Origin of the sequence: Rhodoferax sp. (assembly GCF_012927445.1) — a bacterium.
GTDB lineage: Bacteria > Pseudomonadota > Gammaproteobacteria > Burkholderiales > Burkholderiaceae_C > Rhodoferax.
The window spans coordinates 115,344-226,980 of sequence record NZ_JABBPD010000004.1; the positions used below are offsets into that span (position 1 = coordinate 115,344).

The window sequence follows — 111,637 nt, forward strand, 5'->3', positions numbered from 1 at the left end:
GTCACCATGTTTCAAAACGATGACATGGACCTGGTCGCCGAGAAAACCAACCCCGACAACGCCAACCAAATCTGGTACCAGGGCCAATGGGTGGATTTGCAAATCCACGAAGAAACCATTCTGATCAAGGGCGAAGCCCCCATCCTGCTGACCCTGCGGCGCTCGCCGCACGGGCCCATCATCACCGATGCGTTCCCCCAAAGTCTGGGCACGACACCGGTCGCCATGTGGTGGACTTTTCTAGAAACCGACAACCCGATCCTGGATGCCTTTTATGAGCTGAACCGCGCCGATACGCTGGAGAAAGCGCGTGGCGCCGCCAGCAAGATCCACGCCCCCGGCCTTAACGTGGTGTGGGCCAATGCCGCCGGCAACATCGGCTGGTGGGCTGCCGCCAAGCTGCCCATTCGGCCGGACAACGTGAACCCCAACTTCATCCTGGACGGCAGCACCAGCGAGGCGGACAAACTGGGCTTTTACCGCTTCAGTGACAACCCGCAAGAAGAAAACCCGGCACGCGGCTACATCGTTTCGGCCAATCACCAGCCCAAGCCAAACAGTGGGGTGCCGGTTCCCGGTTATTACAACCTCTATGACCGCGTCCAGCGGCTGGACGAACGTCTGCGTGATGAAAGCATCAAGTGGGACGTCACGAACAGCCAGTCGGTGCAGCTTGACAGCCAGAATGGCTATGGTCCGCGCGTGCTCAAACCCTTGCTACCCGTTTTGAACGACATCGTCACCGATCCACTGGAACGGGCCTTGCTGCAGAGTCTGGCCAAGTGGGACGGCAACCACACCGTCAACAACATTCCGCCCACCCTCTTCAACCAGTTTCTGTACGAGCTGGCCCGGGGCACCATGGCCGATGAAATGGGCGAGGTTCAGTTCAAGAATTTATTGGGCACCCGGGCCCTCGACTTTGCCCTGCCCCGGCTGGCCGAAGACGCCACGTCGCCTTGGTGGGACAACCGCAACACCCTCGCCGTGGAGAACCGCGCGGACACCCTGAAAGTGGTCTGGCGCGCCACCATCGACCATTTGCAGGCCACCCTCGGCAAAAACCCCACGGATTGGGGCTGGGGCAAGGCCCACACACTGACCCACGGTCATCCGCTGGCGGCTCAAAAACCGCTGGACCGACTGTTTAACGTCGGCCCCTTTGCCGCGCCGGGCGGACGGGAAACGCCCAACAATTTATCAAGCGCCATCGGACCCGCCCCCTGGGCGGTGAGCTACGGCCCGTCCACCCGGCGCCTGATCGACTTTGCCGATGCCAGTAAAGCCTTGGGCATCAACCCGGTGGGCCAAAGCGGCGTGTTGTTTGACGCGCATTACAAAGACCAGGCGCAAACTTATATGGAGGGGGGTTATGTGCCGCAGCACCTGAGCGCCGCCGACGTCAAAGCCAACACCCGCAGCACACTGACACTCACACCGGCCGCCGCGCACTGAGCCGGCAAGACGCCACCCCCTACAGCCGCGCCGGCGCCGCCTGGAGCAAGTCACACAACTCGCTCAAGGTGGCCACCGTCACATGCGGCTGAGCCTCGTGCGACCACGGATGCTCATGACGGTTAACCCACACGGTTTGCATGCCGGCACCCAAACCGCCGAGCACGTCCAGCGCTGCATCGTCCCCGACGTGCAGCACATCGACTGACGCAACCCCGGCGCTGCTGGCGGCGGCGTGAAAAATGCGCGGATCGGGTTTGCCCACGCCAAATTCCTGGGCGCTCAGGCTCGCCACAAAAAACTCACCGACACCGACCCGTCCCACATCGGCATTGCCGTTGGTCAGCGCCACCAGAGGAAAGCGCGCCGCCAAAAATGCCAGCGCCGGGCGCGCATCGTCAAACAGATCGACCTGCATGCGTTCGGTAAAAAAAACCTCAAACGCGGCTTCGGCCAGGCCGGTATCTTCATTGGCGCGGTGCAGCGCCAGGCGGATGGACTCACGCCGCAAAGCGCTCAAGTCATGCCCGATCTCCGGCTGGGTGAGTACCACGTGTTGGCGCAGCGTCAGTCGGGCCTGCGGGTCGGCAAAAACGGCCGCCGCGCCGGGCGCCTGCTGGACCAGCCAGGTGGACAAGGCTCTTTCGGCGCGTTCAATCGTGGGCCAGATCGGCCACAAGGTGTCGTCCAGATCGAGGGTTATTGCCTTGATTTTTGAAATATCCAGCATAGGTGCGGGAGAATACTGCATGACCTCATTCAAGCTTGGCCCGTTTGCCAAAGAACCCCCTTTCAAGCATGGCCAAGCGCCACGCACCGCCGTGCTGTTTTGCAACCTGGGCACCCCCGACACGCCCACCACCGCCGATGTGCGGCGTTTTCTGCGCGAGTTTTTAAGTGATCCGCGCGTGGTCGAAATCCCGCGCCTGCTCTGGCTGCTGATTCTGCACGGCATCATCCTGCGCTTTCGGCCGGCCAAGTCCGCCGCCAAATACGCCAGCATCTGGACGCCCGAGGGCTCGCCGCTCAAGGTCTGGACCGAAAAACAGGCCAAGCTGCTGCAGGGCTGGCTGGCGCAGCGCGGGCACAACGTGCAGGTGCGCTACGCCATGCGGTATGGCAGCACCTCGATGCAAGAGCAGCTGGACGCGCTCAAGGCCGAGGGCACGACGCGCGTATTGATTGTGCCGGCTTACCCGCAGTATTCCGCCACCACCACGGCCAGCCTGTTTGACGCGGTGTACGCCTGGGCCGGCAAGGTGCGCGCCATTCCCGAACTGCGCTTTGTCAACCACTACCACGACGACCCGCGCTACATCGCCGCGCTAGGCGTGAGCATTCAGCGCTACTGGAAAAACAACGGGCGCCCGGACCAATTGGTGATGAGCTTTCATGGGGTGCCCGAGCGCACCCTGCAGCTGGGCGATCCCTACCACTGCGAATGCTTCAAGACTGCACGCTTGCTGGCCGAAGAGCTGGGCCTGAACGACAGGCAATACAAAGTGACGTTTCAGTCGCGCCTGGGCCGCGCCAAGTGGCTGCAGCCCTACACCGAACCGAGCCTGATCGCCCTGGGCAAGGCACGCGTCGCGCGGGTGGACGTGGTCTGCCCCGGCTTCACCAGCGACTGCCTGGAAACACTGGAAGAAATCGCCATGGAAGGCAAGGCCGCCTTCCTGAAAGCCGGTGGCAAGCAATTTCACTACATCCCAGCCCTGAACGATGACCCGGTCTGGATCACCGCCCTGTGTGAACTCACGCTGCAGCATCTGGCCGGCTGGCCGACGCAAGCCACGCCGGATGCGTCCGCACTGGCAGCGTCACGGGCCGCCGCGCTGGCGCTCGGAGCCCAGCAGTAGCAGCAACGCATACGCTATCTTTATCATAGCTACCTGCGCTTAAGCAACGGGGGCTAGAGGCTTATTTCATGTATAGAACGAACCACTACCCCCTGCGATAAGCTGCAGTCCATTTCTTAGCGTCAAGCATCGTTCAGCGGTGCTGGACGCTTACGCCCTCTCCTTGAACCGCAGGCGCTCATGCTTCAGACCAGTTGAACCACCTATGACCACTACGGTTATGCCCTCATCGCCGTGCTGCTCATTTTGCTGGCCAGCCCTGCGTTCGAACAGGCGGCCGGCGTGAATGTGCAGGCCCATACCCACATCGAGCGGCCGCGGGCGGCCCTGGTGGCAACCTTGCTCTTTGCGCTGGCGGTGGCACCGACGGCCGCCATTGTTTTGATCCAGGGCAATCCTTTCCAACATCCCACGGATGTCACGTCCGCCCCCATTAAAGCGGCCGTCTCCGGCCTCTAAAATATGACGCATATTTAGGAGACGCAAATTGCGCTTTTTTCCCCTGCTCATGGTGCTCGCCAGCGCCATCATCCTGCCCCTGCCATCTGCAGCCCAAGACCTGTCCGCCAGTCGCCTGGAGCGCATCAAGCCCGGCTCGGTCGTGGCCGTGGCCAAAGGCACGCTGCATGAACCGGGCATGAAGGAGAAGCTCAAGAGCGCGCAGTTGCTCGTTCTCGACCCCATCGTCGCCCCATGACGCGGCGCGCACGGCAACTGCGTCAGGCGTTTTTCATCAGCCTGACGCTGCTCATCGGCGGCATGCTCACCGTGACCGCCTTCACGCTGTGGCGACTGCGCGTCGAAGCCATCACCAACGGCCTCGAAATCGCGGAAATGCATGCACGCAATGTCGAAGATTTTCTGACGCAAAGCCTGCACATCACCGAACTGGCGGTCGCCAATGCCGCACCGACAGAAGGTGGGGCGCTCGATCTGCGCCGCATCGAAAGCAGCTTTGTCGCGACGCTGAGCCACGCGCCCTTCCTGCGCTCCATGTCGCTGCTTGATGACCGGGGTCGCATCGTGGCCAGCTCCAACCCCGCCAACGTGGGCGTGACCGTGCCGACGCAGAGCTACCTGCCACCCAGCCGCGGAACGCTGGAAATTCTGCGCATCGGCCAACCGTGGAGCGGGCGTGACTTTGCCGGTGGCCGCCCTTCTACCGCCGACACTCCCGTTGCGGCCGAGGCGCAAAGTTTCATTCCCATCACGCGAAGCTTGATGATCGGCGAACTGCGCGTGACGCTGCTGGCTGCACTCAATCCCGACTATTTCATCAACCACTTTTCGCAGACGCTGGATGCGACGGACGGTTCAATCGAGGTGCTGCTCTTCGACGGCACACTGCTGATGGACACCGACCCCACCGCGCTGGCCGGTTCGCTGCATGCCTATGTGGTGCGTACGCTGCGACTGACCGAAGTCGAATCCGGCCGGTTGGAGCAGGACTATGGCAACGACCATCATGTGCTGACCGCCTTTCGCGCCTCGCGTCTGTACCCCTTCGTCGTCGTGACGCATCTCCATCGCGAAACTGCCTTGCAACCATGGCAGAGCGAGGCCAAAACGCTCCTGGCGGTGGTGATTCCGACCTTGCTGGTCATCCTTTTGCTGGCCATTGCGTTCTACCGCCGCCAGTTGCAGTTGGCGGCACAGCGCGCCGAAACGGAACGGCTCCAGCGGATCAACACCACGGTGTTCGACGCCAGCGATGAGTCCATCATCATCACCGACCTCAACGCCAACATCATTTCGGTCAACGCCGCCTTCACCCGCATCACCGGCTACAGCCCCGATGAAGTGCTGGGCCGCAATCCCCGGCTGCTGGCCTCCGGGCAGCAGGACAAGAGCTTCTACGAACGCCTGTGGCAAGTCCTCTTGCAGAACGGCATCTGGCGTGGCGAACTGGTTAACCGCCGCAAAGACGGCAGCCTGTACGACGTGCAGATGGCCATCACGATCTCCCGCGACGGTCAGGGTCGCGTGCAGCACTTCATCGGCGTCACCCGCGACATCACCGAACGCAAACGGGCCGAAGAAAAAGTCAACCTCGCCGCCAGCGTCTTCTCCTACTCGCGCGAAGGCATCATGATCACCGCCGCCGACGGCACCATCATCGACGTCAACGACGCCTTCACCCGCATCACCGGCTACCACCGGGATGAAGTCATGGGCAAGAACCCGCGCCTCTTGAGCTCTGGCCGCCAGGGCAAGGAGTTTTACACCCACCTGTGGCGCGATCTGCAGGCCAAAGGCCACTGGTACGGCGAAGTCTATGCCGAGATGCAAACCATCAGCACCGTGCGCGATGCCCTGGGCAACCCGCAGCACTACCTGTCCCTGTTCTCCGACATCTCCGCGCTCAAGTCGCATCAAAACCAGCTGGAGCACATCGCCCACTACGACTCGCTGACCAGCCTGCCCAACCGCGTGCTGCTGGCGGACCGCCTGCACCAGGCCATTGCGCAGACGCAGCGGCGTGGGCAGTTGCTGGCAGTCGCCTACCTGGACCTGGATGGCTTCAAGTCCATCAATGACCGTCATGGGCACGAGGCCGGCGACCAGTTGCTGATCGCCTTGGCCGCCCGCATGAAGCAGGCCCTGCGCGAAGTCGACACCCTCGCCCGCATCGGTGGTGACGAGTTTGTGGCCGTGCTGCTCGACCTGCCGGATGTTGCCGCCAGCGTGCCCATGTTCAACCGCCTGCTCGCCGCCGCCGCACAGCCGGTGAATTTTGGAAACGACGTGTTGCAAGTGTCGGCCAGTCTGGGCGTGACCTTCTACCCGCAGACGAACGACGTGGATGCCGATCAATTGCTGCGCCAGGCCGACCAGGCCATGTACCAGGCCAAGCAGGCGGGCAAAAACCGCTACCACGTCTTTGACGCCGAACAGGACCGCAGCGTGCGCGGCCACCACGAAAGTGTGGAACGCATTCGCAAGGCCCTGAGCGAGAACGAATTCGTGCTGTATTACCAGCCCAAGGTGAACATGCGCAAGGGCACCGTCATCGGCGCTGAAGCCCTGATTCGCTGGCAACACCCGGAAAAAGGCCTGCTGGCCCCGGCCGTGTTTTTGCCGGTGATCGAGGATCATCCGCTGGCCATCGACATCGGCGAGTGGGTCATTCATAGCGCCCTGACCCAGATCGAGCGCTGGCAGGCCGACGGCCTGGCCATTCCGGTCAGCGTCAACATCGGCGCCCACCAGTTGCAGCAGTCGGACTTCGTCGAGCGTCTGAATCAGATTCTGGCGGCGCATCCCAACGTCCGCCCGGCTGACCTCGAACTGGAGGTGCTGGAAACGAGCGCACTGGAAGATCTGATGCACGTATCCCAAGTTATTCAGGCCTGCCGGGAAATCGGGGTCACCTTTGCATTGGACGACTTTGGTACGGGCTATTCTTCACTGACCTATCTGAAGCGTCTGCCGGTGACCCTGCTCAAGATCGACCAGAGCTTTGTGCGCGACATGCTGGACGACCCGGATGACCTGGCCATTCTGGAAGGCGTCATTGGCCTGGCCAACGCCTTTCGCCGTCAGGTCATTGCCGAAGGGGTGGAGACCGTGGAACACGGCGCGATGCTGCTGCAACTCGGTTGCGAACTGGCCCAGGGTTACGGCATTGCCCGGCCCATGCCGGCGGATGAACTGCCGGCCTGGTCGATCGCCTGGCGGCCGGACCCGGCCTGGCTTGATTTGCCGGCGGTCAGCCGCGACGATTTACCGTTGCTGTTTGCCAGCGCCGAGCACCGCGCCTGGATTCTGGATATCGGAGCGTGCCTCAGGGGCGAACGTGAAGCCCCCCCGCCACTGAACCTCCACCAGTGCCGCTTCGGCAAGTGGCTGGATGCCCAAGGCCTGGCCCGCCATCAGGCGCAGCCCGTCTTCCAGACCGTTGAACCCTTGCACCAACAAGTGCATGCACTGGCCGCTGAACTGCTGCAGTTACAGGCCCAGGGCCGCAACCCGGAGGCCCTGAAAAGACTGGGCGAACTGCATGACCTGCGCGACGACCTGCTGGCGAAATTGAAGAATCTGGTGCCCAAAGATCGGCCGGTTGATCTGCGGTCAAAGGCTTGACTGCGTCTCGGGACCCTCGATACGGAGGGCGAACTCAGGACTCTCGTCGAAACCAGTCGGCGCGTAATTAGCTACTAATTTAATAGCTAAGTACACAGGCAGATCGTGGGCTAGCGGCTAGTTTTATATAAAATTTACCGAAACGCTTACCCGCTGACGGCCAAGGGAAACTACTGAGACATTCAGGGTGTTGGGCCCCATACCATTGGCTTGTTGTTCTTGCTTCAGCCACAAGTTCAACACTACGAGCTTGGAGCCCTTCGGGGCTCCTTTTTTGTGTCGGGCGGCGTTGCCGGCAAACGCTGTAATTGCAATTCCGCCAGCGCCGTGTAAAGAGGGGCACTGATCAGGCGCGAGACGCCGCTGGCCACCAGCGCGCTGGCCATCAGGCTGAGTACCAGCGCATGACCGTCCACCATTTCCATCACGATGATGAAAGCGGTCAAGGGGGCCTGGGTCACCGCCGCCAGGAAGCCGGCCATGCCCAAGGCAATCAGTGTCGGGGCATTGGCATAGGCGGTCAGGTGGGCGATGTCATTGCCCAAAGCGCCGCCAATGGCCAGCGCCGGGGCAAACAGCCCGCCGGGCACCCCGGACCACGCGGTAATCCAGGTGGCCACAAACTTCAACAACACATACAACGGAGAAGATTCGCCGTTGCCTTCCAGCATGGCCCGCGAATAACCATAACCACTGCCGTAAATATCGCCATGGCTCACCACACCCAGAATCGCCACCGCCAAGCCGCAAGCAGCCGCAAACCAGATGGGCGACTTCTGGCGCAGGCGGCTGAACCAGTCAAAAGACCGGCCCGCCAGCGACACCACCATCAAGCGGGCAAACAAACCGCCGGCCACACCGCTGCAAACGGCCACCAGCAAACCGGGCAGCAGCAGCGCCGTGCTGAGGTTCTGAATCCGGATCACGCCAAAGTAGGTGGCATTGCCATAAATTGAGACGGCCATCAGGCCGCCCAGCACAATGGCCGCCACCACCAGGCCATTGCTGCGCTGTTCGGGCTTGCGTGACAACTCTTCGATGGCAAACATCACCCCGCCCAAGGGCGTATTGAAAGCGGCCGCAATACCCGCTGCACCACCGGCCACCAGCAAGCCGTTTTCGGACACTTGGGACTTGGAGGGCAGCCAGCGGCGGGCATGGTTCATGACGCCGGCCGCAATCTGTACCGACGGGCCCTCGCGCCCCAGGGACAAACCGGCCAGCAAACCCCAGGTGGCCAGCAACATTTTGGCCACCGTCAGCCGGAGGGAGACAAACAGGTTGCGGGAAGTTTTGGACACTTCCGGCGTCAACGCGGCCATGACCTGTGGAATCCCCGACCCGGCCGCCCCCGGCGCATAACGCCGCGTGAGCCAGACGATGGCGGCGGTGGAAGCCGGCGTCCAGAGCAGCGGCCCCCACCAGAAATTTTTCTCAAACGTAAAAAAATACGCCATGGCATGATCTGTCATCCAGGTGAACGCCACCACCGTCAAGCCGGCCACGGCGGCAAACGCAAGCACGATGCCGCGCCCCGTCCACAGACGCCAGTCATACAGTTCTTGCCGGATCGCCGAAAAAACAGAGGGGTGCGGGCTCATGAGGCACTTTCGTGATAAAGAGGTTTGGGTGCAAAAACTGTGCCAATCAGGCGATCATAATACATTGCAGCAAATGTAGTGTGTTACATTGCAACAAATGCAATCACCAGCGCAGATGCGTGAAAAAGCAAATAAATCAAGGAGACAGTCATGATCAAAGTAGGTCTTATGGGTTACGGCAAAGCCGGCCAGGCCGTGGCCGAAGTGCTGCGCAACGACCCCCGCTATGAACTGTGCTGGGTGGCACGCCGCACAAAACATTCCGACACGGAAACCGTGCCTGAAACCAGCATCCCCATCATCGGCCTCGACAGCGTGGTGTTGCCTGAATGGCTGGACGCCCACCCGGTCGATGCGCTGGTTGATTTCTCCAGCCCTGACGCGGTCTTTTTGTATGGCGAAGAAGTTCGCAAGCGCAAGTTGATGCTGGTCAGTGCCATTTCGGCTTACAACGCGGAAGAGCTTGACTATGTGCGCAGCCTGGGCGAGGACACGCGGGTCTTGTGTTCACCCAACATCACCCTCGGCATCAATTTTTTGATTATGGCGTCCAAGCTGCTGCGCAGCATCGCCCCGTTTGCCGATGTGGAAATTCTGGAACAGCATTTCCGGGAAAAGCCGGAAATCTCTGGCACCGCGCGCAAAATTGCAGAAAGTCTGGACGTGGATGATGAGCGAATCACGTCGCTGCGGCTGGGCGGCATCGTCGGCCATCACGAAGTTATTTTTGGCTTTCCGTTTCAGACCGTTCGCCTGATTCACAACACGATCAAACGTGAAGCCTTTGGCACCGGGGCGGCTTTTGCCTTGGGTGAGTTGGCCACTGCGCCCAATGGCTTCTATACCTTTGATGATCTGCTCATGAAAAAATTGCGCAGCCAAATCAACGAGGCATGAACGACCCCGCCGCATCCATCCCTCGCCTTGACCTAACTGACGATCCCCTCATGCCAGCAAAACCAGAAAACAATAACGATCCGAAAAGCACGGCCCAGGTTCTGCGCCGCTTTCGTGTCGTCTTCAACGCCGTACGCAGTCATTTCCAGCAAGTCGAAAAACAGGTTGGTTTGGGCGGGGCGCAGGTCTGGGCCCTGAGCGTGCTCCGGGACAACCCCGGCATTGGCGTCGGCGGATTGGCGAAAAGCATGGACATCCATCAGTCCACTGCCAGCAACCTCGTCAAGACGCTGCTGCGCAAAGACATGATCAGCATGACGAAATCCGTTGCGGACCGGCGCAATGTGCAGCTTCACATTTTGCCAAGCGGGCTGGCGTTGCTGAAAAAAGCACCCGGTCCGTTTGAAGGTGTTTTGCCGGTAGCGCTCGACCGGCTGCCACCAGAAACCCTGCTGCGACTGGATCAGGATCTGGGCCGATTGATCCAGTTATTGAAGGCCGATGAACAGGCCGGCGGTATTCCATTGGCCGAACTTTGAGGCAGTTTGTTGCACGCATTTTCCTGGCTATTGAAACTTTAAAAACGAGCCTTGTTTCGTCGGTCGGTTGTGAACAGAGACATCTTTGTCCACAATCTTGTTCCATTCTTGAGGTCAACTGGTCTCGAAAGGTTACTGTATGAGACTCTCATTACGCTTCGTTTTACCCCTGTTACTGGTTCTGGCGGGCATTGCCTACGCGGTCGCACCGCTGGTCGACAAGTTGACGCTGGGCTGGTTTATTCGGGATATCGAAATCCGCTCCACGCTGATCTCCAGCACCATCCAGGAACCGCTGCAAGAACAACTCCTGGCCGGCCGCAAAGCCAAGACCAAGGACTTTTTCAACCGCATTGCTGAAAACGAGCGCCTCTATGCGGTCGGCTACTGTGCCGACCCAACCGGCGCCGTCCTGGCCAGCCGCTCGTTTCCGGCCGAGATCAGTTGTGCCAATCTGTACCGCTGGGAAGGCGCCGCTAACCACCTGCTGCCAAGCGCCCTCGGACCCTTGCACGTCTCCATCAAGCCGATGACCAGCGAGATAACCGCCACCGGCCGGCTCATCGTGGTGCATGACATGAGCTTCGTCACCCGCCGCAGCGAGGAAACCAAACGCTACCTGTTCTACGTCTTTATGGCGCTGGGGGCCGTGGTTTCGCTGATCACGGTGATCATCGCCCAACTCTCGTGGCGCGGCTGGATGGCGGGCATGCGCTCCTTGCTGCGTGGCGAGGGCATCCTGCGGAAACCGGAGCAAGAAGAAAAACAACAACCGCCCAGTCCGCCCGGGTTCAAGCCCATTGCCCGCGACCTGCAGCGACTGATTCACGAACTGGAGTCGGAGACGCGGGCCCGGGATGAGAGCCAGGTCACTTGGACGCCCGAGGCCCTGCGCACCATCCTGCGTGGCGAACTCAGTGGCGAGGACGTGATCGTCGTGTCCAACCGCGAGCCCTACAGCCACCAACGCCGTGGCGAACGGATCGAAGTTCAGCGGCCGGCCAGCGGGCTGGTGACGGCACTGGAGCCGATCATGCGCGCCTGCTCCGGCACCTGGATCGCCCACGGCAGCGGCTCGGCCGACCACGATGTCGTCGACAAAAACGACTGTGTCGCCGTGCCACCCGACAAGCCGGCCTACCAATTGCGCCGGGTCTGGCTGACTGCCGAGGAAGAAGCCGGCTACTACTATGGTTTTGCCAACGAGGGGCTCTGGCCGCTGTGCCACATCGCCCATGTGCGCCCCACCTTCCGCTCCAGCGACTGGGCCCAGTACGTGGCGGTCAACCGCAAGTTTGCCAAGGCGGTGGTGAGCGAGTCCAAAACAAAAGACCCGATCGTGCTGGTGCAGGACTATCACCTGGCACTGTTGCCGCAGATGATTCGCGAAGAACTGCCAAACGCCACCATCATCACGTTCTGGCACATCCCATGGCCCAACCCGGAGTCCTTTGCCATCTGTCCCTGGCGCGAAGAGGTGTTGGCGGGGCTGCTCGGCAGCAGCATTCTGGGCTTTCACACCCAGTTCCATTGCAACAACTTCGTCGATACGGTGGACCGCTTTCTGGAGGCCCGGGTGGACCGGGAATCCTTCAATGTCTCCTTTGGCGGCAAGTCCACCGCGGTGCGTCGGTATCCGATTTCGATCGCCTGGCCGCCAGACGCGGAGATGATGCAAAAACCGGTGCCGGAGTGCCGCAGCAATATCCGCCAGATAAACGACCTGCCGCAGGAACACAAAATCGGCATCGGCGTTGATCGGCTGGATTACACCAAAGGCATCGTGGAACGCTTTCGGGCGATCGAGCGTCTGCTGGAGTTGAATCCGGACTGGATCGGTCGCTTCACGTTCATCCAGATCGCGGCCCCGACGCGCTCGGGCATCGACGAATACCAGCATCACGAGGTGCAGGTCCGGGCCATGGCCGCGCGCATCAATGCCCGCTTTGGGCGCCAGGGACCGCCACCGATTGTGCTCAAGGTTGAACACCATGAGCCGCAGGAGGTTTACGAGTATTTCCGTGCCGCCGATCTCTGCTTTGTCAGCAGCTTGCACGATGGCATGAACCTGGTGGCCAAGGAGTTTGTCGGCGCCCGCGACGATGAGCGCGGCGTCCTCATCCTCTCCGAGTTCACTGGGGCCGCCCGGGAATTGCCGGAGGCCTTGATCGTCAACCCCTACGATTCCGACCAGTGTGCGGCCGCGCTGCACCTGGCGCTGACGATGTCAGCCAACGAACAACGCGACCGCATGCGCTTGATGCGCGGCCTGGTGGCTGAGTTCAACGTCTTCCGCTGGGCAGGCCGCATGCTGCTGGATGCGGCCGCTATGCGCCGGCGCAGTCGGCTCAATGACAAACCAGGAACCTCTAACTTATGAAAATAACGCGTCCCGGTCGTCCTCCCGCACCCAGCCTGAACTGGGCTTATTTTCTCGATGTTGATGGCACCTTGATCAACATCGCCGACACGCCGGAGGCCGTGCTGGTGGACCAGACGCTGCTGGACCTGATTGAGAATCTGCATCGGGCCAGTGGTGGTGCCATGGCCCTGGTCAGCGGCCGCATGATTGCCGATCTGCAAAGCCGCATCAAGCTGCCGCAGTTGCCGCTGGCCGGACTGCACGGGCTGGAGCGGCGCGACAGCAGCGGGCGCCTGTGGATTCACGCCGCCCCACCCGCCACCAAGAGCGCCATCAAGGAAGCGCTGGCGCCGGTGCTGGCGCGCCATCCCGGCCTGTTGCTGGAAGACAAGGGGCTGACGCTGGCACTGCACTATCGGCTGGCCCCCCGGCTTGCCGGCTATGTACATCGGTTCATGGGCCGCTTCGCCAATGCACCGGAGCAAGGGCTGGAGCTGCAACGCGGCAAGTACGTGGTCGAGATCAAACCGGCCGGCATCGACAAGGGCACGGCGGTGGCCGAGTACCTGGCCGAGGCCCCCTTCAAGGACCGGCGACCGGTTTTCATCGGTGACGATCTGAATGACGAGCACGGTTTCGCCGAGGTCAACAAGCTGGACGGGATTTCGATCAAGGTCGGCAAAGGCGTCAGTTGCGCGCGTTTTCGGCTGCCCGACGTGGCAGCGGTACATCACTGGCTGGGCGAAGCCCTGAAAGGAACGGCATGAAAACTCTTGATCTCGCCTTGATTGGCAATTGCACGGTGGGCGCCTTGATTGATGCGCGGGCCAACATCACCTGGGGCTGCTTTCCCCGCTTTGATGGCGACCCGGTGTTCTGCACCCTGCTCAAGGAGTCCGACGATTACGGTTTTTTCGCCGTCGAGCTCGCGGATTGCGAACGCACCGAGCAGCACTACCTGGAGAACACGGCCATTCTGGTGACGCGGCTGTACGACCGCCAGGGCGGCTCAATCGAAGTGACGGACTTTGCGCCCCGTTTCGGCCAGCATGGCCGGATGTTTCGACCCATGATGCTGGTGCGCCGCATCCGCCGGCTGAGCGGCAGTCCGCGCTTGACATTGCGCCTGCGCCCGGCCTGCGACAACGGCGCGGCGCGCCCGGTGATGACCTGGGGCAGTAACCACATCCGCTACATGGCGCCAGCCCTCACCCTGCGCCTCACCACCGATGCCTCGCTCACCGCGATCATGCAGGAAACAGCTTTTTTTCTGGAAGACACCGTCACCCTGCTGCTGGGCCCGGACGAAACCGTGCACGAGGCCACCGGCGAAGTCGGCCGCCGTTTTCTTGAAGAAACCACGCAGTATTGGCGCGAGTGGGTGCGCAATCTCGGCATTCCTTTTGAGTGGCAGGAGGCCGTCATTCGCGCCGCCATCACGCTCAAGCTGAACGCCTTTGATGACACCGGCGCCATCATCGCCGCCATGACCACCTCCATCCCCGAGGCGGCCGGCAGCAGCCGCAACTGGGACTATCGTTTTTGCTGGTTGCGCGACAGTTATTTTGTCGTCAACGCCCTGAACCGCCTGGGCGCCACCCGCACCATGGAGCGCTACCTCGCCTACATCGTCAACATTGCCGCCGATGCCGATGGCGGTCCGCTGCAACCGGTCTACGGCATCGATGGCCGGGCGGAACTGATTGAGCAGGAAGTCCCGGCACTGGCGGGCTATCGCGGCATGGGGCCGGTGCGCATTGGCAACCAGGCCTACAGCCAGGTACAGCACGATGTCTATGGCTCCGCGATCCTCGCCGCCGCCCACATTTTCTTTGACCAGCGCCTGACCCGGCGCGGTGATGAAGCCCTGTTCCGGCGCCTGGAGGCGCTGGGCGAGCAAGCCAGGCGCTGCCATGACCAGCCGGACGCCGGTCTGTGGGAGTTGCGCGGCAGTGCACGCGTGCATACCTTCTCTTCCGTGATGTGCTGGGTCGCCTGCGACCGCTTGGCCAAGATCGCCCGGCAACTCGGACTGGCCGAGCGCGCCGCTTACTGGCTGGAACAAGCGCAGCAGATTCACGCCACCATTTGCCAGCGCGCCTGGAACGCAGAGCGCAACGCCTTCGTCTCCACCTTTGAAGGCAACGCGATGGATGCGAGCCTGCTGCTGCTGGCCGAGATCGGGTTTCTGGATGCGAGCGACCCCCGCTTTGCCAGCACAGTCAATGCCGTGGAGAAGGATTTGCGCCGGGGCGACTTTATTTTCCGCTACGTGGAAAAAGACGACTTCGGCGAACCAGAGAACGCCTTTCTGGTCTGCACGTTTTGGTATGTCAACGCCTTGGCCGCGCTGAATCGGCACAAGGAGGCGCGTGAACTGTTTGAGAAACTGTTGGCGTCTCGCAATCGCCACGGCTTGCTGGCGGAGCACATCAATCTGCACAACGGCGAACACTGGGGCAACTTCGTACAGACCTACAGCATGGTGGGCTTGATCAACGCTGCGATCCGGTTGTCAGTTCGCTGGGACCAGGCCTTCTAAAATTTAACCCATGCCTAATCCAACACTCATCCAACTGATTGGTGCGCTGCTGTTTGCCATGGCGGTGATCCACACGTTCTCGACCAAGTTCTTTGAGGGCCTGGCACACAGCCGGCCGCGCCATGCCGGCCTGTGGCATCTGCTGGGCGAAGTGGAGGTGGTATTCGGCTTTTGGGCCATGATTCTGATGCTGTTCATGTTCGCGGTGAGCGGCAAACAGGAGGCCACGGCCTACCTTGATACGCGCAACTTCACCGAGCCGATGTTCGTTTTTGCCATCATGGTCATTGCCGGCACCCGCCCGATTCTGCAGTTCGCGGCCTCGGCGGTGCGGGGCATGGCCCGCGTCCTGCCCTTGAACCGTGGCATGGCGATGTATTTTTTGATGCTGGCGTTTGTGCCGCTGCTGGGCTCCTTCATCACGGAACCCGCCGCCATGACGCTGGCGGCGTTGATGCTGCGCGACACGCTGTTTGCCGGGCCGGTGTCCAACAAGCTGAAATACGCCACCATCGGCGTGCTGTTCGTGAACATCTCCATCGGTGGCACGCTCACCCCGTTTGCGGCGCCGCCGGTGCTGATGGTGGCGGCCAAATGGAACTGGGATATCTGGTTCATGATGGCCAACTTCGGCTGGAAGGCGGCGATCGCCGTCGTCATCAACGCAGGGGTGGCGATGTTGCTGTTCCGGCGTGAACTGGGATCGGTCGGCCAGCCAGGCGGCACGAATGATGCTCCGTCGGTTCCCTTTTCTGTGGTGCTGGTGCACCTGATGTTTCTGTTGGGCGTGGTGGTGTTCGCGCACCACCCGGCCGTGTTCATGGGCCTGTTTCTGTTTTTCCTGGGCTTTGCCGCCGCTTACGAGCGATACCAAAACCCGCTGATCTTGCGCGAGGCGCTGCTGGTGGCGTTCTTCCTGGCCGGGTTGGTGGTGCTGGGTGGCCTGCAGCAGTGGTGGCTGGAGCCGATTTTGATGGGCATGGACTCGACCGCGGTGTTCTTCGGCGCCACCGCGCTGACTGCCATCACCGACAACGCCGCCCTCACCTACCTCGGCTCGCTGGTCGACGGCTTGAGCGAGGAATTCAAGGTGGCGCTGGTCGCCGGGGCCGTCACGGGCGGTGGCTTGACCGTGATCGCCAATGCGCCCAATCCGGCCGGGGTGTCCATCCTGCGCGGCAGCTTTGAAGACAGCACCATTCACCCGCTCGGACTGCTGATGGCCGCCCTGCCTCCCACCCTGGTGGCAGTGCTCGCGTTTCGCTGGCTGTAAAAGAAACGGATCACTGCGCCGGCCGCGCGCCGTGGGTCAGCAGCAGCTCATTCGGTCCTGCCCAACCGCTCGGTGACTGAAAGGCCTGCAGCTTGTCCTTCATCGCCGCCCACGCCGCCGCTTGGGCGGCCGCATCAAGCTGGCCCAGCAACTGCATGATCGGGGACGCCGACGTGCGCACGAAGCGCAGGTAATCCTCGGCCGACAGCAGCCGAAACGGCGCGTCGAGGCGCGACGTCGTCACGTCGGTAAAGCCCGCCTCGCGGAACAAGGCCTCCAGCAGTCCCGGCTTGCCCAGGCTCAGCAAGCTGCCGGGCTGAAACGGATCACGCGGCGGCAGCCCCGCATGCTCAAGCGCGGTGGACATCAGGATGCCGATGCAGGGATTGTGTTGCGGCTCGGAAAACACCAGCACGGCAACGTGCCCACCCGGCTTCACAGCGCGGTAGGCTTGGCGCAGCGCCAGCAAGGGCTCGGGGCAGAACATGAGGCCAAGCCGACACACCACCGCATCAAAGCTTGCGGCTTCCACGCTCAAATGCTCGGCATCGTCTACGCGGATCTCGACATTGGCCAAGCCGGCACGCTGCGCGTTCTCTTGCGCAAACTGCAGGATGCTTTCGGAAATATCCGTTGCCAGCACCGAGCCGCCCGGCCCTACCCGCCGGGCGATGTCCAGCGTCTGGTCACCCGCGCCAGCCGCGATGTCGAGCACGCGCATGCCGGCGCTGATGTGGGCGCCGTCCAGCATGGCGACGGTGGCTGGCGCCAGCCAGGCATGGATCTGCGGGGTTTGACGGTTCCAGCCGTCGGCTGATTTTTCCCAAGCTTGCCGGGTGGCGGCCTTGATTTGTTCGGGACTCAAACTGGACATACAACCTCCGTGGATAAATTCACGAGGTATCAGTCTGCTACCAAACGCCGGCCCACGCAAGCCGGTGGCGTCACTTGGGGTCACCCGGCACTGGCGTCAAGCAGTCCGCCAAAGAGCTTAATCCGCTCTGCTTTTAATAGCTACTTGCGCATATTGCACGGGGGCTACAGCCTGTTTTAATCAACAATAAGCTGCGCCAACTCGTTCTCGGACAGCAACACGATGCCCTGGGTCTGCGCAAAACGGCGGGCATTGTCGGTCACCGATCCCAGGCTGAGGTAGATGCTGTGCTGTGCGCCTTGCGCGGCTTGGGCCGCGACCAGATCGCGCAGCGGCTCCAGCCCATGGCTCGCCGCTTTCCAGCGCTTGCAACTCACCAGCGTGCTATGGCCGGCCTTGTCCAGCTGAAACTCCGCCGCCGGACTGTTCAGGCGCGTCACGGCGTAACCCTGACGCGCAAAGCCCTGTTCGACCGCACTGGAAAAATCGCGCCATGCCATGGTGCCCGCCGCCTGCAGCGCCTCGGCCAGCCGGACCGGACTGGGCGCGCGCAGTTGGCGCCAAGCCACCATGAGGCCGATGACCAAAAAGGGAAACCCACCGATCACGCCAAACACGACATACGGTGCCGGCAACAAGGCGCGCGCGGCCAGCGCAATGGCCGCCACCAGCCCGATGCTGATCCACCACGGCGAACGCAACAGCACTGCAAACAGGGAATTTTTTGCCATTTTCAACTTCATGTACCAACCTCTTTCTGCGCAAACCATTGCGGAGCCGCAGTGTACGTGGCTTGCAAACATTCCAACATTCATTAGAATGTCGGCATGAGAGCCATCAAGAACCATTTGTACGAACAAGTTGCCCGCATCGGGAAAGCCATGGCCAGTCCGAAACGGCTGGAACTCATTGAGCTTTTGTGCCAGGGGGAAAAGACGGTCGAGATCCTGGCCGCCCAGGCCGAGATCAGCGTCAAGCTCGCCAGCGCCCACCTCAAGGAGTTGCGGCTGGCGCGGCTGGTCGAAACCCGCAAAGACGGCAAGTACGTCCTGTACCGGCTGGCGAGCAACAGCGTGGCCAACCTGTGGGTGAGCTTGCGCGCCGAGGCCGAGGAACGCCTGGTGGAACTGCAGCTTGCGCTGGCGTCCATCGTGGCGCATGGCGACGATCTCGAAAGCCTGGACCGGGACAGCATTCTCAGAAAAGCCCAGGCGGGGGAAGTTCTGGTGCTGGATGTTCGCCCGCTGGACGAGTACGCCAGCGCCCACCTGCCGCACGCCCGCTCGCTGCCGCTGGACGAGCTCAAACAAAGACTGGCCGAGTTGCCCAAAGACACGCCGGTGGTCGCCTATTGCCGCGGCCCCTTCTGTCTGATGGCCAAGGATGCGGTCGAGCTGCTGCAAAAAAAAGGCTACCGCGCCTTCCACTTGACCGATGGCGTGGCGGAGTGGCGCGCCCATGGGCTGCCGCTCGAAACATAAACGCCAGGAGACCACCATGTTTTTCAAACAACGCGCCGCCGACAACGCGACGCTGTCCTACTTGTTCGGTTGTGCCAGCCTGGCGCAAGCCTTTGCCGTCGATGTGGTCGCGGGCGACGAGGACTGGTTCATCCAGCAAGCCGACAACGCCGGTGCCGTGATCACCCAGGTCATCGACACCCATGTGCACGCGGATCATTACTCGGGCGGGCCCGAGTTGGCGCGCCGGGTCGGCGCATCGTATGGCCTGCACGAGAGCAACCGCGGGCGCGTGTCGTTTGACTTCGCCGCCTTGCGCGATGGCCAGCGCCTGATGGCGGGCAACGTGGTGGTCGATGTGCTGCACACGCCAGGCCACACGCCCGACAGCGTCTGCCTGCTGGTGCGCGATCTGCGGCGCGGCGACGAGCCGTGGTTTGTCCTCACCGGCGACACCCTGTTTGTCGGCGCCGTCGGGCGGCCCGACCTGGCGGGACGCGAGCGCGAAATGGCAGCACAGCTCCACGACACGCTGCACAGCAAGCTATTGACCTTGCCGGCGGAGCTTGAAATTTACCCCGGTCACCAGGCCGGCAGTGCCTGCGGCGTCGGCCTGTCCGGCAAGCCGGCGTCCACCCTCGGTTTTGAGAAACGTTTCAACCCGATGCTGTCGATGTCGCGCGCGGCCTTTGTCGAAACGTTGACCGCCGATATCGCGCCGCCGCCCGAAGACATGGCGCGCATGGTCGAGGCCAATCTGCGCGGCGGCGTCCCTGCTCTCGCGCACGCGTGAAGGCGCGACCGATGGACTACGGCATTCGCGTCAACCTGCGCCAGGTCCTGCAGCACTTATTGCAAGTGCTGTTGGTCGGCATGACCCTTGGCATGATGCGCACCGTGGTGCCGGCCTTGGCGGAGACCGAGTTTGGCGTCCCCCGGGGCTCCTTCATGCTGCTGGTGGCCTTTGTCGTGGCCTTCGGGTTCGTGAAGGGCAGCATGAACTTCGTCGCCGGTCGGCTGGCCGAGCGCCTCGGCCGCCGGCGGGTGCTGCTGCTGGGCTGGCTGGTGGCGCTGCCGGTTCCGGCTCTGATCTACTTCGCCAGCTCGTGGAGCTGGATCGTGCTGGCGACCGTTCTGCTGGGCGTGAACCAGGGCCTGACCTGGTCGATGACGCAGACCGCCAAGCTCGATCTCACCCGACCTGATCAACGTGGCCTGGTGATTGGGCTGAACGAGTTTTCTGGCTATTTGGGCGTGGCGATCGCGGGTGTCATCACGGGCTATGCCGCCTCCCTGCTGGGTCCGCGCGCTGGCCTGCTGTGGTTTGGCAGCGCCGTGATCGGATTGGCGACGCTGCTGGTCTGGCTGGCCGTGAAAGAGACGCTGCCGTGGGCCCATGCCGAAGTCAAGCGCCATGCGGCCAACCCGGCGGCCCAGGCCTATCGTCCGCGCTACCCGGCCAACGTCAGCGCGCAGCCCAGCACCGGCGAGATGTTTGCCCTCATGAGCTGGCGCGACCGCCGCATGGCGGCGCTGTGCCAGGCCGGTCTGGTGGAGAAGTTTGTGGACGCGCTGGTCTGGGTGTTCTGGCCGGTCTATTTGCACCAGCAGGGCGTCGGCCTGCCCGGCATCGGCTGGATTGTGGGCGTGTACGGCTTCACCTGGGGTGGCGCCCAGTTCTTTACCGGGCGACTGTCCGACCGGGTCGGCCGGCACCTGCTGAACGCCTGGGGCATGTGGATTTGCGGCGCCGGCGTGGCCTTGATGCCATTCGGATCTGGTGCCGCTTGGTGGAGCCTGTCCGCCGCCATTGCCGGCTTGGGCATGGCGATGCTGTACCCCAACCTGAGCGCGGCCGTCGCCGATATTGCGCACCCAAGCTGGCGGGCGTCCGCGATCGGCATCTACCGCTTCTGGCGCGACCTCGGCTATGGCATCGGCGCGCTGGGCCTGGGCGCCGCCGCCGCGCTGGGTGGGCGCATCGAGAGCGCCTTCTGGTTCGTGGCGCTGGCCATGCTGCTGTCCGGCGCCGTGCTCTACCACTGGGGTGAGGAAACCCACCCGCGCCTCAACCCGGCGCACTCAAATTAAATAACCACTTGACAGGAGACAACCCATGAAATTCACTTGCTTTATCCGCGCCTCCCGCGGCGTCGCGTTCGCCGCCGCTTTGGTCGCCGCATCCGCCCTCACCCCCATGGCCGCCCAGGCCCAGATGGACAAGGCCACCACCGAGGCGGTGGCGGCGTACTTCGATTTTGCGGACTACAACAGCGGCACCATCATGGCCGAGCAGATTCCGGCCGAGGACTGGAAACGGTTTTACCTGCTGGATGTGCGCGATGCCGGGCAATATGCCAAGGAGCACATCCCCGGCGCGGTCAACATCGAGTGGCGCAAGGTCTTCAGCGAACGCGCCAAGCTGCCCAAGGACAAAACCATCCTGCTCTACTGCAACACCGGCTCATTCTCAGGCCAGGTCGCCATGGCTTTGCGCATGGACGGATTCGAGAACGTGCGCCTCCTGCATGGTGGCTTTGGCGCGTGGCAGGCACGCAAGTAACGCGGTCGGCTGAACGTTTTTTTGCTCTGTTTTAAATAGCTATCAACCCTTATTCAATGAGGGCTAGAGGCTAATTTAATGCCTCAATCACGCCGATACAGCCGATCGACGTAGTCGCGCAGCATTCGTGTCGCCGAGAAGCGCGGGCCATTGGTCAGCAGGCTGCGCCGCATCATCGCCACCCAGCGCTGCGGCACCCCCCCAAGATCGCGCTCGTGGAACATCGGCAGTACCTCGTGCTCCAGCAGGTCGAACAGGGCGCGCGCATCGCGCTGGTCCTGCACCGGCGTGTCGGCGTCCACATCGCCGTTGATGGCCCAGCCGTTGGTGCCGTCATAGGCCTCGGCCCACCAACCATCCAGCACCGACAGTTGCAGGCCACCGCCCAGGCAGGACTTCATACCGCTGGTGCCGCTCGCCTCGTTCGGCGGCCGTGGCACATTGATCCAGACATCGCAGCCGGCCACGAGTTGTCCGGCCAGAGGAATGTCGTAGTCTTCCAGAAACGCCGCCCGTCCGGCCACACCGGGCGAGCGCTTCAGGGCGAACACCTGGCGCACCACGTCTTTCGCGGCAATGTCATCGGGATGCGCTTTGCCGGCGAAGACAAATTGCACCGGCTGCGCGCCGCCGATCAGCGCCAGCGCCCGCTCCGGCAAAAGGGCCACCAGGTGCAGACGTTTGTAGGTGGCGAGACGCCGGGCGAAGCCGATCGTGAGTCGCTCCGGATCGAAGCCACCGCCGGCCACGGCGTAGTCAAGCGGCTCGCTGCGACTCAGCCGGTCGCTGGTGGCGCGCCGCGCGATCATGTCCACCAACTGCCGGCGCGCCGCGCCACGCGCCGCCCACAACTCCGACGCCGGAATGTCACGCACCGGGGCCCAGGTGGCCGGCTGGTCGGCCCGGTTTAACCAGCCTTCGCCGAGGTGGCGGTTGAGCAATTCGCGCATCGGACCCTGCAGCCAGGTGGGCACATGCACGCCGTTGGTGATGTGGGTAATCGGCACCGCCTCCACCGCACGGCCCGGGAACAGCGGCTGCCACATGGCGCGCGCGACCTGACCGTGCCGCTGGCTGACGGCATTGGCCTGGCGACTGGTGCGCAAGGCCAGCGCCGTCATCCCCGTCGGCTGCGCCGGATTGCCGGGATCGATGCGCCCCATGGCCAGAAAGCGCTCGCGGTCACTGAGCACATCGGCCATGCGGCCGAACATCGCCAGCACCTCGCTGCGTTCATAGGTTTCGTTGCCGGCGGGCACCGGCGTATGGGTCGTGAACACCACCTGATCACGCACCTGTTGCCAGGCGGCCTCCGTCTCCAGACCGGTCGGCGTTTGAGCTTGCACCTGCGCCAGCAGTTCGAACACGCCCAGCGCCGGATGCCCTTCATTCAGGTGGTAGACGCAAGGCGCCAAACCCAGCGCACGCAAGGCCCGCACCCCGCCAACGCCAAGCATCGCGTACTGGGCCAGCCGGATCGCACGGTTGCTCTCGTACAGCCGCGAGGTGATCCAGCGGCCCAGCTGGCTGTTCTCAGGCAGATCGGTGTCGAGCAGATACAGCGGCACGCGCCCCACATCCACCCGCCACACATGCGCCGTCACGTTTTCGTTACCAATCGGCACCGAGACGCTGACCGGCCGCTCATCGGCGCCAGTGACCTTCACACACGGCAGCCGCTCGGGGTCGACATCGAGCCAGTACTCGTGCTGGAAGCCGGTGAGGTCGATACGCTGGTGAAAGTAGCCGGTGCGGTACATCAGGCCGACGCCCACCATCGGCAGCGCGAGGTCGGCGGCTTCTTTCAGCATGTCGCCCGCGAGCACGCCGAGGCCGCCCGCGTAGATGGACAACGAGCCATGCACCCCAAACTCGCAACACAAGAAGGCCACCGGGTGCTCCGGTCGGATCGGCCCGTCCAGCGAGGCGCGCGCCCGGTCTGCCGCAAGTTCGGCCGCGAGCCGCTCGACCCAGCCAACGAAGCCCGTGTCTTCGGCGGCGCGCTCCAGCATCGAGTGGTGGGTTTCGGTCAGCAGGCGCCTGGGGTTGTGTCCGGTCCGCGCCCAGCGCTCCGGATCAATCGTTTCGAACATGGCGGCACCATCAGCCGTCCAGGACCAGCGGTAGTTGTAGACCACGCGCGCCAGCGGCCGCAACGGCGCGGGAAGCAGCCCCGCCAGTTCTGCCACCGCCCGCTCCATGTCGTGATCTCCAGCGTACATGACAGCTCCTCATGTCAAAGTTAATGTGCCGCAGCCGCCGGCCATGGCAGGCTCAACCCGCAACGTCAAAAGGCCCAAACAGCTTGACCGTGACAACGCACTGACCAGCTGATTATTCAGGTGCCGCCCGGGCCGAGATTTGATGAAAGTCACTGACGGGCACGCGGGAGCGGCCCACCCTGCAAATTTCAATGCCGCGAACCAACCGCCAGCCGCTGGCGTCATGCACTATATTTTTAATAGCGACTCACGCAGACGGAACGAGGGCTAGCGGCTGATTTGATACCAACAACAAGGCTTGACGCCTTGTCACTCTTCTGACCTGCGTTAAGGATGAACTAAGGATAGCGGTGTAAATTTATCCTCTTTGACCCGCAGGGATTCAATGTATTTCGACCGCCCGCGCGCCTTGCCAACATGACTTCACTCTATCTGCTGCTCTGGATTACCGGAGGCATCCTGTTGCAACTGGCGATCTATCTGGGCGTCGGCTTCTGGCGCCATTGGCAGGACTATCTGGCCTTGCGCACCAGTGCGGCGGAGCTGGATATGCCGGTGAAGCCCTATGTCGCCCAAACGGCGCCCGAGACCGTCACGCCCGCATGGACTGGCTTGCGCAACTTCCGGGTTGAGCGCCGCGTCATGGAGGATGCGGCGCAGTCGATCTGCTCGTTTTACCTCGTGCCGGAAGATGGGCAAACACTGCCTCCATTTCTGCCGGGCCAGTTTCTGACCTTTCGCCTGGACCTGCCGACCGCGACCGGCGGTGCCGAAGCAACCCTCCGCTGCTACTCGTTGTCGGATGCGCCGCATCCCAATAGTTACCGGGTCTCGATCAAGCGTGCGCCGCCGCCCAACAACTGCCAGGTTCCGCCAGGGCGCGCCTCCTACTTCTTTCATGACCATGTGGCGGCGGGCAGCCTGTTGCAGGTTCGCGCTCCCACCGGGCATTTCCATATCGACCGCAGCGATGCGCCGGTGGTGCTGATCGGTGGCGGCATCGGCATCACGCCCATGCTGAGCATGCTGAACTGGTGTCTGACCGAGCAGCCCGGGCGTGAAATCTGGCTGTTCTTAGGCGTACGCCATGGCCACGAACTGGTGATGCAAGCGCATCTGGAAACCCTCGCCGCCCAACATCCAAACTTTCATTTGCAGGTTTGCTTCAGCCAGCCCCAGGCCGATGATGTTCCGGGGCACGACTACCAGCACCAGGGCCGGATCGATGTGAACCTGTTGCGCCGGCAATTGCCGCTCAAGCCCTATCACTTCTACATTTGCGGACCGACACCGATGCTGGAGAGTCTGGTGCCGGCGCTGGAAGACTGGGGCGTGCCGGAGGCGCGCATCCACTTTGAAGCGTTTGGCCCAGCCTCCATCCCGCGTAAAAAATCGGCACTAGCCTTGCTGGCGGCCGCGCCAGCCGGGGTGACGAATGGGACGAACAGCGCCCTCGTTGTGACCTTCGCCAAGTCGGGCAAGCAGTTGCCATGGCAGCCGGCAGCCGGCAACCTGCTTGATTTTGCCGAGGCAAATGGCATTGCGGTCAACTCCGGCTGCCGTGCCGGTGGCTGCGGCAGTTGTCAGGCGACGATCCGCACCGGTGAGGTGGCTTACCGCCAGCTGCCGGAGTACGATCCTGAGCCGGGCAGTTGCCTGCTTTGCGTCTGCACGCCCAAGACCAGCGTGACCCTGGAGTTGTAAATGAAAATCTCGCTTTGGCGCCAGCATGTTTTGCCCTTCACCCTGCTGTTGGGCCTGCTCGCCGCCGCGACCCTGGCGGGCGACTATGTCCTGCATCGGCTCAATCTGGTGTGGGTCGGCCGCTACATGGGAATTCCGGGCACGCTGCTGATCATGGGCTCTCTTTACTATTCACTGCGCAAGCGCAAGTACGTCACCATGGGCGACCCGCAAACCCTGTTGAAAATGCACGAGTTCAGCGCCTGGCTCGGCTCCTTGATGGTGCTGATTCACGCCGGCGTGCACTTCAACGCCATACTGCCCTGGCTGGCCACGGTTGCCATGGGTGTAAATGTGGTGAGCGGCATGGTCGGCAAGATGCTGCTGAACCGTTCGCGCCGCCATGTGCAGAGTGAGCGCGAGCATTTTCAGCTGCGCGGCCTCTCCAGGCCCGAGGTCGAGCAAGCGGTGTTCTGGGATGCGGTAACCCTGGACGCCATGGCCCAGTGGCGCAAGGTGCATATCCCGATCTTCATCGTTTTTGCCGTCCTGGCGCTGGGCCACATCGTCAGCATCTTTTTGTTCTGGGGCTGGGTATGAGTCGACTTCTCAAGATCATCCTGCTCCTCAACCTGCTCGCGCTGGCGGTGCTGGCCTTTGTCTACCCCAACCTGATGGAAGGCCCCGGCAAGCTGATCCCTGGCCACAAACGACTGGAGGGCGATTGCTTTGCCTGCCATGCGCCCTTTACCGGCGCCAGTTCCACCAAATGCGTGAGTTGTCACAAGCCCGCTGACATCGGTCGCATCACCACCGCCGGTGCCGCCATCAGCAAACCGCTCACCTCGACTCCGTTTCACCAGAAGCTGATCAGTGAGGACTGCGTGGCGTGCCACAGCGACCATGCGGGCGTGAAACGCTTCGTGGTGCAAGGCCGTTTCAACCACACCTTGCTGAAAAAAGAAACACGCAACGAATGCCAGGCCTGCCACAAGTCGCCCACCGACTCGCTGCACCAGCAGATCAGCGGCAACTGCGCCCAGTGCCACACGCAGGAAAAGTGGACACCGGCCACCTTCGACCACGACAAGTATTTTGTGCTGGACGGCGATCACAACATCCGCTGCGTCACCTGCCATGTGCGCAACGACTACAGCAGCTACACCTGCTACGGCTGCCATGAACACACGACTGCCAATATTCGCCGCAAGCACATCGAGGAAGGCATCAGCAAGTTTGACGATTGCGTTGAGTGCCACCGCAGTGCGGACGAGAATGACATCCGAGGCGGCGAAGGACGAGCGCGGGATAAGCGCAAGGAGAACGATTAGCATACGTCACCATCACTCGCCAGGACGACACTTTGAACAGCAACAACAGCATAGAAAATAAAGCAGTCGCGCTCTATTGGGACTTCGAAAATCTTCACGCCAGTCTTTCGGAAGCGCGTCTGGGCGAAGGCTCCTACAACAAACCGGATGGCCGCTTCAAGGCGCAAGAGCCCCTGATTGATGTGCAGGCCATCATCGATCTGGCCGCCTCGTTCGGCCCGATTGCCATCAATCGGGCTTATTGCAACTGGCAGTTTTTCGGGCGCTACCGGGATGCCTTGCTGCAGGGCGCGATCGACCTCATTCAACTGTTTCCGCCGGGGGCGTCGGCCAAGAATGGCGCCGACATCAAGCTGTGTCTCGATGCGTTTGAGGACATGGGCCGGTTTGCGCACATCGGCACCATCGTGATCGTTGGCGGCGACAGCGACTTCATGCCGGTCGCACAAAAAATCAAGGCGGCAGGGCGAACCCTGATTGGGGTGGGCGACCGCAAGTCGACCAACCAGCACTGGGCCAAGAGCTGCCATGAGTTTCGCTACTATGAAAATCTGGTCGAAACCGCCGTTGCGGCCGATGAGCAAGACGTCAGGGGGCGCTGAGCCGGCGCCGTAAACTACGGGCATGAAATCCACCTCCACACTCCTCGCCCTCGCCACCACATTGGTCTTTTCCACCGCGGCCATCGCTGCGACCAATACGGAAACCCTGCCCTCCGGCGTGAAGATTGTTCACACCACCGTGGGCACCGGGGCCAACCCCAAAGCCAGCGATACGGTCAAAGTGCATTACCGTGGCACCTTGGCCGACGGCAAGGAGTTCGACAGTTCCTACAAACGCAATGCCCCCGCCACCTTTCCCCTGAACCGGGTCGTGCCGTGCTGGACCGAAGGCATGCAAAAAATCAAAGTGGGCGGCAAGGCAACACTGACCTGCCCGCCGGCCACCGCCTATGGCGACCGGGGTGCCGGCGCCGCAGTGCCGCCCAACGCGACGCTGACGTTTGAGGTCGAGTTGCTCGCTATAGAAAAGTGAGCTAGTTACGCAGGACGGACGGCGGCTGCGGGCCATTTTCTTATAAATTAACCGCCAGCCAGGCCGCTGCAGCCGCCTGGGTTTCAAATATCACCGGCCGGCTTGATTACGCCTCGCTGGCGTCGGCCATCTTGGCCGAGCCGCTCGGAATGAACTCCACGCCGTGCTGGATCAAATAGTCGCGAATCAAACGTCGCACCACCTGGGACGGCGTCACATCTTGCCGCGCGCACAGCGTCTCAAAGGCCTTTTTCTTGGCCGGATCAATCAACAAAGTCAATCGTGCAGTTTTAAGTTCCATCGCTTTTGCTTCAGTATGTTAATTTGATTAACATTCTAGATGTGTTTCAAGCGATTACAATGAGAATATTGTTAGACGTAACTGCACCCTTACACATCATTGCAGGGCCACATCCGAGCGAGGTGGCCATGATGGCCATGTCATCGACCCGTGCAGATCACCGTCTGACTGGAGGGTTTTAGATGCAGCGGCGAAGAATTAAACAAACCGGTGGCCAGCCTGCCCCCTGCGGCAAAGCAAGCCAGACCAGTGGTTTCAGCCTGATCCAGTTCCAGCCGGCCGGATGCAATGGCAGTCGAACCTGCGCCGCCATCTGGAATGAGCAAAACCATGTTCATCTGGCCAGCCCACTGCTGCGCAAGCGTGCAGGCGTGCTCGACCCCCAGCCCTTTATCAAGAAATTCCCGGATGCGGTTGACATGGTGGATGCCTTCGAGCGCTCCATGGAATGGCTCGATTCTGTTTGCTATGGCGCACAAGCCACCGCACAGGTGCAGCAGGCCTGTGAAGCCGAGCCCGAATGGGGGCTGAGTTGCACCCGCTACGACGCCTCCGACCTGACCCTGGGCATGGACGGATTAGGACAGGCCCTGGTGCCAGACGCGGCCTTGATCGAGGAAGTTGCACGGCAATGTCTGGCGCAAACCATCAAGCGGCTGCTCAAGGAAGACGCCAATTTCAAGAGCGGCCAGATGGATTTGCTGGAGGCCGACACCGACATCGGGGATGTCGCCACGGTGTATTTGTCCAACGGACGGTCCATTCGCGTCAGCCTCCTCGAAAAAATTCCCCGTACCGATGTCATTCAATGCGGGATTCTCGCCATGGACCGCATGAGTCAAGCAGACGCCAACTGGCAGCACGCTTTGCTGGTGATGCCCGGTCTGAACGCTGAGCAGCCCATCTTCATGGGCAAGAGCGTCACCATTTGCAGCCTGGAATTTGAGCTGATTCGCACCGCCCTGTTGGCTTTGGTGTCCGAAGACGCCTGAACATTACGCGCCGCTCAAGCGGCAGAAAGACAAGTACCCATGTCGGATCAGCAAACAAAAAATGAACAGTTTCGTCAAGCCGCGCTTGACTACCACGAACACCCGATAGCGGGCAAGCTGGCGATTGCCGCCACCAAGCAGCTGGTGAACCAGCATGACCTGGGCCTGGCCTACTCGCCCGGCGTGGCGGCGCCCTGCGAAGAAATCGTCAAAGACCCGAACGCCGCCTTCAAATACACCAGCCGCGGCAATCTGGTGGCTGTCATCACCAACGGCACAGCCGTGCTGGGGCTGGGCAACATCGGCCCGCTGGCGGCCAAGCCGGTGATGGAGGGCAAGGCGGTCCTGTTCAAGAAGTTCGCCGGCATTGATGTGTTCGATCTGGAGATTGATGAGCCGAACCTCGACAAACTGGTGGACATCATTGCCGCGCTGGAGCCGACGTTTGGCGGCATCAATCTGGAAGACATCAAGGCGCCGGACTGTTTTTATGTGGAACGCAAATTACGCGAACGCATGAACATTCCGGTGTTTCACGATGACCAGCATGGCACGGCCATTGTGGTCGGCGCCGCCATCCTGAACGGTTTGAAGGTGGCAGGCAAAGACCCCAAGAAGATCAAACTGGTGACCTCGGGTGCCGGTGCTGCCGCCCTGGCCTGCCTGGGCTTGCTGGTGAAGCTGGGCATTCCGCGTGAAAACATTTTTGTCACCGACCTGGCCGGCGTGGTGTACCAGGGCCGCACCGAGCTGATGGACGCAGACAAGCTGGCGTACGCCCAGCCAACGAGCGCGCGCACCCTGGGCGACATCATTGAAGGCGCCGATATCTTCCTGGGCCTGTCAGCGGGCGGCGTGCTCAAGCCTGAGATGGTGCAAAAAATGGCGGCACGACCGCTGGTGTTTGCCTTGGCCAACCCAACGCCCGAGATCACCCCGGAGCAAGTCCGGGCCGTCCGGGCAGACGCCATCATGGCGACCGGGCGCGCGGACTATCCGAACCAGGTCAACAATGTCCTGTGCTTCCCCTATATCTTCCGCGGCGCTTTGGACTCACGCGCCACCACCATCACGCTGGAGATGGAAATTGCGGCCGTGCACGCCATCGCCGAACTGGCGCATGCGGAACAAAATGACGTGGTCGCCGCGGCCTATGCGGGTGAGCAAATGGCGTTTGGGCCGGACTACCTGATCCCGCGCCCGTTCGATCCGCGCTTGATGACACGCATCGCACCGGCCGTCGCCGAGGCGGCGGCGAAATCGGGCGTGGCCCTGACACCGATCACGGACATGGCCGCCTACCGGGAACGACTGGAGGCTTTTGTCTATGCCTCCGGCACCCTGATGAAGCCCATTTTTGCCGCGGCCAAAAGAGCGCTGCAAAAACGTGTGGCCTACGCCGAAGGGGAAGAGGAACGCGTGCTGCGGGCCTGCCAGATCATCGTGGATGAAGGCTTGGCGCGTCCGACGCTGATTGGACGCCCGGCCGTCATCGCCCAGCGCATTGCGCAGTTTGGGCTGCGCCTGAAGCAAGGCCTGGATTACGACATCGTCAACGTCGAACAAGACGAGCGCTACCAAGATTTCTGGCAAACCTATTACCAGCTGACGGCGCGCCTGGGCACCACCGAGCAGATCGCCAAGATCGAAATGCGGCGGCGCCTGACCCTGATCGCGGTCATGCTGCTTAAAAAATGCGAGGTCGATGGCGTGATTTGCGGCACCTGGGGCACCACGTCCCTGCATCTGAACTATGTCGATCAGGTCATCGGCAAGTCGGCCGGCGTCAACACCTATGCCTGCCTGACCGGCTTGATACTGCCCGGCCGCCAGGTTTTTCTGGTCGATACCCATATCAACTACGACCCCAGTGCCCAACAGATTGCCGAGATCACGGTGCTGGCGGCGCAGGAGATGCTGCGCATTGGCGTGCAGCCCAAAGCGGCCTTGCTATCGCACTCCAACTTTGGCTCCAGCCAACAACCGTCGGCCCTCAAGATGCGCGAAGCGCTGGCCTTGGTGCGGGAACAGGCCCCCTGGCTGGAGGTGGACGGCGAGATGCATGGCGACATCGCGCTGGACGCCGCTTCAAGAGAAAAGTTCATGCCCGACAGCACCTTGACGGGAGAAGCGAATCTGCTTGTTTTCCCGAATCTGGACGCCGCCAACATCTCCTACAACCTGCTGAAAACCGCAGCGGGCGGGGGCATCTCGATCGGTCCCATTTTGTTAGGGGCGGCCCAACCGATTCATATTCTGACGGCCGCCGCCACGGTACGCCGCCTGGTTAACATGACCGCCTTGACCGTGGCCGAGGTCAATGCACCGCGTTAAGGCTTAAGAAACCTTGCTGATGCCCACCCGTTTAATCCAGATCCCCATGTCAGAACACTGCGACTCCGCCCGCCCCCAGCATGCTGTGCCCTTCATTTATGAAGAAAAAAACAGCAAATCTTTGCATTTCTCCATCGATCAATTGCAAAGCAGGATGTGCACGAGTCGGCCGGATGAACTGGAACTTGACTACACCAAGACCATGATGGGTTTTTTGCTGCTCAATCGTCGCCCCAAGCACATTGCCATGATCGGCTTGGGCGGCGGGAGTCTGGCCAAGTTTTGCTACCGCCATCTTCCGGAAACAAAAATCACGGTGGTGGAAATCAATCCCCATGTGATTGCCTTGCGCAAAGATTTTCTGGTGCCCGATGACAACGAACGTTTCAAGGTGATCGAGGCCGACGGCGCCGATTTCGTTCGCGATGCCGACGCGGAGTTTGATGTGCTGCTGGTGGACGGCTATGACCAACAGGGTCAGGCACCCCAATTGGGGTCACAGCGCTTTTATGAGAACTGCAACCGGGTGCTGATGGATCAAGGGGTCATGGCGGTCAACCTGCATGCCTACCACCTCACCTATGAGCTGTTTGTGGACCGCATTAATCGATCGTTTGACAGCAACACCGCGGAGGTGGCGGCCAACAAGGACGGCAACACCATTGTTTTTGCCGGAAAAAACATCCCAATATCAGCGCAGGGCATGCGTAAAAACATCGATGCCGAGTATTTTGCGTTGGACCACCTGAAATCGCTGAAAGCGGTGTTTCAGAAAATCGCCTGGGATTGGCAAAATCCAAAATCCTGATGCCCGCTTTTTCTGAATCCGGACCACACAGTCTCCCGTTTGTTCACGACGATCAGGTCACCCGCTCCTTGCAGTTCACCCCGCACGGGGTGCAAAGCATGATGTGCTGCCAACGGCCCTTCGACCTGGAAGTTGCCTACACGAAGACCATGATGGGTTTTTTACTGGTCCAGCCCCATCCGGTGCATATCTTGATGATCGGCCTGGGCGGCGGCTCACTTGCCAAGTTCTGCTACCAGCATCTGCCGCAAACTCGCATCACGGTGGTGGAGATCAACCCGCACGTCATCGCCATGCGCCAGCAGTTTTTGATTCCCGACGATGATGCGCGCTTGCGTGTGGTGTGTGCGGACGGCGTCCATTTTGTGCGCGATGCGCCACCAGGGTTTGATGTCATCCTGGTGGATGGCTTTGACGAGCAAGGGCTGTCCGTGCAACTGTGCACCCTGGGGTTCTATGAACACTGTCGCCGCATCATGACGGCCAGCAGCGTGCTGGCCGTCAACCTCGACACGGCGCACCCGGAGCACGCCGAGTTCACCGCTCGGATTGACCAGGTATTCAATGGCCATGCCGTGGCCGTCGACGTCATCGACAGAAACAACAGCATCCTCTTTGCCGGCAAGCGCCTGCCGATGGCAGCCTCAGGGATGAGCCTGCGGGAGAGTCTGGGCCATCACTCCGAGAACGCCCGGGCCCAGTTAACAACAGAGTTCCAGCGAATTTTGCCGCTCATGGCAAGCCGGGAGCCGCTGGATCAAGGCGTTTGTATGTCCCTGTAAATCGCGCCAGTTCAGCCCCGTCGAGGATGACCGCGGTATATAGCGCCGTGCATAATCAAGCCCGCAACACTTCGCCTGGACCGCCCAAGGCCCATCGCCAACCGGGCGCCAGGAAAAACGAAGCACTTGACCCGATCCAAAATTGTGACAAGACGGTTGAACCTTCCCGAACCTTGCCACACTAACAGCCAAAAAACGCATGAAAGACCACTACGCAACCCTCGGGCTTGGCAGCGATGCGACGCTGGCCGATATCAAGAAGGCATTCCGTCAGAAAGCGGCACTCCACCACCCTGACAGAAATGCCGCTAATGACGCGCCTGAACGCTTTCGGGCGGTGCAAGAGGCTTACGAGGTGCTCTCTGATGCGGCCAAACGCCAAACCTACGACGACAACCGCCGCCGCAACCTGCTCGACAGCCCGATCGAGACAGCGCGCGAGATTTGGCAAAACTACTTCAACCATTTACTTTAAGAGCCACGCGCCATGACAATTTCACCCTTTTTCATTCAGTTGCGCTCGGCTTACGAGGCTGAGATCGACGACCTGACTTTTGACTCTGAAGGACGGGACGTGCTGCGCCAGCGGTTGGCGGATCGGCGCAAAGAACTCGGCTTCTTGCTGCAAATGATCGAACTCAGCCCCGAGATGGTGGCGGTGCTCTTCCACCAGGGCTTTAGCTTCAAGTTACCCGCGGTGATGGACAACCTGATCAGTTTTGAGTCGGATGAATTGCCAGAATGGGATTCCCTGGCCGACGCGGCACAACTGACCCCGTGGGCCAAAGACTTGAGCACGACGATTCTGAAAGAACCCCAAGGCGCGTGGTTCATGACGGTCGCCGCGGGTCTGGAATACATGTTCGGCAAGCCGGACCCCAAGCCAGCCGTCCAGGACACCGATGACGACGAGGAGGAAGACGGCGACGAAGAAGGCGATGATCGGTTGGACGAACAGGATGCCGAGGAAGAACAAGCAGCCCGCCTCCGCGAAGATGCGGGCGCCGACTGGATGGTCGAACAAGGTTTTGACCGCAAAGACCGATAAACAGAAAAGGACGCCCTGATGAACACCCTTGCCCTCATCGCAAAAACCCAAAGCCTGATTGCCGCTGGCGATATCGTCGGGGCCGAGTTCGCCTTGGTCGAGTTGGCCGACACAGAAGGCGACGCTGCGCTGATGGTGGTGCTGGAGCAACTGCCGCCGAAAGACATTTTGGCCATCATTCGGGAATACGACAACTCCAAAGAGTCGGTCATCAACCTGATGGTCACGCCCGAACAGTTCGCCCGCGCCGTGGTGATTGAAAAGCAATACAAAGACTTGACCCGCACCCACCTGCGCGGCATGCTCAACTCGATTATTTTCCGGGATGACGCTGATCCGGTTGAGTTCATGAACGCCATCGGCGATCTGGATGGCGGCAGCGAAGCGCTGGCTGACTATTTTGAAGAAAAATGGAGCCGCATCGAGGCCTTTGCCCGCACCGGCACGTTTGACACGGTCGAAGACGACGGCGAGATGCTGTCCGAAACCGCCCTGCTGGCCTCGGCCTATGTCAAGCCGAGCCTGGAGCAAGACGAAGTGGCCGACCAGGACTGGATGGAGCTCGCCTGGATTCTGCGCTACCAGTGCCCCGACCTCTTCATTGAAATGCTGCTGGTGCTGCGGGCCAAAGCGCGTGCCTTCGAGGCCGGCTTGGGTACGGACGAAGAATTGGACGAGGATGACGGCAAGGTCGAAACCGGCGACACCGATCGCGGCAAAGCCACGCCGGCCGCGCGGGAGTCGGACGAAGAGTCCGCAATCTAGGCCCCGGTTCAGCCAGCACGAGTTCGTCACGATGCCAACGCACAACGCCTCCAACCCGCTCGCCACGGTCTCGCTCTACGACGCCCGTCCTTTCTTTGAAAAGGCGCTGGTGTTTGGCGTGCAACATGGCATCCTCGATCAGCCCAAGCTGGACGCTATTTGCACCGATGCACCCAAAGGCATGGTGCAAATTGCGCGCTACCTGGGCAACGAATTCTTGCGCCCCGAGCTGGAAAAAGCCAAAGACCGCATGGTCAACCTGGTCAGCCTCTACCTGGAACAAAGCAGCGGCGGTGACTTGCGACTGGCGGCCGAGTCGCTGCGCGATCATTCGTTTTTATCGCGTTCCAAGGGTGGCTCGGACATGCTGAAAAGCTTGATTGCCATGCCGCAGAACAGCCACTTTGGCATGAATGAACGCAGTGGCTTCACCGACGAACACATTCCGCTGCTGGCCAAGTGGACGCTGCGCAGCCTGCCCGACTACCAGGTCGAACTCGCCAAACGCGAGCAGGTGGCCCAGGTGATCGATGCGGCCATTTGGCTGGCCGACGCCCTGGGCATGGAAGCGAGCGAACTGGAAGAAGCCGGCAAAGATGCCGAAGCGGTCATCCGCACCGCGCTATTGATCTTCGCGACAGGGCGCACCGAGATGCCCGACTGGATCGCCTTTGAAAAAATGGTGCTCGCGCTGCGCAAAAAGTATGGCGCGGTCAAAGCGGACGGCAAAAGCAAGGGCAAAGTTGCGGGCAGCGCCAGCCCGCTGACTTTTACCATTGCCCTCCCGAAAAACTTGCCGGCCCAGCATCAAGCGGTGGTCGAGGCGGTGCGGCAGTCCATGCTGGCTGATTTGCCAAAAATTCTGGACGCAGCCCTGCCCGCCAGAAAACTGTTTGACCAAACCCCGGCGTTCATGGGCCGGTATTTCTGGGTAGAAGACGGCTTGAGCGAAGTGGATCACCATGACCGCTCGGTATCCGCCGCCTGGAACAAAGCCACTGGCGAGCACAGCGATGACGGCTCGTTGCTCACCTTGTTTTTGTGCGTCGCTGCCGAGGCGGCCCCCAAAACGCTGCTGACCGAAAAAGGCGCGGCGGCATTGATCCGCAAGATCCGAAAATCCGGTTTCAAACCCGACTTGGCCAGCCACTACATTCAGGAGCATGCGCCAGCGCAGCACCAGGACGGCTATGCCCGGCTGTGGCTGGACTTCGTGGAAGAGGCGCAGGCCACGCTGCAAAGCGACTTTGATTACGAGTTGAAAGACGCGTTAGCCCTGCTGCGGCGCGAGTGCAATGTCAAGTAAGGTTTGGCACAAAAATCACCTCTAGACCCGGTAGAAATTGCGTTAGAAGCTATTAATAACATAGCAAATAACTTATGACGCGGCCCGTTTCTCGACCGACTTTGCGTGCTTCGCGGCGCGGTCCGACTTCTTGGTGCTGACCTTGGCATGGGCTTGTTCGCCCGGCATGGGCCGGCCATCGAGCTCGGCTTCAAGTCGTTCGCACAGCGTGCGCAGGATCTTGACGCGCGCGTAATTTTTGTCGTTGGCTTCCACCAGCGTCCAGGGCGCATTGCCGGTGCTGGTGCGCTCGACCATGTCGCAAATCGCCTGCTGGTAGGCGCCCCATTTTTCGCGGTTGCGCCAGTCTTCCTCGGTAATCTTGAAGCGCTTGAATTCAACCTGCTCGCGCGCCTTGAAGCGTTTGAGTTGCTCCGCCTGGCTGATCTGCAGCCAGAACTTCACCACGATCACGCCCGCATCGGCCATTTCATGCTCGAAGTCGTTGATCTCGCTGTAGGCGCGCAGCCAATCGTTTTCACTGCAAAAACCTTCCACCCGCTCCACCAGCACCCGGCCATACCAGGTCCGGTCGAAGATGGCCACGTGGCCCTGGCGCGGCAGATAGCGCCAGAAGCGCCAGAGGTGCGGTTGTGCCCGCTCTTCATCGGTCGGGGCGCCGACCGGCGTGACCTGGTATTGCCGCGCATCCATCGCCGCGCCAATGCGCCGAATGGCGCCGCCTTTGCCCGCGGCATCAGCCCCCTCAAAAGCACAGACCAGCGCGCGGCCCTTGAAGCGCGCATCGCGCATCAGCTCAGACAGCCGGCCCTGCCATTTGGCCAGCGCATTTTCATAGGGTTTGTCCGCCAGCTTGAGCTTGAGATCCAGTTCAGAGAGCACGTTGCGGCCGTCCGTGTCCACCCGCACCATCGGCGCCACGGGCGACTCCTGCTTGTCGGTGCTGGCCAGCTTTTTCTGCATCGCCTCCAGCAAGATCTGCCCGACGGTCAAGGAGCGGTAGCGGTCGTCGGTGCCCTCCACCACGACCCACGGCGCCCAAGGCGTATTGGTAATGCGCAAAATATGCCCGGCAACGTCTTGCAGTTGGTCGTAGGTTTTGAGACGGTCCCAGTTCCATTGGGTCACGCGCCAGGCGGTGTGGGGATCGCTCTCCAGCGCTTTGAGCCGCTTCTTTTGCCCCTCTTTCGTCAAGTGAAACCAGAATTTCAGAACCAGCGCGCCCTCACTGACGAGCATGGCCTCAAAGCGGTTGATCTGGTCGGCCCGGGCATCGAGCTCCTTCAAGGAGATTTCACCCAGAATGCGCTGGCGAATCGGGTCCGAATACCAGGAGCCGGCAAAAATGCCGATCCGCCCCTTGGGCGGCAATGAGCGCCAGTAACGCCACATCGGCGGGCGTTCTCGCTCCTCATCGGTTGGCTCGGAAAACGCCAGCGTTGAAATAAACCGGGGGTCCATCCACTCGTAGAGCACATTGATGGTTTCACCTTTGCCGGCGCCATCCTGGCCACTGATCAGCACCACCACCGGAATTTTTCCATTCTCAAACAAATCGACCTGCGCACCGAGCAGGGCGGCACGCAAAGGCGGCACCGCCGCACGGTAGCGGGCCTTGCCGATCTTGTGACCAATTTCTGCCGATTCAAACATCAAAGTTCTCCCAATTCAGTTTTGCGGTCAAGCCGCCCAGGCAAAGGCCCACACCCTGATCCCACGGCCATGCTCATTCAATCTGAGCTTGGCTTGACCCACCTCAGCTTCAGCTGCCGCAAAACAGCGATTTTTGACTTTAAGCCACGGTAAGATCATTAGCTTAATTTAGATCAATTGCTCACCCCTGCCTCCAAGGAATTACATTTTGCGCGTCGCTAACTTTAAAATTTGGGTTCAGCTCTTGGTCACCATTGGGGTTGCATTGCTTGTCGTCTGGTCCGGCGTGATTGTCTGGCAAGGGTATGTCTACCGGGAAGCGGCGCTGGAACAGGCCCGCGATTTTTCGCTCAGCATGCACAACGCCACCATGGCGGGGCTGACCGGCATGATGGTGACCGGCACTGTGGCGCAGCGCAACGTGTTCCTCGACCAGGTCAAGCAGCTCGGCTCGATTCGCGACGTCCGTGTCCTGCGCGGGGAAAACGTCACCAAGCTCTTTGGCCCCGGCACCGCCACGGACGACGGTAATCCCGACGAACTCGAAAAACAGGTGCTGCAAAGTGGCAAAGAAATCATCCGGGTCGAATCCGACAGCAAGGGGGAGTATCTGCGCGCCGTGCGGCCCACGCTGGCACTGAAAAACTCGCTCGGCAAGGATTGCACCTCCTGCCACATGGTGGCGGAACAGACGGTGCTGGGCGTCGTCAGCATGAAAGTCTCGCTGGACCAGGTCAATGCAGGCCTCGCCGATCAGCGTTTTAAATCAATTTTGGCCGCCCTCATCACCTGTATTCCGGTGCTGATGTTGATCTACCCGTTCATTCGTAAAGTCATCACCCAGCCGCTGGAGTTCGGGGTCAAGGTAGCGCGGGGCATTGCCGCCGGTGATTTGACACAAAAAATCGCAGTCAACTCACACAACGAAATGGGGGAACTGCAGAAGGCGTTGAAAGACATGAATGAAAGCCTGGTGCGGATCGTCGGCCAGGTGCGTCTTGGTACCGACACCATCTTTAGCGCCTCCAGTGATATTGCCAATGGCAATTCGGATTTATCCGCCCGGACCGAATTGCAGGCTGGCTCCCTGGAAAAGACCGCCACCTCCATGCAAGACCTCACTTCCACGGTCAATCAAAATGCGAACAATGCACGCCGGGCCAACCAGCTCGCCATCTCAGCATCCGAAGTCGCGGTCAAAGGCGGCGCCGTCGTCTCGCAAGTAGTGAACACCATGGAGTCCATCAATGCGTCCTCCAAAAAGATTGTCGACATCATTGATGTGATTGATGGCATCGCCTTCCAGACCAATATTCTGGCGCTGAATGCCGCGGTCGAAGCCGCTCGCGCAGGGGAACAAGGACGCGGCTTTGCCGTCGTCGCCTCGGAAGTCCGCAGTCTGGCGCAGCGTTCTGCGGCGGCGGCCAAAGAGATCAAAACCTTGATCGGCGACTCGGTCGAAAAAGTCGGCGCAGGCACCACCCTGGTCCATCAGGCGGGCACCACCATGACCGAAATCGTGGACAGCATCCGTCACGTCACCGACATCATGGGCGAAATTGCCGCCGCCAGCGCCGAACAGACCACCGGCATCGAGCGCGTCAACGATGCAATCGCCGAAATGGACAACGTCACCCAACAAAATGCCTCCCTGGTCGAAGAGGCGGCTGCCGCGGCGCAGTCGCTGCAGGATCAGGCGGCGCACCTGGAAGGAGTCGTCAGCGTCTTCAAGCTGGAGGGAATGCCAACCCTCCGTATTGGCAACACTAAACCCGCCCGTTAAACCTGGCGATGTGGCGGGCTTGCCCCGCCTGTCCTTGGGGCACAGCGCTCGGCGGCGGCGCGGCATGTGTCCGCTGCTGTATCCCGGGTTGGTCCGCTGAATCGCCTCACATCAGCTTGCCATCTTTACCATTGCTTCACTGAACTTCAACCCAATTGAGGGTTCAAAGAGTCATGATGCCCCGTGCATATGGCTTTAATAGTGAAATTATGAAAAAGCTGCTTCTTTTATCTGCTGCGCTGCTGTCAAGCGGGCTGGGTCTGGCCCAGGAGGTGGGTCGTGTGATTTCGGCAACCCCCATCATTCAACAGGTTGGCGTGCCAAGAAATGTGTGCTCCATGGAGCAGGTGGTCGTCCAACAGCCCAAGTCGGGGGCGGGGGCGCTCATTGGTGCCATCGCAGGTGGCGCCATGGGCAACGCCGTCGGTAGCGGCGGGGGTAAGGCCGCAGCCACCATGCTGGGCATCTTTGGCGGCGCGGTTGTGGGCGACCGGGTGGAGGGATCGCCCTCGGCCCAGGTCCAGAACGTGCAACGGTGTGGAACCCAGACCTTTTACGAGAACCGTCCGGTGGCGTACAACGTCGTTTATGAATATGCCGGCAAAGAGTACAGCGTGCAAATGCCTTCCGACCCGGGGCCGACCATCGCTCTGCAAATCGCCCCGGTGGGCGCCAGCGCCCCAATGGCAGCGCCGTCAGGCATCATGACCTATCAACAGCAAGGCGATGGACAACCCGCCAATGTGCTGGTGGCACCCGCCGTTTACCCGGGGTATTACGTCCGCCCTTATTACCCGCCGGTCGGGGTGGAACTTGATTTTGGCTATGGGGACGGCTACCGCGGCCGCCGTCATTGGCGTTAAGCATAAAATGGGCTTCCAGCCGCCGTTGATATTGCGCAAGCAGCTATAAATTAAATAGCACTCAAGGCTGGGCTGGAAGCAGCGATACAAGCAGACAGCCGGCCCGTCAAATGACGACGCCAACCCGGTCGAACGAATTTCCAGCCAACGAGGCAGCCGTCGCATCAAACCGACGGCTTGGTTCTGTGGTTTTGGCGCTTCAAACTGGCCCATCTGTTAAAACACCTGATATCAATTTTTTCCGTAGTACCAAGCCGATGCCTAACTCTTCTCCCATTGTCACCCAAGACCCCCTCACCGGCGCACAGCCGGTTATCCGCTGGACCGAGGCGGGCGAAGAGTGTTCCGCGCTCTGGCGCTCAGAACGCGGCGCTCCACCGCCCAAGCGCGTCATTCTGGCGGATGACACCACCACGGCCGACACCGCCTACCGCCTGGCCTGCGAAGGCACGGCCTTGCTGTGGCGTGGCGATTTCCAGAATGCCAAGCAATTGCTGCAGGCACTGGCCCGGCGCGCCGACAATGTCCCCGCCCGCAAACGTAAGAAAGCCGCCGAAGTGGTGGCGGTGGCCGATGCTTTTCACAAGCACCGGCTGGCCCAGTCGCAGCGGGCCCGCATGCTGGGCATGCTGCTGATCCCGTTCAATGCGGACTACAGCATTCCCTTGCGCCGCGCCCCCGATGCCAAAGTAGCCTGTGCCGAGGCCTGGGGCCCGGCCGATGAGGCAGCGGGCGCTTCGGTAGCGTCGCTGCGTGAATTGCTGGGCATCACCAGCGCCCACGAATGGCGCCGGGTCGGGGTAGAAATTCCGGCGCTTGGTGAGCCCCCGCACAATCGGATTCACCCCCATTACGGCGTTTTTTCGCCGGTGCGCGGGGAGTACATCCATCTCGTCGCCACGGTCCACTTGCCCAAAAAATTGGCCGGGCAAGCAACGCTGGTGGCATTTGATATTGGCACCGGCACCGGTGTACTGTCGGCGGTGCTGGTTCGTCGTGGCGTCGATCAGGTGGTGGCCACCGATCAGGATCCGAGAGCGCTGGCCTGCGCCCGCGAAAACCTCGCCAAGCTGAACATGCTGGACAAAGTGCAGGTGGTGCAGGCGGATCTCTTCCCCGAAGGCCGTGCCTCGCTGGTGGTGTGTAACCCGCCCTGGATCCCCGCGCGGCCCAGCTCGCCGCTGGAACACTCGGTATACGACGAAGGGGGTCGCATGCTGACGGGCTTTCTCAAGGGCTTGAGCGCACACCTGGCCCCCAAAGGTGAGGGTTGGCTGATCTTGTCTGATCTGGCCGAACGCTTGGGTTTGCGTTCGCGTGAAGAGCTGCTGGCCATGTTCGAGAGTAACGGCTTGAAAGTGGTCAGCCGCATTGATGCCAAGCCGCAGCACGCCAAAGCGGCCGACACCACAGATGCGTTGCACGATGCGCGTTCGCGCGAAGTGACCTCGCTCTGGCGCCTGGCGGTGGCGGGTTAAGCAGACGACGCGCAATAGCCCGCGTGAAGCGCGGGCGCTTGAATCAAGTGAAAATTCGCGCCTCCTTTAACGAAAGAATCCATGACCAACGTCATCTACGCCACTTCCATTCCCGTCTTCAAGCAGATGCTGGGTGGGCTCAAACAGGTGTTGAGCAAAGCCGAAGCGCACGCGACCGCGAAAAAAATTGACCCCAACGCGCTGCTGCAAGCGCGTCTGTACCCGGACATGTTCCCGCTGTTACGCCAGGTGCAGGTGGCGACCGACTTTGCCAAAAGCGTGTCGGCACGGCTGGCCGGCGTCGAGGTGCCAAAACTGGAAGATGCCGAACAGACCTTTGCCGATCTGCAGGCGCGCATCGACACGGTGCTGGCGTTCCTGGACGGGCTGGAACCCAGCAAGTTTGATGACGCTGCCACGCGCGAAATCGTCACCCAGGCTGGCACGCCGAAAGAAAAGCGTTTCACCGGCCAGTCGTATCTGCTCAATTACGGCCTGCCACACTTCTTTTTTCACACCACCACGGCTTACGCCATCCTGCGCCACAACGGCGTCGAGGTGGGCAAGAAAGACTACATCGGCAGCTATTAAGCGTACCGTTTTTCGGGACAACCTTAAGACCCGTAGCCACATTAGCCATCAAAAAACTCGCAGACACCAAGCGTTGGAGCAAAATACAGAGCGATGGAACGACTTCGAATAGACAAGTGGTTATGGGCCGCACGTTTTTACAAGACCCGGTCTCTGGCGTCAGACGAGATCGTCAAAGGACGCGTCCACGTCAACGAACAGGTTGCCAAGCCGTCCCGCGAAATCAAGGTCGGCGATACGGTAGTGATGCGTCAGGGCCCGGTCATCCGGACAGTCACGGTACTCGGCATCAGCCAGCAACGTGGCTCGGCCCCCGTGGCACAACAGTTGTATGCCGAGACCCAGGACAGTATTCTGGAACGGGAACGAGCCGCCGAGCAACGTCGTTTGGCAAGTGAGCCAGCACAGACCATTGAGCATGGCCGGCCGACCAAACGCGACCGACGCGATATCCAGAAAGCCTGGAGCACGTCGAGTGACGCATGAGTAAGCACCTATGAAACTTCACCAAATCATCTCTTTTGCATGCCTCTTCGGGGTCACCGCTTTCGGCATCCTGCCCCGCGCCATGGCACAGACAGCCGCAGCGACGGCCTGCCCGGCGATCCTGCAACAGCAATTTCCCCGGCTGCAGGACGAAGCGCCGCAAAGCCTGTGTCAGTACGCCGGCAAGGTGGTGCTGGTGGTGAATACGGCCAGCTACTGTGGTTTTACCAAACAGTATGAGGGGCTGGAAGCCCTCTATGCCCAATACCAGGCCAGGGGCTTGGTGGTGCTGGGTTTCCCCTCGAATGATTTCGGCAAGCAGGAGCCGGGTTCCAGCAAAGAAATAGCCGACTTCTGTTTCAACACCTATGGCGTCAAGTTTCCGATGTTTTCCAAGTCAGTGGTCTCCGGCGCGGGCCGCAATCCGCTGTATGCGTCGCTGCTCAAGGCCACGGGTAAGTCACCCCAATGGAATTTTCATAAATACCTGATTGACCGCAGCGGCAAGGGAGTCACCAGCTTCCCCAGCAAAATCGAGCCCGACAACCAAGGCTTTGTCATCGCCATCGAAAAAGCCTTGAGTCAGAAGCTTTAGTTCTGCATCGAAGAGAGACAAACGTTTGTTGGATATTTTTCAATACCGAGATAAGTATTTTGTGTTGCAGGTCAACCCTCCTGCGCACGCATGGAAGTTAGTAGGCTAAGTTATGCCAGAAAAAAAAATCATCGGCTTTCCTGATCTCAACCACAGCACAGAGTTTCCGGCCACGCGCCCCATGATGCTGAATGAACTGCCACGACTGGCCCGCATTGACCATGAAATGGCAATCATCAGAGCACACCATGCACGCATCGCGAACGCTATCGAAATGTTTTGGGGTCACAAGGACTGCGTGGAGTACCTGCAACAATTGATTCTCAACGGTGGCGACGGCTTCGGCAAAGCGAGAGTCGGGTTCAAGCATGAGGTGCTGTCAGCCCTCATCAACCTCACCACCCTGCACGAGATTCGGAAAAACTGAATGAATCAACGCCTGCTGCTGCAGGCGCGATCCATATTATTCAACGCGCGTGATCGACGTCGGTTTGAAACCCAAATCGGCCGCCTTGCCTTTTCGCCCGCGTGCCGCCCGGGCATTATTAAGGCTGCGAATCTCCAGCGTTTCCTCGCGTGGCTTACCGCCGCGACCGATGCCTTCAATCTTCACGCTGCGCGTGTAGGCCGCGGCGCCCGCCAGACTGTCTTTGTCTTCCAGGTCGATCAGCATCAAACCACGGCCACCGTTGCCCATCACTTTGAGGTCACCGATCTCGAACGTCAAAATGCGGCCACCGGTTGAGGCGCAGGCCACATGGGTGGCGGGCAGCAAAGGCACGGCACCGGAACCACCAGCCACCGGCGAGGGCCGGCACAAGAATTCACCCTCATTGCAAGTGATGAAGGATTTGCCCGCCTTGAGCCGGGACGTCATGTTTTCCACCGAGGCGATAAAACCGTAGCCGCCCGAACTGCTGAGCAGCAGTGTCGCGCTGGTCGGGCCGGCAAAGTAACAGGAAACTTGCGTACCGGCTTCGAGCTCCAGCAACGAAGTAATCGGCTGGCCGTCTCCGCGGGCGCCCGGCAACAGCGACACCGCGACCGAATACACCCGCCCGTTATTGCCAAACGCCAACAGCATGTCCACGGTGCGACACTCAAAGGTACCGTACAGCCCGTCACCCGCTTTGAAGGCGAAACTGGTGGCATCGTGCCCATGCCCTTTCTGGGCGCGCACCCAACCTTTGTCACTGACCACCACGGTCACGGGTTCGTCCACCACCTTGATTTCCAGCACGGCTTTTTTCTCGGCCTGAATCAGGGTGCGGCGCGGATCGGCAAAAGCCTTGGCATCCGCCTCGATCTCTTTGATCATCAAGCGACGCAGCGCAGCCGGGTTACCCAGAATTTCTTCCAGCCCTTTTTGCTCGATGCGCAGAGTTGCCAGTTCCTGTTCAATCTTGATCGCCTCCAGCCGGGCCAACTGGCGCAGCCGGATTTCAAGAATGTCTTCCGCCTGCCGCTCCGACAGGTTGAAGCGCGCCATCAGCGCGGCCTTCGGTTCGTCTGCCTGGCGAATGATGGCGATCACTTCATCAATATTGAGCAGCACCAGCTGCCGCCCTTCCAGAATGTGGATGCGGTCCAGTACCTTGTGCAGACGGTGTTGCGAGCGGCGCTCCAGCGTGATTTGGCGGAACTCAATCCACTCGGTCAACATCTGGCGCAAGGACTTTTGCGTGGGTCGACCATCCAGTCCCACCATGGTCAGGTTGATCGGGGACGAGGTCTCCAGGCTGGTGTGCGCCAGCAGGGTGGTGATGAGTTCCTGCTGTTGGATTTTGCTGGTCTTGGGCTCGCACACCAGACGCACGGCAGCGTCTTTGCTGGACTCGTCGCGTACCACATCAAGCACTGACAGTACGGTCGCCTTAAGCTGGTTTTGTTCCAGCGACAGCGCTTTCTTGCCCGTCTTGATTTTGGGATTGGTCAGTTCTTCAATTTCTTCCAGCACGCGCTGGGTGCTGACGCCGGGTGGCAACTCGGTCACGACCAGCTGCCATTGACCGCGTGCCAATTCCTCAATCTTCCAGCGCGCGCGCACTTTGAGTGAGCCCCGCCCGGTCCGGTAGGCGTCGGCAATGTCACCGGCGGTGCTGGTGATCTGGCCGCCGCCGGGGTAGTCGGGGCCAGGAATGAGGGTAAACAGCTCGTCATGACTGAGCTTGGGCGTCTTGATCAGCGCCACGCAGGCATCCGCCACTTCACGCAAATTGTGGCTGGGGATCTCGGTCGCCAATCCCACGGCGATGCCGCTGGCGCCATTGAGCAAGGCAAATGGCAAGCGGGCCGGCAACTGGCGCGGCTCCTCGGTGGAGCCGTCGTAGTTGGGTGTGAAATCAACCGTGCCTTCGTCAATTTCATCGAGCAGCAGGCTGGTGATCTTGGCCAGCCGGGCCTCGGTGTAACGCATGGCAGCGGCGCCATCACCGTCGCGCGAGCCAAAGTTACCCTGGCCGTCAATCAGCGGGTAACGCAAGGAAAAGTCCTGGGCCATGCGTACCGCGGCGTCATACACCGACGAGTCACCATGCGGATGGAAACGGCCCAGCACATCACCGACCACGCGGGCGCATTTGACCGGCTTGGCACCGGTGTTGCCATTGGCGCCGCCAAAGCCGAGACCCATGCGCGACATGGAATACAGAATGCGCCGTTGCACCGGCTTCTGCCCATCGCACACGTCCGGCAAGGCCCGGCCCTTGACCACACTCAGGGCGTATTCAAGGTAGGCACGTTGCGCGTAGGACCCCAGGCTGGGGGAGTCGCCGCCGTCTTCAGGGGCTGGGCTAGTGGAAAAATCCAGTGTCGGTTGGTCGTTCATAAAATCAGTTGGAGACGGCGCTTGCGCCGCTGTTGCCTAGCTGCGGTCTGTCCCGCAAGGTTTCTGTTCAGTCTCGGAGATGAGAGGTTGATTCCGGGAAAGTCGGGGCCATGGATGAACCCGATGAAATCATGTTGCCACGCTTAGTGGCACCGCCTTGCAGTTGCATGCGCACCCGCGTCGGCGTCTGGTGTTTATCCGCCATCAAGGCCGACGGCTTGAGCAAGGTGTAAAGCTGCATCACCGTGGTGACGTAATTCTGCGTCTCTTTGTAATTGGGGATTTTGTTGCCGGCACGTTGAACGGCGCCTTCACCTGCGTTGTAGGCGGCCAACGCCAGTTCAAGCCGGCCTGGAAAGAGATGAAGCAGGTAGCTCAAATAGCGGCTACCAGTTTTGATGTTGATCCTGGGGTCGGACAGCTTCTTTTCTACCGACGTTTTTTGGTCGCCCGTGACGCCATAACGTGCGGCCGTGGCCGGCATGATCTGCATCAACCCAATCGCACCTTTGGGTGATACGGCCATTGCATCAAATCCAGACTCGGTCGCGATCAGCGCCTGCAGCAATTCATAGTCAATCTGCTGGGCGCTGGAAGCCTCACGCAAATGGTGTTTGACCACTTTGTAGTGGGGCGACACTTCAAAAAAAGCCAACACCTTGGACGCCATCGACGGCGGCATGGCAGGCCTCGCAGTTGGACCAGGGAAATTGCCGGCCCCGATCTCGGTTCGATCGGTGTCAAAACTTTCGCCCGCACGAGAAAAGATCGCATAGCGCTCGTCCATGCGTTCAGCCGCGAAGTGCGCCACCCCCGTCTCATCGACGTAAGCCCAAATGTCTGCGTGTGCCGCTTGATAAAAAAATGATAGCAACAACCCTAATACCATCATGCGCCACAGGCCGAAAAGACAGGTAACTTTAAGATTGCAGAGCTGCAGCGTGTTCATCAGATGTCAATCTCGACCGTATCCCCGTGCAACTCCATCAACTCACGGCGCGCGGCGGCCTCGCCTTTGCCCATCAGTTTGGTGATCAGCGCCTCGGTTTGCCCGAAGTCCATGCTGCCCAACTGCAGCGACAGCAAACGGCGAGTATCCGGATTGAGCGTGGTGTCCCACAGTTGCACGGCATTCATCTCACCCAGACCTTTGAAGCGGCTGATGCTCCAGGCCGTTTCACGCACGCCCTCTTTGCGCAATTTATCAAGAATGACGTTGAGTTCGCCTTCGTCCAGTGCATAAGCCTTGGACGCCGGCTTCTTGCCCCGGGCCGGGGCGTCCACCCGAAACAAGGGCGGGCGCGCCACGTACACATGGCCAGTCTCAATCAGTTTGGGGAAATGCCGGAAGAACAAGGTCAGTAACAGCACCTGAATGTGCGAGCCATCCACATCTGCATCCGACAGAATGCACACCTTGCCGTAACGCAGACCACTCAAATCAGGGGTGTCGTTCGGGCCATGCGGATCGACACCGATGGCGACCGAGATATCGTGGATTTCGTTGTTGGCAAACAGGCGATCACGGTCAACCTCCCACGTGTTGAGCACTTTGCCGCGCAGAGGCAAAATGGCCTGACTCTCCTTGTCGCGCCCCATCTTGGCACTGCCGCCGGCGGAGTCGCCCTCGACCAGAAAGATTTCGTTATGGGCCAGATCACGGCTTTCGCAATCGGTCAGTTTGCCCGGCAAGACGGCGACGCCAGAGCCCTTGCGTTTCTCGACTTTCTGGCCGGCTTTCTGGCGGGTTTGCGCCGCCTTGATGGCCAGCTCGGCCAGTTTTTTGCCGTATTCAACGTGCTGGTTCAACCACAGCTCCAGGTTCGGGCGCACAAAACCGGACACCAGCCGCACAGCGTCTCGCGAGTTCAAACGTTCCTTGATTTGCCCCTGAAACTGCGGGTCCAGCACCTTGGCAGACAACACATAGCTGGCACGGGCGAAAACGTCTTCCGGTAGCAGCTTGACGCCTTTGGGCAGCAACGAATGCAGCTCAATAAAACTTTTAACGGCCGTGAACAGGCCGTCGCGCAAGCCACTTTCATGCGTGCCACCGGCATGGGTGGGGATCAGGTTGACATAGCTTTCCCGCACCGGCTGACCGTCTTCGGTAAAGGCAACGCACCAGGATGCGCCTTCGCCTTCGGCAAAGCTGTCGCTATGGGCATCCGTAAAACCTTCACCCTCAAAGACGGGAATCACCAGTTCGCCGTTGAGCGTTTGCATCAGGTAATCGCGCAGACCGCCTTTGTAGATCCAGGCTTGTGTTTCTTTGGTTTTTTCGGTCACAAGCGTCACGGTGACGCCAGGCATCAGCACCGCCTTGCTGCGCAGCAGATGGGTGAGTTGCGCCATCGGCAAGGCCATCGCTTCAAAGTATTTAGCGTCGGGCCAGACCCGCACTGTGGTCCCTGATTTTCGATCGCCCTCCCCGGCCTTTCGGACTTGCAAGGGCTCAACGACATCACCACCGGCAAAAACCAGGCGCGCCACCATGCCCTCCCGATAGGTGGTGGCCTCCAGCCGCGTCGACAACGCGTTGGTCACGCTGACACCCACGCCATGCAGCCCGCCGGAAAAGCTGTAGGCACCACCTTTGCCCTTGTCGAACTTGCCGCCCGCATGCAGCTGCGTGAAAACAAGCTCGATCACGGGCGCATTTTCTTCCGGGTGCAAGCCAAACGGAATGCCACGGCCATCGTCCTCAATGCTGACCGAGCCATCGGCTTGCAGAATCACCTTGATTTTCTTGCCATGCCCCGCCAGGGCCTCATCCGCCGCGTTGTCCAGTACTTCCTGGATAACGTGCAGCGGATTGTCAGTCCGCGTGTACATGCCTGGGCGCTGCTTGACGGGCTCCAGGCCCTTGAGCACGCGGATGGAACTTTCGGAATATTCGGGGGTTGGTTTGACTGCCATAACGGTGAATTGTAGTCTGCAGCCAAAGAATGACTGTACGCAATTACAGCCCAACGGACTACCAAATGTTAGCCTTGCAAGCGTGAGGTCAACAGACTGGCTACATTTGCCGGATGACAATTTCGACCAAACCACTTTCCATGACGCAGGTTCTCGTGTGTGGCGCCGCCATCGTGACACTCTCCATGGGTATACGCCATGGCTTTGGCCTCTGGCTTCAGCCGATCACTCAAAGCCAGGGCTGGAACCGCGAAACCTTTGCTTTTGCCATCGCCATCCAGAATTTAGCCTGGGGGGTTTCCGGTATTTTTGCCGGCATGTTGGCCGACCGGTATGGCGCCTTCCGGGTCGTTGTGGTTGGCGCTTGTTTGTATGCGCTGGGGCTGATCGGCATGGCAAGTGCCACGACGCCACTGGTGTTTACCGTCACGGCGGGGGTGCTTATTGGCATGGCACAGGCCGGCACCACCTATGCGGTCATTTACGGAGTCATTGGCCGCAACGTCTCGGCTGACAAGCGTTCCTGGGCGATGGGCGTCGCCGCGGCGGCCGGCTCCTTTGGCCAGTTTTTGATGGTGCCGACCGAAGGCTTTTTGATCAGTAACCTGGGCTGGCAGGAGGCTTTGATGATCCTGGGCCTGGCTTCATTGATGATGATCCCGCTGGCCTGGGGTTTGCGGGAACCCGGATTTACCGGCAGCACCGCGGTCCGCCGCGAGCAGACCATTCTTCAAGCCTTGACGGAAGCCTTCAAATACCCGAGTTTCCAGTTACTGATGGCCGGTTATTTCGTGTGCGGTTTCCAGGTTGTCTTCATTGGGGTGCATATGCCCAGTTACCTGAGAGACAAAGGTTTGTCTCCCCAAGTAGCGGGCTACGCGCTGGCGCTGATCGGCTTGTTCAATGTCTTTGGAACCTATGCCGCCGGCGTGCTGGGGCAGCGGCTACAGAAAAAGAGCATCCTGGCGTTCATCTACCTCGCGCGGGCGGTTGTGATTAGCGTGTTTCTGCTGGCGCCCTTGACGCCCGTGAGCGTGTACATTTTCTCCAGTGTCATGGGCCTGCTGTGGCTTTCCACCGTACCGCCAACCAATGCCGCCGTGGCGCAGATCTTTGGTGTGGCGCACCTTTCCATGCTGAGCGGCTTTGTGTTTTTCAGCCATCAGATTGGCTCGTTCATGGGGGTTTGGCTGGGTGGCTATCTGTATGACCGCACCGGCAGCTATGACGTGGTCTGGTACATCGCCATTGCCTTGGGCGTGCTGGCCGCACTGGTGAATCTACCCATTAAAGAAAAGGCCATCATCCGCCGCCCTCTAGCGCAAGGGGCGTGAAGCAATGAAACCTGGCCACAAAGTCATACTCTACGCTGGCGCCGTTTGCGCGCTGCTGGCGGTCTTTGCGCTCTACACACGTCCCGATTTTTTGGTCACCCTGGCGAACCAGGTCTGGGCCTGTTTCTAAGAAGGTTCAACATGGTTGATACATCGCCAACGCCGGTCTCGCATGGACTGGGTCCCCCCTCCAGCTGGATCCAACGCTGGTCTCACCTTGTTCCAACCGGTGGGGCAGTGCTGGACATTGCTTGCGGGCAGGGTCGCCACATGAAGTGGTTCGCGGAGCAGGGCCACCCGGTGCTTGGGGTTGATCGCTCACCGGAGGCGATTCATGCCGCCGCAAAATTCGGCGAGGCCATTCTGGCGGATATCGAAAATGGCCCCTGGCCCCTGATGAACGGCGACCAGGCTCGCCAATTCGACGCCGTGATCGTTAGCAACTATTTGTGGCGACCACTTTTTCCGGTGATCGCCCAAAGTGTTGCGCCCGGTGGCCTGCTCATCTATGAGACGTTTGCCAAAGGAAATGAGACAGTGGGCAAACCGTCGCGACCTGATTTTCTGTTGCACCCCGCCGAATTACTGCAAGTTTTCAGAAACATGCACATCGTCGCTTTTGAAGAAGGCTTTCTTGAAAATCCAGCGCGCTTCGTGCAACGAATCGCAGCCATCCGCAATGATTCGCGGGATACAGCGGCGTCTTCACCGACGCGTTACAGGCTCTAGTTAGAATGGTCTTTTACAGTTAACCAACACTCGGACATGACATCCTCAACCGGCCAAATCACGGGCAGCATCGTGGCGCTCGTCACACCCATGCATGAAGATGGCAGTGTGGACTACCCCACGCTGCGCAAATTGATCGACTGGCATATCGCAGAAGGCACCGACTGCATTGGCGTCGTGGGCACCACCGGTGAGTCGCCGACCGTCAATGTGCAGGAACATTGCGAAATTATCCGCGTCTCGGTGGAACAAGCCGGCGGACGCGTGCCTATCATGGCCGGCTGCGGTGCCAACTCCACCGCCGAGGCGATCGAACTCACCAAGTTCGCCAAACAGGTGGGGGCCGATTGCCAGTTGCAGGTGGTGCCCTACTACAACAAGCCGACCCAGGAAGGGCAGTACCTGCACTTCAAAGCCATTGCCGAAGCCGTTGATCTTCCAATGATTCTTTATAACGTCCCCGGTCGCTCTGTAGCAGACATGCTCCATGACACCGTGCTGCGTTTGACGCAAGTGCCCGGCATCGTCGGCATCAAGGAAGCGACCGGCAATATTGAGCGGGCGCAGTGGCTGATCCGCGAAGTGCCAAAGGGATTTGCCATTTATTCAGGAGACGACCCCACTGCGGTCGCCCTCATGCTGTGTGGTGGACAAGGCAACATCAGCGTCTCCGCCAATCTGGCGCCTCGACTGATGCACGAACTGTGCGTTGCAGCGATGGCCGGCGATACCAAACGGGCCATGGAAATTCAGTTCAAACTGCTGCCATTGCACAAGAACCTGTTTGTGGAGGCCAACCCGATCCCAGTGAAGTGGGCCATGGCGCGAATGAAACTGTGCGCTGGCACCATGCGTCTGCCCATGACGCCATTGACCCAAGCCAACGAAGCCGTGGTTGAAGGCGCCCTGCGCGCAACCGGCTTGCTCTGATCGATCCGATCAGACCTCACCTATTACCCCAAGGGATATTCTTGTGAATCATTTTTCCAGACTGACGCTATTAAGCCTTTCTTTGACGCTTGCAGCATGCTCGGCGCTTGAGAGCGACAAAATCGATTACAAAAGCGCTGGCAAAGGTCCCTCGCTCGAGGTTCCGCCCGATTTGACACAACTGTCGCGTGACACTCGGTATGCCGTTCCTGGCAGCCCCGTGACGGCGTCCAGCTTTCAGTTGGGTCAGGCCAGCCCATCGGCACCCACCGCAGTCACGTCCATCGGCGATGTCCGGATTGAACGTGCCGGCAACCAACGCTGGCTCGTGATCAATCGGCCGGCCGATAAACTTTGGGAGCCGGTACGCGATTTTTGGCAGGAAAATGGTTTCCTGCTGTCCATGGATCAAGCCAATCTCGGCATCATGGAAACCGACTGGGCGGAAAACCGCGCAAAAATACCGCAAGACTTTATTCGCAACACACTCGGTAAAGTGCTTGACTCGCTGTATTCAAGCGGCGAGCGCGATAAGTTTCGCACCCGTCTCGAACGCAATGCGACGGGCGGGACCGAGATCTACATCAGCCATCGGGGCATGATTGAAGTGTTCGACAGTGCACAAAAAGATAAAACGATATGGCAACCGCGTGCTGCTGACCCTGAACTGGAAGCAGAATTTTTGCGTCGGTTGATGGTCAAACTGGGCGTCACCCAGGAACAATCCAAGGCATTGATCGCAGCAGGGGCGACCAAGAACAGTTCGCGTGCCGCGACGGTTAACGGGCAACCCGTGGTTCAACTTGATGAAGGCTTCGATCGGGCGTGGCGCCGTGTTGGTTTGTCGCTGGATCGCACCGGCTTCACCGTTGAAGATCGGGATCGCAGTAAAGGCATTTATTTTGTCCGCTATGTGGCGCCTGTTGCAGACAAGTCAGAACCAGGCTTCTTGAGCAAACTTTTTGGTGGCTCAAAAGCAGATGCCGCACCTTTGAAATACCGCATTGCCGTTGTCAGCCAAGGGGAATCGACAACCGTCTCTGTGCTGAACGCCAGCGGTACGCCAGATACGTCCGACAATGCGCAGCGAATCGTGAAAATTATTGCCGACGACCTCAAGTAGTCAACACGCAGCTTGCTGCGATTTGAAAATGTGGGTTTATCTGCTCTAGGTGTTCGTGCTGCTGAAATGTCGAATTGACGTTAAAACCAGCACCCATATTTATTCATTTAAGTTATCGATCAAGTAACTTGATGAGCACCGGGGTAGATTGGGTTGTCCGCTGACAGGTCAATAAATATTATTTATTCCAGAGGCAGTGGCAACCCGATAAGCGTACGACGCGGCTTGCCTGATCGGCCAGAGTATTTGTTGTGACGAATTTTAGAAAATGCATTCACCATTTTCACATCCCCATTAAAAAAGCCACCTTGCGGTGGCTTTTTTCAACAACGTTGAAAAAGAAGATTACTTCTTTTCTGCGCCGGTAGCAGCTTCAGCGGCCTTTTTGGCAGCATCATCAGCGACTGGAGCAGCTGCAGAAGCAGTTGCTTCAGGTGCAGGAGCAGCAGCAGGTGCGGGAGCAGCCATAGGAGCAGGTGCAACTGGAGCAACTGCTTCTTCTTTTTTACCACAAGCAGCCAAAGCAGCGGCAGCAATAACAGCGGCCAAAACGAGCGATTTATTCATTTGAATATTACCTGATAAGTTAACGAAACAATTTCCGGAAATTGTCATTGCAGTTGGACTGCAGTGACTGAGCAAAAACGACTCGAGCTCTTTTTGCTCAGCTTAAAATTATAAAGCAAAACTGCTGTAAAACACAGCATGAAGACGGCTTGCAGATTACAGGCCCAAGGTGGAAACCGGAAACCCAGAAGAACTTTCCCGGATTTTTTCATCCAGCATCTCCTTGAGTTGCACCGAACGCTCCCGGTCATACCCACAGGTTCCGATACTGCGTTGCGGGTCCAGTCGAAGCATTGTCCAAGTCCGACTCCAGATCGCACTGGGAAAATCGGGCGGGGCGGCGACACGACAAATCCAGCAGTCGATGATATGGCCCCAGGTTTTCCGCCACGTTACGAAGCGCGCATGGCTTCTTATTACCTCGTCATACCGAGTGGCTAACATGATCATGCGCCGGCCCGACGCCGCCCAGGCATGCAAGGATTCAACGACCGCGCGCTCGCACAAGGGCCAATCCTTGAACGTGGCATCACTTAAGATGATCTCTGACCAGCCCTCGCGAGCGGCCTGGGCAAAGGCATCTCGCACCAATTGCTCAAAGGCTTCGCGACCGGAAAACCGGCCACTGGCCAAGGTTGCAGGAAAGGTGCTCACCAATGGGTCAGGCTTCTCTGAGTCCATGCAACCATCCTGCGTCAGCCCAATCCTGCAGCAAGGAACGAGCTTCTGCGCTGGTCCGGCCCACATCTGGCTGACTGAGATAACGTTGATCGGCCAAACGTCGCATCAGCGTCGCATCGCGTCCGGATGCCCTGAAACTTTCGCCGTTGATGAAAATATGCCGGGCATCGAACATCATTTTCGTCCGACGATCAAGGCGCACTGGCCCCGCGGCTTGACCCGCCGGAGGTGTAGCGCCAGGCTCGGCGGCATCGAACCAGACATTGGCTTTGGGTTCCGTCAAATACTCACCCAAAGCACGCCCCAGCGCTTCGGGGTCTTTCAAAGCCCCTTGCAAGGCATCCCGCGCAAATTCGATCATTTGGGTCGGAATTTCTGCGGGCTGAACGACTGCCGCCTGGTGTGGATCTCGGTACACGGAAACGCCGACGAGGTCTTCTGCTTCCTCCGCCAGACGCTGCAACAGTTCGCGCGCCAGTTCACCCCGGCTGGGCGACCTGAAACCGATGGAATACGTCATGCATTCCCCCATGGCGATGCCGTCATGGGCATGCAGGAGCGGCAAGTACAACATATCCCCAGGCTCCAGCACAAACTCTTCTTCCGGCTCGAAATTGGCGAGAATTTTCAGCGGAACATCCGGCTGCAAGGTCTTGTCTTTTTGACGTCCAATCCGCCAGCGTCTGCGCCCATGCGCCTGCAGCAAGAAAACGTCGTAGCTGTCAAAGTGCGGGCCGACACCGCCGCCATCCGTGGCGTAACTGATCATCAGATCATCGAGTCGAGCGTCTGGCACAAACCGAAATTGATTTATCAAATCATAGACGGCATCGTGTTCGAGATCCACCCCTTGCACCAGCAAGGTCCAGCCCGGGCGCTTCAGGGCCGGCAAGGCACGCCGCTCAAAGGGCCCCTGCTTGAAGCGCCAACCCGGCTTCTCCCCTGGCTCCTGAATGACCAGGCGCGCCTGCGCGCCATCAAGGGCAGCCAACTCAAACAGTTCACCACGGTCCAGCAAGGGCTTGAAGTTGGCAATGGCTTGCCGCACCAACAATGGCTTTTTTTGCCAATGCCGTTTCATGAACAATTGGGGGCTCATCCCACCCAACAAGGGCAGGGCTTGATTGACATCCATACAAATCTCCAGACTAAAACCATTTACTTTTCAAACTGCGACAATTCTCCTATGGAAATCAAACAACAATGCGTGGTCGCTTTGACCTGGACCCTGAAAGATACCTTGGGCGAAGAACTTGACGTGCTCGACGAGCCGGTTGAGTTTTTGGTGGGGGGTGAAGATCTTTTTCAGATCATTGAAGAAGCTTTGCAGGGCCAAGAAGTCGGCGCGGAGATTGACATCCAAATTGAACCCGAACAAGGTTTCGGTGACTTCAATGATCAGTTGCTCTTCCTGGAATCGCGCGAACTCTTCCCTGCCGAACTGGAAGAAGGCATGACATTTGAAGGCGCGTCACTGCCAGCGGGTTGCAATCCGGACGCCCCCAGAGATGCGCTGTACACCGTCACCGAAATCTATCCAGAGCATGTCGTGCTGGACGGCAACCACCCGCTCGCAGGCATCGCTTTACGCCTGAGCCTGACGATTGAGGCCATCCGGGAAGCGACCGAAGAAGAAATTGGACGCGGCTCGGCCGGCACCGGGTTCTTCAAGATTCAACCCTTGCATGCAACGGCCCCCGGCAACGACACCCTGCATTAATTCAAGATTTTCCGGTCGAGCCGTAACCACCCTCGCCCCGCTCACTGGCCGGGAATTCGGTCACCACGTTGAACTGCGCTTGCACCACAGGAACAATGACCAACTGGGCAATGCGCTCCATCGGCGCAATGGTGAAGGCGACATCACTGCGGTTCCAGGCGCTCACCATGAGTTGGCCCTGGTAATCGCTGTCAACCAAACCAACCAGATTGCCGAGCACGATGCCATGCTTGTGGCCCAAACCGGATCGCGGCAGGATGATGGCGGCAAAGTTCGGATCCTGCAGGTAGATGGCAATGCCCGTCGGCACCAGTTGCCACGCATTGGGCTGCAAGGTCAGCGGCTCACTCAGACAGGCCCGCAAATCCAGCCCGGCACTGCCGGGTGTGGCATAGGCTGGCAACTGGTCTGCCATGCGGGCGTCCATGATCTTGACGTCAATTTTCATAAAATTAGCTTCTAGCCCTTATTCTTGTTGCGATGTCTGCTATTAGTTTACGAGCAAGCGCAAGCTTGGAATCACGGACCATTTCTTTGCTGCCCAGCTCGTCCACCAGCAGCAAAGCATTGTCATCCTGTCCAAAAGTGGCCGGACCGATATTCCCCACCAACAGGGGGACCCCTTTGCGCAGGCGTTTGGCCTGCGCGTTGGCCAGCAGATCCTGACTCTCGGCGGCAAAACCCACACAGTAAAGCGCACCAGAGCGGCCACGCGGCGACTGGGCCAGCGTGGCCAAGATGTCCGGGTTTTCCACGAACGTCAACTTAGGCACGTCGCCAGAGCCGTCTTTCTTGATTTTTTGCTCGGCCGAGTTGGCCGGACGCCAGTCCGCCACCGCCGCCGTCGCTATAAAAATAGTAGCATTCTGCGCATATTCGACGGCGGCTTGATGCATATTTTGTGCCGATTGGATGTCAATTCGGGTCACGCCACGCGGGGTGGCCAAGTGCACCGGCCCCGCAACCAGCGTCACTTCCGCCCCTGCCTCACGGGCAGCGCGGGCAATGGCAAAGCCCATTTTCCCGCTCGACAAATTGGTGATGCCGCGCACTGGGTCAATCGCTTCATAGGTCGGCCCGGCCGTGACCAGCACATGCTGCCCAGCCAGCGTTTTCGGCTGAAAAAATGCAATCACCTCGTCCAGCAACTCCTGCGGCTCCAGCATGCGGCCATCGCCCGTTTCGCCGCAGGCCTGATCGCCGCAGCCAACGTCAAAAATAGTGGCGCCGTCTGCTTTCAACTGCGTCACATTGCGCCGGGTAGCGGGATGGGTCCACATTTCGCGATTCATGGCCGGGGCCAGCAGCAAGGGCACGTTGTCCAGTGGCCGCGCCAGGCACATCAGGCTTAACAGATCATCCGCCCGCCCCTGCACAAGCTTGGCCATGAAATCGGCACTGCACGGGGCGATCAGAATCGCATCGGCCTCGCGACTCAGGTTGATGTGCGGCATGTTATTGGACGCCCGCGCATCCCACTGCGAGTCAAAAACAGGGCGCTGACTCAAGGCCTGCATGGTGACCGGCGTGATGAATTGCTCGGCCGCCTCGGTCATGACCACCTGCACGGTGGCCCCCTCTTTGAGCAATGCGCGGCACAACTCAGCCGCCTTGTAGCAAGCAATGCCACCGGTCAGGCCCAGAACAATGTGTTTTCCAGCAAGGTCATTCATTGGCAAAATGTAGCAGACTGTAATGTTGCCGGGATGTCGCACCCGAAGGGGCAGATCAGGCACCTATAATTGCTCTTTACCACCTCCCCGAGCTTGCAGCTCCCTCTGACATGACCAAATTTGTCTTCGTCACCGGCGGTGTGGTGTCTTCCCTTGGCAAGGGAATCGCCTCAGCCTCCTTAGCAGCGATTCTGGAATCGCGAGGCCTCACAGTCACTTTAATCAAGCTTGACCCGTACCTCAACGTCGATCCCGGCACCATGTCGCCTTTTCAACATGGCGAAGTGTTCGTCACTGAAGATGGCGCCGAAACCGATCTTGACCTTGGCCACTATGAGCGCTTTGTGGAATCACGCATGCGCAAGGCCAACAACTTCACCACCGGCCAAATCTACAAAAGCGTGTTGGAGAAAGAACGCCGCGGCGACTACCTGGGCAAAACGGTCCAGGTCATCCCCCACGTCACCAACGAAATCCAGGATTTCGTCCGACGCGGTGCCCGCATCGGCACGCCCGAAGCCGTGGATGTTGCCATTGTCGAAATTGGCGGCACGGTCGGCGACATTGAGTCGTTACCGTTCCTGGAAGCGGTGCGCCAGATGAGCCTGAAGCTGGGGCCCAACAACAGCGCTTTTGTGCATTTGAGCTACGTACCCTGGATCGCAGCGGCGGGTGAACTTAAAACCAAACCGACCCAGCACACCGCCAAGCAGTTGCGTGAAATCGGCATTCAGGCCGATGCACTGATCTGCCGGGCTGACCGGCCGATCCCGGAAGAAGAGCGGCAAAAAATCTCCCTCTTCTCCAACGTGCCGGACTGGGGCGTCATCTCCATGTGGGACGTCGACACCATCTACAAAGTGCCGCGCATGCTGCATGAGCAAGGTCTGGATGGTCTGATTTGCGACAAACTGCGCCTTAACACGCCGCCCGCTAATTTGAAGCGCTGGGACGATCTGGTGTACGAGATTGAACACCCGCAAGGCGAAGTCAATATCGCCATGGTCGGCAAGTACGTCGATTTGAGCGACAGCTACAAGTCGCTCAATGAAGCCCTGCGGCACGCTGGCATGAAAAATCATGTGCGGGTGAAGATTAACTACTTCGATTCCGAAACCATCACGCCGGACAGCGTGAAGCAACTGGCCAAGTTTGATGCCATTCTGGTGCCGGGCGGTTTCGGCATTCGCGGCGTTGAAGGCAAGATTTGCGCAGCTCGCTTTGCCCGGGAAAACAAGGTGCCTTATCTGGGCATCTGCCTGGGGATGCAGGTGGCCACGATCGAATTTGCCCGCCATGTGGCAGGCCTGAAAGACGCCAACAGTACCGAGTTCGAACCCAACAGCCCCAATCCCGTGATCGCTTTGATCACCGAATGGAAAGACGATGACGGCACGATCAAAATTCGTGACGAAAACTCCGACTTGGGTGGCACCATGCGTTTGGGCGCGCAAAGTTCTGACGTGGTCAAAGGCACGTTGGCGCACAAAATTTACGGCGACGTTGTCACCGAGCGCCACCGCCACCGCTACGAGGCCAATGTGAACTTCTTAGACACGCTGCGCAAGGCGGGGCTGGTGATTTCAGCCCTGACGCAACGTGAGCAGTTGACCGAAATTGTCGAGTTGCCACAGAACGTTCACCCCTGGTTCATGGGCGTGCAGTTTCACCCCGAGTTCAAGTCGACCCCGTGGGATGGGCATCCCCTGTTCAATGCCTTCGTCAAGGCGGCGCTGGACCACCAGGCTGCCGGCAAAAACTTGAAAGCGGTGGCCTGATGAAGCTGTGCGGATTTGACATTGGCTTGCAACAACGTTTCTTCCTCATTGCCGGCCCCTGCGTGATTGAATCAGAGCAGTTGCAGATGGACACGGCTGGCACCTTGAAGGAAATCACGACCAGCCTGGGCATTCCGTTTATCTTCAAGAGCAGCTTTGACAAGGCCAACCGCTCCAGCGGCAGCACGTTTCGCGGTCCCGGCATTGACAAGGGACTGGAAATTCTGGCCAAAATCAAGCGTGAACTCAACCTGCCCATTTTGACCGACATCCATTCGGAAGACCAGATCGCCCAAGTGGCCTCGGTGGTGGATGTCCTGCAAACCCCGGCTTTTTTGTGCCGCCAGACTGACTTCATTCGCGCCGTGGCGCAGTCGGGCCTGCCGGTCAATATCAAAAAAGGCCAGTTTTTGGCACCGGGTGACATGAAAAATGTGATCGACAAGGCACGGGCGGCGGCCCGTGAAAAAGGTCTGGAAGAAGACAACTTCATGGCCTGCGAGCGCGGCGCCAGCTTTGGCTACAACAACCTGGTTAGCGACATGCGTTCCCTGGCCATCATGCGCGAGACCGGAGCCCCTGTGGTGTTTGACGCCACCCACTCGGTTCAGCTGCCGGGCGGTCAAGGCACCAGCAGTGGTGGGCAACGCGAGATGGTGCCAGTGCTGGCGCGCGCCGCTGTGGCGGTAGGCGTCGCCGGCTTGTTCATGGAAACTCATCCGGACCCATCCAAAGCTTTGAGTGACGGACCCAATGCGGTGCCTCTCAAACACATGCGGGCCTTGCTGGAGACGCTGGTGGCCCTGGATGCTGTGACCAAGAAAAACGGCTTCCTTGAAAATAGTTTTTAGTTTTCCATCTTCGTATTATTTTTTGTTTTTGAAAGAAATCAATGAGTGCAATTGTTGACATCGTCGGTCGCGAAATTCTTGACTCCCGGGGCAACCCCACCGTGGAATGTGATGTGTTGCTGGAATCCGGCACCATGGGCCGTGCCGCCGTGCCGTCGGGCGCCTCCACCGGTAGCCGGGAAGCCATTGAACTGCGCGATGGCGACAAAAGCCGCTACTTGGGCAAGGGTGTCCTGAAAGCGGTTGAGCACATCAATACCGAAATTTCTGAAGCCGTGTTGGGCTTGGATGCCTCCGAGCAAGCCTTTTTGGACAAGACGCTGATCGATCTGGACGGCACCGAAAACAAATCGCGCCTGGGCGCCAATGCCATGCTGGCCGTCTCGATGGCGGTCGCGCGCGCTGCGGCTGAAGAGTCCGGCCTGCCGCTGTACCGCTACTTTGGTGGCATGGGCTCGATGCAGATGCCTGTGCCCATGATGAACGTGGTCAATGGCGGCGCGCACGCCAACAACAATCTGGATATCCAGGAGTTCATGATCATCCCGGTCGGCGCACCCAGCTTTCGCGAAGCTTTGCGCTACGGCGCCGAGGTGTTCCATGCCCTCAAGAAAATCATCCACGACAAGGGCATGAGTACCGCCGTGGGCGACGAAGGCGGTTTCACACCGAGCGTAGCCAGCCATGAAGCGGCGATCCTGTTGATCCTGGAAGCCATTGACAAGGCGGGCTTCACCGCTGGCGAGCAGATTGCCATCGGTCTTGATTGCGCAGCCAGCGAGTTCTACAAAGACGGCAAATACCATCTTGCAGGTGAAGGCTTGTCCTTGTCCTCTGAAGAGTGGACCAATGTGCTCGCGACCTGGGTGGACAAATACCCCATCATCAGCATCGAAGACGGCATGGCCGAAAACGACTGGGATGGCTGGAAAATCCTGACCGATCGTTTAGGCAAACAAGTCCAGATCGTGGGCGATGATCTGTTTGTCACCAACACCAAGATCTTTAAAGAAGGCATCGACAAGGGCATTGCCAACTCGATTCTGATCAAGATCAACCAGATCGGCACCCTGACCGAGACCTTTGCCGCCATCGAGATGGCCAAGCGCGCGGGCTACACCGCCGTCATCAGCCACCGTTCGGGCGAGACCGAGGACTCCACCATTGCCGACATCGCCGTGGGCACCAACGCGGGTCAGATCAAGACCGGCAGCTTGAGCCGTTCGGACCGCATGGCCAAGTACAACCAGCTGTTGCGCATTGAAGAAGACTTGGGTGACATCGCCACCTATCCCGGTCGCGCTGCTTTTTACAACCTGCGCTAAAGAGATGTTGGCCTCCACGTTGGCGGCTGTGCCGCTGCACTGTCCTCCGAGGGGGCTCAGGCCTCTTAGGGGCGGCCCGTCGGAGGCCTGACCTTGGGCAACCGCATTGTCCCGGTCGCTCTGATCGCACTGCTGGTGATTCTTCACGCGCAGTTGTGGTTCGGCCGCGGCAGTGTGCCGGTGGTGGCCCGCATGACAGCGCAACTCAATGCACAGAACCAGCAAAACCAACAAGCACTCCTGGCCAACAATCGGCTGGCCGCCGAAGTTCGGGACCTGAAGGAAGGCCTGGAAATGGTCGAAGAAAAAGCGCGAATGGAACTCGGCATGGTCAAGTCCAACGAGATTTACGTTCAAATCGCCAAGTAGCAGGCTGGCCGGCAATTCCGGGACTGCTCGAACACGGCATCGCATGCAACTTGATTCAACGTCACCCCTGAAAATTGCGGTTTTGGGCGCACCTGGCACTGGCAAAACGCAACTGGTGAGCGAACTCAGGCAACATTTAAGCGCGACGACGGCGAATAATGCAGTAGCTCCTGTGGTGCTTACCGATGCCCCACCCTTGATGGCCGCGATCTACGCCGACTTGCGGCACAGCGACTCGTCGCACCACGAGGTCGCGCTCGCCCAACACAAAATCTACGACTTGACGCTGGTCTGCGGACTCGACAATTTAGGCCCGTCTGCAAGACAAGCCTGCGATGGCGCGGACTCATACGAATCGATCGAAGCGCAGCTGCGAGAGGTGCTCACGCGCAACAAGATTGCCTACTCTGTGATTTATGGCCAGGGTCCCGCCCGCCTGAACACCGCGCTCAAAGCCATCGCCTCTTTACGCAACGAGAAGACCGAGGCGACAGGTCCGGGCCATTGGCATTGGGCTTGCGAAAAATGCAGCGACCCGGAATGTGAACAGCAGATGTTCACCCGTCAACTCAAAATTGGTCGCCGATAAAGAGGCTTACTGCACAGCCTCGCTCGAGGGTGGCAGGTCGCCAGTCACCCTGAAAATTTGAGCCACATCGATCGGATCAAAGTGGTATTGCAAGCCGCAGAATTCACAGCCAACTTCAATGTCACCGCGCTCCGCGAGGATACTTTGTGCTTCTTCAAGACCCAGCCCAAAAATCATCTTGCTCACACGTTCACGACTGCAGGTGCACGAAAAACGTGGCGCTGCTTCGCCCGCCAGCGGCTCAAAGCGTGTCAAGGTCTCTTCCCAAAACAGGCGCCGGAGAACGGTCTCCACATCCAGTGTCAAAAGCTCTTCGCGCTTCAAGGTCGAGGCGAGGATGGCAATACGGTTGTAGTGCTCGTTGATGCCAATTTCATCTTCATTGGCTTGACTCACCAGACTTCCCGCCAAGTTGCCGCTCCCCGCCATCGGCAAGCGCTGAATCAACAGCCCGGCCGCCACTTTGTCGTCGGCGGCCAACACCAGCGTCGTGTCAAGCTGCTCGCTCTGCAGCATGTAGTGCTCCAGCACTTCGCTCAACTTCTCAAGCTTCTCCCGCTCATCCCCGAACAAAGGCACGACACCTTGATACGGTTGCTGTCCCGGAAAGCGGGTCTTGGGGTCCAGCGTGATGGCACATTTCCCCTCGTTGTTAACATTGACCAATTCGCTTAGCGAAGCATCGGCCGCAATATCGCCAATCACCGTGGCCGTGGCCCGTAACCCGAAATCAGGCTGAACCTCCACCACGGCCAGCTTGACCGGTCCATCGCCAAAGATCTGCAAAATCAATGAGCCGTTGAACTTGATGTTCGACTGCATCAGGGTAGCGGCGGCCACCATTTCCCCCAGCATGTTTTGCACCGGCAGTGGGTAAGCGCCTGCCGCACTGCCAGAGGCATGGCGACGCAGAACTTCAGTCCACGCATCAGTCAGGCGAACCAGGACGCCGCGCACCGGCAGGCCATCAAATAGAAACTTATGAATTTCAGACACGCACTTTTCCGTTCACATTCAAAACATCAATCATTGAAACAATCACTGCCAATAATCAGGCAATTTTTCTCAACCCGGCGCGATAACGCTGGGCATTGGCAACGTAGTGCTGGGCACTGAGCAACAAGCCTTCCAACTGCGCGGGCGTGAGCTGGCGCACCACCTTGGCCGGACTCCCCATGATCATCGAACCATCCGGAAATTCCTTTCCTTCTGTCACCAAAGAACCGGCTCCGACAAGACAACCCTTGCCGATTTTTGCCCCATTGAGAACCACCGCACCGATACCGATCAAGGAGCCGTCACCAATCGTGCAGCCATGCAGCATGACCTGGTGCCCGACCGTCACGTCGTCACCCAACGTCAACGGCATGCCCACATCCGCATGCAAGACGCTCATATCCTGAATATTGGTGCGCCGGCCAATCCGGATGGTGTCCATATCACCCCGAATCACGGCACCAAACCAAACGCTGGCGTCGTCCGCCAGCTCGACATTCCCCATTACCTGGGCACTGTCCGCAACCCAGACCGAGTCTGCAATCCGGGGGGCCGCGCCGTCAAGTTCGTAGATCGCCATATGGATTCCATTTCTTCAGATTTTCTAGAATTGTAAGGATGGAATCTCAAACATGCCAAACTCAGCACAACGAATGACGCGCCAGGAGATACCGGCCTCCGTACGGCAGCGTCAACTGGGCCCCATGCTCCTTAAAATGAACGGTCACACCTTCCTGGCATCTCATGTCAAACACACCTGAAATCGACCCGGCATCGGAAACGTTGCCGCAAAACTCTATCGCCATCGCGCGTCAAGCCATTCTTGACCACAATCGTGACGTTTTTGGCTATGAGTTATTTGACCGCTCACTGGCTTCAACCACCCACACCGCTGCGAGTGATGCCGCGATGCTGTTCAATGTTCTGTCGCACGCCGACAGCGAGGTATTGATTGACCGAAAAAATATCTTTATCAATTGCACCCATGAAACGCTGGCCGGTGGCCATCTGGAATTGATTCAACCTGACCGGGTGGTTCTGGAGATACCGCCTTTAGCCGTCGCGGCCACCGATGAAATCGAGGCGCGTTTGCAGACGCTGACCGACATGGCCAAACGGGGCTTCCGGCTCGCCTTCGACCACACCGTATTGACCCGGCCTTACGCCAGCTGGCTGCCCCTGGCCTCGTTCATCAAACTTGATCTCTCCAAGCTCCCGCCCGAGGCCGTCAGTTCGGTCATCCACCTGGCGCAAACAAGCTCTACCGCCCAACTCATTGCGGAAAAAGTAGAGACCGCCGCGCAATTCGAACAGGTGGCGGGCTTGGGACTGAAACTGTTTCAGGGCTACTGGTTTGCAAAACCGGTTCTCTTCACCGGGCAAACCGTGCGCCCGGCGCAGGCGGCCATCATCCAGCTGATCAACCTGGTGCGCAAGCAGGCCAGCACCGCCGAAATTGAAGAAGTTCTCAAAAGGGACCCCACGCTGTCATTCAACCTTCTCCGCTTTATCAATTCATCGGGGTTTGGACTGAGTTGCGAGATCACCTCCTTTCGCCATGCGGTGATGATTCTCGGCCTAAAAAAGCTGTTTCGATGGGCGGCGCTGTTATTGACCACCTCCCGCACCACCGGTGTCGCGCCAGCCGTCGGCAACATGGCCGTTGTCCGCGGCCGATTGATGGAGCTGCTGGCAACTGAGCTATTGCCCCCGGACGAATGCGACAACGCCTTTGTTGTCGGCGTATTTTCCTTGCTCGACACCATGCTGGGCATTCCGCTGGAAAAGGCACTGGAGTCGATCTCCCTGCCGGAAACCGTGGTCAATGCGCTGCTGCATCACACAGGCGTTCTGGCCCCGTTTCTGGAATTAACCAAGGCCTGCGAAAACGCCGATGACGAGGCGTTTGGCAGAACGGCGGACGCCCTTCATTTGAACAACCGACAGGTGAACTGGGCGCATCTGCAAGCCCTGGCCTGGGCCGAAACGCTCGCGGACTAAAACGCCCGCCGATCAAAATTCACCCCGCGCTAACCGCGGGGATGATGCTGGGCATGCAAGGACTTCAACCGTTCGCGGGCCACATGGGTGTAGATGGTCGTGGTTGAAATATCGGCATGCCCCAGCAGCATCTGCACTGCACGCAAATCAGCACCATGGTTCAGCAGATGCGTGGCAAAAGCATGGCGCAAGGTGTGCGGTGACAAAGGTGCCGTGATGCCCGCGCTCACGGCATACTTTTTAACAATCATCCAGAACATCACCCGGCTCATGGCCGAGCCGGCATTGACGCCCCGCAGCGTCACAAACAGGTCTTCGGTCTGCTTGCCCGCCAGCAGGCCCGGGCGTGCCCCGGTCAGGTATCGACTGAGCCAGGCACTGGCCACCTCGCCAAAAGGAACCAGCCGTTCCTTGTTGCCTTTGCCAAACACACGCAGTACGTTTTCTGACAGACTCACATTGAACACCTTGAGTGTCACCAGCTCACTGACACGCAGGCCGCTGGCATACATCAGCTCCAGCATGGTGCGGTCGCGCACGCCCAGCGGCGTGCTGGTATCAGGCGCCGCCAGCAACGCTTCGACCTGCGATTCCGTCAACGTTTTGGGCACTCGCAAGGCCTGTTTGGCCGCCTGCAGTTTCAGCGTCGGATCAGAAACAATCAGGTGCTCGCGCAAGGCCCAGCGGAAGTAGCGCTTGAAAACCGTCAGTCGCCGGTTGGCCGTGGTGGCCTTGGTGGTGCTGTGCTGGGCGGCAAAATACCCGTTCAGGTCGTTCTCGGATGTATCGATCAACACCCGCTCCCTCCCCTGCAACCAGGCGGCATACAGTGTCAGGTCACGTCGATAGGCTGCAAGGGTGTTTTTGGACAAGCCCTCCTCCAGCCACAAGGCGTCAATGAAGGCGTCGATGGCCGCCGCAGCCGGCAGTGCACCGGTCCTCACTCGAGCGTGAGGCGAGACGACTCAACCACTTTTTTGTAAACGTCAAACTCGGCCTTGATCTGCGCGGCGAACTGCTCGGGCGTGTTGGCAATGATGATGGAACCGGTGTCTTCGATCCGCTTTTTCACCGCCGGGTCTTCCAATGCTTTGCGCACGCCGGCATTGATTTTGTCCACCACTTCTTTCGACATTCCTTTGGGGCCATAAATGCCGTAATAAGCCATGCGGTTCACCGGCTCCAGCCCCACCTCCTTGAAGGTCGGCACATTCGGCAATTGAGACAGCCGCTGCGGTGCTGCCACCACGATCGGCACCAGGCGGTTGCTTTGGATGAACGGCAAGGCCGACGGCAGGTTGTCAAAGGTCATCAGCACCTGGCCCGCAACGGTGTCGTTCAGGGCCGGGCCCGCGCCGCGGTAAGGAATATGGGTGACAAAAGTACCGCTCAAATTTTTGTACAACTCCATCTGCAGGTGCCCGATGCCGCCCGTACCCGACGACGAATACGAGTATTTGCCAGGATTCTTCTTCAGTTCAGCGACAAAGCCTTTGTAGTCTTTCGCCGGGAAACTGGGGTGCACCGCAATCACATTGGGGGTTGCGGCAATGTTGATGATGGGGGTGAAATCGGTCAGCGGGTTGTACGGCGTGCGCGGGTTGATCGCGGGATTGGCCGCCGTGGTGGACACGGTGGCCATGCCCAGTGAGTAGCCATCCGGCGCGGCCTTGGCCGTGTCGTTGGCACCGATCACACCGCCACCGCCAGCCCGGTTTTCCACCACGACCGTCTGGCCCAAGGCTTTGCCCAGCGCGTCTGAAATCGTGCGGGCAATGATGTCGGTGGTACCACCCGGTGCAAAAGGCACCTGCAGCTTGATGACCTTGTTGGGATAACCCTGTGCCATGGCGGCACCCGTAACAACGAGCAGGCTCAAAGCGAATAGTGTTCGACGATGCATGATGGATGGACTCCTCAGGTACTGAATTGAAAAAATTCAAGGGTCAGTTTAGCGTCGCACTGCCCCGTCTGGCGGTGTTTGATCCCTAGGGGCAAACCCTCAAGGCGACAGCACTCACCGCAAGACCCGCCCTATCGGAATGAGAGCGGGCTGGTATTCTCGACGCGTGAATTACGCCCAACTCTTGTTCCCCGACTTCTCTCTGATCCTGTGCGGCTACCTGGTGTGCCGCTACACGGCCCTGAATCGCACGGTGTGGGCGCAGGTCGAGACCCTGGTCTATTTCCTGTTCTTCCCGGTCCTGCTGTTTCACTCGATAGTGAAAAGCCCACTGGACATCAGCGCCACCTCCAGCCTGATCGGTGCCGGCTGGGCCATGATGTTCATTGGCATCGCCCTCGCCTATTCACTCCCTTATTGGCCGTGGCTGGGCCGACACATCGGTCGCCGGGAGCACGCCGCCACCGCCCAGGTGGCTTTCCGTTTCAATTCATTTATCGGCCTGGCATTGGCCGACCGTTTGGCGGGGCCGCAGGGGTCGCTGCTGATTGCGGTCCTGATCGGCGTCTGCGTGCCGCTGACCAACGTGGCCGCCGTGTGGCCCATGGTCCGCCATGCAGAGCGCGGCTTCCTGCGCGAACTGGTGCGCAACCCGCTCATCATCGGCACGGCCTCCGGCCTGGCGGCCAACCTGCTGGGCTTTACGCTGCCGGTCTGGCTGGAGCCGACGGTCTCCCGCATCGGCGCAGCCTCTCTGGCGCTGGGCCTGATGGCGGCGGGCGCCGGCATGCAGTTTGGTGCGTTGCGCCGAGAGAAAACCCTGGCGGTCGCAGCGCTGGCGATCCGCCATTTCTTGCTGCCGCTGGCGGCACTGGGGTTAGCACACCTGTTTCAGCTCGACTTGGTGCAAACCACCGTGCTGCTGGCTTTTTCGGCCTTGCCGACGGCCTCCAGCTGCTATGTGTTGGCAGCACGCATGGGCTATGACGGCGGCTATGTCGCGGGACTGGTCACGCTGTCCACCGTCATGGGCATGATCAGCTTGCCGTTTGCGCTGGGCGTGTTGCAGGCGCTTTAGCCACGTATTACCATTTGATGTTTGGCCCAAAGCCGGAACACCGCAGGAACCCTTGATGACTCACTCGACACAAAACGCCAATCACACCCCGCCAAAGCCGCCTGAACTTTCTTTCTTGCGTCGCATCCCGATCGCCTTCGGCGCGTTTTTTCACATTTTGTCGAGCGCCGAATTTGCAGCCCGTGTTGATGGTTTGCAACCAGGCCATGCGCCAGCACCCACTCCAGCGCCAGCGCCAGCCCCGGCGGCCGTGACAGCGGTGCCGTTTAAGGAAGCCACGCCCGATGCCGCCCTGCAGCTGCTGGGCTTGTTGCAGCGGGAGGCCCGCCTGATCGACTTCACCCAGGAGAACCTGAGCAGCTACTCCGACGCTGACATCGGCGGCGCCGCCCGCGTGGTGCATGAGGGCTGTTGCAAGGTGCTGCGCGAGCACTTCACTATCACGCCAGTGCGCCCGGAGCTTGAGGGCAGCCGCATTACCCTCAACGACGGCTTCGACGCCCGCGCCGTGCGCTTGACCGGCAATGTGGTCGGCCAGGCACCGTTTCAAGGTAGCCTCAGCCACCGCGGCTGGCGTGCCACCGAGACACGCCTGCCCAAGCTGACGGAGAGCCATGACGTCACCGTACTGGCCCAGGCCGAGGTGGAGCTGTGAGCGAACCCCGATTTTCCATCGGCATCGACCTGGGCACCACCCACTGCGCCCTCGCCTATGTGGACATGGCCGCCAGCGACGGCGAAACCACCAGTTACGGCGTGCTTGATATTCCCCAGCTCACTGCCCCCGGCGCGGTGGAATCCCTGCCCTTGCTGCCGTCCTTTTTGTACCTGCCGCACGCGAACGAGTTGGCAAGTGGTGACCTGAACCTGCCCTGGTCCAGCACGCAGGACTTTACCGTCGGCGAGTTTGCCCGGGCCCGCGGCGCGCTCACGCCGATTCGCCTCGTTTCCAGCGCCAAAAGCTGGCTTTGCCACCCCGGCGTCGACCGCCGCTCCGCCATCTTGCCCAACGATGCACCGGCGGAAGTGGCCCGCGTCTCGCCGCTGGAGGCCTCCACCCGCTACCTGGCCCATTTGCGCCAGGCTTGGGACCACGTCCACCCGGAGGCGCCGTTTGACCAGCAGGATGTGACTGTGACCATCCCGGCCTCGTTCGACCCGGCCGCACGCGAACTCACCGCCGAAGCGGCCCGTGCAGCGGGCTACAGCAACCTGACCCTGCTGGAGGAACCACAGGCCGCGCTCTACAACTGGATTCAAGGCAGCAATGGGCGCTGGCGCAAAGACGTGAAGCCGGGCGACATCATTCTGGTGATTGACGTCGGCGGCGGCACCAGCGATTTCTCATTGATCGCGGTGCTGGAACGCGAAGGCCAGCTGGAACTGCACCGGGTGGCGGTGGGCGACCACATCCTGCTCGGTGGCGACAACATGGACCTGACACTGGCGCATGTCGTGGCCCGCAAGCTGGCCGCGGAGGGCAAGACACTCGACCCCTGGCAAATGCGGGCGCTCACCTACGCCTGCCGCAGCGCCAAAGAAAACCTCTTGAGCGATGCTGCGCTTACAACGCAATCCATCGTGGTGCCCAGTCGCGGCTCCAAACTGATTGGCGGCTCCATTCGCACCGAACTCACGCAAACCGAAGTGCGCACCACCATTCTGGAAGGTTTCTTCCCCGCCGTCGATGCCGCCACGCGTCCGACCAGCCGCACCCGCAGCGGCCTGACGCAACTCGGCCTGCCCTACGCGCAAGACGCTGGCGTCACCCGTCACCTGGCTGCCCTGCTGGGCCGTCAGGCTGGCGCCACCGCCGAGCTCGAAGGCTTTGCCGGCCAGATCAATGCCGACGCCAGCTTTTTGCACCCCACCGCCGTGCTGTTCAACGGTGGTGTTTTTAAATCCACCATCCTGTCGGAGCGCACCCTGGGCACGCTCAACCACTGGCTGACCGCAGAGCAGGCCGAGCCGGCGCGCGAACTGGCCGGCGCCGACATGGACCTGGCGGTGGCTCGCGGTGCCGCCTACTACGGTTATGTGCGCCGGGGTCAAGGCGTGCGCATTCGCGGCGGCACGGCCCGCGCCTATTACGTCGCGGTGGAATCCAGCATGCCCGCCATTCCCGGCATGGCGCCGCCGGTGCAAGCCCTGTGCGTGGCGCCGTTTGGCATGGAAGAAGGCGTCGAGGCCGATTTGCTGGCGCAGGAATTTGGCCTGGTCGTGGGCGAGCCGGTGCATTTGCGCTTCTTTGGCTCCTCCGTGCGCCGACAAGACCAACTCGGCACCCTGCTCGACTTCTGGCAACCCGAAGAACTGCAAGAGCTGGGCGAAATTCAGGCCACGCTACCCGCCGAAGGCCGCCGGGTCGGCGAAATCGTGCAAGTCAAACTGCGCGCCATTGCCTCAGAGACCGGCACGCTGGAACTGACCGCCGTCGCCACCCAGGGCGGTGAACGCTGGAAGGTCGAGTTCGACGTGCGCGGCAACAGCTAGCGCCCGCGCTGATGCACCAGTACTTGGTTGGCATTGACCTCGGCACCACCAACACGGTGGTCGCCTACGCGCCGGTCGCCCAACCACCGGGCCGGGGCCAGCGCGCGGCACCGGCCGAGATCAAGCTGTTTGAGATGGAGCAGCTGATCGCGCCGGGTCAGGTCGCCGCCCGGCCCTTGCTGCCCTCGGTGCGCTACCACGCCGCGCCGGGCGAAATTGCTGAAGGTGAGTTGCAATTGCCCTGGCCCACTGGTGACGATGCGGCGCGGGCCCCGGTCGTGATGGGGCAATGGGCGCGTCAACTGGGCGCGCAAGTGCCGGGCCGCCTGGTGAGTAGCGCCAAAAGCTGGTTATCCCACACCGCCGTGGACCGCTTGGCGCCGATCCTGCCGTGGGGCGCGCCCGCCGAGGGGCCCAAGGTTTCGCCGGTGGAGGCCAGCGCCAGCTATTTGAGCTATGTGCGCGCCGCCTGGAACGCACAGCATCCACAAAGCCCGCTGGAACAGCAAGACATTGTGCTGACCGTGCCGGCGTCGTTTGACGAAGGCGCGCGCGCCCTGACCCTGAGCGCCGCCCGCCAGGCCGGGCTGCCGAAGCTGCGCCTGCTGGAAGAACCGCAGGCGGTGTTTTACGACTGGCTGCTGCGCCACCGCAGCAGCTTGGCTGACGAACTGGCGCAGACCCGGCTGGTGCTGGTGTGTGATGTGGGCGGCGGCACCACCGACCTCAGCCTGATCAAAGTCGAGTTGCTGGACGGCCAGCCGCAACTGACCCGCATTGGGGTCGGCAAGCACTTGATGCTGGGCGGCGACAACATGGACCTGGCGCTGGCACACGCGGTCGAGGCTCGCATGGCAGCAAGCGCCCCGGCGGCGAACCAGCTCTCGGCCAGCCGGCTGGCCCAGTTGATGGAACGCTGCCGCGCCGCCAAAGAGCAATTACTGGCGGCCGATGCCCCGGCGCAAACGCAAGTCACCCTGCTCGGTGGTGGCGCCCGCATGATTGGCGGCAGCCGCTCGGTGACGCTCACGCGCGACGAGGTGGTGGCGCTCCTGGTGGACGGCTTTTTTCCGCAGGTGGCAATCAGTGAGCCGGCCAAGGAAGGCCGCAGCGGCATCGTGGCGTTTGGCCTGCCCTACGCCCGCGACCCGGCCATCACCCGCCACATTGCCGACTTTCTGCGGCAACACGCGCAAGCCATGCCCGACACCCTGCTGCTCAACGGCGGCGTGTTTCGGGCCGACGCGCTGGTGCAGCGGCTGGCACACACCCTGGAAGACTGGCGCGGTGCCCCGCTGCGCCTGCTGCACAACGACAACCCCGACGTGGCGGTGGCACGCGGCGCCGTGGCCTACGCACTGGCACAACAAGGACTGGCACCCAGCATCGGTGGCGGCTCGGCACGCAGCTACTTTTTGCGGCTGGATGACGGGGCGGCGCCAACGGACTCGGACAAGCAAGACACGCAAGGCGGAAGCGGCCGCACGTCCTCTCAACGCGGCATTTGCATCTTGCCGCGCGGCAGCGAGCCAGGCCAGGAAGTCTTGCTCAAAAACCGCACCTTTGCCCTGCGCGTCGGGCAACCGGTGCGCTTTAACCTGCTGAGCACCACCGCCGAGACCGACCACAAGCCACCCCAAGCCGGTGAACTGGTCATGCTGGCGGACGACAATTTTGTGCGGCTACCGCCAATTGCTATTGTTTTAGAAGCTACTCCCGCAACAAACACGGGGGCTACAGCCCCATTTGATCAAAAAAATATCGCCGTGCAGCTGGCCACCTCGCTCACCGAAGTCGGCACCCTGGAGATGCACTGCGTCAGCCTGGCCGACCCGCGCCAGCGCTGGCTGCTCGAATTTGACTTGCGCCATACACCCAACGGCGTTAACGCCGCCACTGGCAGCGACCCCATGATGGCCGCCCGCTTGCGCGAGGCGGTTGACAAAATCGACCGCATTTTTGGCCCCGGCAGCAAACCGGTGACCGCCAAAGAAGTGAAACAACTGCGCGCCCAACTGGAGCACATCCTGGGTGAGCGCGAGCGCTGGGCCACGCCTGAATTGCGCTACTTATTCGACGCCTTGTGGGCGCGTGCGCGCGGTCGTCGCCGCTCGGCGGAGCACGAACGGGTCTGGCTCAATCTGGCCGGTTACTGCCTGCGCCCCGGCTTTGGCGATGCGCTGGACGCATGGCGTGTGCAGCAACTCTGGACCCAGTTCGCGCCCGGCGTGCAGTTCGCCAGCGACAAACAGGTCTGCGTCGAATGGTGGACGCTGTGGCGCCGTGTGGCGGGCGGCCTCGCTGCCCCCGAGCAACTGCGCCTGCTTGATGACTTTGCCTTTAACCTGCACCAGAACGAACAGGGCAGCGACGACAGCGTGACCAAACCGGTCAAGGGCAGCGATGAAGACATGCTGCGCCTGGGTGCCTCGCTGGAACGCATTCCAGTGGCCTACAAGGTGGAGATTGGTGAATGGCTGCTCGGTCGTATCCATAAATCGATGGCCGCAGCAGTCCAAGGTCGCAGCGTGGAGGCCGCCAGTGACGCCCGCAATCTGTGGGCCTTGGGCCGCATCGGTGCGCGCCAGCCGTTTTACGGCAACACGCACGATGTCGTGCCGGCCGAGACCGCCGTCGCATGGGTGGAGACGCTGCTGGCGCTGGACTGGAAACATTTGGAACCCGCTGCCTTTGCCGCGACGCACCTGGCCCGCATGACCAACGACCGCACGCGCGACCTGCCGCTCGCTTTGCGCGAACGCATCATGGCGCGCCTGGTCGCCATCAACGCGCCATCGATCTGGATCGACATGGTGCGTCAACGCGTCGAACTGGACGCCGCGACCGAGCGCCGCGTGCTGGGCGAATCGTTGCCACCGGGATTGAAGCTGATGGCGTGAGGGAATGCTTCACGAAGCAAGGCAGTGTGCTTCGCTGGATGAAGACACCCGGAATCCCCCCTGTTGTGCGAACTTCTCAAACTCGGCCAGCGGCAGTGGGCGACTGAACAAATAGCCCTGATAGGCATGACAGCCCTGCTCCGCGAGAAAGTCCCGCTGCGCCTCGGTCTCTACCCCTTCAGCGATCACCGCCAGCCCTAAACTATCGGCCAGAACAACGACCATCCTGGCAATGGCCGCATCATTGGCGTCAAGCAAAATATCCCGCACGAAACCCTGATCGATCTTGAGTTGATCCAACGGCAAGCGTTTCAAATAGGAGAGTGACGAATAACCGGTGCCAAAGTCGTCCAGCGAGAAGCCAACGCCGGTCGCCTTCAGCGTGTTCATTTTGGCAATCACTTCCTCGACCTGGGATACCAGCAGCCCCTCCGTCAATTCCAGTTTGAGCCGCAGCGGGTTGGCACCGGTGCGCTCAAGCGCCGCCAACACCTGGTCGACAAAGGCGGCTTGTTGAAACTGGCAAACGCTGACATTCACGGCGATGGTGAGATGCGCCATGGCAGGTTGGGTCGCCCACAGCGCCAACTGGGCACAAGCGGTTTCCAGCACCCACTGCCCCAAGGGCAAGATCAAGCCGGTTTCCTCGGCCAAAGGAATGAACTCGGCGGGCGACACCATGCCGCGCTGGGGATGCTGCCAGCGCACCAAAGCTTCCACCCCCGTCAATTGATGGACGCCCGACACCTGAGCTTGGTAGTAAAGGCAAAACTGCTCTTTTTCAAGCGCCTCTCGTAACCCCGCTTCCAGCGCGGCACGCGCCATGACGACCGCCTGCATCTGCGGGTCAAAAAAGCGCAGGGTGTTGCGGCCTGCGGCCTTGGCTTGGTACATCGCCAGATCAGCCCGCTTCAAAGGCTCATCAATACTCTCTGACTGGCCGCCGCCGAACAAGGTGACACCGATGCTGGGCGTGCTGTATTGCTGGTACGGGCCGAGTTGGTACATCTTGCTGAGCGCGACACGTATTTTTTCGCCCACGGTTTCGGCCTGTGTGGCAGCAACGAGCGCGTCCTCGCTCAAGTCTTCCAGCATCACCACAAATTCATCGCCGCCCAAACGGGCCACCGTGTCGCCTTCGCGCACACAGGTGAGCAGACGCTGGGCCACTTGCTCCAGCAACAAGTCGCCCTGGTAGTGGCCCAAGGTTTCGTTGATGGTTTTAAAGTCATCCAGATCGACAAATAGCAGCGCCCCCTGGCGCTGGTGACGAGTACCGGAGACCAGCGCCTGTTCCAGCCGATCCATCAAGAGCCGGCGGTTGGGCAAGCGGGTCAGCGGGTCATAGAAGGCCAGATTTTTGATCTGCGCCTCGGCCGTCTTGTTCGAGGTGATGTCGGAGAAAGTCGCAACGTAGTTGGCCGTCAAGCCGGCCTCGTCTTTCACCGCGCTGATGGTGAGCCATTCCGGAAAAACCTCACCGTTCTTGCGCCGATTCCAGATCTCGCCCTGCCATGTGCCGTCCAGCGCAAGGCACCCCCACATCGCGGTATAAAAGGCCGCATCGTGGCGGCCTGAGCTGAACAGGGATGGGTTCTGGCCGACAGCCTCTTTCGCGGTATAGCCGGTGATCTCGGAAAAGGCCCGGTTGACCCGCAGAATCACTTGATCCGCATCGGTAATGATCATGCCCATATGTGACTCGAAAGCGGTCGCCGCAATACGCAGGTTGGCTTCCGCCTGCTTGCGGTCACCCAGCTCACGCATCAGATGCAAGGTGTTGGTTGACAGTTTGTCGTAGATGGAAAGTATGATTTCAATCAATGCTTTGGCCGAGCCCCCCATTTGCACGGCCGCTTGCTGCTTGGCCGCCTCAATTGGGATGCCGGACTGCATCGCCAACACCAGCTTGGCCAGAAACCGATCATTTTCCAAAATATGAGAGGCCAGCCAGCGCGTCAGAAAAGAAAGGATTGCCTCCACCATGACGCCTGTGGGTTTGGCGTTTTCTTCTGCTTTGAGCTGGACCACCGTCGACAGAAAACTGCTGTGAATGGCCTTGTGCGCGGCATCCATCGGATCGTCACCCAGATACGCATGCCAAATGGCTTCTTCGGTCTGAAAGTGATAGACCGCGTAGTCTGCCAACTCGTCAAAAATGATATCTAACGCAGGAAGGTCAGACTGGAATGCCACATGACTGGCCAGTCGGTTCAATAATTGAACGAGCTTCTTGTGCTGTTCATCAATTTGGGGAATGTCGGTATTGAAATTTTCGTTCCAGGGGAATATATCAATCGAATTCATTCTGCGGCCAGCCTTAATCAGTACGGACTGATTCTAGACAGTTAAAACCCGGCCTTTGCTTACCCCCTAGGCCCTGAAAACACTAACCGGCCAGCGCCCAGGCCACATGCTCGCGCACCAGCTCGCTCGGGTGCTCGGCGCGCAGTGCCAGGGCTTGCCGCAGTTCCGACGCGCCTCCCTTGTGCAAGGCGTTGCCCATCGCCACCGCGATGTTGCGCAGCCACCGTTCATGCCCGATGCGCCGGATCGGGCTGCCTTCGGTGAAGCGTAAAAAATCATCTTCGCTCCAGGCGAACAGGGTCGCCAACTGGCTGCCCGCCAAACCCTTGCGTTCATCAAAGTCCGGCAGCGCACTGCGCTGCGCGAACTTGTTCCACGGACAAATCAGCTGGCAGTCATCGCAGCCGTAAATGCGGTTGCCGATCAAGGGGCGCAGTTCCAGCGGAATCGGCCCCGCATGTTCGATGGTCAGGTACGAGATACAGCGCCGGGCATCGAGCTGGTGCGGCGCGACGATGGCCTGCGTCGGGCAGACCTCGATGCAGGCGTTGCAACTGCCGCAGTGGCCCAATACCGGCTCACTCAAGGGCAGCGCCAGGTCGACATAAATTTCGCCCAGAAAAAACATCGAACCGGCCTCGCGGCTGAGCAGCAAGGTGTGCTTGCCGCGCCAGCCCTGACCGCTGCGGGCGGCCAGTTCGGCCTCCAGCACCGGCGCGGAATCGGTGAACACCCGATGACCCAACAAGCCCACATGCGCCGCAATGCGGTCGCTCAAGTGTTGCAGCCGCTTACGCAATACCTTGTGATAGTCCCGGCCCCGGGCGTAGACTGACACAATCCCTTCGCTGGGTCGCGTCAAGCGGGCAAACTCGATGGCCTGCCAGCCTGGCGGCGTGGTGGCGGGCAGGTAGTCCATGCGAACCGTGATGACACTCACGGTGCCCGGTACCAGTTCGGCGGGTCGGGCTCGCTTGAGACCATGCGCCGCCATGTAGCCCATGTCACCATGAAAGCCACGAGCCAGCCAAGCCGATAATCCTGCCTCAGATGAAGATAAATCCACACCGGCCACGCCAATTTGGGAGAATCCCAATTCCCGGGCCCACGCCTGAATTTCGGACACCAAGTGGTGGCTATTGATATGAGTGCTGAAGTTGGTCACGCTCCCATTGTAAAAAGTCTGCTCTGGCCGGACGAAACGGCCACGCAATTTTTTGCGCAGGCGCTGGCTGAGCAACCCACCCTGCGCAACGCGTTTGTCGAATTGCATGGCGATCTGGGCGCGGGCAAGACCACTTTGGTGCGCCATTTGCTGCGTGCCCTGGGCGTGCCCGGTCGGGTCAAAAGCCCCACCTACGCCGTGGTGGAACCCTATGAATTACCGGACCTCCATGTCTGGCATTTCGACTTTTACCGTTTCAGCGATCCCCGCGAATGGGAAGACGCCGGCTTTCGCGACATCTTTGCCAGCCCCGGCCTCAAACTGGCCGAATGGCCAGAAAAAGCGGCGGGCTTCCTGCCCCGCGCTGATCTGGTCATCCAGCTGGAAGCACTGACCGATGACGCCCGGCAAGTCACCCTGACTGCGCAAAGCCCCTTGGGTGTTGCGTTGCTGCAAGCGGTCACGCCAGACAGGTCGCCCGCGCTGCAAGAACCACGAGAGGGTCGAACATGAAACGTCGCAGCCTATTGAAGTCCGGTGCGCTGGTGCTGTTGCTCGGCGCACAACATCTGGCCCGAGGCGCCACCATCGTGGCGGTTCGGGTCTGGCCCGCGCCCGACTACTCGCGCGTCACCATCGAGTCGGACCGCGAACTCAAGGCCAAACAATTTTTTATTGGCAGCCCGCCACGACTGGCCGTGGACATTGAGGGCATTGACCTCAATCCGGCCTTGAAAGAACTGGTGGCCAAGGTGGCGGCAAACGACCCCAATATTGCCGGCATTCGCGTGGCGCAGAACACGCCCGGCGTGGTGCGTCTGGTGGTGGACCTGAAACAGGCCATCTCGCCGCAGGTCTTCACCCTGGCGCCAGTGGCGGCTTACCAGCACCGGCTGGTGTTTGACTTGTACCCGACCCAGGTGCGGGACCCGCTGGAGGCGCTGATTACCGAGCGGCTCAAAGACAGCGGCCCCGCCAAGCCAGCGGCCGACCCGTTGGGTGAACTCATCACCCAACAAAACCAGAAGCCAGGCGCCAAGGGCGATGGCGGCGACGGCAAAGTGGCCTCGGCCAAGCCCGCAAACGCTCCACAATCTATAGCTACTGCGCCAGCAACGACGGGGGCTAATGGCCTAAATGGCAATAAAAAACCATCTGAATCCAAGGTCGCAACCGATGCCCCGGATAAAACCGACCGACTGATCATTGTGGCGATAGACCCCGGCCACGGGGGCGAAGACCCCGGTGCCATCGGCCCCGGCGGCACCCGCGAAAAAGACGTGGTGCTGCGCCTGGCGCACCGGCTGCGCGACCGGATCAATGCCAGCAGCATCAACGGCAACACCATGCGCGCCTACCTGACGCGCGACGCTGACTTCTTCGTTCCGCTGCATGTGCGGGTGCAAAAAGCGCAGCATGTGCAGGCGGACTTGTTCATCAGCATCCATGCCGATGCCTTTTTCACCCCCCGGCCGCAAGGCGCCAGCGTTTTTGCGCTGAGCCAGGGCGGCGCCTCCAGCACCGCGGCGCGCTGGATGGCCGCCAAAGAAAACAAGGCCGATCTGATTGGCGGCTTGAATGTAAAAGCCAAGGATGCGCAAGTCAAACGGGCCCTGTTTGACATGAGCACCACCGCTCAAATCAACGACAGCCTGAAACTCGGCGGCGCCATGCTGGGTGAAATCGGCCGGGTCGGCAAACTGCACAAAGGCAAGGTCGAGCAAGCCAGCTTTGCCGTGCTGAAAGCGCCCGATATTCCCAGCGTGCTGGTGGAAGCGGCTTTCATCAGCAACCCGGAGGAAGAAGCCAAACTCAACAGCAATGACTACCAGGAACAGCTGGCCAGCGCCCTGATGCGCGGGATTGAAGGCTATTTCTCCAAGAACCCGCCCCTGGCCCGAAATCGCACGATTTAACCAGCGAGGAAGGCACAGGGCGAAGACGCCCGGTGCCAATGGTTCAGACTTGCACTGGTTTTTGGCGCGATTTCCAGGCGCCCAACATGATCACCAGTCCGGGGATCAGAATCATGGCCCAGATAATTTTGTCCAGATGCGCCTTCACAAACGGGAAGTTGCCGAAGAAATAGCCGATGGTGATGATGCCGACCACCCACAGGGCGCCGCCGGTCACATCAAAGAACGTGAACTTGGCCCGGCTCATCTTCGCCACGCCGGCCACAAAAGGCGCAAACGTGCGCACAAACGGCATGAAGCGCGCCGCCACGATGGTGATGCCGCCATAGCGTTCATAGAAATCATGCGCCCGGTTGAAGGCCGCTTTGTTGAACAGCCGGGAGTCTTCCCACTTGAACACCCGGGGACCAAAGTAGCGGCCCAGGGCGTAGTTGGACTGGTTGCCCAACACCGCCGCCAGCAGCAGCAGCCCCACCGACATCGGGTAACTCATCAGCCCGACGCCGCACATGGCGCCCACCACGAAGAGCAAGGAGTCGCCCGGCAGAAAAGGCATGACCACCACGCCGGTTTCCACAAAAATGATCAAAAACAGCAAGGCATACACCCACAGGCCGTAGTTTTGCACGAACACCTCCAGGTGCTTGTCGACGTGGAGAATGAAGTCAAAGAGATAGGTAATGATTTCCATGGGGCTGAATTATCCCCGCACCTTAAAATACAAGCCTGTGAACGCTGCCCTATCCCCCTCCCCCCGTCGGCCCATCCGCGAACTGCCCGATGAGCTGATCAGCCAGATTGCCGCCGGTGAAGTCGTGGAACGCCCGGCCTCGGTGGTGCGGGAGTTGGTCGATAACGCGCTGGACGCCGGGGCCACGCAGGTCACCGTGCGTCTGCTGGCAGGCGGTGTGCGGCTGATCGCGGTGGAAGACGACGGCGCCGGCATCCTGCGGGAAGAACTGCCGATTGCGCTCAAACGCCACGCCACCAGCAAAATCAGCAACCTGCTCGATCTGGAGTCGGTGGCGACCATGGGGTTTCGGGGCGAGGCGCTCGCCGCTATTAATTCAATAGCAGACTGCGCAATACTGTCGAGGGCTACAGGCCAAAACAGTGCTTATCTTCTGGATGGCCGTACTGGCGAGCTCAAACCGGTGGCGCGCAGCACCGGCACCACGGTGGAAGTCAAGGAACTGTTCTTCAGCACCCCGGCGCGGCGCAAGTTCCTGAAAACCGACGCCACCGAGCTAGCGCACTGTGTGGAGGCGGTGCGCCGCCACGCCTTGGCGCGGCCCGACGTGGGCTTTGCCATCTGGCACGAAGGCAAGCTGGTGGAGCAATGGCGCAAGTGCGACGGTGATCAAGCGCTGGACCAGCGCCTGGCCGATGTACTGGGCAGCGATTTTGTCGAACGCTCGGTGCGGGTCGACTACCGCACCAGCAACAGCCACCGGCTGGAAAGCACGCCCGCGGTTCGGGTCTGGGGCCGCGCCGGCATTCCCGACGCCGCGCGCTCACGGGCTGACCAGCAGTTTTGCTACGTCAACGGCCGCTTTGTGCGCGACAAGGTGCTGACCCATGCCGCCCGCAGCGCCTATGAAGACGTGCTGCACGGCCACCGCCAGCCGGTATATGCGCTGTACATCGAGATTGACCCGACCCGCGTGGACGTCAATGTGCACCCGACCAAGATCGAAGTCCGTTTTCGCGATAGCCGCGAAGTCCACCAAGCCGTGCGCCACGCCGTAGAGGACGCACTGGCGGCGCCGCGTGCCGCGCTCGCCGCGCAAATGGGCCTGACCAGCGGGCAAATCGATGACGCCAACAACCCGGACGCGGCCCTGAAGGCCGCATCACCCGGTATTTATGCGTCAAATGTGCCTCTAGCCCCCATGTACTCTGCGCAACCAGCTATCAATTTTGAAGCTGCTGCCGGCTACCGGGTCAGTGATGTGGGACTGCTTTGGCACAAAAGCGATCCCGTGCCGCCCAGCAGCGCATGGACCCGTCCCACGGACAACCAGGTCAGCGCAACCAGCAACGACGGCAGCTCCCAGGCCGCGCCCGGATTGCCTGCGCCGCTGCCAACCGGCGACTGGCCCTTGGGCCGCGCACTGGCACAGTTGCAAGGCATTTACATCCTGGCAGAAAACACGCAAGGCCTCATCATCGTGGACATGCATGCCGCCCACGAGCGCATCGTCTACGAGCGGTTAAAGGCCCAGTTGCTGGTCCAGCACGCCGTGAACGAGGTTTCCGCAGTTGCAGCCACCGGCGCAGTGCCCCGGCTGGTGAGCCAGCCGCTGCTGATTCCCGTGACCTTTGCGGCCACGCCGAACGAGGTGGCCACCGCCGAAGCCCACGCCGACACCCTGAGAACGCTGGGTCTGGAAATCACCCCTTTTTCACCCAAGACCCTGGCGGTGCGGGCGGTGCCCACCACGCTGGCCCAGGGTGATGCCACCGAATTGGCGAGAGGTGTGCTGGCGGAGCTGTCCCAGCACGATGCCAGCACCGTCATCCAGCGTGCGCAAAATGAATTGCTGTCCACCATGGCTTGTCACGGTGCGGTGCGTGCCAATCGCCGCCTGACCCTCGAAGAAATGAATGCGCTGCTGCGCCAGATGGAAGCCACCGACCGCTCCGACCAATGCAACCACGGGCGCCCGACTTGGCGACAGGTCAGCATCACGGACCTGGACAAGCTGTTTTTACGCGGGCGTTAGCCCAAGCGCACACGCGCTACTCAACATCGCCCAGCTTGTAGTCATCCATCGGGTACGACGTCTCGGGCTCATCTTTGTCCAGCTCATGCTCCATGGCCAGGTGATGTTTGTGGATGAGGTCATGAAATTCTGAAAACGGTCCCGTCAGCAGGTAAACCGGCTGCCTTGTATCCGGCTGAAACCCGGTCAGTCCAGCGGCCACCCCGGACGAAGCGCGCTCGACCTCAGCCAAGCCCAAGTCCAGTAAATCCGTGAGAAGCTGGGTGCGTGTTTTCTGCGGATGCATCTCGCGCAGTGCCTCCAACCGGGACGCCAGTTCAAGCGGCAATCGGCAGGTGTAACTTTTGCGCGCGAGGCGCCGGCCGCCTTCACGTTGAGCAGCCGGCAAATTAACAGGTTTTTTAGTTGTCATGGCATGCGCTTTAAAGACCGATAGGAGACTTGCTGAATGCGCGCTCAACGCGACGGGGCCGCCTGCGTAGCCGGCCTGAGCCCTTGAGTGCACTGGCAAATTTCGACAGTCGATCGTGATACAGCTCAGCTGCCACTTCTGCATCAGCAACGGCCATTGTCGCCACAGCAGGCCGACCACAAAGAGCTGCCAGATCACTGAGCACCTTGTCTTGCCCGGAGCCGCCATAGGTGCAGAAAAAAGCAACCCGTTTGAATTGACGACGATGTCTTTTGACGTAGGTTCGCACCGGACTGGCCACATTCCAGAACCAGATCGGCGTTCCAATCACGACAATGTCATAGTCACTCGGAATATGTTTGGCACGTCGAATCGGCGTATCCAGATGCAAGGCGGCTTCAATGGCCGATCGCACATAACCAACGGCATGGGTGCGCCCTTTCACGCCTTCGATGGGCTCCAGATCAGCATTGCAGGCACGGGCGACCTGCCGGGCAATGGTCCGCGTGAAGCCGGTTCGTGAATAGTAGAGCACCAATATTTTCTTCATACATTAGGATGGACGTCGCGGGCTTTATTCCGGTCAAGGTGGTGCGATGAAGAACAGAAAAGTTAGTTTTAAACCTCGACCTATGATGCTGAATGGTTTCAGAACGTCATCGGCAACCGGACCGTCAGCGACACATCGGGTGTATCACGCGTGAGGCCGGCACCGACTGACACGTTCAAGGATGTTTTTTGGCTGAGTCGGTAGGAGTAGCCGAGCAACAAGGTTCCTAGCTGTGTCCGGACAGAACCCGGCACTACCTCACCATTTTGCCGCGTTGAGCCCACCGAACTATGGTCATAACCGATGCTGAAAGAAGCCTTTTCGTTCAACGCCAAACCCATACCGAAGTTAAAGCCAATGATGTCGCCGGGGGCGATCGTCCCCAGAGCCTCCTCCTGGCCGTTCAGGATTTTGCGGTTGACGTTGTCGCGCGAAAAATTGTGCGTGTAGGTAAGGCTTCCGAAAAACACGGCGGGGTCTGACGGGTAAAGAACGGTCATGCCGACTTGCAGCGAGTTGAAGCCGGAGCCGGTCGGCAAATCAAGCGGCAAACCTGTACCGGTAACATTAGTGCCAACACAGCGTTGACTGCAATCGGTCACCACCTCAAACGGGTCTGTACCCGTGCGGGTTTTGTAGCGCAACGTACCCAAGTAATAAGGTGTGTCAACGCCACCATCGTTCAATTGGTAGCGTGCACCAAACTCAACATCACCTATGTGCATGCCGCTCGCCGAGAACACGCCTTCCGTTGCAACTCCTGCGTTAATTTCGCGGCTTACCGTAGCGTCTGACCGATAGACATAAGGCGCCCGCACCTCCAATTCGAGTCGATTAGTAACACCAAGGCGCGCTGACAAGGCTGCCGTGACCGTGTTGCGTTTGACTTCGCGCACATCAATCAACCCGACCAAAAGTGCCGGAATAATGGTGTACCCCACTAAGGCGACCCGGTTGCTCGACGAGTATCCATACTGTAACGAGGGCTCCAGCACGTAGTGCCCCTTGGGCGTGAGTACGCCAGGCTGCTCAAACAAGGGCGCCACCTCTGGCGGCCGCCCCTCCGTGCTTGCCGCTTTACCCACCGGTTTGGCTTCTTGCGGCTGCGCCTGGGCAATTTGCTCCGGCTCACCCACCTTGCCTGCGCCGCGTTGCGCGGCCAGGGTGTCCCAACTCGCGACGCCGCGCAATTCATCAAGCGCCGTTTGTTGTTGCGCTACCTGGCGCTCCAAAGATTTGAGCAGCGTTCTTTGTTCAAAATACTGTTGGCGAAATGACTCCAGATGTGCCAGTAATTTTCTTTGCTCGTCCAGCTCCTGGCTCAAGGATTCCAGGCGCATTTGCATTTCATGCGAGCTACCCGTCTTTGATTGCGCGTGAACCGAGCCGCCGATCAACAGAAAAACCGCACAACTCACCGCACTGATGGCGGGTAATTTCAGATGAACCATGAGTCATTTCTCCGAGTGTCCAACATACTAAAAAGCCCCAATCGGGGTCGCTAGTGTTGAAGAACTGCTCAAATTCACAGTTGCGAAAGATCAAGCCCAGTTCAGAGCTGATTTCCCCAATGCAGGTCGTCATAGTGACAAATCTCAAATCACTTGAAACGGGTACTGCTTATGCTCGGCGTCAATCCAATGTGGCGCCTGCGTCTTGAATGAGAGCGCCTGTATTCCAAGTCCAGGAAACAGAGGAATACCCAAAGGGAAATGCACATGTCGTTGAGACCGTTGTTGAGTGTCACGCTGGGGGATACTTCGCTCTTGACCACCCCCCCGCTGTTGTTGTCATCTTGGGATGCGTGTTCCGTCAATGACCTGAGTTCCGCCCGCAAGGCGCTTAACCATCACCGCTATCCAGTGGGACTCTTGCTGCTCAATAATTCAAGGGATGCCGATGTCATCGACTTGGATGCCCTGCTCGAAGCGCACCAATCAACTCAATGGGTGGGCGTTTTTCCGGCCGAAATAATCAAGCTGCCCGTGTATCGGGCGTTGATTGTCCAACACCTGTTTGATTTTCATACTTGGCCCATCGACCCCTTTCGGCTCAATCACACCCTGGGTCATGCCTACGGATATGCTGAACTGAGTGGATCACCCGACATTACGATTTCAGCCAAGCGCGACATGGAACTGGTGGGTCAGAGCGAGGCCATTCAACAATTACGCAGACAAATAACCAAAGTCGCTCAGGCCAATGCCCCGGTACTGATCTGGGGCGAAAGTGGCAGCGGCAAGGAATTGACGGCGCATGCGATTCACAACCATTCAAAACGGGCTCACGGCCCCTTTATCGCGGTCAATTGCGGCGCTATTCCCGCCAGCCTGATCCAGTCAGAGTTGTTTGGTTACGAGCGTGGTGCGTTCACGGGTGCAGCCAAGGAAAAGCGGGGACTGATTGAGTCGGCAGCAGGCGGTACGCTTTTTCTGGACGAGATCGGCGACTTGCCACTTGAACTGCAAACCAATCTGCTTCGTTTTCTACAGGAGCGCACCATTAACCGAATCGGCGCCTCAAACAGTATTGAAGTCGATGTGCGGGTGATTGCGGCGTCGCACGTGCGCCTTGAAGACGCGGTGAAATCTGGCCTGTTTCGTGAAGACCTGTTGTACCGACTCAACGTTCTGCCATTGACAGTACCCGCCCTGCGCGAAAGAAAAGAAGATCTGGAGTTGTTGGCCAGACACTTTTTTAAAGTGTTCTCGCACGACAAAAATCCCCGCCTCACAGGATTCAGCAACCGGGCCATGCTCGCCATCAAAATGCACGATTGGCCAGGCAACGTACGAGAACTCATCAACCGCATCCGACGGGCCCTGGTGATGTCCGAGGGACGCCTGATCACCCCGGAAGATCTTGATTTGCAAATGCAAACGGGGCTGCGCAATGGAGAGGCGCTGGAGGAGGCCCGCATCCGGGCCGAACGCGATGCAATTCACGTCTGCCTGCAAGGCAGCGGCAGCAACGTCACCCGCGCCGCGCGTGATCTGGGTGTGTCCCGCATGACGCTGTATCGACTGATGGAAAAACACGGCATCAGCCCCTGAAGAGGCCAGCGGCTTAACACGCCGCCTTGGCCTCAAGCATCAGGTGCATCAAAAGTGTGACACTTTGATTGGGTGGCGACAAGTGAGCAAGAGCTTGCCGCGAGCATTGAATTTAAAGGCGTCGGTTTGCCCTCTTTGCGATATGTCAAACACTGCGAAGCCACAGATTTTTAGAACTGTAACGTGCTTGATACAACCAGCCCTTCAACGAAAAGAATTTAAAGATTTCGAACGGTAGAAAACAGTTCCCACCGTCAATAAATCTTATTTTTTCTTTATAAATCAACCACTTAGGAATGTTGTTTTTTTGTGGCACTGATTTTGCTGTGAGTAGCTCGGATTGACGTAATTTATGCGTCGAGCCATGTAAATCTTAACTAGCAATTTTTAAAGGAAATACCATGAATAAGACACTCTTGGCGTCGGCTATCGCTGTTGCTTTTGGTATCGCAGGTCAGGCATTGGCGAATCCAACCACAAACAACACAGCAGATACTGCGCAGAATAACAATCAGACTGCAACTGCGGCCTCTACTCAGACATCGAACTCGGGTCCTGCAGCCAATGAGAATTCGACGGCTACCCAGAGCTCATCGAGCAACAGCAGCAACAACTCTGACCAAAACAACAACAAGAGCAGCAACACCAGTAATGCTGACCAAAACAACAACAAGAGCATCAACACCAGTAACGCCGATCAAAACAACAACAAGAGCAGCAACACTAGTAATGCTGACCAAAACAACAATAAGAGCACCAACAACGCCGATCAAAACAACAACAAGAGCAGCAACACTAGTAATGCTGACCAAAACAACAATAAGAGCACCAACAACAACGACCAAAACAACGACAAGAGCACCGGTCAAAACAACTCACGCGGCAACTCCAGGGCCGCTGCTCAGGGCTCAGCGGCGGCAAACAACGGAGCAACAGCCAACGCCAATCCTTCGAACGCATACAACACCTCTACAGCCACGGCTGTCAGCACGCTGAGCGGCACTGTCAGCGGCAACAACATTCATGACATTGGCAACAATGCTTCTAACAACGGCAATGCCAATGGCGCTACCGGAAATGGTGGCACGGGTGGTGTTGGTCAAGGCGGCGCCGCATCAGGCCAAGGCGGTAACGGGGCCACCGCAACAGGCGGTGCCGGCGCAGTCGGCGCCATTGGTGGCAGTGCTACAAACGGCAGCGCCTCAAACGGCAGTGCCTCAAATGGCGCTAACACCGCCGGTACGGGTGGATCAGGCGGTTATGCCCAGAATGCGACCAGTGCTGCGGGTGCCGGTGCCGCAGGCGGTGCTGGTGGCACTGGTGGTGCCGCTGGTGCTGCAACTGGTGGCGCTGGCGGCGCTGGCGGCGCAAGTGGCAGCACGACTGGTGGCCTTGGCGGTGCAAGTGGTGGCACGACCGGCGGCCTTGGCGGTGCAAGTGGCAGCACGACTGGCGGCCTTGGCGGAACAAGTGGTGGCACGACCGGCGGCTCTGGTGGGACAAGTGGCGGCACGACCGGCGGCTCTGGCGGTAGCACGGGCGGCCTGACGGCTGGCTCTGGCGGCTCTGGCGGCAGCACGGGTGCTGCAACAGGTGGCTTGGGCGGTGCGGGCGGCTTGGGCGGTGCGGGCGCTGCAAGCGGCATTGCGACCGGGGGTGGCTCCGGCTCAAATGCTAACGGTGGCGGGTCTGCTGCAAACGCTGGAGGTTCAGGAACCAATGGCGGGACGCTTGCCGCAGCGGGTGGCAATCAAGGTGGAACCCAAGGACCAGCCAACGGTGGCAGTGCCAACGGGGGGGTAAGTACACCTCCAGCGGGCAATGGTGGCAGCGCAAACGGTGGCAGTAATGCAGCCAATGGCAATGCAGGCACCGGCGGTGGCGGCAGCATCAGTGCTGGAGCCAGCAGCGCCAACGGTGGTGCCAGTAACGCCAACGGTGGCGGAAGCACGGCCAATGCCGGGGCAGGCACCACTGGTGCCGGTGGTTCTGGTGCTACGGGTGCGGCTGGTGCAGCAGGTGCAGCGGGTACCAACACTGCGGCAGCAGGCGCAGCTGGTGGAACAGCTACCAGTGGAACCGCTGGTGCAGGCGCTGCCGCTGGCAGCGGCACGGGCGGGGCAGGTGCGGCGGCATCCAGCGGTACTGCTGGCGCAGGTGCTGCGGCTTCTAGCGGCACAGGCGGTTCAGGTGCTGCTGCATCCAGCGGCACAGGCGGAGCAGGTGCTGCGGCATCCAGCGGCGCGGGCGGCACAGGGGCCGTCGGTGCAGCAGGTAATAGCACAGGTGGGGCTGGTGCTGCCGGAGCGGCTGGCGGCAATGGCGGCAACAGTGGCACTGCGCAAAACAACGGTGGCACAGGTGGTAATGGCGGATCCGCCAGCAACGGCAATGCGACCAATGGCAGTGCTACCAACGGTAGCGCAACGGCGGGCAGCGGCGGTGCTGGTGGTGCTGGCGGTGGCGGCAACAGTGGCGGCGCTGGTGGCTCCGGCGGAACTGTCACCGGTGGTGTTGGCAACGGTGGTGTAGGTGCTGGCGGCTCTGGTGGCGCTGGTGGCAACATCAATGTTAATGCTGGGACTTTCAATATGTCCAACGTTATGAGCAGTGTTGGGCAATCGGCCGCCGGCATCATGGTTGCAGCGCAAAACAGCGGCATGGCAGCCATGATTCAGCAGAGCGTCAATGTTCAGGCTAACTTAGCTGTGGGCAAGTAAGCGGCAAAGCCGATCACCGGGCGAAGCTAGTTTTGCCCGGTGATCGGCACTTACATGGAGAAGAGAATGCATACCAATATTTTCATGGTCAGGGCCGCACTGGCCTTGGCGTTTTGTTCGTCGGGTTGGGCCCTGGCCAGCGAAGCAGTATCAAATGAATCGATGCAATCAGAAGCCCGTGCTGGAGAAGTTTTTGTCGAATTGGAAGTCCCGGCTGCAACCGTTGCCGTTACAAGTTTTGGCACGCCCGTTGCAAGCAGTCAACTGGAGGCTTATCGCGGCGGATTTGACCTGGTTAAAAATGACATGCAGTTAAGTGGAACCGTGGCAAACAATTCTGCGTTCAATGTCATGACCGGAAGCAACTCCATCGCAGATGGCTCATTCACCAATTCAAGCGGGTTTCCTATGGTGATTCAGAACTCGGGATCGAATGTTTTGATCCAGAACGCGACCATCATCAATTTGCAATACCAGTAAACCATGAGAAATTTTCGCTTCCTGTTCACGGTAATTTTTATCGCCGCTTGTGCAACAGTTCAAGCCGATACGATGGATTTGTCAGGCATTGGCGGAAGATATGCGGTCAAGGTGACCAGTCTGAAAGAGGCCCGTTTCAAAGCGACCACTCGACAACAATATGACTTCAGTTGTGGTTCTGCGGCTTTGGCGACCTTGCTTACCTATCATTACGGCTACCCAGTTACTGAGCAGTCTGTGTTTGAAGAAATGTTCGTACGTGGTGATCAAGAAAAAATTCGACGTGAAGGTTTTTCTTTACTGGACATCAAAACGTATCTGAATGCCCATCAGTTTCAGGCGGATGGGTTTGCGTTCCCCTTGACTAAATTACTGGAGACAGGACTGCCCGCCATTGTTTTAATTGCTGAAAATGGCTATCACCATTTTGTGGTGATCAAGGGAATGATTGACGGCAGAATCCTGATTGGAGATCCATCAAACGGGACACGGGCGGTATCGCGGGAAAGTTTTGAATCCACTTGGGTAAACAAACTGCTGTTCGTGATTCACAACAAACAGGAGTTGGCGAAGTTTAACGATGCGGCAGATTGGCAGGTAGCACCCAGAGCGCCATTGACTGCCGGAATCAATCATGAGGGTCTAGGTGGCCTGACCTTAGGTAAATTCGGTCCGGGTGATTTTTAACGGATGACTTGTCATGAAAAATTTACCCAAACAACTGACAAGCGTGTGCTGCTTGTTGATGGCCGGGAATGCCTGTTTTGGCGTTGGCATCGATAAAGAAGAAAGAAGAGCGTTTCAGCCGGCTGAGTGGGTCGCCGCCAGCGATGAAAAACTAAGCAATATGCGTGGCGGATTTGATGCGGGCTCAGGCCTTACCGTGTCTTTCGGAATCGTCAGAACAGTCTCGATCAACGGGGACTTGGTTAACAAAACAAGCTTCACTTTGCCCGACATGAGCAAAATAACGTCTGAACAAGCCAGGATTGCCAGTGCGGCAATTGCCGAGGCGGGCATAGTTCAAAACGGCCCTGGTAACTTCGTGGACACGAATGTCAAATCGCAACTGTCCAGCGGCACCATAATTCAAAACACACTGAATGCACAAAAGATACAGACCCTCACGGTCATCAACACCGGCGTAAACAGTCTGGGGTTCTTCAAGGCTATTAACACCCAAAGCGTGTTGAAAGACGCCTTGTTAGGTTCGATAGGGGTCCGTTAAGCAAGCGCCTTAGGACGACTCTGCACAATGTAGCGACCAAGACCGCTTGCGACATCCCTACTCTTCAAGTCGGGGCGGCGACTGTCCCTCTGCAGGCTCTCCCGTTTCAGGATCGATCCAGCCAGCGATGCCAATTTCATCTTCAGCCTCTTGAAGCGTTTCACCTGGCTCTGGCGCCTGTTCATCGACAGCCCCCATATCGGCCATGGCCATTTCTAAACTTTCGAACGGCCCAAACTCCTGTTTACCGTCTGGCGCCTGCCAGTAATACCCATCTGGGCGCAGCATGATCTTCTCAACAAGACTGTCCGTGATCGATTCAGCTTCCTGCAGCCTTTTGGCGGCACTTGTCACTTGAACTTTACGCATCGTCATGTCCTTCTGTATTCAAATAAGATTCAATTAAATAAGACTACGCTCTACGGAAAATGCCCCTTTGACAAGGGTCAAGCTTGAGCTTTTCGCCACACTCTCTATTTCCAACACAAATCAGTTCTGGAGGCGATGAACGCATCAACTGCAGGTGGAACAAGTTTGACACAAAAGTGGAAAGTGATGTTTTCACTTTGGCGAAATATCGTTTGATTTAGCCGCTGCAATTATTTCAACAGGGTTTCAAGGCGAGCGAGTCAGAATGGAGCGCTTGAAAGTACGAAGGCAGCCACATTTGGCATCCATTCGGAATGATCAAGGAAACAATAACAGGCGCAGATGAAAATGAAAAAGCCGCTATAAATAAAATATTTATAGCGGCTTTCCATATTACTGGCGGAGCGGACGGGACTCGAACCCGCGACCCCCGGCGTGACAGGCCGGTATTCTAACCAACTGAACTACCACTCCTGGTAGGCAACGTTCACTCTTGCGAGCCAAGTGTTACCAACTTGCGCTTTACTCATCTCATGATGAACTTGGCGACCCCACGGGGATTCGAACCCCGGTACCTACCGTGAAAGGGTAGTGTCCTAGGCCTCTAGACGATGGGGTCATAACCTTTGGACTTCCGTCTCAACACGTAAATCTTTTCAGACTCACTTCAGAAATATTGGTGGAGGTAAGCAGGATCGAACTGCTGACCTCTTGCATGCCATGCAAGCGCTCTCCCAGCTGAGCTATACCCCCTAAACCACCGAATTCTTTTTCAAGTATTCGTTACTTCCAAGCCTCAAATTATAGCGTTAAAAATCATGCTGTTTGCAAACGCGCCAATACTTTTTCTCTTTCACTCAATTCAAGCACTGAATCCAGCGATGGCGTCTGGGTTGTGCCCATGACCAACACCCGCACGGGCATGGCGAGTTGCGGCATTTTGATGCTGCAGGCGGCCAGCACTTCCTTGATGGTTGCCGCAATCGTTGGCTTGTCCCAAGTACAGGTCGTCAGCTTTTCAAGCAGCAAATTAAGCGCCGGTTTAATTGCGTCGGTGACATGCTTCTCAACTTCCTCTGGGTTGGGTGAGATGTCTGCATAAAACGCAGCAGCCCAGTCAGCCAGAATCACCGTGGTGTCACAACGGTCCTTGAACAGGCCACAGATACGTGGCAAACGCTCGTCTGCCACGATCTCGCGCTTTTGCAGCAGCGGAAGCACCAGCATGGCCAAGGCATCGTCATTCATGGCCTTGAGGTGTTGCGCATTCACCCAACGCAACTTGGCTTCGTCAAACTGACCGGCGCTGCGGCCCAAATGATCCAGGTTGAACCATTGCAAAAATTGCTCACGGCTAAAAATTTCATCATCGCCATGGCTCCAGCCCAGGCGCGCAAGATAGTTGACCATGGCGTCAGGCAGATAGCCTTCATCACGGAATTGGGTCACCGGCTTGGCACCGCTGCGTTTGCTCATCTTTTCGCCCTGCTCATTGAGCACCGTGGGCAGATGAGCATACACCGGCGGCACTTTACCCAAAGCAAGAAAGATATTGATCTGGCGCGGCGTGTTGTTGACGTGGTCGTCGCCACGAATCACGTGGGTAATCGCCATGTCAAGATCATCCACCACCACGCAAAAGTTGTAAGTGGGCGTGCCGTCGGGTCGGGCAATCACCAGGTCGTCGAGCTCGTCGTTGCTGATCTCGATGCGGCCCTTGACCTTGTCCTCCCACACCACCGAGCCACCCTGCGGGTTTTTGAAACGCAGCACCGGCTTCACACCTTCAGGAATGGCGGGCAAGGTCTTGCCCGGAGCTGGGCGCCAGGTACCGTCGTAGCGCGGCTTTTCTTTGGCAGCCATCTGGCTCTCACGCAGTGCGTCGAGCTCGGCCACACTCATGTAGCAGGGATACACATGCCCTGCCGCCACCAACTCACCCAGCACGGCCTTATAGCGATCCATGCGCTGCATTTGGTAGAACGGGCCTTCGTCGTAGTCCAGACCCAGCCAGGACATGCTCTCAATAATCACATCCACGGCGGCCTGCGTGGAGCGCTCCACGTCGGTATCTTCAATGCGCAGAATGAATTCACCCCCGGTAGCGCGGGCAAAAGCCCACGGGTACAAGGCCGAGCGGATGTTGCCAAGGTGAATAAAGCCGGTAGGTGACGGCGCAAATCGGGTGCGAATTTTTTGTGTCATGTCAGGGTATCCAGGCCACGCGCAAGGTCAGCCTTCAGGTCTTCAATGTTTTCCAACCCAACGGCGACGCGAATCAGGCCCTGGCCGATGCCGGCGGCCTGGCGTTGTGCTTCGGTGATGCGCCCATGCGAGGTGCTGGCGGGATGGGTAATGGTGGTTTTGGTGTCGCCCAGATTGGAGGTGATGGAACACACCTGCGTGCTGTCAATGACGTGAAATGCATTTTTGCGCGCGACGACGGGATCAGCCGGGTCGCCCGCCTTGACGTCAAACGACACCACGGCACCACCGACACCGGACTGCTGCTGCATCGCCAGCGCGTGCTGTGGATGCGACTGCAAGCCCGGGTAATAGACCCGACCTACCTGGGGCTGCGCTTCCAGCCAGGTGGCCAGCGCCAATGCGTTGTCGCTCTGCGCTCTCATCCGGATCGACAGAGTTTCCATGCCTTTGAGCACCACCCAGGCGTTGAAGGCCGACAGCGTCAGCCCGCAGCTGCGCATCACCGGCATGAACTTTTCGTCAATCAGCTTTTTGGTACTGCACAGCGCACCGGCAATCACCCGTCCCTGACCATCCAGGTACTTGGTCCCCGAATGGATCACGATATCCGCCCCCAGTTTGACCGGTTGCTGCAAGGCAGGTGAGCAAAAACAGTTGTCAACCGCCAGCAAGGCCCCGGCCGCGTGTGCCACGTCGGCCAGCGCCTGAATATCACAGACCTCGGTCAGCGGGTTGGTGGGTGTCTCGGCAAACAGCAGACGCGTGTTGGGCTGAACCGCCGCCTGCCATTGGGCCACGTCGGTTTGCGACACAAAGGTGCTCTGCACCCCAAACTTGCCGAACTCGCCGGCCAGCAGACGGATGGTGGAACCAAACACGCTTTGCGAGCAGATGACATGATCTCCCGCCTTCAACAAGCCCATGCACATCAGCATGATGGCCGCCATGCCGCTGGACGTGCCGATGCAGGCCTCGGTGCCCTCCAGCTTTGCCAGCCGCTGCTCCATGCTGGTCACGGTGGGGTTGCTGAAACGCGAATAGGTGTAGCCCTCTTCCTCACCGGCGAAGCGGCGCGCGGCGGTCGCGGCATCGGGCTGGATGAAGCTGCTGGTCAGATACAGGGCCTCGGAGTTTTCGCCATACTGGCTTTTATCCACGGCGGTGCGAACGGCCAGCGTGTCCAGATGCAAATGGTCGGGCAATTGCTTTTTAGTCATGCTCAGTCCGCGTGATTCGGGAGTGCCAGGCGGGAGTTGTCTTCAGCACCTTCATCACCCCCCACCCGATGGGTGTTCAGCCGGGTAATGTCATCCGCCGTGATGTCGCCGGTGCAATAGACACCGTCAAAGCACGAGGCATCAAAGCCCTTAATGTTGGGGTTCAGCGAGCCGATGGCCTTTTTCATGCCGTCCACGTCCTGGTAAATCAGCGCATCGCAGCCAATGATCTGCCGGATCTGCTCCACCGTCCGGTTGTGCGCCACCAGTTCATCCGGGGTCGGCATGTCGATGCCATAAACATTGGGATACCGCACGGGCGGCGCGGCACTGGCCATGTAAACCTTGCGCGCACCGGCGTCGCGTGCCATTTGCACGATTTCGCGGCTGGTGGTGCCGCGCACGATCGAGTCATCCACCAGCAGCACATTGCGGCCCTTGAATTCGCTGGCAATCACATTGAGCTTCTGACGCACTGATTTCTTGCGCACCGATTGCCCCGGCATGATGAAGGTGCGCCCCACGTAGCGGTTCTTCACAAAACCCTCGCGATACGGCAGCCCCAGCAAATGCGCCAGCTGGGCGGCACTCGGACGGCTGGACTCGGGGATCGGGATCACCACATCAATCTCGTTCGGCGGCACAGTGGAGATCACGCGCTTGGCCAGTGATTCACCCAGATTCATGCGGGCCTGATAGACCGAAATGCCGTCCATCACCGAGTCCGGGCGCGCCAGATAAACATACTCAAAGATGCAAGGGCTCAGCACCGGATGATCCGAGCACTGCTGCGCATGCACCTGGCCCTGCAGGTCAACGAAGACCGCCTCGCCCGGGGCGATATCGCGTTCAAACTTGTGCGACGTTCCTTCCAGCGCCACGGATTCGCTGGCCAGCATCACGGTGCCGTCCTCGCTACGCCCCATGCACAAAGGGCGAATGCCAAACGGATCGCGGAAGGCCAGCACGCCATGACCGGCGATCATCGCAATCACCGCGTAGGAACCCTTGATGCGGCGATGCACCCGGCGCACCGCCTCGAATACATCGCGCGGCAGCAACGGCATGCCACGCGTCGTCTCGCCAATTTCATGCGCCAACACATTGAGCAAGACCTCGGAGTCGCTGTCGGTATTGATATGGCGGTGGTCGGTGCCAAAGAGCTCCGTTTTCAGGGCATGTGCGTTGGTCAGGTTGCCGTTGTGCACCAGCACGATGCCAAACGGCGCATTCACGTAAAACGGCTGCGCCTCTTCCTCGCTAAAGGCATTGCCGGCCGTCGGGTAACGCACCTGACCCAGCCCGCTGTTGCCCGGCAGCGAGCGCATGTTGCGGGTGCGAAACACATCGCGCACCATGCCCTTGGCCTTTTGCATGAAGAACTTGCGCTCTTGCTGCGTCACGATACCGGCCGCATCCTGTCCGCGGTGCTGCAGCAGCAGCAAGGCGTCATAAATAAGTTGATTGACTGGTGCGTTGCTGACAACGCCTACGATTCCACACATATTTTTTCCGATCAGTTGCGAACAGCGCTACGCCCTGCCCCACACAGCCTCATGAAGGCAAATATTTACCAAACTCCAGCGGCAACACCGGCTTCAACCCTTTGAGCGCTGCTTGTGACAAGCCGGCCCCCAAAGACTCCTGCCACCAGTCGCTCGACTTGAACGCAGTCATGTCGATCACCACCGTTGCCGCCAATAACAAAACCACACCGCGAACCAAGCCAAAAGCGGCGCCCAACGCCCGATCCGCCGGCTGCAAACCGACTGCAGCAAAAAACACTTGAACAAGTTTTGCCAGCAGACTGCCCGCAAACACCGATGCAACAAACACCAGCACAAAGGCGGCCGCGTAACGAACCGACTCGCCCGACCCGGACATGGGCAGTTTCTGCGCGACGTCCGGCGCCAGCCACTGCGCCAGAATGAACGCCGCAATCCAGCTCACCACCGACAACACCTCATAAATCAGCCCCCGCCAGGCGCCTAACGCCAGCGAGGCAAGCAATACCCCAACAAAAATCCAGTCCAGTGCAGGCATCGGTTTGAGGGTGCCTTTACAAGGTGAGTACGGAGGCCGGCAAATCAAGCTTTTTGATCTTTTGCGCCGCCTTGTCCGCTTCCGCCTTGTCGGCAAAGGGGCCGACCCGCACCCGAATCCGGCTGCCGTCCTTGGTCTCGGCGACTTGGGTGTAGGTTTTCAGGCCGGCGTGCTCCAGCTTCAGCCGCGCCTCACGCGCCCGGGCAACATCCGAAAACGCGCCCACTTGCACCACAAACCGGCCTGCGCTGGCGTCCGCCTTCTTTGTCGGTTCCTTGCCGTCCAGCAGCGCCTGGGCCTTGCTGCTGTCGTCCGCCTTGGCCACCGGTTTCACTGCCGGTGCAGGCTTCTCGGCCGGCTTGTCGATTGCCTTAACAACAGGTTTCTCAGTCACTTTCGGCTCTGCTTTAGCTATTACTTTAGGGGCTTCCGGTGCAGCAGCGACGGAAGCTTCAGTCACTATTTCTTCTTTTTTAGACAAGGCCGCAGCGGCAGGAACCGGAGCCGCAGGAAGCACCGGCGCAACCGACTCGGGTTTGACGGCCTCCATCGCCGCCGGAGCGGGGATGCTGAGCGGTTTGACTTTGTTTTTGTCCGGAATTTCAATCGGCAAATCAACTGAAATGGGCCGTGGCTGCTTGTCAAACAACAGCGGGAAGCCGATCACGCCAACCAGCACCAGCACGGCAGCACCAATCAGGCGGTATTTGGCCCGCTTTCGCATCGCCTCGACACTCTCGGGCTGAACAGGCGTGGCCGACTGCTCGTCGCCACTTTTTCGGAACTTGAAAAAGGCCATGTTGTGGGGGCTCAGGAGTTCAAATATTGGGCATGTGTTTGGCGTGAAGACGGGGCAAACCGTCCTTCAAAATGCCGCCCACGGTGTAGAACGACCCAAAGACGACGATTCTATCAGTGGGGTCGGCAGCGTTAATGGCCGCCTGCAGGGCTTGCTGAGGGTCTGGGTAGGCGCAGGCCGTGGCCTCTTTTCGCTTGTTTTGCGCTTGCCACTTGACCAGCAGACCGTCCGCCGACTCGGCCCGGGGCGTCGGCAGATCAGTGAAATACCACTTGTCAATCAAGGGGTTGATCTTGACCAGCATGGCGGCCAGATCTTTGTCGGCCATGGCCCCAAACACCGCGTGCGTGGTCGGAAAGTAGCTCATGGCATCCAGATTGGCCGTCAGCGCCGCCACCGAATGCGGGTTGTGCGCCACATCCAGCACCAAAGTGGGCTCGCCCGGAATAATTTGAAACCGACCCGGCAACTCGACAAAGGCCAGCCCGTTGCGCACCGCCTGGGCCGTGATCGGCAGGCGATCGCGCAAGGCGGCCAAAGTCGCCAGCACCCCAGCCGCATTGACCAGCTGGTTGGCGCCGCGCAGCGCTGGATAAGCCAAACCGCTGTAACGCCGACCGCGCCCGGCCCAGCCCCATTGCTGCTTGTCGCCCGACACATTGAAGTCAACGCCAAAGCGCCAGAGGTCAGCACCCACTTCCAGCGCACGGTCGAGCACACTTTGCGGCGGCATCGGATCACTCACCACCACCGGCCGCCCGGTGCGCATGATGCCGGCCTTCTCATAACCAATGCTTTCGCGGTCGGCGCCCAGAAACTCCATGTGGTCCAGATCAACGCTGGTGATCACGGCGCAGTCAGGCTCGATGATGTTGACGGCATCAAGCCGGCCGCCCAGTCCCACTTCCAGGATCACCACGTCCAGCTTGGAATGCGCCATCACATCCAGGATGGCCAACGTGGAGAACTCGAAGTAAGTTAATGAGATTTCAGCCTCATTAAGGCCTCTAGCCCTCTCTACACCTGCGAAGGAAGCTACTAATTTAGTAGCATCTACCGACTCGCCGTTGAGCCGCAGGCGCTCTTCAAAACGCACCAGATGCGGCGAGGTATAGACCCCGGTGCGGTAGCCGGCCTGCAGCAGAATGGCTTCCAGCATGGCGCAGGTCGAGCCCTTGCCATTGGTGCCCGCCACGGTGATGACCGGGCAGTCGAAGCGAATTTGCATGCGCTCGGCCACGGTACGGACCCGTTCCAGGCCCATGTCGATGTTTTTGGGATGCAATTGCTCGCAGTGGGCGAGCCAGTCAGACAATGTGTTTAGAGGGGTTTTCATACGACTGCAGATTGTCGCCCACCTTGGGCCGGTAGCATGATGCAGGGCATGAACAGCCCCACTACAGCCTCCCATGTGACCGTCTTCGGCATCCCCAACTGCGACACCGTGAAGAAAGCGCGTAGCTGGCTGACCGAGCACGGTGTGGCCTTTGTGTTTCACGACTTCAAGAAACTCGGTGTCCCCGCTGAACTGCTGCCCGGCTGGCTGGCCGCCGTCGGCTGGGAAAAGCTGGTGAACCGCAAAGGCACCACCTGGCGCCAGCTCGACGACGCCACCCGCGCCGCTGTCGTGGATGCCGCGACTGCCAGCGCCTTGATGCTGGCGAACCCCAGCGTCATCAAGCGCCCGGTGGTGGTGTGGGGTGATGGCCGCTTAACGGTTGGCTTTGATGTCACTCAATGGCTTGGGTTCATACCGTAGTCGTCACGTGTTCTGCGAAGACGCGACAAGCGACACCCGGACGCTGAAGCCTCATGCGCTTCGCTTTTTGAAATCGGCTTCATCGTCCGGGTATCACTTGCCGCTTAACGCTTGCCTGTGACGGTAGTGCGGCGAGTCAGGCCTGGATGTCGGGGGCGATTTCAAAAAGCGAAGCGTATGAGCCCCCGGCATCCAGGCCTGGCTCGCTGCACGGGTTAAGAGCCCGATTAAAATGACCCACATGATTACATCCACACTAGACGGCGTGTCCGTCAGCACCCAGGCCAGCGTTTACTTTGATGGCAAATGCGTCAGCCACGGCGTCACGTTCCCCGATGGCACGAAAAAATCGGTCGGCGTGATCCTGCCCGCGACGCTGACCTTCAACACCGGCGCACCGGAAATCATGGAATGCGTGGCAGGCTCCTGCGAATACAAGTTGGCAGGCTCTGACGCTTGGGTGACCTCGGCGCCCGGCGAGAAATTCAGCATCCCGGGCAATTCCAAGTTCGAGATTCGCGTGCTTGATGCTTACCACTACATCTGTCACTTCGGCTAAACCGCTCCCGTTTCGCTCCGTTTTTTATAGCTGCTCACGCATAGCCTGCGGGGGCTAGAGGCCAATTTAATGTCAAATACTATCCTGCAAAACACTCCCGTCGGCCAAAAAGTCGGCATCGCCTTCTCCGGTGGCCTCGACACCAGCGCTGCCCTGCACTGGATGAAACTCAAAGGCGCCATTCCCTACGCCTACACCGCCAACCTGGGCCAGCCCGACGAGACCGATTACGACGAAATTCCGCGCAAGGCGATGGAATACGGCGCTGAAGCTGCCCGCCTGATCGACTGCCGCAGCCAATTGGCAGCCGAAGGTCTGGCGGCGTTGCAAAGCGCGGCTTTTCATATCTCCACCGGTGGCGTGACTTACTTCAACACCACGCCGATCGGCCGCGCTGTCACCGGCACCATGCTGGTGGCGGCGATGAAGGAAGACGACGTCAACATCTGGGGCGACGGCAGCACCTTCAAGGGCAACGACATTGAGCGTTTTTACCGCTACGGCCTGCTCACCAACCCATCGCTGAAGATTTACAAGCCCTGGCTGGATCAGGCTTTCATCGACGAACTTGGTGGCCGCGCTGAGATGTCGGCGTTCATGACGCAGCACGGTTTTGGCTACAAGATGTCGGCCGAAAAAGCCTACTCCACCGACTCCAACATGCTGGGTGCCACGCACGAAGCGAAAGACCTGGAACTGCTCTCCAGCGGCATGAAGATCGTCAACCCGATCATGGGCGTGGCGTTCTGGAAAGAAGACGTTGTCGTCAAACATGAAGAAGTCACGGTGCGCTTTGAAGAAGGCCGCCCGGTCGCCCTCAACGGCGTCGAATACCCGGACCTGGTCAGCCTGATTCTGGAAGCCAACCGCATCGGCGGTCGCCACGGCTTCGGCATGAGTGACCAGATCGAGAACCGCATCATTGAAGCCAAGAGCCGCGGCATTTACGAAGCGCCGGGACTGGCCCTGCTGTTTGCCTGCTACGAGCGCCTGGTCACCGGCATCCACAACGAAGACACCATCGAGCAGTACCGTGACAACGGCCGCAAACTCGGTCGTCTGTTGTACCAGGGCCGCTGGTTCGACCCGCAAGCCATCATGCTGCGCGAAACCGCGCAACGCTGGGTGGCACGCGCCGTCACCGGCTCGGTGACGCTGGAGCTGCGTCGCGGTAACGACTACTCGATTCTGAACACCGAGTCGGCCAACCTGACCTACGCCCCGGAGCGCCTGAGCATGGAAAAAGTGGACGACGCACCGTTCTCGCCACTGGACCGCATCGGCCAACTGACCATGCGCAACCTGGACATTGTGGACACCCGCGCCAAGCTGGGCATCTATGCGCAGACCGGCCTGCTGTCACTGGGCGAAGGCGGCGATTTCCTCAACCTGAGCAACGACAGCGGCAAGTAACGCCGATGAATAGCCGATTAATGGTGGGAGTGCTGGCGAATACCCAGCAAACCGTGGTCCGGCCGATCTTGCGTGAGATAGTCCCGTGCAATGGGTTTGAGGGCCGCGGGCGTAATGCCCAGCGATTGCAAGCCCGGTAACGTGCCACTGGCCACGTTATCGCGCTGCATGGAGGCGAGGTTGTCGCGGCTCATCAGGGGCTGGCCCGGCGCCAGTTCCATCAGCATCGCCTGCAGGCGACCGAGCCAGTCGGGCAGCGCAATCACCGGACGGCCGCGCCCTTCGCGGATGCCGCTTAAGCGCGCAGACAGTTGCACCAGTTCCTTCAACGTAAAGACATCCGGCCCGCAGGCCTCAATGATCCGCGGCGCATGGGCAGTTGCCGTGCCAACCCGTTCCAGGCTGCGCACTACCGCGGTCGCCACATCCTCAACCCACACCGGCTGAAAGCGGGCATGCGCCCCCGCCAGCGGCATGATTGGGAACACTTTTTGCAGTTTGGCAAACAAATTGAGAAACTTGTCTTCGGCGCCAAACATCACACTCGGCCGCAGAATGGTGAGGTCAAACCCAGCCTGTGCTGCGCTACCAGCGCCTGCGCCCATCGCCGCCTGTATCAGTACCGCCTCACCCTGCCCTTTGCTGCGCAGGTACATCGAGGGTGCCGACTGAGGTTGCAGGGCATCGGCACCCAAGGCACTGATGTGAACGAGTTTTTTAACGCGACCCGCGATGCAGGCCCGCGCCAGTTTCTGCGGCAAAGCCACATGCACTTTGTCAAACGCCGCCTGGTTGCCATGCAGGATGGCAATCAAATTCACCACCGCGTCATGGCCGGCGACGGCGCGGGTCAGCGCCGCCTCGTCATGCACATCAAGCTCCAGCACATCCAGAAACGGATAGATCAACAAATTTCGGGCATTGGCTTCGTGCCGGGTGGGCACGGTGACATGGCGTTCCTTGCGCACGAGTTTTTCGCACACATGGGTGCCGACAAAACCAGAACCGCCTAAAACCAAAATTCGTTCCATGTTTCCAATCTAGCGGCTTTTTCAGCCGGAATCCTGCAAATTATCAACAACCTGGACGAAGCAAAGACGCTGGCCGCGTCAAACCACCACCGGCTCCGCTTCCAGCATGATGCCAAAGCGCTCGTACACGCTGGTTTGTATCGCGCGGGCCAGGGTCATGACCTCGCCCCCGGTCGCGCTGTTGCTATCAGTGCCGTCACCGCGATTGACCAGAATCAACGCCTGCTTTTCATAGACACCGGCGTGGCCGACCGACTTGCCGCGCCAGCCGCAGGAGTCAATCAGCCAGCCCGCTGCCAGCTTGACCGAACCATCGGCCAGGCGGTAGTGCACCACCTTGGGATCGCGGGCAATGATGTCGGCGCACTGCTCCAGCGTCACCGTCGGGTTCTTGAAGAAACTGCCGGCGTTGCCAATCACCTGCGGGTCCGGCAGCTTGGCGCGGCGAATCTCGCAGACCCAGTCAAACATCTGCTGCGCCGTCGGGCGGGTGCAGTGGTGCTCGGCCATTTTCTTGTCGATGTCAGCGTAGCCCAGCACCGGCTTCCAGGCCTTGGGCAGGCTGAAGCGCACGCGCAAAATCAGCGCACGGTCTTTCAGACCCACCACCTGATGCCCGTCAGCGCTTGCCGGACCCGTGCTGCCGCCATGCTTGAACACTGAATCGCGGTAGCCAAACGCGCATTGCGCGGCATTGAGGGTAAAGACCTGCCCAGTCTGCAGGTCCACCGCATCCAGCGCCTCAAAGCGGTCTTGCAACTCCACGCCATACGCACCGATGTTTTGCACCGGCGAGGCGCCGACGGTGCCCGGGATCAGCGCCATGTTTTCCAGTCCGGGATAGCCTTGCGCCAGCGTCCAGGCCACGAAGTCGTGCCAGCTTTCTCCGGCACCCGCCTCCACAATGAAGGCCTTGGCGGTCTCCAGCACCAGCCGCCGGCCCATGATCTCTACCTTCAGCACCACCGGTTTGACATCGCCCGTGAACACAATGTTGCTGCCGCCGCCAAGCACGAACTTCGGCTCCACGCCCCACTCGGGGTGTTTGAGCAGCGCGTGCACATCTGATTCGCTGGCAATGCGCACCAACGTATGAGCCTTGGCCACGATGTGGAAGGTATTAAAAGCCTGAAGGGGGACGTTTTTCTCGACTAACATCATGGGATTGTCGCATTGGGGCCGGGAGCCCCAGGCAGGTCAGGTCGGTCATGGCCTGGTTGTTTAACTCGCGCACTGCCCGGGACCGATACGGGTCGCGCACAACTCACTTACCCCAAAATGCCTTCATTTGACACAGTTTGCGACGCCAAGATGGTGGACGTAAAACACGCGGTGGAAAACACCACCAAAGAAATCACCACTCGCTTTGACTTCAAAGGTACACCGGCCTCGATTGAACTCAAGGACAAGGAAATCACCGTGATCGGTGATGCTGAATTTCAGCTGACCCAGATTGAGGACATCCTGCGCAACAAGCTGACCAAACGCGATGTGGACGTGCGCTTTCTGGACATGGGCGATGTTCAAAAAATAGGTGGCGACAAGGTCAAGCGCGTCATCAAGGTTCGCAGCGGCATTGAGACTGAAGTCGCCAAAAAAATCCAGCGCCTGCTGAAAGACAGCAAGATCAAAGTCCAAGGCGCTATTCAAGAAGAAAAAGTACGGGTCACCGGCGCTAAGCGCGATGACTTGCAAGCCGCCATGGCCTTGATCAAAAAAGAAATGACCGATATTCCCCTGACCTTTGACAACTTCCGCGATTGATGAAAACCGCCGCCCTGTTGCTCTCGCTGTTAACCCTGGGCTCGGTTGCCGCGGCGCAGACCGTTGCCTTGTCGGGCATGCTGGGAGGCAAGGCGCTGGTGATCGTGGATGGCAGTGCGCCCAAAAGTGTCGCCGTGGGCGAGTCTTATCGGGGCGTCAAAATCGTATCGACCCAGGGTGATCAGGCGGTAATGGAGATTGCCGGCAAGCGGCACACGCTGCGCGTCGGTGAGGCGCCCGCCAGTGTCGGCGGCGCATCGGGCAGTGTCGCGAACAGGGGACCAAGCGGAACCAAAATCGTCTTGAACGCCAGCAGCGGCGGCCACTTTTTTACCCAAGGCCAGATCAATGGCCGGGCCGTGCAACTGGTGGTGGACACCGGCGCCACCATGGTGTCCCTGAGTGTTGGCGATGCCGAACGCGTCGGCCTCAACTACAAGGCCGGCCAAGCCGTGCAGATGAGCACGGCCAATGGCGTCATTCCGGGCTGGCGGCTTAAACTGGCCTCGGTGCGGGTCGGTGATGTGGTGGTGTACGACGTGGACGCCATTGTGTCGTCGGGCGCCATGCCCTATGTACTGCTGGGCAACAGTTTCCTGACGCACTTTCAGATGACGCGAACCAATGACCAGATGGTCCTCGACAAGCGCTATTGAGGCCGCCGCGTGACGATCCAGACTGAAAACGAATACGAAGACTTGCTCGGCCTCTGGTCGGATCTGGAGTCGGGCCTGGGCATCATTCTGGGCAGCCCCGGCAGCATTCAGGAGTTTGAGCAACGCGTCTGGCAATACGACCGCTGGATGAAAGGTCTGCTGACGCGCGACACCGATGTGGGCCTGTATTTGCTGTTTCAGCTGGCCACAAACTCGCCCGTCGGCTACAGCGCCTCCCACGCGCTGGTCTGTGCCGTGCTGTGCCACCTGATTGCCGTGGAGCTGGAGCTACCCCAGACCGAACGCGACAACCTCGTGCATGCGGCCCTGACCATGAATATTGGCATGACCTCCTTGCAAGACCAGTTGGCGGGCCAAATGGAACAGCCTTCCCCATCGCAAAGAGGCGCCATTCAGGCGCACGCCGCCAAAAGCACGCAGATGCTCGTCAACATGGGGGTGAAAGACACCCTGTGGCTCAATACCATTTCTTTGCACCATGACGAAGGCACGGACAAAGGCGAACTGCGAGAAATCGCCCCCGTAAAACGGCTGGCCCGAATTCTGCGCGCAGTGGACCGCTACGCCGCCATGATCAGTCCACGTAAAACACGGGAAGGTCGCAGCGCCACCGACTCGGTGCGCTCCATCATTACCAACACGGTCGAACGCAATGACGAAGTCGGCCACGCACTGGTGCGCGCTGTCGGGCTGTGCCCGCCGGGCACCTATGTGCGGCTCGACAACCTGCAAGTGGCCGTGGTGATGCGCCGCAGCAGCAAACCCAATCACCCCCATGTGGCCATCGTCATCAACGAAGCCGGCTCTCTGATGAACCCGCCCCGCCTGCACCGAACCGCCACCGGCAGCCCCTGTATCAAGTCCGCACTGGCAGCCTCAGCGGTGCGCGAACGCCTCAATCACCACTTGATTTTGCAACTGGATGCGAACGCGGCATTGCAACCGTAAATGCTATTTTTTTTATAGCATATAGCGCTTATAGGACGGGGGCTAGAGGCTTATTTGTTGTAAATTTTTGGGGGTTGACCCAGGTAAAGCCCTGGGTCAACCAAAGCTGGCTCGATAAGACACAGGTTCTAAAACGCAGTGCTGATCAAGCGAACCCGGAACATCAAACAAGCGAGGGGCATTCCTGAACTCGAACAGACGGTAAAGGTGAAACTGATTTTTTGCTCCGTGCGAGAGAGCCAGTTCACTGCGCGAAACAAAAAATGGTGTGTCTCGGCCAAATGTTGTCGTCTTGACCTCAATGAATCGCTCTTTTCCATCGGAGTCATACGATAAAACGTCGTACCCAAGACCATCTCCCTTTGTTTGGGAAACGTGTTCGACTTTGTCGGCAAGCCGTTGTTGACCCAGTTCGATGAGGCGCCAATGTTCAAACAAGGCGACAAACTCTTCACCCGCTAAGCCCAGTGACATGTTGCGGGCTTCGCGCTCAAGGTAATCACGTTTTACGGCTCTGAAAAGTTGCGCAGGCTCGGACTCTCTTGCCCGATGCTGTTTGATCGGTGCATCCGACTTCACTCGGGCAAAGTCAGTTTGAATTGGCACAACTGCTGGTTGTTGGACAGCAGCGAGAGCCACTTGATCCAGCGTTGTTTCTCCGCTGACTTGTTGTTCTGCGACTAGCCCAAGGAGTGCTTGATAGTTGGCACGAGGTTTGTAGCCGCGAATGTAGGGGAACCCTAGATCAATCATCGCCGCGCTGAGGTTTCCATGCTTGAATTCAATTGATCCATCAGATCGTCCATTGAGCTTGGTCTGCAGCCTGCGCCGATGCTCGGTCTTGTTGAAATTCTGGCCAGCAAGTTCCATTGTTAGCATTTGCAAATAGTCAGCAACAATTGCTTCTACTTCTTCGCGTGACCATTCCATCCGATATCCCAAAGTTGATTTTTTTATACTGCGCCCATCTTAGGTTCTATCGTGATGGCGGCACCACGCTACTCCGTGATGATTTGCCTGGCAGTCTGCCGAGTCGTTTGCAGCACAAACTTCTGCAGCCGCAAAGCCAGGGTTTTCGCGCCCGGCGTAAGGTCCGCCAGTACCAAGGCAACAGCGGCATCGAAGACGTCCGGTACTTTATTTGCCATTTCTTTGGCAGTGCCAAGGTCAAAGTCGGGACGAATACGCATCTCTTTGGCCAATCATTTAATGCCAAGCTTGAGGATATGGGTGGACGCAGGCTTTTGCGGATGCCGCAATGAAGTTATGCAACTCGTCTTCAGGCCGCAGGTTTTCAAAGGCGTCTCCCCGCATCGGATTGATATCGCCTTTCGCTTCCCGCTTGGTAATTTTTGACATCAGATCATCCCGCCAACACCGCCAGCGCCGTTTTGCTCACCACCTGCCGCAAAACAAAACTGGAATGCACGCCTGTCACGCCTTCGATGCTGGTTAGCTGGTCTAACAACAAAGACTGGTAGTGTTCCATATCACGCACGATTACTTTGAGCTGGTAATCGGCATCCTGCCCGGTGATCAGCAGGCAATCCAGCACCTCGGGCAAGACGCGCACGGCCGCCTCAAAATTAGCAAAACGCTCGGGCGTGTGCAGGTCCATGGAGATGTGAATTAGCGCCATCAGCGTCAAGCCCAGTTTTTTGGCATCCAGCAGCGCCCGGTAGCCCACGATCAGGCCGGACTCCTCCAGCGCACGCACCCGGCGCAGGCAGGGCGACGGGGACAGGCCGATGCGGTCGGCCAGGTCCTGGTTATTGATGCGTCCGTCTTGCTGCAGCACTTCCAAAATGTGCTGGTCGTAGCGATCAAGTTTCATGGCTTGCCTTGTTTTTGATTTAAAAGGCAGATTATTCCAAAATACATACGTTTAAAAGCAGCGACTGCTTTTAAATGCGATTTTCATGGAAACTACGCAATCCCCTGCCGGGCACCCCGGCCTACACTTGTTTCACCTGTTACCCACAGGCAAATGCAAGCAACCGGTCACCCCCCAACGTTGCGCAGGCTGGCCTCACGAGGGCTGGTCATACAAAACCTGAATCCCCAGCGCAACCTGCGCCGGGGGTCAAGCCTTCTTAGCATGAGCACCGCCCTTTGATGAACGACCTCTCCTCTTTCAACGAGCCCGATGCGCTTACCGGCATCCGGGTTGACAGCTGCGCGGCTGGTTTCACTATGGCGTCCGAAACACTGACATGCTCGCTCCTCAGAACACTGGCGAGATCAAAGCCAGCGGCCCGATTTCTTGAACTGGGTTCGGGCACGGGCCTGTCGACCGCTTGGCTACTCGATGGTATGGATGCGGCGTCGCATCTGACAACGGTGGATCACGACAAAGCCTTGCTGTCAATTGTTGAACGCCACTTGGGTGACGACCCGCGCTTGACCATGGTCTGCGCCGACGGCGATGAATTTTTGCATTCCCTGCGTGGGCAGCGTTTTGATTTCATTTTTGCTGACACATGGGCTGGTAAGTACCGGCTGCTGGACGAAGCGCTTGCCTTGCTGAATCCGGCCGGTTTGTATGTCATTGACGACATGCTGCCGCAAGCCAACTGGCCCGAAGGTCATGCCAGTAAAGTCGCCCATCTTGTCACCACACTGGAACAACGCCAAGACTTCCGGGTTACTAAATTAAGCTGGGCCAGCGGGATTGTTCTCGCCAGCAAAATGCAGTAACCATCTTGCTGCCGATCACTGAAAATACACAACAGCGTTTGTATTTTCAATTTACACAAGATCGGCTGTTTTATGTCCCACGAACCCCGCCTCACCCGCGATTTGCGCACGCTGCTCAACACCCAGCGCGTGGCGGCCTTGGGCACGCTGGGCGAAGACGGCTTGCCGTTCGTGTCGATGGTGCCGTATGCGCTGGAGCCGCGTAGCGCATCTGTTGTGATCCATGTCAGCGGACTGGCGGCCCACACGCGCTATTTGCAGCTCACGCCACAGGTGTCGCTGTTAGTGATGCAAACCGAGGTGGCGGGTGAGCCAGTGCACGCCCTGCCCCGCGTCACGCTGATCGGCAAAGCCACCGTGCTGGCGCGCGACAGTGCGGCGTGGCTTGATGGCCGCAATGCTTATCTGGCGCGCTTTCCGGACGCCGAGCCGATGACGCAGTTGGGCGACTTCAGGTTTGTGGCGATCCAACTGACGTGCGCCCGCCAAGTGGCGGGCTTTGGCGCGGCGCGGTCGCTGGATGCGGCGACTTTAGAGAGCGTTTTGCGGCCACTGGCCTAGCGGCGCACTGGCAAACACGGCTGTCAGGCAGCTTCTATGAAAGCGACGATCATACGGGCCATGTGCAGGCCGTCATGGCCCAGCGCCAGGCTGTTGAGGCTGGTGGCGTAGTGCGCTTCACCCAGCTGCTCGCGCCGTTTGTTCAGCAGGTGGGCGCTGTAGTCTTCAACAAACTCCGGATGCGGTTGGACGCAAAACACCTGCTGGCCCACCGTAAAGGCGGCCACCGGGCAAAACGCACTGCTGGCCAACAAGGTGGCGCCCTCCGGCAGGGCCAGCACCTGATCCTGGTGGCTGGCCAACAGCGCTATCTCTGTGCGCCCCTGCGCCTGTGCCATCGCGGGCGCGTGCCATTGGTAGGTCATACGCCCAGCGCCCCAGCCTTGCGCGGCCCGCCCGACCGTGGCGCCTAAACACAGCGCAATCAGCTGGTGACCAAAGCAGACGCCCACCAGTTTCTTTTGTGTTTGCAAGAGTTGCGTCACGTGTTGGCGCAGCGCCAGCACCCACGGGGTTGGCGCGAACGCGTCGGCCTGGCTGCCAGTGAGCAACACGGCATCGAAATCATCAAACGATGCGGGGTAATGCCCCTGCGTGGTGTTGAAAAGCTCAAACGACCAGTCAGCGCCCGCCTCGCCGAGCAGGCGCACAAACATGGCGCCGTAGCTGCGGTAAATCGGTGCGGCCTCAGGGTCCAGCACGTCGTTGTCAAGGACGCAGATTCGCATGCGCTGGTTCAGTGTTTATGTTTGTGCGTATGGTCATGCGGGTTTTTGCGGGCGTGATCCTGAAGGTGACTGATTTTTTCAGGTGTCACTTTTTTACCCAACCGCGACTCGGTACCTTTGGCCAGACGGCCAAGGTTTTCGGCATGGCGGTAGATCAACAGCAATGACATGATGGACAGCGACAACAAAACGCCCTTGTTCATGTACCACGCCGTGCCATCGCCAAAGATGTAATAGACTGGGGAAAACACCGCCGCCGTCAATGACGCCAGCGACGAGTAGCGAAAAAAGTAAGCCATGATCAGCCAGGTAACCCCGGTGGCCAGACCCAGAATCCAACTGATGCCCACCAGCACGCCCAAAGCAGTGGCCACCCCTTTGCCACCCACAAATTTGAAAAACAGCGGGTAAAGATGGCCCACAAAAGCGGCCAGCCCAACCAGTGCCATGGTGCCTTCTTCCAGCCCATAAGGCTTGCCGTACCACTTGACCAGCATCACCGGCAACCAGCCCTTGGCCGCATCGAGCAGCAGCGTGGCAATGGCGGCGCCTTTGCTGCCGGAGCGCAGCACATTGGTGGCGCCGGGGTTTTTGCTGCCAAACGTGCGCGGGTCATTCAACCCCATAACACGGCTGACGATCACCGCAAATGACAGCGAGCCGATCAGGTAACCCGCCAGCATGGCCGCCAGGGGGAAGAAAGATTGCATTGATTCCAAAAGTCGTCTCCTGCTACCGCCCCCGGCAACCGAAGGCATGAAGCGCGTATTTTGCCAGCCCGGCTCGCGCGCCCAAGCGGCGATTAATCAAGCAGCGCGCAGTGCACCGGTTTGGCCGCCAGCAACTGCACGCAGACCTGCGGATCCAGGCCCACCAGGTAACCGCGCCGCCCGCCGTTGATCAGGATCTTGGGCAAGTCCAGAATCGACGCTTCGATATAAATCGGCATGCTTTTGCGCGTGCCAAACGGCGAGGTGCCGCCCACCAAATAGCCGCTGTGCCGGTTCGCCACCTCGGGCAGACAGGGCGCTACCGACTTGGCGCCGATTTGGCGCGCCAGGTTTTTGGTCGACACCTTGCGGTTGCCGTGCATCAGCACCACCAGCGGTTTGGCGTCCTGGTCCTGCATGATGAGGGTTTTGACCACCGCGAAGGGGTCCCACCCCAGCACCTCGGCGCTGTGCAGGGCACCGCCACGCTCCAGGTACTCGTAGGGGTGCTCGCTGAACAACACCTTGTTCGCCTTGAGCAACTGGGTGGCGGGGGTTTCGCTGACGTGGTCTTTTTTGGCCATTACAGCGCTGGGTCGCGGATGTCCCAGCGAATGGCGTCGATTTTTTGCAGCAACTCAGGCGGCAATGTGGTGCCCCAGGCATTCAGGTCTTCGTCCAGCTGCGCCACCGAGGTAACGCCGATGATGGTGCTGGCCACCTGCCATTTGGTGTAGCAAAAGGCCAGCGCCAACTGGGTCGGCGTCATGCCGCAGTCGCGTGCCAGTGCGTTGTATTGGCGCGCCGCCGTCAGCGCTTCAGGGCGACCCCAGCGCTGCTTTCGAGTGGACTCGAACTTGGTGATACGCGCCTGTGCCGGTGCGTCCGGGCCGGTCAGGCCGGAGGCGTCGTACTTGCCAGTCAACAGGCCAAAGGCCAGCGGCGAATAAGCCAGCAAGGAGACACCCAGACGGTGCATGGTTTCGTCCAGCCCGTTTTCCACCGTGCGGTTCAACAGGCAGTAAGGGTTTTGCACGGTCGCCACGCGCGGCAAGCCATATTGGTCGGCCAGCCGCACAAACTCGTGCACGCCATAGGGGGACTCATTCGACAAGCCGACCGCCCGCACTTTGCCACTCTGCACCAGTTGTTGCAGCGCTTCCAGTTGCGCGTGGATCGAGGTCACGGGGCCGTCCTTGGCCGGGTCGAAATACACCTGGCCAAAAGCCGGCACATGGCGCACCGGC

Annotated in this window: 112 protein-coding genes, 3 tRNA genes and 2 pseudogenes (2 of these 117 only partly in view); 70 read left to right on the top strand and 47 right to left on the bottom strand. The window is 59.6% G+C overall.

The features are described from left to right. A protein-coding gene (locus tag HHJ17_RS05995; protein WP_296505222.1) for a penicillin acylase family protein crosses the window boundary here: on the top strand, positions 1 to 1,455 show its 3' portion. 957 nt of this gene lie to the left of the window's left edge; 1,455 of the gene's 2,412 nt are visible here — the last part of the coding sequence; its start codon lies off the left edge, out of view; its stop codon occupies positions 1,453 to 1,455. Between the two features lie 19 nt (positions 1,456 to 1,474). On the opposite strand, the gene HHJ17_RS06000 is transcribed toward HHJ17_RS05995, so the two are convergent. After that, positions 1,475 to 2,206, bottom strand: a complete 732-nt coding sequence (locus HHJ17_RS06000; RefSeq protein ID WP_296505224.1) for an HAD-IA family hydrolase — start codon at positions 2,204 to 2,206, stop codon at positions 1,475 to 1,477. On the opposite strand from HHJ17_RS06000, the gene hemH reads away from it, so the two are divergent. The 4 genes from hemH to HHJ17_RS06020 all read left to right on the top strand — a co-directional run bounded on the left by hemH (position 2,205) and on the right by HHJ17_RS06020 (position 7,397). Next, on the top strand, positions 2,205 to 3,314 hold the full coding sequence (gene hemH / locus HHJ17_RS06005) for a ferrochelatase (RefSeq protein ID WP_296505226.1): 1,110 nt from the start codon (positions 2,205 to 2,207) through the stop codon (positions 3,312 to 3,314). The genes HHJ17_RS06000 and hemH overlap by 2 nt on opposite strands. A 234-nt stretch (positions 3,315 to 3,548) precedes the next feature. Then, entirely contained in the window at positions 3,549 to 3,773 is a 225-nt protein-coding gene (locus HHJ17_RS06010; RefSeq protein WP_296505229.1) for a hypothetical protein, read from the top strand. Positions 3,774 to 3,801: 28 nt separating this feature from the next. Next, on the top strand, positions 3,802 to 4,011 hold the full coding sequence (locus HHJ17_RS06015) for a hypothetical protein (protein ID WP_296498920.1): 210 nt from the start codon (positions 3,802 to 3,804) through the stop codon (positions 4,009 to 4,011). Next, a complete protein-coding gene (locus HHJ17_RS06020; RefSeq protein ID WP_296505231.1) occupies positions 4,008 to 7,397 on the top strand; it encodes an EAL domain-containing protein in 3,390 nt (1,129 codons plus the stop codon). The genes HHJ17_RS06015 and HHJ17_RS06020 overlap by 4 nt, the downstream gene beginning before the upstream one ends. Before the next feature lie 242 nt (positions 7,398 to 7,639). Here HHJ17_RS06020 and HHJ17_RS06025 read toward each other — a convergent pair whose 3' ends face one another. Further along, the gene (locus HHJ17_RS06025; protein WP_296505232.1) at positions 7,640 to 8,998 is read right to left on the bottom strand and encodes a chloride channel protein; all 1,359 of its coding nucleotides are present in this window, start codon (positions 8,996 to 8,998) and stop codon (positions 7,640 to 7,642) included. A 150-nt stretch (positions 8,999 to 9,148) separates the two neighbouring features. Here HHJ17_RS06025 and HHJ17_RS06030 point away from each other — a divergent pair, with 150 nt between their 5' ends. The 6 genes from HHJ17_RS06030 to HHJ17_RS06055 all read left to right on the top strand — a co-directional run bounded on the left by HHJ17_RS06030 (position 9,149) and on the right by HHJ17_RS06055 (position 16,611). After that, entirely contained in the window at positions 9,149 to 9,895 is a 747-nt protein-coding gene (locus tag HHJ17_RS06030; protein ID WP_296505234.1) for a dihydrodipicolinate reductase C-terminal domain-containing protein, read from the top strand. Between the two features lie 50 nt (positions 9,896 to 9,945). Then, complete coding sequence (locus tag HHJ17_RS06035; RefSeq protein WP_296505236.1) at positions 9,946 to 10,434, top strand: MarR family winged helix-turn-helix transcriptional regulator; 489 nt, start codon at positions 9,946 to 9,948, stop codon at positions 10,432 to 10,434. Between the two features lie 139 nt (positions 10,435 to 10,573). Further along, on the top strand, positions 10,574 to 12,814 hold the full coding sequence (locus HHJ17_RS06040; RefSeq protein WP_296505238.1) for a trehalose-6-phosphate synthase: 2,241 nt from the start codon (positions 10,574 to 10,576) through the stop codon (positions 12,812 to 12,814). Continuing rightward, entirely contained in the window at positions 12,811 to 13,563 is a 753-nt protein-coding gene (otsB, locus tag HHJ17_RS06045; RefSeq protein ID WP_296505239.1) for a trehalose-phosphatase, read from the top strand. The genes HHJ17_RS06040 and otsB overlap by 4 nt, the downstream gene beginning before the upstream one ends. Further along, entirely contained in the window at positions 13,560 to 15,338 is a 1,779-nt protein-coding gene (locus HHJ17_RS06050; protein ID WP_296505242.1) for a glycoside hydrolase family 15 protein, read from the top strand. Before otsB ends, HHJ17_RS06050 begins: the two co-directional genes overlap by 4 nt. 10 nt (positions 15,339 to 15,348) lie before the next feature. Next, positions 15,349 to 16,611: a putative Na+/H+ antiporter gene (locus HHJ17_RS06055; RefSeq protein WP_296505243.1), complete on the top strand. Its 1,263-nt coding sequence runs from the start codon at positions 15,349 to 15,351 to the stop codon at positions 16,609 to 16,611. 10 nt (positions 16,612 to 16,621) lie between these two features. Here HHJ17_RS06055 and HHJ17_RS06060 read toward each other — a convergent pair whose 3' ends face one another. Then, on the bottom strand, positions 16,622 to 17,485 hold the full coding sequence (locus HHJ17_RS06060) for a methyltransferase domain-containing protein (RefSeq protein ID WP_296505244.1): 864 nt from the start codon (positions 17,483 to 17,485) through the stop codon (positions 16,622 to 16,624). Positions 17,486 to 17,661: 176 nt separating this feature from the next. Then, a complete protein-coding gene (locus HHJ17_RS06065; RefSeq protein WP_296505245.1) occupies positions 17,662 to 18,216 on the bottom strand; it encodes a restriction endonuclease in 555 nt (184 codons plus the stop codon). 96 nt (positions 18,217 to 18,312) lie between these two features. On the opposite strand from HHJ17_RS06065, the gene HHJ17_RS06070 reads away from it, so the two are divergent. The 4 genes from HHJ17_RS06070 to HHJ17_RS06085 are packed head-to-tail and all read left to right on the top strand — an operon-like array spanning position 18,313 to position 21,508. Further along, a complete protein-coding gene (locus tag HHJ17_RS06070; protein WP_296505246.1) occupies positions 18,313 to 18,966 on the top strand; it encodes a metalloregulator ArsR/SmtB family transcription factor in 654 nt (217 codons plus the stop codon). A 16-nt stretch (positions 18,967 to 18,982) separates the two neighbouring features. Next, on the top strand, positions 18,983 to 19,738 hold the full coding sequence (locus HHJ17_RS06075) for an MBL fold metallo-hydrolase (protein WP_296505248.1): 756 nt from the start codon (positions 18,983 to 18,985) through the stop codon (positions 19,736 to 19,738). Between the two features lie 11 nt (positions 19,739 to 19,749). Next, positions 19,750 to 21,036 carry an MFS transporter gene (locus HHJ17_RS06080; RefSeq protein ID WP_296505748.1) on the top strand — a complete coding sequence of 429 codons (1,287 nt, stop codon included), beginning with the start codon at positions 19,750 to 19,752 and terminating at the stop codon, positions 21,034 to 21,036. Between the two features lie 25 nt (positions 21,037 to 21,061). Beyond that, the gene (locus tag HHJ17_RS06085) at positions 21,062 to 21,508 is read left to right on the top strand and encodes a rhodanese-like domain-containing protein (protein ID WP_296505250.1); all 447 of its coding nucleotides are present in this window, start codon (positions 21,062 to 21,064) and stop codon (positions 21,506 to 21,508) included. Between the two features lie 83 nt (positions 21,509 to 21,591). Here HHJ17_RS06085 and glgP read toward each other — a convergent pair whose 3' ends face one another. Then, positions 21,592 to 23,730, bottom strand: coding sequence for an alpha-glucan family phosphorylase (glgP, locus tag HHJ17_RS06090; RefSeq protein WP_366557526.1), 2,139 nt, complete (start codon positions 23,728 to 23,730; stop codon positions 21,592 to 21,594). Positions 23,731 to 24,147: 417 nt separating this feature from the next. Here glgP and HHJ17_RS06095 point away from each other — a divergent pair, with 417 nt between their 5' ends. The 5 genes from HHJ17_RS06095 to HHJ17_RS06115 are packed head-to-tail and all read left to right on the top strand — an operon-like array spanning position 24,148 to position 27,779. Beyond that, the gene (locus tag HHJ17_RS06095; RefSeq protein WP_296505252.1) at positions 24,148 to 25,434 is read left to right on the top strand and encodes a 2Fe-2S iron-sulfur cluster-binding protein; all 1,287 of its coding nucleotides are present in this window, start codon (positions 24,148 to 24,150) and stop codon (positions 25,432 to 25,434) included. Beyond that, complete coding sequence (locus HHJ17_RS06100) at positions 25,435 to 26,013, top strand: hypothetical protein (RefSeq protein ID WP_296505254.1); 579 nt, start codon at positions 25,435 to 25,437, stop codon at positions 26,011 to 26,013. Beyond that, complete coding sequence (locus HHJ17_RS06105; protein ID WP_296505256.1) at positions 26,010 to 26,744, top strand: cytochrome c3 family protein; 735 nt, start codon at positions 26,010 to 26,012, stop codon at positions 26,742 to 26,744. The genes HHJ17_RS06100 and HHJ17_RS06105 overlap by 4 nt, the downstream gene beginning before the upstream one ends. Before the next feature lie 32 nt (positions 26,745 to 26,776). After that, the gene (locus tag HHJ17_RS06110) at positions 26,777 to 27,346 is read left to right on the top strand and encodes an NYN domain-containing protein (RefSeq protein ID WP_296505258.1); all 570 of its coding nucleotides are present in this window, start codon (positions 26,777 to 26,779) and stop codon (positions 27,344 to 27,346) included. 22 nt (positions 27,347 to 27,368) lie between these two features. Further along, positions 27,369 to 27,779: an FKBP-type peptidyl-prolyl cis-trans isomerase gene (locus HHJ17_RS06115; protein ID WP_296498968.1), complete on the top strand. Its 411-nt coding sequence runs from the start codon at positions 27,369 to 27,371 to the stop codon at positions 27,777 to 27,779. 106 nt (positions 27,780 to 27,885) lie between these two features. On the opposite strand, the gene HHJ17_RS06120 is transcribed toward HHJ17_RS06115, so the two are convergent. Further along, a complete protein-coding gene (locus tag HHJ17_RS06120; protein ID WP_296498969.1) occupies positions 27,886 to 28,080 on the bottom strand; it encodes a CopG family transcriptional regulator in 195 nt (64 codons plus the stop codon). Positions 28,081 to 28,262: 182 nt separating this feature from the next. Here HHJ17_RS06120 and HHJ17_RS06125 point away from each other — a divergent pair, with 182 nt between their 5' ends. From HHJ17_RS06125 to HHJ17_RS06160, 8 genes are all read left to right on the top strand, one after another. Further along, positions 28,263 to 29,072 (top strand): hypothetical protein, encoded by an 810-nt coding sequence (locus tag HHJ17_RS06125; protein ID WP_296498973.1) that lies wholly within the window; start codon positions 28,263 to 28,265, stop codon positions 29,070 to 29,072. A 39-nt stretch (positions 29,073 to 29,111) separates the two neighbouring features. Next, positions 29,112 to 31,406, top strand: a complete 2,295-nt coding sequence (locus HHJ17_RS06130; RefSeq protein WP_296498976.1) for an NADP-dependent malic enzyme — start codon at positions 29,112 to 29,114, stop codon at positions 31,404 to 31,406. Between the two features lie 19 nt (positions 31,407 to 31,425). Continuing rightward, positions 31,426 to 32,214, top strand: coding sequence for a fused MFS/spermidine synthase (locus HHJ17_RS06135; protein WP_296498982.1), 789 nt, complete (start codon positions 31,426 to 31,428; stop codon positions 32,212 to 32,214). Beyond that, on the top strand, positions 32,193 to 32,996 hold the full coding sequence (locus tag HHJ17_RS06140; RefSeq protein ID WP_296498985.1) for a transferase: 804 nt from the start codon (positions 32,193 to 32,195) through the stop codon (positions 32,994 to 32,996). Before HHJ17_RS06135 ends, HHJ17_RS06140 begins: the two co-directional genes overlap by 22 nt. A gap of 199 nt (positions 32,997 to 33,195) precedes the next feature. Beyond that, positions 33,196 to 33,471 (top strand): DnaJ domain-containing protein, encoded by a 276-nt coding sequence (locus HHJ17_RS06145; RefSeq protein WP_296498988.1) that lies wholly within the window; start codon positions 33,196 to 33,198, stop codon positions 33,469 to 33,471. 12 nt (positions 33,472 to 33,483) lie between these two features. Beyond that, positions 33,484 to 34,044: a hypothetical protein gene (locus tag HHJ17_RS06150; RefSeq protein WP_296498991.1), complete on the top strand. Its 561-nt coding sequence runs from the start codon at positions 33,484 to 33,486 to the stop codon at positions 34,042 to 34,044. 18 nt (positions 34,045 to 34,062) lie between these two features. Next, complete coding sequence (locus HHJ17_RS06155; RefSeq protein ID WP_296498993.1) at positions 34,063 to 34,809, top strand: hypothetical protein; 747 nt, start codon at positions 34,063 to 34,065, stop codon at positions 34,807 to 34,809. Between the two features lie 31 nt (positions 34,810 to 34,840). After that, positions 34,841 to 36,115, top strand: coding sequence for a hypothetical protein (locus HHJ17_RS06160; protein ID WP_296498996.1), 1,275 nt, complete (start codon positions 34,841 to 34,843; stop codon positions 36,113 to 36,115). Between the two features lie 72 nt (positions 36,116 to 36,187). Here the strand turns inward: HHJ17_RS06160 and pap are convergent, their stop codons facing one another. Continuing rightward, the gene (pap, locus tag HHJ17_RS06165; RefSeq protein WP_296498999.1) at positions 36,188 to 37,768 is read right to left on the bottom strand and encodes a polyphosphate:AMP phosphotransferase; all 1,581 of its coding nucleotides are present in this window, start codon (positions 37,766 to 37,768) and stop codon (positions 36,188 to 36,190) included. A 244-nt stretch (positions 37,769 to 38,012) separates the two neighbouring features. Here pap and HHJ17_RS06170 point away from each other — a divergent pair, with 244 nt between their 5' ends. From HHJ17_RS06170 to HHJ17_RS06200, 7 genes are all read left to right on the top strand, one after another. After that, positions 38,013 to 39,551: a methyl-accepting chemotaxis protein gene (locus HHJ17_RS06170; protein WP_296505260.1), complete on the top strand. Its 1,539-nt coding sequence runs from the start codon at positions 38,013 to 38,015 to the stop codon at positions 39,549 to 39,551. 209 nt (positions 39,552 to 39,760) lie between these two features. Next, a complete protein-coding gene (locus HHJ17_RS06175; RefSeq protein ID WP_296499004.1) occupies positions 39,761 to 40,414 on the top strand; it encodes a hypothetical protein in 654 nt (217 codons plus the stop codon). A 257-nt stretch (positions 40,415 to 40,671) separates the two neighbouring features. Further along, a complete protein-coding gene (locus HHJ17_RS06180) occupies positions 40,672 to 41,892 on the top strand; it encodes a class I SAM-dependent methyltransferase (protein WP_296499007.1) in 1,221 nt (406 codons plus the stop codon). 81 nt (positions 41,893 to 41,973) lie between these two features. Next, a complete protein-coding gene (locus HHJ17_RS06185) occupies positions 41,974 to 42,483 on the top strand; it encodes a DUF1993 family protein (protein ID WP_296499010.1) in 510 nt (169 codons plus the stop codon). A 93-nt stretch (positions 42,484 to 42,576) separates the two neighbouring features. Continuing rightward, a complete protein-coding gene (locus HHJ17_RS06190) occupies positions 42,577 to 42,969 on the top strand; it encodes an RNA-binding S4 domain-containing protein (protein WP_296499013.1) in 393 nt (130 codons plus the stop codon). A gap of 82 nt (positions 42,970 to 43,051) precedes the next feature. Next, complete coding sequence (locus tag HHJ17_RS06195; RefSeq protein ID WP_296499117.1) at positions 43,052 to 43,564, top strand: glutathione peroxidase; 513 nt, start codon at positions 43,052 to 43,054, stop codon at positions 43,562 to 43,564. Between the two features lie 112 nt (positions 43,565 to 43,676). Continuing rightward, positions 43,677 to 43,991: a hypothetical protein gene (locus HHJ17_RS06200; RefSeq protein ID WP_296499015.1), complete on the top strand. Its 315-nt coding sequence runs from the start codon at positions 43,677 to 43,679 to the stop codon at positions 43,989 to 43,991. Positions 43,992 to 44,027: 36 nt separating this feature from the next. Here HHJ17_RS06200 and parC read toward each other — a convergent pair whose 3' ends face one another. The 3 genes from parC to HHJ17_RS06215 all read right to left on the bottom strand — a co-directional run bounded on the left by parC (position 44,028) and on the right by HHJ17_RS06215 (position 49,310). After that, positions 44,028 to 46,391, bottom strand: coding sequence for a DNA topoisomerase IV subunit A (parC, locus tag HHJ17_RS06205; protein ID WP_296499016.1), 2,364 nt, complete (start codon positions 46,389 to 46,391; stop codon positions 44,028 to 44,030). A gap of 67 nt (positions 46,392 to 46,458) precedes the next feature. After that, positions 46,459 to 47,202 (bottom strand): lytic transglycosylase domain-containing protein, encoded by a 744-nt coding sequence (locus HHJ17_RS06210; RefSeq protein ID WP_366557528.1) that lies wholly within the window; start codon positions 47,200 to 47,202, stop codon positions 46,459 to 46,461. Positions 47,203 to 47,339: 137 nt separating this feature from the next. Next, on the bottom strand, positions 47,340 to 49,310 hold the full coding sequence (locus tag HHJ17_RS06215; protein ID WP_296499019.1) for a DNA topoisomerase IV subunit B: 1,971 nt from the start codon (positions 49,308 to 49,310) through the stop codon (positions 47,340 to 47,342). A gap of 113 nt (positions 49,311 to 49,423) precedes the next feature. Between HHJ17_RS06215 and HHJ17_RS06220 the strand changes: the two genes are divergently transcribed. From HHJ17_RS06220 to bamC, 5 genes are read left to right on the top strand one after another with little or no spacing between them, the layout of a single operon-like run. Continuing rightward, complete coding sequence (locus HHJ17_RS06220; RefSeq protein ID WP_296499021.1) at positions 49,424 to 50,644, top strand: MFS transporter; 1,221 nt, start codon at positions 49,424 to 49,426, stop codon at positions 50,642 to 50,644. A 4-nt stretch (positions 50,645 to 50,648) separates the two neighbouring features. Beyond that, positions 50,649 to 50,774 (top strand): hypothetical protein, encoded by a 126-nt coding sequence (locus tag HHJ17_RS06225; protein WP_296505262.1) that lies wholly within the window; start codon positions 50,649 to 50,651, stop codon positions 50,772 to 50,774. A gap of 11 nt (positions 50,775 to 50,785) precedes the next feature. After that, positions 50,786 to 51,373 (top strand): class I SAM-dependent methyltransferase, encoded by a 588-nt coding sequence (locus HHJ17_RS06230; protein ID WP_296499024.1) that lies wholly within the window; start codon positions 50,786 to 50,788, stop codon positions 51,371 to 51,373. 36 nt (positions 51,374 to 51,409) lie between these two features. After that, a complete protein-coding gene (gene dapA, locus HHJ17_RS06235; protein ID WP_296499026.1) occupies positions 51,410 to 52,303 on the top strand; it encodes a 4-hydroxy-tetrahydrodipicolinate synthase in 894 nt (297 codons plus the stop codon). 43 nt (positions 52,304 to 52,346) lie between these two features. Further along, positions 52,347 to 53,426 carry an outer membrane protein assembly factor BamC gene (gene bamC, locus HHJ17_RS06240; protein WP_296499029.1) on the top strand — a complete coding sequence of 360 codons (1,080 nt, stop codon included), beginning with the start codon at positions 52,347 to 52,349 and terminating at the stop codon, positions 53,424 to 53,426. A 345-nt stretch (positions 53,427 to 53,771) separates the two neighbouring features. Here the strand turns inward: bamC and HHJ17_RS06245 are convergent, their stop codons facing one another. From HHJ17_RS06245 to HHJ17_RS06255, 3 genes are all read right to left on the bottom strand, one after another. After that, entirely contained in the window at positions 53,772 to 54,041 is a 270-nt protein-coding gene (locus HHJ17_RS06245; RefSeq protein ID WP_296499032.1) for a hypothetical protein, read from the bottom strand. Positions 54,042 to 54,149: 108 nt separating this feature from the next. After that, positions 54,150 to 54,674, bottom strand: a complete 525-nt coding sequence (locus HHJ17_RS06250) for a hypothetical protein (protein WP_296499037.1) — start codon at positions 54,672 to 54,674, stop codon at positions 54,150 to 54,152. Further along, on the bottom strand, positions 54,655 to 55,809 hold the full coding sequence (locus tag HHJ17_RS06255; RefSeq protein WP_296499040.1) for a cupin domain-containing protein: 1,155 nt from the start codon (positions 55,807 to 55,809) through the stop codon (positions 54,655 to 54,657). Before HHJ17_RS06255 ends, HHJ17_RS06250 begins: the two co-directional genes overlap by 20 nt. A 51-nt stretch (positions 55,810 to 55,860) precedes the next feature. Between HHJ17_RS06255 and HHJ17_RS06260 the strand changes: the two genes are divergently transcribed. Continuing rightward, entirely contained in the window at positions 55,861 to 56,394 is a 534-nt protein-coding gene (locus HHJ17_RS06260) for an FKBP-type peptidyl-prolyl cis-trans isomerase (RefSeq protein WP_296499042.1), read from the top strand. A 1-nt stretch (position 56,395) separates the two neighbouring features. On the opposite strand, the gene dut is transcribed toward HHJ17_RS06260, so the two are convergent. Next, positions 56,396 to 56,842, bottom strand: a complete 447-nt coding sequence (gene dut, locus HHJ17_RS06265; protein WP_296499044.1) for a dUTP diphosphatase — start codon at positions 56,840 to 56,842, stop codon at positions 56,396 to 56,398. Positions 56,843 to 56,846: 4 nt separating this feature from the next. Next, the gene (gene coaBC, locus HHJ17_RS06270; protein ID WP_296499046.1) at positions 56,847 to 58,067 is read right to left on the bottom strand and encodes a bifunctional phosphopantothenoylcysteine decarboxylase/phosphopantothenate--cysteine ligase CoaBC; all 1,221 of its coding nucleotides are present in this window, start codon (positions 58,065 to 58,067) and stop codon (positions 56,847 to 56,849) included. A gap of 110 nt (positions 58,068 to 58,177) precedes the next feature. Between coaBC and HHJ17_RS06275 the strand changes: the two genes are divergently transcribed. From HHJ17_RS06275 to HHJ17_RS06295, 5 genes are all read left to right on the top strand, one after another. Beyond that, positions 58,178 to 59,845 (top strand): CTP synthase, encoded by a 1,668-nt coding sequence (locus tag HHJ17_RS06275; protein ID WP_296499048.1) that lies wholly within the window; start codon positions 58,178 to 58,180, stop codon positions 59,843 to 59,845. After that, on the top strand, positions 59,845 to 60,696 hold the full coding sequence (gene kdsA / locus HHJ17_RS06280) for a 3-deoxy-8-phosphooctulonate synthase (protein ID WP_296499049.1): 852 nt from the start codon (positions 59,845 to 59,847) through the stop codon (positions 60,694 to 60,696). Before HHJ17_RS06275 ends, kdsA begins: the two co-directional genes overlap by 1 nt. Before the next feature lie 41 nt (positions 60,697 to 60,737). Further along, complete coding sequence (eno, locus tag HHJ17_RS06285; protein ID WP_296499051.1) at positions 60,738 to 62,021, top strand: phosphopyruvate hydratase; 1,284 nt, start codon at positions 60,738 to 60,740, stop codon at positions 62,019 to 62,021. A 93-nt stretch (positions 62,022 to 62,114) separates the two neighbouring features. Continuing rightward, complete coding sequence (locus HHJ17_RS06290) at positions 62,115 to 62,390, top strand: septum formation initiator family protein (protein WP_296499053.1); 276 nt, start codon at positions 62,115 to 62,117, stop codon at positions 62,388 to 62,390. A gap of 43 nt (positions 62,391 to 62,433) precedes the next feature. After that, positions 62,434 to 62,979: a hypothetical protein gene (locus HHJ17_RS06295; protein WP_296499055.1), complete on the top strand. Its 546-nt coding sequence runs from the start codon at positions 62,434 to 62,436 to the stop codon at positions 62,977 to 62,979. 6 nt (positions 62,980 to 62,985) lie between these two features. Here the strand turns inward: HHJ17_RS06295 and HHJ17_RS06300 are convergent, their stop codons facing one another. Then, positions 62,986 to 63,975: an Hsp33 family molecular chaperone HslO gene (locus HHJ17_RS06300; RefSeq protein WP_296499057.1), complete on the bottom strand. Its 990-nt coding sequence runs from the start codon at positions 63,973 to 63,975 to the stop codon at positions 62,986 to 62,988. Positions 63,976 to 64,030: 55 nt separating this feature from the next. Beyond that, positions 64,031 to 64,555, bottom strand: a complete 525-nt coding sequence (locus tag HHJ17_RS06305; RefSeq protein ID WP_296499060.1) for a gamma carbonic anhydrase family protein — start codon at positions 64,553 to 64,555, stop codon at positions 64,031 to 64,033. A 164-nt stretch (positions 64,556 to 64,719) separates the two neighbouring features. Here HHJ17_RS06305 and HHJ17_RS06310 point away from each other — a divergent pair, with 164 nt between their 5' ends. Continuing rightward, complete coding sequence (locus HHJ17_RS06310; protein ID WP_296499063.1) at positions 64,720 to 65,976, top strand: HDOD domain-containing protein; 1,257 nt, start codon at positions 64,720 to 64,722, stop codon at positions 65,974 to 65,976. A gap of 29 nt (positions 65,977 to 66,005) precedes the next feature. On the opposite strand, the gene xerD is transcribed toward HHJ17_RS06310, so the two are convergent. Together xerD and HHJ17_RS06320 are read right to left on the bottom strand one after the other, a co-directional pair. Then, positions 66,006 to 66,920: a site-specific tyrosine recombinase XerD gene (xerD, locus tag HHJ17_RS06315; protein ID WP_296499066.1), complete on the bottom strand. Its 915-nt coding sequence runs from the start codon at positions 66,918 to 66,920 to the stop codon at positions 66,006 to 66,008. Then, the gene (locus HHJ17_RS06320; RefSeq protein WP_296505264.1) at positions 66,917 to 67,879 is read right to left on the bottom strand and encodes a tripartite tricarboxylate transporter substrate binding protein BugE; all 963 of its coding nucleotides are present in this window, start codon (positions 67,877 to 67,879) and stop codon (positions 66,917 to 66,919) included. Before HHJ17_RS06320 ends, xerD begins: the two co-directional genes overlap by 4 nt. A gap of 166 nt (positions 67,880 to 68,045) precedes the next feature. Between HHJ17_RS06320 and HHJ17_RS06325 the strand changes: the two genes are divergently transcribed. Genes HHJ17_RS06325 through HHJ17_RS06340 form a run of 4 tightly spaced genes read left to right on the top strand, consistent with a single transcriptional unit; the run spans position 68,046 to position 74,350 of the window. Further along, positions 68,046 to 68,957: an AEC family transporter gene (locus tag HHJ17_RS06325; RefSeq protein WP_296505266.1), complete on the top strand. Its 912-nt coding sequence runs from the start codon at positions 68,046 to 68,048 to the stop codon at positions 68,955 to 68,957. A gap of 55 nt (positions 68,958 to 69,012) precedes the next feature. After that, positions 69,013 to 69,612, top strand: coding sequence for a DUF2760 domain-containing protein (locus HHJ17_RS06330; RefSeq protein WP_296505268.1), 600 nt, complete (start codon positions 69,013 to 69,015; stop codon positions 69,610 to 69,612). Continuing rightward, the gene (locus HHJ17_RS06335; RefSeq protein ID WP_296505269.1) at positions 69,609 to 71,450 is read left to right on the top strand and encodes an Hsp70 family protein; all 1,842 of its coding nucleotides are present in this window, start codon (positions 69,609 to 69,611) and stop codon (positions 71,448 to 71,450) included. Before HHJ17_RS06330 ends, HHJ17_RS06335 begins: the two co-directional genes overlap by 4 nt. Before the next feature lie 11 nt (positions 71,451 to 71,461). Further along, entirely contained in the window at positions 71,462 to 74,350 is a 2,889-nt protein-coding gene (locus HHJ17_RS06340) for an Hsp70 family protein (RefSeq protein ID WP_296505270.1), read from the top strand. Between the two features lie 9 nt (positions 74,351 to 74,359). Here the strand turns inward: HHJ17_RS06340 and HHJ17_RS06345 are convergent. The 3 genes and pseudogenes from HHJ17_RS06345 to queG all read right to left on the bottom strand — a co-directional run. Beyond that, a pseudogene (locus tag HHJ17_RS06345) lies at positions 74,360 to 76,114 on the bottom strand (EAL domain-containing protein); the annotation flags it as partial. Positions 76,115 to 76,270: 156 nt separating this feature from the next. Next, positions 76,271 to 76,657, bottom strand: a pseudogene (locus HHJ17_RS06350) (bacteriohemerythrin); the annotation flags it as partial. An 82-nt stretch (positions 76,658 to 76,739) separates the two neighbouring features. Continuing rightward, complete coding sequence (queG, locus tag HHJ17_RS06355; RefSeq protein WP_296505750.1) at positions 76,740 to 77,774, bottom strand: tRNA epoxyqueuosine(34) reductase QueG; 1,035 nt, start codon at positions 77,772 to 77,774, stop codon at positions 76,740 to 76,742. A 27-nt stretch (positions 77,775 to 77,801) separates the two neighbouring features. Here queG and tsaE point away from each other — a divergent pair, with 27 nt between their 5' ends. Beyond that, positions 77,802 to 78,335, top strand: a complete 534-nt coding sequence (gene tsaE / locus HHJ17_RS06360; RefSeq protein WP_296505272.1) for a tRNA (adenosine(37)-N6)-threonylcarbamoyltransferase complex ATPase subunit type 1 TsaE — start codon at positions 77,802 to 77,804, stop codon at positions 78,333 to 78,335. Next, entirely contained in the window at positions 78,332 to 79,738 is a 1,407-nt protein-coding gene (locus HHJ17_RS06365) for an N-acetylmuramoyl-L-alanine amidase (protein WP_296505273.1), read from the top strand. The genes tsaE and HHJ17_RS06365 overlap by 4 nt, the downstream gene beginning before the upstream one ends. A gap of 43 nt (positions 79,739 to 79,781) precedes the next feature. Here HHJ17_RS06365 and HHJ17_RS06370 read toward each other — a convergent pair whose 3' ends face one another. Further along, positions 79,782 to 80,429, bottom strand: coding sequence for a VTT domain-containing protein (locus HHJ17_RS06370; RefSeq protein ID WP_296505274.1), 648 nt, complete (start codon positions 80,427 to 80,429; stop codon positions 79,782 to 79,784). Between HHJ17_RS06370 and mutL the strand changes: the two genes are divergently transcribed. Continuing rightward, positions 80,428 to 82,464: a DNA mismatch repair endonuclease MutL gene (gene mutL, locus HHJ17_RS06375; protein WP_296505751.1), complete on the top strand. Its 2,037-nt coding sequence runs from the start codon at positions 80,428 to 80,430 to the stop codon at positions 82,462 to 82,464. The genes HHJ17_RS06370 and mutL overlap by 2 nt on opposite strands. Positions 82,465 to 82,480: 16 nt before the next feature. On the opposite strand, the gene HHJ17_RS06380 is transcribed toward mutL, so the two are convergent. From HHJ17_RS06380 to HHJ17_RS06390, 3 genes are all read right to left on the bottom strand, one after another. Continuing rightward, complete coding sequence (locus HHJ17_RS06380) at positions 82,481 to 82,876, bottom strand: hypothetical protein (protein WP_296505275.1); 396 nt, start codon at positions 82,874 to 82,876, stop codon at positions 82,481 to 82,483. A gap of 10 nt (positions 82,877 to 82,886) precedes the next feature. Next, on the bottom strand, positions 82,887 to 83,426 hold the full coding sequence (locus HHJ17_RS06385; protein WP_296505277.1) for a flavodoxin: 540 nt from the start codon (positions 83,424 to 83,426) through the stop codon (positions 82,887 to 82,889). A gap of 98 nt (positions 83,427 to 83,524) precedes the next feature. Continuing rightward, on the bottom strand, positions 83,525 to 84,877 hold the full coding sequence (locus tag HHJ17_RS06390) for an acetate kinase (RefSeq protein ID WP_296505278.1): 1,353 nt from the start codon (positions 84,875 to 84,877) through the stop codon (positions 83,525 to 83,527). Between the two features lie 261 nt (positions 84,878 to 85,138). On the opposite strand from HHJ17_RS06390, the gene HHJ17_RS06395 reads away from it, so the two are divergent. Continuing rightward, a complete protein-coding gene (locus tag HHJ17_RS06395; protein WP_296505280.1) occupies positions 85,139 to 86,479 on the top strand; it encodes a sigma-54 dependent transcriptional regulator in 1,341 nt (446 codons plus the stop codon). Positions 86,480 to 87,069: 590 nt separating this feature from the next. Here the strand turns inward: HHJ17_RS06395 and HHJ17_RS06400 are convergent. Then, the gene (locus tag HHJ17_RS06400; RefSeq protein WP_296505281.1) at positions 87,070 to 87,348 is read right to left on the bottom strand and encodes a hypothetical protein; all 279 of its coding nucleotides are present in this window, start codon (positions 87,346 to 87,348) and stop codon (positions 87,070 to 87,072) included. Positions 87,349 to 87,541: 193 nt separating this feature from the next. Here HHJ17_RS06400 and HHJ17_RS06405 point away from each other — a divergent pair, with 193 nt between their 5' ends. The 7 genes from HHJ17_RS06405 (at position 87,542) to HHJ17_RS06435 (ending at position 90,907) form a co-directional block, all read left to right on the top strand. Beyond that, entirely contained in the window at positions 87,542 to 88,027 is a 486-nt protein-coding gene (locus HHJ17_RS06405) for a hypothetical protein (protein WP_296505283.1), read from the top strand. Positions 88,028 to 88,060: 33 nt separating this feature from the next. Continuing rightward, positions 88,061 to 88,282 (top strand): hypothetical protein, encoded by a 222-nt coding sequence (locus HHJ17_RS06410; RefSeq protein ID WP_296505284.1) that lies wholly within the window; start codon positions 88,061 to 88,063, stop codon positions 88,280 to 88,282. A 45-nt stretch (positions 88,283 to 88,327) separates the two neighbouring features. Beyond that, on the top strand, positions 88,328 to 89,011 hold the full coding sequence (locus HHJ17_RS06415) for a hypothetical protein (protein WP_296505285.1): 684 nt from the start codon (positions 88,328 to 88,330) through the stop codon (positions 89,009 to 89,011). A 59-nt stretch (positions 89,012 to 89,070) separates the two neighbouring features. After that, entirely contained in the window at positions 89,071 to 89,199 is a 129-nt protein-coding gene (locus tag HHJ17_RS06420; RefSeq protein WP_296505287.1) for a signal peptide protein, read from the top strand. Between the two features lie 66 nt (positions 89,200 to 89,265). Next, complete coding sequence (locus HHJ17_RS06425) at positions 89,266 to 89,679, top strand: hypothetical protein (RefSeq protein WP_296505288.1); 414 nt, start codon at positions 89,266 to 89,268, stop codon at positions 89,677 to 89,679. A 3-nt stretch (positions 89,680 to 89,682) separates the two neighbouring features. Further along, entirely contained in the window at positions 89,683 to 90,366 is a 684-nt protein-coding gene (locus HHJ17_RS06430; protein WP_296505289.1) for a C39 family peptidase, read from the top strand. Between the two features lie 13 nt (positions 90,367 to 90,379). Beyond that, positions 90,380 to 90,907 (top strand): hypothetical protein, encoded by a 528-nt coding sequence (locus HHJ17_RS06435; protein WP_296505290.1) that lies wholly within the window; start codon positions 90,380 to 90,382, stop codon positions 90,905 to 90,907. A gap of 57 nt (positions 90,908 to 90,964) precedes the next feature. On the opposite strand, the gene HHJ17_RS06440 is transcribed toward HHJ17_RS06435, so the two are convergent. From HHJ17_RS06440 to folC, 10 genes are all read right to left on the bottom strand, one after another. Beyond that, on the bottom strand, positions 90,965 to 91,276 hold the full coding sequence (locus tag HHJ17_RS06440; protein ID WP_296505291.1) for a hypothetical protein: 312 nt from the start codon (positions 91,274 to 91,276) through the stop codon (positions 90,965 to 90,967). Positions 91,277 to 91,673: 397 nt separating this feature from the next. Next, positions 91,674 to 91,750 (bottom strand) — tRNA-Asp (locus HHJ17_RS06445). Positions 91,751 to 91,819: 69 nt separating this feature from the next. After that, a tRNA-Glu gene (locus HHJ17_RS06450) sits at positions 91,820 to 91,895 on the bottom strand. Positions 91,896 to 91,953: 58 nt separating this feature from the next. Then, positions 91,954 to 92,029: transfer RNA gene (locus tag HHJ17_RS06455), tRNA-Ala, on the bottom strand. Between the two features lie 63 nt (positions 92,030 to 92,092). After that, positions 92,093 to 93,481: a glutamate--tRNA ligase gene (gene gltX / locus HHJ17_RS06460; protein ID WP_296503033.1), complete on the bottom strand. Its 1,389-nt coding sequence runs from the start codon at positions 93,479 to 93,481 to the stop codon at positions 92,093 to 92,095. Then, a complete protein-coding gene (locus HHJ17_RS06465; protein WP_296505293.1) occupies positions 93,478 to 94,701 on the bottom strand; it encodes an O-succinylhomoserine sulfhydrylase in 1,224 nt (407 codons plus the stop codon). The genes gltX and HHJ17_RS06465 overlap by 4 nt, the downstream gene beginning before the upstream one ends. Before the next feature lie 2 nt (positions 94,702 to 94,703). Then, positions 94,704 to 96,206: an amidophosphoribosyltransferase gene (purF, locus tag HHJ17_RS06470; protein ID WP_296503026.1), complete on the bottom strand. Its 1,503-nt coding sequence runs from the start codon at positions 96,204 to 96,206 to the stop codon at positions 94,704 to 94,706. 49 nt (positions 96,207 to 96,255) lie between these two features. Beyond that, positions 96,256 to 96,744, bottom strand: coding sequence for a CvpA family protein (locus HHJ17_RS06475; RefSeq protein ID WP_296503022.1), 489 nt, complete (start codon positions 96,742 to 96,744; stop codon positions 96,256 to 96,258). Positions 96,745 to 96,760: 16 nt separating this feature from the next. Next, entirely contained in the window at positions 96,761 to 97,543 is a 783-nt protein-coding gene (locus HHJ17_RS06480) for an SPOR domain-containing protein (protein WP_296505294.1), read from the bottom strand. Between the two features lie 19 nt (positions 97,544 to 97,562). Continuing rightward, positions 97,563 to 98,879, bottom strand: a complete 1,317-nt coding sequence (folC, locus tag HHJ17_RS06485; RefSeq protein WP_296505297.1) for a bifunctional tetrahydrofolate synthase/dihydrofolate synthase — start codon at positions 98,877 to 98,879, stop codon at positions 97,563 to 97,565. 39 nt (positions 98,880 to 98,918) lie between these two features. On the opposite strand from folC, the gene HHJ17_RS06490 reads away from it, so the two are divergent. The 3 genes from HHJ17_RS06490 to argG all read left to right on the top strand — a co-directional run bounded on the left by HHJ17_RS06490 (position 98,919) and on the right by argG (position 101,274). After that, complete coding sequence (locus HHJ17_RS06490) at positions 98,919 to 99,302, top strand: ArsC family reductase (protein WP_296505752.1); 384 nt, start codon at positions 98,919 to 98,921, stop codon at positions 99,300 to 99,302. A 241-nt stretch (positions 99,303 to 99,543) separates the two neighbouring features. Further along, positions 99,544 to 99,861: a pyrimidine/purine nucleoside phosphorylase gene (locus HHJ17_RS06495; RefSeq protein ID WP_296505299.1), complete on the top strand. Its 318-nt coding sequence runs from the start codon at positions 99,544 to 99,546 to the stop codon at positions 99,859 to 99,861. 69 nt (positions 99,862 to 99,930) lie between these two features. Continuing rightward, positions 99,931 to 101,274 carry an argininosuccinate synthase gene (gene argG, locus HHJ17_RS06500; protein WP_296505301.1) on the top strand — a complete coding sequence of 448 codons (1,344 nt, stop codon included), beginning with the start codon at positions 99,931 to 99,933 and terminating at the stop codon, positions 101,272 to 101,274. A gap of 17 nt (positions 101,275 to 101,291) precedes the next feature. On the opposite strand, the gene HHJ17_RS06505 is transcribed toward argG, so the two are convergent. Together HHJ17_RS06505 and murB are read right to left on the bottom strand one after the other, a co-directional pair. Further along, positions 101,292 to 102,305, bottom strand: a complete 1,014-nt coding sequence (locus tag HHJ17_RS06505; protein WP_296505303.1) for a complex I NDUFA9 subunit family protein — start codon at positions 102,303 to 102,305, stop codon at positions 101,292 to 101,294. 78 nt (positions 102,306 to 102,383) lie between these two features. Continuing rightward, positions 102,384 to 103,463 carry a UDP-N-acetylmuramate dehydrogenase gene (murB, locus tag HHJ17_RS06510; protein ID WP_296505753.1) on the bottom strand — a complete coding sequence of 360 codons (1,080 nt, stop codon included), beginning with the start codon at positions 103,461 to 103,463 and terminating at the stop codon, positions 102,384 to 102,386. Between the two features lie 120 nt (positions 103,464 to 103,583). Here murB and HHJ17_RS06515 point away from each other — a divergent pair, with 120 nt between their 5' ends. Genes HHJ17_RS06515 through HHJ17_RS06525 form a run of 3 tightly spaced genes read left to right on the top strand, consistent with a single transcriptional unit; the run spans position 103,584 to position 105,694 of the window. Continuing rightward, positions 103,584 to 104,069, top strand: coding sequence for a YajQ family cyclic di-GMP-binding protein (locus HHJ17_RS06515; RefSeq protein ID WP_296503001.1), 486 nt, complete (start codon positions 103,584 to 103,586; stop codon positions 104,067 to 104,069). After that, the gene (locus tag HHJ17_RS06520; protein ID WP_296502999.1) at positions 104,069 to 104,725 is read left to right on the top strand and encodes a TIGR02281 family clan AA aspartic protease; all 657 of its coding nucleotides are present in this window, start codon (positions 104,069 to 104,071) and stop codon (positions 104,723 to 104,725) included. The genes HHJ17_RS06515 and HHJ17_RS06520 overlap by 1 nt, the downstream gene beginning before the upstream one ends. 9 nt (positions 104,726 to 104,734) lie before the next feature. Then, the gene (locus tag HHJ17_RS06525) at positions 104,735 to 105,694 is read left to right on the top strand and encodes an HD domain-containing phosphohydrolase (RefSeq protein WP_296502996.1); all 960 of its coding nucleotides are present in this window, start codon (positions 104,735 to 104,737) and stop codon (positions 105,692 to 105,694) included. Positions 105,695 to 105,790: 96 nt separating this feature from the next. On the opposite strand, the gene HHJ17_RS06530 is transcribed toward HHJ17_RS06525, so the two are convergent. From HHJ17_RS06530 to HHJ17_RS06545, 4 genes are all read right to left on the bottom strand, one after another. Next, positions 105,791 to 106,624, bottom strand: coding sequence for a DUF3883 domain-containing protein (locus HHJ17_RS06530; RefSeq protein ID WP_296505307.1), 834 nt, complete (start codon positions 106,622 to 106,624; stop codon positions 105,791 to 105,793). A 68-nt stretch (positions 106,625 to 106,692) separates the two neighbouring features. After that, on the bottom strand, positions 106,693 to 106,896 hold the full coding sequence (locus HHJ17_RS06535; RefSeq protein ID WP_296499723.1) for a hypothetical protein: 204 nt from the start codon (positions 106,894 to 106,896) through the stop codon (positions 106,693 to 106,695). Positions 106,897 to 106,900: 4 nt separating this feature from the next. Beyond that, positions 106,901 to 107,053: a hypothetical protein gene (locus HHJ17_RS06540; protein ID WP_296499721.1), complete on the bottom strand. Its 153-nt coding sequence runs from the start codon at positions 107,051 to 107,053 to the stop codon at positions 106,901 to 106,903. Between the two features lie 4 nt (positions 107,054 to 107,057). Continuing rightward, entirely contained in the window at positions 107,058 to 107,528 is a 471-nt protein-coding gene (locus HHJ17_RS06545) for an Lrp/AsnC family transcriptional regulator (RefSeq protein WP_296499719.1), read from the bottom strand. Positions 107,529 to 107,809: 281 nt separating this feature from the next. Between HHJ17_RS06545 and HHJ17_RS06550 the strand changes: the two genes are divergently transcribed. Beyond that, the gene (locus HHJ17_RS06550; RefSeq protein WP_296499717.1) at positions 107,810 to 108,391 is read left to right on the top strand and encodes a class I SAM-dependent methyltransferase; all 582 of its coding nucleotides are present in this window, start codon (positions 107,810 to 107,812) and stop codon (positions 108,389 to 108,391) included. A 72-nt stretch (positions 108,392 to 108,463) separates the two neighbouring features. Beyond that, positions 108,464 to 108,952 carry a pyridoxamine 5'-phosphate oxidase family protein gene (locus tag HHJ17_RS06555; protein WP_296499716.1) on the top strand — a complete coding sequence of 163 codons (489 nt, stop codon included), beginning with the start codon at positions 108,464 to 108,466 and terminating at the stop codon, positions 108,950 to 108,952. Positions 108,953 to 108,975: 23 nt separating this feature from the next. Here HHJ17_RS06555 and HHJ17_RS06560 read toward each other — a convergent pair whose 3' ends face one another. The 4 genes from HHJ17_RS06560 to HHJ17_RS06575 form a co-directional block, all read right to left on the bottom strand. Next, a complete protein-coding gene (locus HHJ17_RS06560) occupies positions 108,976 to 109,680 on the bottom strand; it encodes an amidotransferase (protein WP_296499713.1) in 705 nt (234 codons plus the stop codon). 8 nt (positions 109,681 to 109,688) lie between these two features. Continuing rightward, entirely contained in the window at positions 109,689 to 110,390 is a 702-nt protein-coding gene (gene plsY / locus HHJ17_RS06565) for a glycerol-3-phosphate 1-O-acyltransferase PlsY (protein WP_296499729.1), read from the bottom strand. Between the two features lie 92 nt (positions 110,391 to 110,482). Further along, entirely contained in the window at positions 110,483 to 110,974 is a 492-nt protein-coding gene (locus tag HHJ17_RS06570; protein WP_296499711.1) for an aminoacyl-tRNA deacylase, read from the bottom strand. Continuing rightward, positions 110,974 to 111,637, bottom strand: the 3' portion of a protein-coding gene (locus tag HHJ17_RS06575) for an aldo/keto reductase (RefSeq protein ID WP_296499709.1). Its footprint extends 401 nt past the window's final position; only the last 664 of its 1,065 coding nucleotides appear in the window; the start codon falls outside the window, past its right edge; it ends in the stop codon at positions 110,974 to 110,976. The genes HHJ17_RS06570 and HHJ17_RS06575 overlap by 1 nt, the downstream gene beginning before the upstream one ends.

What these genes read in the sequence shown, in the direction of transcription:
- hemH (WP_296505226.1), top strand. Translation starts at nt 2,205, where the DNA reads ATGACCTCATTCAAGCTTGGCCCGTTTGCCAAAGAACCCCCTTTCAAG.
- HHJ17_RS06000 (WP_296505224.1), bottom strand. Translation starts at nt 2,206, where the DNA reads ATGCAGTATTCTCCCGCACCTATGCTGGATATTTCAAAAATCAAGGCA.
- HHJ17_RS06020 (WP_296505231.1), top strand. Translation starts at nt 4,008, where the DNA reads ATGACGCGGCGCGCACGGCAACTGCGTCAGGCGTTTTTCATCAGCCTG.
- HHJ17_RS06025 (WP_296505232.1), bottom strand. Translation starts at nt 8,998, where the DNA reads ATGAGCCCGCACCCCTCTGTTTTTTCGGCGATCCGGCAAGAACTGTAT.
- HHJ17_RS06030 (WP_296505234.1), top strand. Translation starts at nt 9,149, where the DNA reads ATGATCAAAGTAGGTCTTATGGGTTACGGCAAAGCCGGCCAGGCCGTG.
- HHJ17_RS06035 (WP_296505236.1), top strand. Translation starts at nt 9,946, where the DNA reads ATGCCAGCAAAACCAGAAAACAATAACGATCCGAAAAGCACGGCCCAG.
- HHJ17_RS06040 (WP_296505238.1), top strand. Translation starts at nt 10,574, where the DNA reads ATGAGACTCTCATTACGCTTCGTTTTACCCCTGTTACTGGTTCTGGCG.
- otsB (WP_296505239.1), top strand. Translation starts at nt 12,811, where the DNA reads ATGAAAATAACGCGTCCCGGTCGTCCTCCCGCACCCAGCCTGAACTGG.
- HHJ17_RS06050 (WP_296505242.1), top strand. Translation starts at nt 13,560, where the DNA reads ATGAAAACTCTTGATCTCGCCTTGATTGGCAATTGCACGGTGGGCGCC.
- HHJ17_RS06055 (WP_296505243.1), top strand. Translation starts at nt 15,349, where the DNA reads ATGCCTAATCCAACACTCATCCAACTGATTGGTGCGCTGCTGTTTGCC.
- HHJ17_RS06060 (WP_296505244.1), bottom strand. Translation starts at nt 17,485, where the DNA reads ATGTCCAGTTTGAGTCCCGAACAAATCAAGGCCGCCACCCGGCAAGCT.
- HHJ17_RS06065 (WP_296505245.1), bottom strand. Translation starts at nt 18,216, where the DNA reads ATGGCAAAAAATTCCCTGTTTGCAGTGCTGTTGCGTTCGCCGTGGTGG.
- HHJ17_RS06070 (WP_296505246.1), top strand. Translation starts at nt 18,313, where the DNA reads ATGAGAGCCATCAAGAACCATTTGTACGAACAAGTTGCCCGCATCGGG.
- HHJ17_RS06075 (WP_296505248.1), top strand. Translation starts at nt 18,983, where the DNA reads ATGTTTTTCAAACAACGCGCCGCCGACAACGCGACGCTGTCCTACTTG.
- HHJ17_RS06080 (WP_296505748.1), top strand. Translation starts at nt 19,750, where the DNA reads ATGGACTACGGCATTCGCGTCAACCTGCGCCAGGTCCTGCAGCACTTA.
- HHJ17_RS06085 (WP_296505250.1), top strand. Translation starts at nt 21,062, where the DNA reads ATGAAATTCACTTGCTTTATCCGCGCCTCCCGCGGCGTCGCGTTCGCC.
- glgP (WP_366557526.1), bottom strand. Translation starts at nt 23,730, where the DNA reads ATGTACGCTGGAGATCACGACATGGAGCGGGCGGTGGCAGAACTGGCG.
- HHJ17_RS06095 (WP_296505252.1), top strand. Translation starts at nt 24,148, where the DNA reads ATGACTTCACTCTATCTGCTGCTCTGGATTACCGGAGGCATCCTGTTG.
- HHJ17_RS06100 (WP_296505254.1), top strand. Translation starts at nt 25,435, where the DNA reads ATGAAAATCTCGCTTTGGCGCCAGCATGTTTTGCCCTTCACCCTGCTG.
- HHJ17_RS06105 (WP_296505256.1), top strand. Translation starts at nt 26,010, where the DNA reads ATGAGTCGACTTCTCAAGATCATCCTGCTCCTCAACCTGCTCGCGCTG.
- HHJ17_RS06115 (WP_296498968.1), top strand. Translation starts at nt 27,369, where the DNA reads ATGAAATCCACCTCCACACTCCTCGCCCTCGCCACCACATTGGTCTTT.
- HHJ17_RS06120 (WP_296498969.1), bottom strand. Translation starts at nt 28,080, where the DNA reads ATGGAACTTAAAACTGCACGATTGACTTTGTTGATTGATCCGGCCAAG.
- HHJ17_RS06125 (WP_296498973.1), top strand. Translation starts at nt 28,263, where the DNA reads ATGCAGCGGCGAAGAATTAAACAAACCGGTGGCCAGCCTGCCCCCTGC.
- HHJ17_RS06130 (WP_296498976.1), top strand. Translation starts at nt 29,112, where the DNA reads ATGTCGGATCAGCAAACAAAAAATGAACAGTTTCGTCAAGCCGCGCTT.
- HHJ17_RS06135 (WP_296498982.1), top strand. Translation starts at nt 31,426, where the DNA reads ATGCCCACCCGTTTAATCCAGATCCCCATGTCAGAACACTGCGACTCC.
- HHJ17_RS06145 (WP_296498988.1), top strand. Translation starts at nt 33,196, where the DNA reads ATGAAAGACCACTACGCAACCCTCGGGCTTGGCAGCGATGCGACGCTG.
- HHJ17_RS06150 (WP_296498991.1), top strand. Translation starts at nt 33,484, where the DNA reads ATGACAATTTCACCCTTTTTCATTCAGTTGCGCTCGGCTTACGAGGCT.
- HHJ17_RS06155 (WP_296498993.1), top strand. Translation starts at nt 34,063, where the DNA reads ATGAACACCCTTGCCCTCATCGCAAAAACCCAAAGCCTGATTGCCGCT.
- HHJ17_RS06160 (WP_296498996.1), top strand. Translation starts at nt 34,841, where the DNA reads ATGCCAACGCACAACGCCTCCAACCCGCTCGCCACGGTCTCGCTCTAC.
- pap (WP_296498999.1), bottom strand. Translation starts at nt 37,768, where the DNA reads ATGTTTGAATCGGCAGAAATTGGTCACAAGATCGGCAAGGCCCGCTAC.
- HHJ17_RS06175 (WP_296499004.1), top strand. Translation starts at nt 39,761, where the DNA reads ATGAAAAAGCTGCTTCTTTTATCTGCTGCGCTGCTGTCAAGCGGGCTG.
- HHJ17_RS06180 (WP_296499007.1), top strand. Translation starts at nt 40,672, where the DNA reads ATGCCTAACTCTTCTCCCATTGTCACCCAAGACCCCCTCACCGGCGCA.
- HHJ17_RS06185 (WP_296499010.1), top strand. Translation starts at nt 41,974, where the DNA reads ATGACCAACGTCATCTACGCCACTTCCATTCCCGTCTTCAAGCAGATG.
- HHJ17_RS06190 (WP_296499013.1), top strand. Translation starts at nt 42,577, where the DNA reads ATGGAACGACTTCGAATAGACAAGTGGTTATGGGCCGCACGTTTTTAC.
- HHJ17_RS06195 (WP_296499117.1), top strand. Translation starts at nt 43,052, where the DNA reads ATGGCACAGACAGCCGCAGCGACGGCCTGCCCGGCGATCCTGCAACAG.
- HHJ17_RS06200 (WP_296499015.1), top strand. Translation starts at nt 43,677, where the DNA reads ATGCCAGAAAAAAAAATCATCGGCTTTCCTGATCTCAACCACAGCACA.
- parC (WP_296499016.1), bottom strand. Translation starts at nt 46,391, where the DNA reads ATGAACGACCAACCGACACTGGATTTTTCCACTAGCCCAGCCCCTGAA.
- HHJ17_RS06215 (WP_296499019.1), bottom strand. Translation starts at nt 49,310, where the DNA reads ATGGCAGTCAAACCAACCCCCGAATATTCCGAAAGTTCCATCCGCGTG.
- HHJ17_RS06220 (WP_296499021.1), top strand. Translation starts at nt 49,424, where the DNA reads ATGACAATTTCGACCAAACCACTTTCCATGACGCAGGTTCTCGTGTGT.
- HHJ17_RS06225 (WP_296505262.1), top strand. Translation starts at nt 50,649, where the DNA reads ATGAAACCTGGCCACAAAGTCATACTCTACGCTGGCGCCGTTTGCGCG.
- HHJ17_RS06230 (WP_296499024.1), top strand. Translation starts at nt 50,786, where the DNA reads ATGGTTGATACATCGCCAACGCCGGTCTCGCATGGACTGGGTCCCCCC.
- dapA (WP_296499026.1), top strand. Translation starts at nt 51,410, where the DNA reads ATGACATCCTCAACCGGCCAAATCACGGGCAGCATCGTGGCGCTCGTC.
- HHJ17_RS06245 (WP_296499032.1), bottom strand. Translation starts at nt 54,041, where the DNA reads ATGACAATTTCCGGAAATTGTTTCGTTAACTTATCAGGTAATATTCAA.
- HHJ17_RS06250 (WP_296499037.1), bottom strand. Translation starts at nt 54,674, where the DNA reads ATGGACTCAGAGAAGCCTGACCCATTGGTGAGCACCTTTCCTGCAACC.
- HHJ17_RS06255 (WP_296499040.1), bottom strand. Translation starts at nt 55,809, where the DNA reads ATGGATGTCAATCAAGCCCTGCCCTTGTTGGGTGGGATGAGCCCCCAA.
- HHJ17_RS06260 (WP_296499042.1), top strand. Translation starts at nt 55,861, where the DNA reads ATGGAAATCAAACAACAATGCGTGGTCGCTTTGACCTGGACCCTGAAA.
- dut (WP_296499044.1), bottom strand. Translation starts at nt 56,842, where the DNA reads ATGAAAATTGACGTCAAGATCATGGACGCCCGCATGGCAGACCAGTTG.
- coaBC (WP_296499046.1), bottom strand. Translation starts at nt 58,067, where the DNA reads ATGAATGACCTTGCTGGAAAACACATTGTTCTGGGCCTGACCGGTGGC.
- HHJ17_RS06275 (WP_296499048.1), top strand. Translation starts at nt 58,178, where the DNA reads ATGACCAAATTTGTCTTCGTCACCGGCGGTGTGGTGTCTTCCCTTGGC.
- kdsA (WP_296499049.1), top strand. Translation starts at nt 59,845, where the DNA reads ATGAAGCTGTGCGGATTTGACATTGGCTTGCAACAACGTTTCTTCCTC.
- eno (WP_296499051.1), top strand. Translation starts at nt 60,738, where the DNA reads ATGAGTGCAATTGTTGACATCGTCGGTCGCGAAATTCTTGACTCCCGG.
- HHJ17_RS06295 (WP_296499055.1), top strand. Translation starts at nt 62,434, where the DNA reads ATGCAACTTGATTCAACGTCACCCCTGAAAATTGCGGTTTTGGGCGCA.
- HHJ17_RS06305 (WP_296499060.1), bottom strand. Translation starts at nt 64,555, where the DNA reads ATGGCGATCTACGAACTTGACGGCGCGGCCCCCCGGATTGCAGACTCG.
- HHJ17_RS06310 (WP_296499063.1), top strand. Translation starts at nt 64,720, where the DNA reads ATGTCAAACACACCTGAAATCGACCCGGCATCGGAAACGTTGCCGCAA.
- HHJ17_RS06320 (WP_296505264.1), bottom strand. Translation starts at nt 67,879, where the DNA reads ATGCATCGTCGAACACTATTCGCTTTGAGCCTGCTCGTTGTTACGGGT.
- HHJ17_RS06330 (WP_296505268.1), top strand. Translation starts at nt 69,013, where the DNA reads ATGACTCACTCGACACAAAACGCCAATCACACCCCGCCAAAGCCGCCT.
- HHJ17_RS06340 (WP_296505270.1), top strand. Translation starts at nt 71,462, where the DNA reads ATGCACCAGTACTTGGTTGGCATTGACCTCGGCACCACCAACACGGTG.
- tsaE (WP_296505272.1), top strand. Translation starts at nt 77,802, where the DNA reads ATGAGTGCTGAAGTTGGTCACGCTCCCATTGTAAAAAGTCTGCTCTGG.
- HHJ17_RS06365 (WP_296505273.1), top strand. Translation starts at nt 78,332, where the DNA reads ATGAAACGTCGCAGCCTATTGAAGTCCGGTGCGCTGGTGCTGTTGCTC.
- mutL (WP_296505751.1), top strand. Translation starts at nt 80,428, where the DNA reads ATGGGGCTGAATTATCCCCGCACCTTAAAATACAAGCCTGTGAACGCT.
- HHJ17_RS06370 (WP_296505274.1), bottom strand. Translation starts at nt 80,429, where the DNA reads ATGGAAATCATTACCTATCTCTTTGACTTCATTCTCCACGTCGACAAG.
- HHJ17_RS06380 (WP_296505275.1), bottom strand. Translation starts at nt 82,876, where the DNA reads ATGACAACTAAAAAACCTGTTAATTTGCCGGCTGCTCAACGTGAAGGC.
- HHJ17_RS06385 (WP_296505277.1), bottom strand. Translation starts at nt 83,426, where the DNA reads ATGAAGAAAATATTGGTGCTCTACTATTCACGAACCGGCTTCACGCGG.
- HHJ17_RS06390 (WP_296505278.1), bottom strand. Translation starts at nt 84,877, where the DNA reads ATGGTTCATCTGAAATTACCCGCCATCAGTGCGGTGAGTTGTGCGGTT.
- HHJ17_RS06395 (WP_296505280.1), top strand. Translation starts at nt 85,139, where the DNA reads ATGCACATGTCGTTGAGACCGTTGTTGAGTGTCACGCTGGGGGATACT.
- HHJ17_RS06405 (WP_296505283.1), top strand. Translation starts at nt 87,542, where the DNA reads ATGGCGCTACCGGAAATGGTGGCACGGGTGGTGTTGGTCAAGGCGGCG.
- HHJ17_RS06415 (WP_296505285.1), top strand. Translation starts at nt 88,328, where the DNA reads ATGCAGCCAATGGCAATGCAGGCACCGGCGGTGGCGGCAGCATCAGTG.
- HHJ17_RS06420 (WP_296505287.1), top strand. Translation starts at nt 89,071, where the DNA reads ATGTCCAACGTTATGAGCAGTGTTGGGCAATCGGCCGCCGGCATCATG.
- HHJ17_RS06425 (WP_296505288.1), top strand. Translation starts at nt 89,266, where the DNA reads ATGCATACCAATATTTTCATGGTCAGGGCCGCACTGGCCTTGGCGTTT.
- HHJ17_RS06430 (WP_296505289.1), top strand. Translation starts at nt 89,683, where the DNA reads ATGAGAAATTTTCGCTTCCTGTTCACGGTAATTTTTATCGCCGCTTGT.
- HHJ17_RS06435 (WP_296505290.1), top strand. Translation starts at nt 90,380, where the DNA reads ATGAAAAATTTACCCAAACAACTGACAAGCGTGTGCTGCTTGTTGATG.
- HHJ17_RS06440 (WP_296505291.1), bottom strand. Translation starts at nt 91,276, where the DNA reads ATGCGTAAAGTTCAAGTGACAAGTGCCGCCAAAAGGCTGCAGGAAGCT.
- gltX (WP_296503033.1), bottom strand. Translation starts at nt 93,481, where the DNA reads ATGACACAAAAAATTCGCACCCGATTTGCGCCGTCACCTACCGGCTTT.
- HHJ17_RS06465 (WP_296505293.1), bottom strand. Translation starts at nt 94,701, where the DNA reads ATGACTAAAAAGCAATTGCCCGACCATTTGCATCTGGACACGCTGGCC.
- purF (WP_296503026.1), bottom strand. Translation starts at nt 96,206, where the DNA reads ATGTGTGGAATCGTAGGCGTTGTCAGCAACGCACCAGTCAATCAACTT.
- HHJ17_RS06475 (WP_296503022.1), bottom strand. Translation starts at nt 96,744, where the DNA reads ATGCCTGCACTGGACTGGATTTTTGTTGGGGTATTGCTTGCCTCGCTG.
- HHJ17_RS06480 (WP_296505294.1), bottom strand. Translation starts at nt 97,543, where the DNA reads ATGGCCTTTTTCAAGTTCCGAAAAAGTGGCGACGAGCAGTCGGCCACG.
- folC (WP_296505297.1), bottom strand. Translation starts at nt 98,879, where the DNA reads ATGAAAACCCCTCTAAACACATTGTCTGACTGGCTCGCCCACTGCGAG.
- HHJ17_RS06490 (WP_296505752.1), top strand. Translation starts at nt 98,919, where the DNA reads ATGCAGGGCATGAACAGCCCCACTACAGCCTCCCATGTGACCGTCTTC.
- HHJ17_RS06495 (WP_296505299.1), top strand. Translation starts at nt 99,544, where the DNA reads ATGATTACATCCACACTAGACGGCGTGTCCGTCAGCACCCAGGCCAGC.
- argG (WP_296505301.1), top strand. Translation starts at nt 99,931, where the DNA reads ATGTCAAATACTATCCTGCAAAACACTCCCGTCGGCCAAAAAGTCGGC.
- HHJ17_RS06505 (WP_296505303.1), bottom strand. Translation starts at nt 102,305, where the DNA reads ATGGAACGAATTTTGGTTTTAGGCGGTTCTGGTTTTGTCGGCACCCAT.
- murB (WP_296505753.1), bottom strand. Translation starts at nt 103,463, where the DNA reads ATGTTAGTCGAGAAAAACGTCCCCCTTCAGGCTTTTAATACCTTCCAC.
- HHJ17_RS06515 (WP_296503001.1), top strand. Translation starts at nt 103,584, where the DNA reads ATGCCTTCATTTGACACAGTTTGCGACGCCAAGATGGTGGACGTAAAA.
- HHJ17_RS06520 (WP_296502999.1), top strand. Translation starts at nt 104,069, where the DNA reads ATGAAAACCGCCGCCCTGTTGCTCTCGCTGTTAACCCTGGGCTCGGTT.
- HHJ17_RS06530 (WP_296505307.1), bottom strand. Translation starts at nt 106,624, where the DNA reads ATGGAATGGTCACGCGAAGAAGTAGAAGCAATTGTTGCTGACTATTTG.
- HHJ17_RS06540 (WP_296499721.1), bottom strand. Translation starts at nt 107,053, where the DNA reads ATGTCAAAAATTACCAAGCGGGAAGCGAAAGGCGATATCAATCCGATG.
- HHJ17_RS06545 (WP_296499719.1), bottom strand. Translation starts at nt 107,528, where the DNA reads ATGAAACTTGATCGCTACGACCAGCACATTTTGGAAGTGCTGCAGCAA.
- HHJ17_RS06550 (WP_296499717.1), top strand. Translation starts at nt 107,810, where the DNA reads ATGAACGACCTCTCCTCTTTCAACGAGCCCGATGCGCTTACCGGCATC.
- HHJ17_RS06555 (WP_296499716.1), top strand. Translation starts at nt 108,464, where the DNA reads ATGTCCCACGAACCCCGCCTCACCCGCGATTTGCGCACGCTGCTCAAC.
- HHJ17_RS06560 (WP_296499713.1), bottom strand. Translation starts at nt 109,680, where the DNA reads ATGCGAATCTGCGTCCTTGACAACGACGTGCTGGACCCTGAGGCCGCA.
- plsY (WP_296499729.1), bottom strand. Translation starts at nt 110,390, where the DNA reads ATGCAATCTTTCTTCCCCCTGGCGGCCATGCTGGCGGGTTACCTGATC.
- HHJ17_RS06570 (WP_296499711.1), bottom strand. Translation starts at nt 110,974, where the DNA reads ATGGCCAAAAAAGACCACGTCAGCGAAACCCCCGCCACCCAGTTGCTC.